Here is a 115343-nt window from a genome sequence, read left to right as displayed (position 1 = left end):
TTCTTTCACAACAGGATATACGCTCACTTTTTTACGATCGCGACCCATGCGCTCAAAACGAACGATGCCGTCAACTTTCGCGTAAAGTGTGTCGTCGCCACCGCGTCCCACGTTTAATCCTGGGTAAATTTTCGTTCCGCGTTGACGGTAAAGAATAGAACCGCCTGTAACGAATTGACCGTCTGCACGTTTCGCGCCAAGACGTTTTGCGATCGAATCACGACCGTTCTTTGTTGAACCTACCCCTTTTTTCGATGCGAAAAACTGAAGATCTAAACGTAACATGCCGTGTCACCTCCTACAACGTTTTCGTCGTTATTTTGACGTATTTTCCGTAATCACGCTCAATCGTTTGGAGCGACACGATCATCCCTTCAAGAAGAAGTTGCACGTCGGCTTGTGCTTTCTTATCTTCAATTGTCGGAAGTTCGCAATGAAGATAGCCGTCTTTTCCTTGTTGAATGATCGGTTTCACATTCGTCAAGGCGACAATTGCGTTAACCGCACCAAACGAAATGGCTGATACACCTGCACATACAATATCTTGTCCACGCTTCGCAAACTGAGCGTGTCCGCTAATCGTAAAGGAACGAATCGTCCCTTCCACCGTTCGATTAATCGTGATACGAATCATCGCTTACGCCTTATGCGTTAATTTTTTCGATCACAACTTTTGTGTATGGTTGGCGATGACCTTGCTTACGACGATAGTTTTTCTTTGGCTTATATTTGAAAACGATGATCTTCTTTTGACGACCATGTTTTTCAACTTTCGCCGTTACTGTTGCGCCAGCGACTGTAGGATTGCCAACTTTTACGTTTTCGCCACCTACAAATAGCACTTTGTCAAATGTTACTGTTTCGCCTTCTGCTGCATCAATTTTTTCGATGTAAATCGCTTGGCCTTCTTGTACTTTAATTTGTTTTCCACCAGTTTCAATAATCGCGTACATATTTGCACCTCCTAAATTAGACTCAGACTCGCCAGCTGTGAGGCGGTTCAAGCGAACGCTTAAATAGCCTTAGCTGAGCGGTTGTAGCACGGGTGCTACACAACATAGAAGATGATAGCATAAAAAGAAAACAATTGTCAATACGTATAAAGCAAATGGCCGATCGGTTCATTCGTTCGTTTCTCATGAAAATAAGCGTACAACAATTCGTTTTCATCAAGCTCCATTTCCATTTGATTTTTCTTTACGATAATCGCATGTTTTTTCCCGCGATGAAATAAAAGAAGAACGTGAAATAACGAATCGTTCGCATCCACGACAAGTCGCTTTAACGCTCGATATTCGACCCGTTTTCCGTAATATCGTTCCAACAAAAAACGCATCCACACATACGGACGTTGCTTCCATTCCATCCAAATGGCATGCGCTAAAAAGCAGGCGATGATCCATAAATTCATGTGCAATGGAGCGTTGATCAATAAAGCGACGAAACAGATGACTAAAAAAAAGACGGAAGCATAAAGCGTTTGTTCGTGCGCCCGTCGAAACGATGTACGCGCCGTACGATACAAAAAAAAGAGCTTCCCTCCATCAAGCGGCCAAATGGGCAACAAGTTAATAAGTAAAATAGATACATTATATTCAATTAGTTGATAATACCATTCATTAGATAACATGTTCGCTTCATGAGCGATATACGCGATGAAAAAAATAAATATATGCTGAAACGGCCCTGCTAATGTGACGATCAATTCTTCATGAAACGGTCGGTTCCCGTGTTCATCCATTTCAGCCACTCCGCCAAACGGCAAAAGTAAAATGCGTTTGACGCGCCATGAAAACATATGCGCTGCGACAACGTGTCCTAGTTCGTGCCAAAGCACAATCCAAAACAATAAAAGAAGCGTCTGAAATTGTGCAGTCATAATGGCAATAAGCGCAACAACCCAAAAAAGCGGATGAATATGAATGTTTATAAAAATAGATAACCATTTATTCAAAGGAAATCACCTGAACTGGATCAATAAAATGATCCCCTTGCTTCACCGCAAAATAAAACAAGCCTTTATGATTATTCATTTCCGCTCTCCCGACTTCTTTTCCTGCCTCAATGAAATCATACAACTTCACCGAAATAGCGGATAACTTTCCGTACCACGTTTCACTTCCATCCGCATGTTGAATAATGACTGTTTTTCCGTACGGTTCTTTCACTCCTGCAAATACGACAATTCCTTCTTCGACTGCTTTAATGGCTTGATCGGTTTCAATGACGATGCCTTGTCCATTATGTTCAAACGTTTCCACAACGCGCGCTGAAGCTGGAAAGGCATACGCGGCTGTTGTTGTCTCTTGTTGTTTTTTTACGTTAAAAAATGCTAATGGCTTCCCAAATGTTTTTTCGTACCATTGTGCAACTGTCGCAAATTGAAAATCTTTTTCCATCGCTTGTTTCACAAATGTACGCGCACCTTCAACGTTCGGAGAGTCGTATTGAAATAAAATCGCAACGCCAAAAAACAAAAGAGCTGATAAAAAGCTTTTCAATAAAAATATATCTTTCCGAAAAAGTGGCGGTTCTCGCTCCACATCGTACGTCACAACTGTTGGATTCCCATATTTTTCTTCTTCACTCCAGTTTGTCATCATCGTTTGAACGTAACGTTCACGCTCCTTTTTTCGCTTGGCGATTCGCTTTCGAATATGTTCAATTCGATCGCTCACACTCCACACCCCTCTCGTCCGATTTGTATTATATGTATGGGGAAATGGAGAAGATATGAATAAAAAAAGCACCTCCAAACGGAAGTGCTAACGCGCGCTAAATAGCTTTTTTATTTTCGAGAAAAAACCTTTTTGTTCTTCATCATCGAGCGACATAAGCGGTACGGATTCACCGAGAAGGCGACGGGCGATGTTGCGATATGCTAAAGACGCTTTGCTGTTCGGATCAAGAACGATCGGTTCACCGTTATTTGACGCTTTAATGACATGTTCGTCATCGACTATAATCCCAAGTAAATCAATCGATAAGTGCATCACAATTTCATCAATATCTAACATATCATGATTTTTTAACATATGACTACGAATGCGATTAATAATTAAACGCGGTCGTTTCATATGCTCTTCTTTTTCAAGTAAACCAATAATTCGATCAGCATCGCGCACAGCTGAAATGTCCGGCGTCGTCACAACGATCGCTTCATCAGCTCCTGCAACGGCATTTTTATATCCTTGTTCAATGCCTGCTGGGCAATCAATTAAAATATAATCGTAATCTTGTCTTAAATCGTCAATGAGTTGTTTCATTTGCTCTGGTGTGACAGCCGATTTGTCACTCGTTTGGGCAGCTGGCAATAAATATAACCGATCTTCAAATCGTTTATCTTTCACGAGCGCTTTTTGAATGGTGCAACGTCCTTCGACGACGTCGACAAGATCGTAAATAATGCGATTTTCAAGTCCCATAATGACATCAAGATTGCGCAAACCGATATCGGTGTCAACGAGACAGACTCGCTTTCCTAATAACGCTAGTGCCGTTCCGAGATTTGCCGTCGTTGTCGTTTTGCCAACGCCGCCTTTGCCAGAAGTAATAACAATCGCTTCTCCCACTGTCAAAAACTCCTTTCTAACCGAGTTAAATTCGGACGTAAATGCATCAATAGCTGGAGTCGATCGACAACAATTTGATCATGTTCATCAATATAAGCGCACTCCATTTCATTTCCTTCATCGCTACGGTAGTCTGGCGCTCGATTCATCACATCACTAATGCGCAACTGCGTCGGCTTCATCACCGATGCAGCGATAATGGCTTGACGGTTTCCTTCATACCCTGCATGTGCAATACCGCGCAATGCTCCTAATATAAAAATATTTCCTGTTGCAATAACCGTCCCACCAGGATTCACATCACCGATTAAAAGTAAATCTCCATCAACGTGTAACACTTGTCCAGAACGAATAATTTTCGCAACAGATACAATTTCATTTTTCTTCTTCCATTCTAACGCTTCTTGTTTCGTCATGACATTGCTTACAATCGAGTGGACAATTAAATGCTTTTTCGTTCGAATCACATCGCGCAATCGTTCTTCTTGCTCACGCGTCAAATATCTGTTGCCAACATGAACGTGCACAGCAACAAGTGGCCCTTCTTCGTCGCGTGTTGTTGTCGTCAATAATTCATCCACTTGTTTTAACAATTCGTCATAGGCACACGTATCATCAAGATGCAACGTCAGCCCTTCTTTCGTCCCTTTCATTGACACATATGGTCTTTTCTCCTTGCCAGCCACGACTTTCACCTCAATGAATAGTTCTCCGCATTTTTCTTGTATTCCTTCATACTGGCGACGATTCGTCCCGCTTCTCACACCACTTAAGCAGCGTTTGCTTTAACGGATAAGCAATGATTAAAATAACAATTGTATGAATAAATAGCGTTGGCAAAAAGCGCGACTGCAAAAACGTTTGAACAGGCATCGTCGTCCGGCTAATAACGAGTTGAATGGCATATGCGTACCATTCGACACATGCAATGGCAACAATCGCAAAAAAGGAAGCTGTCCATGCATTTTTATGAAAAACGTTCATCGCTTTCGCAATTAAATAAGCGATAAGCGAAAAGGCGAACGCATAAGCGCCTAATAGTTCTGTATATGCGACATCATATAACAGACCAAAAATAAATCCATACGTCATTCCTTCTGTTTGTCCAATAAAAATCGTAATAAACACGATCAAAATAAGCAAAATGCGCGGAACGAGCAAATAAACATCGAATAACGGATCGGGGAAAAGTTGTACGATAATGCTTTCCAATAAAAACATAACGGTCACAAGGGAAGGAAGAAAAAAACGTCTCATTGTCCTTCCTCCTCTTGCGACATTTCAATTTTTCGTTTCACGATCATCACATCATCAATGTCATAAAAATTCGCTGCTGGCTTGATATAGGCAATTTGTGTAAGCCCGTACTCATCCGCAACGACTTCTTCCACTTCTCCGATAAATAGTCCTTTTGGAAAAATCCCGCCAAGTCCTGATGTAAATACACGCTGTCCTTTGTTTATTTTCGCATCATATGGAAGGCGTTTCAGCAGCAATGCTTCCCGTTCTTCATCGTATCCTTCGATTAAACCGAATACGTTTTCATCTCCTTGAACAAACGCAGAGATGCGATTTTGTCGATCATTTGCGCTAAGCAGTTGCACCGTTGCGCTAAATGGTGAGACGCTACGCACTTTGCCGATGAGTCCTTGAGGTGTAATAACAGCCATATCTTTTTTTACACCGTGTTGGGATCCTTTATTTACAATTAACGTCTCTTCCCAACGATCTGGATTGCGCCCGATCACCGTCGCTTGAATGGCGACAAAATCACGTAAACTTTCTTTTTTATCAAGTAGTTCACGCAAACGTTCGTTTTCTTTTTTGAGCGATTCCACCTCGGACTGCAAGAGAACGTATTGCTCTAAGTGCGCTTTTAACTGTTTGTTTTCTTCATATGTACGGCGCAAATCGTTCACATTTTCAAAGAAGCCCGCAACGAGCTGTGCGGGCTTGTGCACGATAGATTGCATAAAAACAACGGTGTCTTTTGCGAATTTTTCCATCCATGTTAATTCACTTCGTTCTTTTAACGAAAAACCGATGAGAGCCACGAGTACCATGATGCTAACAAGCAATATAATTAGCCGTTTATTTAAGAAAAATTTCGGCATGACGACACCTTCTTACACATTAGCGATGGTCTCGCGCTTTATTTTTAAATAAATGAATATGGTCGAGCGCTTTTCCTGTACCAATCGCGACGCAATCGAGCGGATTTTCAGCAATAATGACTGGCATATTCGTCTCTTGGCTAATGACTTTATCTAAATTGCGCAACAACGCTCCTCCACCCGTTAACACAATTCCACGATCCATAATATCTGCAGCAAGTTCTGGCGGCGTTTTTTCAAGCGTATTTTTTACGGAATCAACAATGGCATATACCGTATCGCGCAACGCTTCAGCGATTTCTTCCGCATGAATTTCAATCGTTTTTGGCAAGCCTGTTAATAAGTCGCGACCGCGAATTTCCATGCTTCCGATCCCTTCCGGATTGCCTGCCGAACCAATTTCGACTTTAATCGCTTCCGCTGTGCGCTCCCCAATCATTAAATTGTACGTTTTGCGAATATATTGGATAATTGCCTCATCCATTTCATCACCAGCAACACGAATTGACTGGCTCGTAACGATACCACCTAAAGAAATGACAGCGACTTCCGTTGTGCCACCCCCGATGTCGACGACCATGCTTCCTGTCGGTTCCCATACAGGCAAATTCGCACCGATCGCTGCCGCAAACGGCTCTTCGATCGTATAAGCGTCGCGAGCCCCTGCTTGTCTCGTTGCGTCAATGACGGCACGCTCCTCGACCGCCGTAATCCCTGACGGCACGCACACCATCACGTATGGCTTTCCAGCAAACAGTCCGCTATTTTTCGTCGCTTGCTTAATGTAGTACTTCATCATAATGGCTGTCGTTTCGTAATCAGCGATCACTCCATCTTTCATCGGGCGAAGTGCCACAACGTTTCCTGGCGTACGTCCGATCATTTGTTTCGCTTCATTCCCAACCGCAACAATTTGTTTCGTATCTTTTTGTAGCGCAACGACAGAAGGCTCGCGCAAAACGATTCCTTTTCCTTTGACATATACAAGCGTATTGGCAGTGCCTAAATCTATTCCGAGATCTCTTGATCCAATTCCAAACATGTTCGTATCTTCCTTTCTGAAACAAAATGCTTTCAAAAACTCATGACATTTATTATAACGCAATTACAATGAAAAGAGAACGATTTACACATATCCTTTTTCTTTTAAACTCACATATGTTTTATCACCAATAATTAAATGGTCAAGCAGCTCAATGCCAACGAGGCGGCCGCATTCTACGAGCCTGCGCGTCACTTCAATATCTTCGCGGCTCGGCGTCGGATCTCCTGACGGATGATTGTGAATACAAATGATGGAAGCAGCAGAACGTTTAATCGCTTCTTTATACACTTCGCGCGGATGGACGATCGATGCATTTAGACTGCCGATAAATACTGTCTTTTTATGCATCACTTGATTTTTCGTATTTAAATATAACACAACGAAATGTTCTTGGCTTAAAAAACGCATATCTTCCATGACGTAACGTGCACCATCTTCCGGAGAACGAATGACGTAACGATCATCGTATTGAATTTGATGCACGCGTCGGCCAAGCTCAAGCGCTGCAATAATTTGGATCGCTTTTGTTTTTCCGATCCCTTTAATGCTTGTCATTTCTTCAATCGTTGCATCTTTTAACTGACGAAGTCCTTCAAAATGGGTAAGTAAATGTTGCGCAAGCGTAAGAACGGAATATTGTTTCGTCCCCGTGCGAAGCAAAATGGCTAACAATTCTTGATTGGATAAACTTTGCGGTCCTTCAGAAAGCAAGCGTTCACGCGGGCGTTCATCGGGTGGAACATGACGAATAAGCATACGTTCCCCCCTCTATTTTAACCTTTTTTTAACGAAATGGATAAAATCCGAATTTTTTTAATTCGCGAGCAAGCCTTGCAATCGGCAAACCAACAACGGAAAAATAGTCGCCGTCAATCTTTTTTACAAAAAGCGCTCCCCGTTCTTGAATGCCGTACGCGCCCGCTTTATCGAGCGGTTCTTTTGTCGCAATATACGCCCAAATGTCTTCATCTGTAAGCGGCCAAAACGTAACGTCCGTTTTTTCTGCAAAAGTGACGCACTCTTTTTCTGTACAAATGGCGACACCTGTCCATACTTCATGTGTCGTTCCGGATAAACGTTTTAACATACGAAAGGCGTCTTGTTCGCTCGTCGGCTTCCCAAGCACCTCTCCTTCACACACAACGATCGTATCAGCCCCGATGACGCACGCGTCTTTTTTTTGTTGCCATACCGCATTTGCTTTTTTATGTGCGAGCTGCTGTACAATTTCACTTGGGGATAACTCGGCATCGAATAATTCATCGACATCGCTGACGAGGATGTCAAACGGAAGTCCAAGCATACGAAGAAGTTGTTTTCGACGAGGAGAACTAGAAGCTAACACAAGTTGCATCGTCATCACCTTTCTGTCATGAGCGTTTGTTTCAAGGAAGATACACTTGTATCGTACCAAATTTATACACAATATACAATGGTTCGACAAAGAAAAAAAGAAGCTGTGCGCTTCTTATTGTAAAACATTTAATATATGTTGTTGTGCGGCCCATAATTGTGCTTGATCGTTTGTTTGCCGGAAAGCGAAAAGCGCTTCATACGCTTTTTTCATCTGTTCATCATGAAACGAATACGACTGTAACTCATTCCATTGTTCATTGGAAAGTTGTTGCCCATCCAACAATAAACTAATCGCGGAAACGATCGTCATAAACGGCTCATTTTCTTTTTCGTCCACCGATACGTTCCATGCTTTTACGTATGTGTCAATTCCGAGCGATTCGTATAAGCCCGCGATTTTCTTTGCCTCCTCTTTCGTTAATGCCATGCCTAAAAAGACGTAAATCGGTTGTTTTCCTACCATGACGCTCGGACGATGTTGCCCTTTTATTTTTTGCGCGTACGCTTTCGCCGCTTCCGCATCTTGAAACACCCCACCTTGAACGACAAAAACGGTTTCTGTCCGTTGCGCAACTGGCTCTTCTTCCTTTTGTTCTTGCTGCAATGTGGCGGTCGAAGAAGTGTCAGTTGTCGGAATGATCGTTAATACAAATAAACCGAAGCTTGTCCCAAGAACGACAGCTAAAGCGATCGCTAGCAAAAACGAACGCCAAGGTGATCGTTTTTTATATCGTTGACTTGTTGTGTCGAATGCTACCAAATCGTCTTTTTTCTCATTTTGTTCATTGCTCTCTCCATTTGACCATTGCGGTAATACGTTCGTCGCCGTCGTATACGGTTGTTCTTTCCCATTCACTTTAATCACAATTGCTTTTTTCGCTGGCTTGTCCAACTTTTCTCCCTCCCGCTGTCATTCTTCGGTCATCGTAACATAAAAAAAGAAAAAAAAAACGAGACATTTGTCGTCTCGTCGCGGAAGGTTTTCGTCAAATTTCGCACTATCGATCTTGAATGTCATTTATCGACAACTGATCGACAGGTACACCATTTTCTTTACAAATTTGCTTCGTTTCTCCTTTTAAACAAACCGCATATGCAATCGTGCCGTCATGTTGTTTCGTCACAATAACATATGAGTCATCATTTGGCGGCAACCGTTTTGATGTGTACGGATCCATGATTCCCTCAAGAACGCCATCGTCAACTAACTGTTTGTACGTTAATATTTCACTTTCATTTGGTGTTAAAAACTCTACTTTCTGCGCACCAACGTGAAGCCTTGCCGCCTCGTATAGCGAATACGCTGTCGCGACAAACGCTCGATCACGTGACTTTTTAATGACTTCAACAACAGAAATAGTCGCAATCATGACTAAAATACTTAAAATAACAATGACGGCTAACAGTTCAATTAACGTCATTCCGCGCTCATTTTGCATCCGACCGACTCCTTTATTGCTCCGTTAATGAAGGAAACGGATTGCGCTTTTCGCTCGGTTGCGGTAAATCAAGCGGTGGCAGTTGCTCAATCCATTGGCGTAACTCTGGTGCATAAAACGTTGAAACAGTAAGAGAATAAGACAGCTCCGGTACTTCATCCATCACCGTCGTCCATTCTTCATATCCTGTAAACGATAGCGAATCGACTGAAACGATGCGCTTCGATCGCTCCAACACATCAATAAATTGTTCGAGCGCAAAATAAGAAGGAGAACGAACAGATATATTGACCGTTAATTTTTGAATCGGAGTGGGAGGTCCTTCGACGTTTTCCCCTTCTTGAAATGTAAGCGACAATACCATACTATTGGATAAAACTTCCGCTTTTTCAATATCTAATAAAAATTGCTCGACAAACGGTTGAACAGGAACGCGTTTTTGTAACTCGACAAGACTAACACGCAAATCGTCCGACGGTTGTTTGCTTTGCAACGTTTGCAGCAACTTTTTTTCCGTCTGCAATTCTGTTTCCAGTTGTTCTTTTCGGTCATCGAGCGGTTTGTACACATATATATATAGCGCAAATGATAGTAGCGTAAGCAACAAGAGAGAGACCGTCACGATAAGTCCTTTTCTCATTTTTCCCCTCCTTGTTGCTGTTTTTTCCATTCCTCCATATTCAGTTGAACAGTAAACTGTCCGATATACCGCGGCATTGCTCCTTCTTCTTCCGCCTTTCCTTCTGATGCAGTTAAACTCGTCAGTTTTACGTCAGCGATAAACGAGGCATCTTTTAACGCTTGTAAATATGCAGCACTTTCACGCGTTGTATCAAATTGAGCAGTCAATTGAATGGCACCATCTCGCGCATAAGAAACGTTCATTAAAAACCCGCGCTCTGGCAAACGTTCAATCAATTCATGTAAAAGCGCGACCGTATGAATCGGATATTGCTCCGCCCATTGAATCGCTTCTTGCAACTGGACTCCGACAGATGTGTTCGCAGCTGTTTTTTGTTTTTCTTCTTCTGCGATTCGTAACGCTTTCGTTTGATCGAGCTCCGTTTTTAATTGCGCGATTTGTTGTTCCATGCGCTGTACAATGACATAAAACGTTGCCGCGCCAACGATCAATAAAACAGCAAACACAATGGATAAAAGTGGAATAAGTCGGGATTTTTGTTCACGTTTTGGCAGTAAGTTAATTTCTACGAGCATATGCATTACCCTCTTTTAGTCCGAGTCCAATTGGTAAATAATAAGCAGGGTCGACCGAAAGCGGCAGCGTCAACGTTTCAACCGCGACATCAAGACGCTCTTGTAACAAAAGGGAAAATGTATGAACGAGCGGATGGTCCCCAGTAATGACGATGCGGGTAATTTGCGCCTTGCCTTGTTGTAATGAAAAACGGTAAAAGTTCATGACGCGCTCGAGTTCTTTATATACGTCCTCTAGCTGACGTTCAGGTTGACCTTCTTTTAACCACATCCATCCTTCATTCGTCTTTTCCCAAAACGTCCATTGGGCATCAAACGCTAACTGACGCGTGAATATTGGACGATGTTGATAAAATACGCTGACGTTTAACGACGATAAATCAAATTGAACGAATAAAAAGTGATCGACATCGTTCGCTAAATCAAATGTGTAAAATAAGCGATATAAGCTAAGCGGAGAAATATCTGCCACAATCGGTTTTAATTTGACTGCTTCAAATAGCTGTGCATATTGCATTACGTTCGCTTCCGGTGCGGCAAACAATAAAACATGAAGCGCTTCTTTCGTTTTTTCAAGCATGGCGTAGTCAAATACGGCATCTTCAAACGGAAGCGGGATCGTTGAACCAATTTCCATAAATAAATAACTACGTATATCTTCTACATCGATTTCTTTCGGTAACGCAACTTTCCGAATAACGATGAGTGGATCAGGAACAAGAAATCGTACGCGGCGACGTTTCATTTTCCACATGTCGACACATTGCTCCATAATATGAGCGAGCTGTTCTTCATCGACAATTTTCCCGTCCCGCACAATTCCTTCTGGAAGCGGCCATTCCTCGCATGTATGCAAAACGAGCGGTTGCTGTTGTTTTAACTCTACATAGCGAATGACGTGATCTTTTATAACAATGTTGCCCACTTTATGTTTCATCGAAAAAAGCCGCATAGTTCGTTCTCCTTACATCATAACCTTTACGTACACGTGGATGATCGTTTCCCCGAAAAAATAAGCGATTAACGTCCCAACGACGATCGCTGGTCCAAACGGCATCGGTTCGCCTCGTTTCACACGCCCGAGCGCCATGCCAATCAGTCCGAATATCGTCCCGACGAGCGTCGATAAAAAGAACGCTAAAACGGTAAGCTTTGCGCCAAGCGCCAAACCAATTAACGCAAATAACTTAATATCTCCACCGCCCATGCCACCTTTACTCACAACCGCTATGACAAACAATATCATAAACCCAACAACACTACCGAGCAAACTATCCCACCAAGGAGTAAGCGGGGCAATCCATAAACGTTCAACAAGAAGGAGTGGAGTGAAAAATAATAAAACACGGTTTGGGATAACCATATAATGCACATCAGAAACAAAAATAATAACGAATAAAGAAATGAGCGTCCAACTAACGGCTACTTCCGCTGACCAACCGACAAAAAGCGGGGCAAGCGTAAACAATATAGCCGTGGACAGCTCAACGAATGGGTAAACAAAGGAAATGCGCGCCGAACACGCGCGACATTTCCCTTTTTGCAACAAATACGAAACAACTGGAATTAACTCTAACGCCGTCAACGTTCGCTTACAATGTGGACAATGCGAACGCGGCGCAACAATCGACTCCCCCTTCGGCACCCTTAACCCAACAACATTATAAAATGAGCCGAGAAGAAGACCGAGGAGGAAAGAAATAAAAAACAACATATGCGATCACTCTTGATTGTACCTAAATCATAATTTATGGATTTGATGGCGTGGCTGGGTTATCAACTACCTGACTGCGTGCTAGACTTCCCTCAGCAACCGCATCTCCAGTGGAAGTTTGGACACCACGCTTATCATTAATTAGTTTAACACTATAAGATAACTTATTATTACTATTAGTTATCGTAACAAATGATCCTTCTTTATTATAAGTTCCATTATCAGGGTCTTTCACTGTCTCTAAGTACCCATCATCCTCAAGCTTTTTCAACGTAATGTTTTGGCTTTGGCCACTACTAGGTATTAAGCTCTTATCCGCCGTTACAGCAATTTTTGCTGCGTTAATCATTTGCTGTGCGTTTGCTACGTGCGCATCTTTTTTTGAGTTGTCGATTAATCCCCCGATGCTCGGAATTGCAATGGCTGCAATAATCCCTAAAATAACGATAACCGCCAACAACTCAATTAATGTTAAACCTTTTTCGTTGCGAATAAATTTCTTTAACATAATTCCTCTCCTTTGCAATTTTTATAATCTCTCTCATCATTTTACAACACCAGCAATCTAGTTGAAAAGTACTATTTTATTGTTGAATATGATTAAATATATCAAACATCGGGACTAAAATCGATGTGACAATCGTCCCAACAACGCCGGCAAGCAAGACGATCATAAGCGGTTCAATTAACGATTTTAGTCGATCGGTAGCCGCTTCGACTTCCGCTTCATAAAAGTCAGCAACTTTCGCAAGCATCGCATCGAGCGAGCCTGTTTGCTCTCCGATCGCAATCATTTGTGTTACAAGAGGGGGAAACGCCCAATGCCGCTTCATCGGCTCGGTCAACGATTCCCCACGCTCGAGCGCATCACGAGATGTGCGAATGACGCGAGCAATCACCTCGTTTTCTACAACCTCTTCAACGATCGTAAGCGCCTGTAAAATAGGGACAGCGCTTGAAAATAACGAGCTTAACGTGCGCGTCATACGAGCAAGTACCGCCTTTTGCATCATTCCACCGAAAATGGGCATGCGCAATACGATGACATCGACATAATATTTCGTCTTTTTTTGCCTTTTCAGCAGCATCAGTACCCCATACGTGCTAAGCAACAAAAGAAGAACGCCCCACCAGTACAGTTGCATCACTTCACTTGCACGTAGCACAAACTTCGTAATGCTCGGCAACTCCGCACCAAAATCAGCAAACATTGAAACAAACGTCGGAACGACACCGACGAGTAAAAAGATGACGACGATGACCGCAATGATGCCAACAACAACAGGATAAGCCAAAGCGGAAACAATTTTTTGTCGCGTTCGATGCACTTTTTCAAAATGATCGGCAAGCCTCTCAAGCGTTTCATCCATACTTCCGCTCGCCTCTCCTGCGCGAATCATATTAATGACGAGCGGAGGGAAAATGTTCGGATGATCAGTCATTGCTGTAGATAGCGGTTGACCGCTTCTTAATCGTTCCTCAATGTGAACGAGCGCTTTTTTTAACGCTTTACTTTCCGTTTGTTCCGCTAAAATGCGCGTAGCATCTACAATCGTTACCCCTGCTTTTAAAAGCGTCGCAAATTGACGTAAATAAATAACGAAATGTTGCAGCTTCACAGGGTTACCGAATGTAATTTCTTTCGTTAACAACGTTTGCGGCACTTCGCGTACGTCGATCACTTTCAACCGTTGTTCACGAAGTTTCATCATCACATCGCGACGTGACGAAGCAACAATCGTCCCTTTTTTTACTCGTCCGCGCATATCACGCGCTTCATAGCGAAATTGCGCCATTTGTCATCATCCTTCCTGCAAGTACGGCTCAACCGTTTCTCTTGCAATCAGTCCTTGTTCGACAAGCTCTCTAATGTTCGCCTCAAGTGTATGCATGCCAAGCGCACGGTTCGTTTGCATGACGCTCGGAATTTGATGAATTTTCCCGTTGCGAATTAAATTCGCAACGGCTGCATTGTTGATTAAAATTTCTGTTGCTGCAATTCTTCCGTTTTTTTGTGCGCGCGGGAATAATCGTTGTGAAATAATCGCAACTAAAACCGTCGCTAATTGAATACGAATTTGTGCTTGCTGCTCTGGTTGAAATACATCAATAATTCGGTCAATCGTCGCAGGGGCACTTGACGTATGAAGCGTCCCGAAAACAAGATGTCCTGTTTCTGCGGCGGTAATTGCCGTTTGAATCGTTTCTAAATCGCGCATTTCGCCGACTAAAATGACGTCTGGGTCTTGACGAAGCGCTGCCCGCAACCCGTTTACGAAGTTGTTTGTATCCGTTCCAACTTCGCGCTGATCGATCACACATCCCCCGTGTTTATGCACGTATTCAATCGGATCTTCAAGCGTAATAATATGTTTGCGCATCGTTTTATTCATATAATCAATCATCGCAGCTAACGTTGTCGATTTTCCGCTCCCCGTCGGTCCTGTCACGAGAATGAGGCCTTGAGGTTTTGTGACCATCTTTTTTAATACATCTGGTAGTTGCAATTCTTCAAGCGATGGAATTTTTGTCGGCACGATACGAATAGCAAGCGATATGCAGCCTCGTTGTTTAAACACGTTAACACGAAAACGCGAAACGCCCGAAAGGCTATACGACAAATCTAACTCTCCGTTTTCTTCAAAATGAGACCACATTTTTTCGGGAACGATCGCTTTCGCCATTTGCTCCGTATCTGCTGGTGACAACGTTTCTTGACCGTAACGTTTCAAATCGCCGTTTATACGAAAAATAGGAGGAATACCGACCGTCAAATGAATATCGGACGCCTTTAATTCAAATGCAGCACGCAATATCGCATCTACTTTTTGTTTCATGCTCATCACGAAACTTACGCAAGGAAGCCCCTGTCTTTAGGCACGGGGAGGAATTGCACCTTACGCAATGTTCATTCCCTCCCTTCGATATGTGTATCCGTCGAATCGCTGAATGACTTGGACATATCTATAATTTATTCCTTGTGCGATACGTTTACCGTCCTTACCTTTAATATCGAAACTTCCAGTCTTTCTGCATGATACTTCGCCAAACCAAACGCCTTGATATTTCCCTCTTGGGATAACAGCCTTAACCATGTCCCCTGTTTGGAAGCCAAAGAAGAACTTTTGTCTTGCAAGATAACCTCTTGGGAAGCCATATCTATCTAGGTTTGTGCGTGAACGACTACCACGCCCCTTTGCTCTAATGAATAACACTTCTTTTGTTTTGAAATATAAGTGATTTGGTGTGCTTTCTCCCACGCAACAAGCGTCAAAATAGTGTGTTTTCGGCAAGTCTAAACGAATACGATTCATTTTCGTTCGTGCGCCTGTTCCACACTCTACTTCGCATCCGCTTTGTTTTAACACTTCATACACTTTCCATCGAGTGGCATTCACTACACTTGCGTCTTTTAGCGTTTTTTTGACCATTTTTTGAATATGTGGATACCCGAATTCTTCTGCGGTTTGACTTCCTTTTCTTTGGTTGCAATCTCGACACGCAAGACATAGGTTATCCACTCGGTCTGTTCCACCTCTCGATTTTGGAATGATATGCTCCACTTCAAGTGGAACATTTTCTTTTCCGCAATAACAACACTTCCGCCCAAACTTTTCAAGCAAGTATTCTCTTACTTCGTATCCTTGAAGCGTGCCTTGTTGATACTCAATGCCGCTGATTTCAGGATTTCGCATGAGTTGCGTGTCGAATTTGGTATTTTCGTATGATATATACCCAATGGGGCATAACTTCTTTAGGCGGTTAACCCATGTTTGGATATTTTGCACGCGACTCTCTAGTGATGGCGGCAACCACCCGTCTTTTCTCCTACGATTAAGAAAACGTGGTTTTCTGTATCGAGTTTTTCGATTTCGTCTTGCTCGACGAAAAGCACGCCTTTTATCTATTCTTTCCTTGATGTCTGTGCGATGGTCAAGTTGCCCTAACCATACCACTTCTTGTCCTCGCAAAATCGCAAGTCCTGTGTGTTTGCTTCCGTGATCGATTTTGAGCCGATACGGTGTTTTCGGTCGAAAATTATCGACAATTTCTTTTAAAATAATCGTAAATGGATAGCGTTTGTAGATCGCTGCCTTCCCTTGTTTCAACAGCTTTCTCGCAACTGCTTCGTGACAAGGAGCAAGCGGACACTTATTTGTGTCTAACACAAAAACCATAGGGTATTCCCCTTTCCTCTGCATAAAGCAGGTCATATTCTCCTCGACCATGTTATAGATGCTTGTTATGTGCAAGACACTAGCGCCACCCACCACGCTTGTTTAATCTTGCACGACAGAGGAACGGGCTGGAGAAGCACCCGAACGTGTCATGACATCTATAACGTAGGCTCTGTTTCAAGCCTTGGTCTGGTCAACATGGGGCTTACAAGCCCACGACTTTAGTCGTTGGGTTGTTGACCTTATACAATGCTTACACGCAACACTTCTTCCGTTGTCGTCAGCCCTTGTTTGACTTTTAACAATCCGTCATCAATTAAAAAAATCATTTTATTTTTGATCGCAATTTCACGCAATTTCGAAAGCGGTTCACCGTTTAAAATCACTTTTCGCATATCATCAGACATAACCATTAATTCATGCAGGGCGATGCGCCCTTTATACCCTGTCATGTTGCACGTTGGGCAGCCACGACCGCGCATCACTTTTTCAATTTTCAAACCACGGCGAGCAAAAATGTCGATTTCTCGCTTCGTCGGTTCGTGCTCTTCTTGACAATCGCGACAAACGCGACGCACGAGACGTTGAGAAACAACCCCTGAAAGTGATGTGGCAACTAAAAACGGCTCGACTCCCATATCAATTAAACGAGCAACAGTGCTTAATGCATCGTTCGTATGCAACGTACTTAACACGAGATGTCCTGTTAAAGAAGCACGAATCGCCACTTCCGCTGTTTCGCGATCACGAATTTCTCCAACCATAATAATGTTCGGGTCTTGACGCAAAATCGAGCGCAATCCTTCGGCAAATGTCATCCCGACATTTGGATTTACTTGAATTTGGTTTACTCCTTCAAGCTGATATTCGACAGGGTCTTCAATTGTAATAATGTTCACATGTTCCCCATTTAATCGGTTTAATGCCGCATAAAGTGTCGACGATTTTCCTGAACCGGTCGGCCCCGTAATTAACACGATGCCCGTTGGTTGTTCGATCAGTTGAATAAACCGTTGTAAATTCAATTTATTAAATCCAAGTTTGTTTAAATCGTTTAACGCCGCTCCTAAGTCAAGCACGCGCATAACGATTTTTTCACCATAAATCGTCGGCAATGTCGATACACGCAAATCGACCGGGTGAAAATCGATATTCATTTTAATACGTCCATCTTGCGGAACGCGATGTTCTGTAATATCCATATTCGCTAAAATTTTAATACGCGCCGTTAACATTCCTTGCATATGCTTAGGCAACGCTCGTTCTGTACGCAAAATGCCGTCGATGCGATAACGAATGACGACCTTTGTTTCCTGGGGGTCAATATGAATATCGCTCGCCCGCTGTTCTACTGCCATTTGTAAAATTTGATTGACGAGTCGAACAATCGGCGAGTCATCTTCAACAAGTTTCTCTTGTTCGCGCACTTCTTGCGCAGGAGCAATGTTTAAAAATTCTTCCACCGAATCATCAATATCGTAATATTTATTAATTGCCCGTAAAATATCATCTTTTGATGCAATAGCTACTTCAATATGAAAGCCCGTCGATAAACGCAAATCATCAATCGCAAAAAAGTCCATTGGATCTGCCATTGCAACAAATAGACGATCCCCTTCTTGTTTTAAAGGAATGAGCATGTTTCGTTTCGCAAATTCTTTCGGTACGAGATTCGTTAATTTCGGATCAATTGGATAACGATATAAGCTGACGTGTGGGATGCCAAGTTGAAACTCTAATACTTCAATTAACTGTTGCTCCGTAATGTATCCTCGCTGCAACAACGCATCCCCTAATTTTTGACCAGGTGCTTTTTCTTTTAACGTTTCTTCGAGTTGTTCTTTCGTAATTAATCCCGCTTCAATAAGCAAATCGCCTAATCGTTTTCGCTCATGCTTTTTCATGAGGTCTCATCCTCATTTCCTTTTATTTGCTCGTTTTCATTTCCCCATATATCATCTTGTTGTGGTAACTGTGTTGAAGGTGATTCATTTGGAGTTGGTGTCTCACTTGGTGTCCCACTTGTTCCGTTATTTACTCCCGATTGCAACCCACGCAATTCGACACGATGAACAGGTGGATAAAAATCTTCCGAAACGGGTATCGTCTCAATTAATGTTCGGTTTCGATCGTACACTTCTTTATACAAGCGAATGAGCATTCCTTTTTTTCCTTCTTCCTTGATCCGCTTTTCGTTCGGCTTCAACAATGCGCTATATTGCACAATCGTTTTTGGATCGTAATATTCAATTGGATCCGTCTTTAATACATATTGATACATAAACGGTATTCCTGTAAGAGAAAGTTTCATTTGACTGCCTTCCGTTCTCATTTCAACCGTGTACGACTGATCGTTTGGATTAAAAAACATAAAGTCTTTTTTATTTTGTTCAACAGCTGCTTCAAACCCTGCCTTAATTCCATTTGGTAATATAGGGCTCGTATGCCGTTCAACAATTTCAAAATTTGTCGGTACAACCGCCTCATACAATCCAGATGCAAATAACGTCATCGCTTCTTTTGATAAGCTTATTCCTTGCTTTTTGAAAAAGTCCAAAACAGAAAACACTTGTTTTGGCTCAATGACAACGGTTGTTTGCGTTATCGCATGAAGTTCTTGATGGAACGGGATAGTTGCTTGCGATAATATCGTTTCCTTTTGCATTTCTTCTCGAACGTATTGACTAAGAGATAGTTGGGCAGATGTGAGCGAAGCTGCAGCTTGTTCTACTTGTGCTCTTACTTTTTCAACATCGATCCAATCACTTAATGCACCAAGCGAAGAAATCACATCTTGCAAAGCTTGTCCGTCAATGGAAACGAGGAGAGGGGTAGTTTTTCCGCTCTCCGCTTGTTTCATGCTCTCCTCAATATGAAATGTAAAATGATTAGTTTGTACCGTTACTTCTTTTCCTTCTAGCATGAGCGTAATCGTCGCTGATTGTTTCCACTCATTTACTTTTTGATTGATTTGTTCATACGCTTCTTCGTATGAACGATTTGATATATCGACTGGTCCGATCATCGTTCCTTCAGCAAATGTATCGCCACTAACGAACGACTCGTACGCCCATGTCGCCACTTTCGTACTTGCAAGTAAATATGAAACGGTAAGAAGTAACGTAAAAAACAACTTAAGCGAAGCGATTTGGCGCACGGCATACGCCTCCTTACTCGACATTCATCGACAGTTCAATAACAACGTCTGGCCCTTCTTCTTGGGCACGAATAATATGTTCTTTCGTTAAAATTGTATCTTTCGAGATGAATATTTGACCGTTTGCATCCACAATATCTTTTAACACTCGTTTTCCTGTTAACATATCAATTTGTTTTCGACGCAACTCATCAAGTTCAGTTTCAACTGTTTTTGGAGCAATTTGTTCAATAAGGGGCTCTACTTGCGTCCCTTTTAGTGACAACAATTCACTCACGTCCGAAGCAACTGTTTGCTGTGCATCTTCATGAACAATTAATAATTCTTTTCCATACGTAATGACGTGATCAGCACGAACGATGCGAGATTCATTTCCAATTTGCACTTCAATCCCGGTAATTTGTCCGGTTTCTTCGTCAATATAAAACTCCGTTGCTTCGCCAAGCAATTGTCCTTTTCTTGTCATTACTTTCGCTTGTTTAATCGCAATTTTTTTATTGACAAGCTCATTCGCGATCGGAATGACGTTTAAATCGAGCACAGCTCGCTCTTCTTCAACCGTTACGGCAAACTCACCAATTCCGATGACGTTTCGAAACGGAATCGCTTTCATACTAATTTCCCAATTTTCTTGATCAACAATTAAAAAATCGACTGTTCCTTTTTCTGGGTTTAAGACAAGTGACTTCACTTGTCCGAGTTGAACTCCGTTTTGAATGCTAATGACTGGAAGACCAATAACTTGTGTGCTACTTTTCATTTTTTCCACCCCATTTTTTGTTCAGCGTAATGTATCATATGTGTTAATTGTTGTTGAATCATTGGATAAGACCCATATTGAGCATACAATTGTTTTGCAAAAAGATGTAGCTTTTCATATTGTTTTGAAGCTACATAATGCTCCATTAATACATTTGCAAATGTATAATAATCTTGTTCGTGTAAGCGAGGATGCAAATGTTTATGAATAAGCTGTTCATATTCCGCATCCGACAACGCTGGACGCATCGCGTATAAAGAAGCAAGTAAATTTTTTAGCAAAGGTTTTGGAAGTATACGTAAAGGTTCATTTGTGTTTTCTCCCGCTGTTGTTTCCATCTCGTCATATGCGCTCTGAAACGGTTGTTCTTCATAAACAACCGCTTCTTCAATCATCGGAATGTTTGTCCCTTCGTCTTGCTCGTGTAAAGCATGATCGATACTCGGAATGATATCCATTTCTTGCTCGCTCACTGTATGTACGACAAGACTTTGTAACGTCGTTTCGCTTTCATGTCGCTCGTTAGCCATTTGTTCGATCGGTTGTTCTACGATAGCGAGCGTTTCTATATCAAGCCCTTCTTTTATTTCACTCTCAAATGCTTCATCGCGTGACGTTTCATTACTTGTTTCGCTAAGCAAATCATCCCACCGTTGTTGCATGATAAACGCTTCGTCTACATCTATGTCATCGTTGTGTAACGGTTCAATGACATCGTCCATATCCGCGATCGGTTCAATCGTATCATTATATTCATCTTTTAACGGCTCGAGCGAAACGGGTTGCTCGACTTCCTGCCAATCACCCTCACTCCATTCGACATCGGTGTCATCTACTTGTTGCAACTCATTTTTCGGATTTTCTTCCACCGCTTCTTTCCTAACAAGCGGCTGTTCATCCTTTCGCTCATCTTCTCCGTCATCTTCGACAATAAAATCGTGCTCATAAATGCGTGCATAAAATAAATGACCGAGCTTTTGTTCAAGTAAATATGTACTTGCGATCACTAAAAGAAAAAGAAACAATGTAGCTTGCCATAATGGAAATTGTTCGATCGCAATGATGCCAAAAGCGCTTAATAAACAAGCGACCGTTAATACAAGAGCAATCCCTTTTTTTGTCCACCCAAAAGGCAACCGAATATAGATGGGGATTAATATGAGAAAAAAGATCGCAAAAAATAAGTACGCCAAGTCGCTCCCCCCATTCAAAATGATACAACACCTAACTCTAACATATTGTATAATAAAGTTATGTATTTTAAAAGAAGGAGAAGGAAAATGTGTCAAAAGAAAATGAATATTTTTGAACGTGGGTTTACTTTAATTGAAGTGCTCCTATCGATCGTCATTTTGTCGTTTGTTGTCAGTGGCATGTTTATGTTTTTTACAAATGCGATGACATATACGACATATAATCAATCAAAAACGGTTGCTATAAATATCGCACGCGGTGTGATTCATTATATGGAACGGCTTGATTTTCAAACAATAGCCAAATATACAACCGATCATATCACACAACAAACACCTTTTGTTCGTTTTGATGCTTCATCGTGTTCAAATTCGTCTTTATTCCCTAACGAAAATGTATGTAAAGCTGTTTTTTCACCGACGATTAACAATGTCGCATACGATGAAGAAGACGTACAAGCTTGGCTCATTCCATACGATCAAACGATATGGTCGCAAATAAAAACAAATCCACCAACTGAATTTCCTGACCCTTTAAAACAAGTGATTCAACAAGAAAAAGAAATGGCTGAAGACGTAAGCAATTATTTACTTCGTTTATATGTCACCGTTCGTTCAAACAACGAAGTAGTCGTATTAAAAGGAGTGATCGCCAATGAACGTATTCGCTAATGAACGAGGATTGACGCTGATCGAACTGCTTGTTGGGCTAGCGATCACATCGATCATTGCCGCTTCTGCATACGGCGTATTTACAGCAGGAACGAAGGCGTATAAACGCATCGGCATTGAAAATCAACTACGAAGCGAAGCGGACATATTAATGACTACAATTTTTAACGAGCTTTATACGCTGGCGCCAGACGGTTTAAAAAAAGATGAGTCAAATAACTACACACTTACATTTGTCAATCAAGTAAAAAAAGAAATTGATACAAATACAGGGCTCGTAGAAGAAAAGGAAAAAGGAAATGAGACGCTACAAATCATGATCGACGCGTCAACCGAAACGTTACAAATGAACGGCAAACAAATCACGACACCTAACTTACGAATTATTCCTGAACAATCTACATTCACTTATACGTGCATTCGAGAACAACAAAACGTATGTAAAAGCGGCATCATTTCGATTCGTTTATCTGTTCAAGACAACGATCATCGAAATCCGGATGATCCATTATATATTGAACCGTTTACGTTACAATCACAATTCGGTTTTTAAAGGGGGGGATGGATGTGAACGAAAAAGGATACAGTCTTGTGCTCGTGATGCTAACCGTCACTGTCTTTTTTATTATCGGGCTTACGATTTTATCTGTTAGCATATATCAAGCAAAATTTACACAAGTGCGTATAGAAGATGTCACATCGCTTCACGATGCCGTCAAAAACGTAGAAGAAACGATCGCTGAACTGAAAGTAAAAGTCGAACAGTTAACGTTATCAACCCCTGCGCAGCTTGATCTTGATTTAGGCAATGCACAAGCAGGTTTTTTGAACGAGCTCATGAACCGCCATGGCGTCACGATCGAAGATATAACGGATGCGAAAGGAATTGTGCGCAATCAATTATTTACGCGCGTCTTTCGCATATATGCCCCTTACGGAAAAAAAGTCGTTACACGCGAAGTAATTATTACGAATGCGCCAAGCTTTTTAAAATATGCCCTTGGCTCCCGTGAAAATGTCACATTAAATGGCGGGGCATATATTGATGGCAATATATATGCAGGGAAAAATATATACATCACAAACGTCGCTAACTATATTTACAACTCAACGCTTTATTCTGTGCAAACATCATTCCCGACGACAAGCGAAAAAAGTATATTGTTCGTTGAAGGAAATCGCTATGCATGCGATCACGGAAACGGAGCAAAAAGTTGTTACACGATATCAAACGAATTTACAAAAAACATGAACGATTTTTCATCTAGCTCCCTGTCGTTTCAATATCAAGGACCGAGCGTCCAAAAAGAACAAGAGGAGTTTATTGATGTGAACTTTGATCTCACTTTAAAAGATAAACTGCTTTCAGCAGCTGGTATTGATGCATTTGATCAAAGTAAACAAACGCAATATCAAAATCTCATTTCTTTACCATTATCAGAGCTTATAGAACAAGTAAAATCATCGTTTGTGACTGTTGTCGTTCATGACCTTATCGATTTATCAACCGCATTAGAAGGGGCAATTGCAAGCGGAAAATCTATTTTTCTTGATACGAGTACGATTCCTTATTTTGATATTTCTTCATTGACTTTAAATGATAACCAATGGTTAATTGTAAACGGCGACTTGACATTAGAAAACGCAGGAAATTCTCCTTTACAAATTTCAGGAAACATCATTGTCCTCGGCAACTTAACGATTACAGGGGAAGTGGCGTTCGATTCTACTGTTTACGTCAACGGAAATACATCGATTTACAATACGACGATTAGCGGCTTAAACGGAAAAGAAGTCGTATTATTAACAAAAGGAGAGCTCGAAATCGCCCGCGTGAACGAATTTACGAACAATTTTTCACTCACCACACCAAATTTAAAAGGATTTTTCTACACAGATAGCAATGCAGTCATTTATGCCGTCGGGTCATATATAAATATCGAAGGTGGGCTATTTGCGCGCGGGAATAGCTCAATCATTCCGTACACAGATGAAAACGGGTTAATCATCAATACGTATCGCGGGGAAACGAGCGATAGTGGAACGAATCTTTCGTTTCAAGCGCCTATATCATCAGAAGAAGAACAAAAAAAATATGCTCGCTTTGTTGTCAAACATAATAAAGATGTATTTATTAACCGCGGTCTCGGTTTACCGCTTGTCAAACAGCTTGCCGTCATCGTTGACGAACTGCGAGTACAATAGAAAAAGGAGCTACTTCGCTCCTTTTTCTTTTAGCTGTTTGATTATGTTTTCATGTTTCCAATATTGCGCAAGAGAAAGCGCTGTGTTACCCGTCTGATCTTTTATGTGTACATCGGCTCCGTAACGAAGTAAAAGCGTTACTAACTCATCATATCCGTATTCTGCTGCAACCATTAATGGCGTTTTTCCGATGTTCGTTTTTGCGTTGACATTTGCCTTTTTCCCTAATAAATATGTTGCTACGTCAATAAAATTTCGTTCAACAGCTTTATATAACGGCGTTTCACCAGATGTATTGGCGATTTCCACATTTGCTCCACGTTCATATAAAAAGCGGACAACATCCACATTCCCTGCCTGCACAGCAAGCAATAATGGCGTTTCACCTTGTTTATTTTTTGCATTGACATCAACATCGTATTGGCAAACGAGTTGAACGAGAGAAAGATTTCCACTCCCTGCAGCGATATGCAATGGGGTATTGTTTTCCTTATCTTTTTCACGCACCGTCTGTTCGTTCACCATTTGTTTCACAATTTCAATATTTTCTTCATCCCCTTGAGCCAAAGAAGAAGCAAGTGCAAAATGAAGGGGAGGAAGCGGCATGACAGCCGACTTTCCTCCAGCTTTCAATAGTTGTACCGCAATTTCACGCTGACCGTTACGCATCGCCACATCAAGCGGTGTCTCATTGTTCATTTGAAAGTTAATGTTTTTTTCTTGTTTCATATAGTCGCGAACCGCTTCCACGTTTCCTTGCTCGATCGCTTTGATGAATTTTTGTTGCCTTTCTTCTTTTGACGGGAAGCATCCGCTTAATAAGCTGATGATGACAACTAGCATCATCACTTTTTTCATACGTGTTCACATCCTTCATTAGTACAGCCAGCCGTTTTTATTTCCGCCTTTCGTTGGATCTGTCGCTTGTTCAACAATGCGAATGACTGTTGATGCCGTCCACGTTTTTCCTGTTTCATCAACGAGTTTCACCGTCAGTGGTGTTTCACCGAGACGTTTCGCAGTGACTTCCCCGTTTTGATCGACAACGGCATAGTAACTATTTTCGACAGTAAATGAACGGCTTACAATTTTTGTCGTCGCATTAGCTGGAATCGGTGCAATGTATGGCAATACATTGATCGTTTTTCCTTTTTGGACAAGTAACGTCGATGGAAGGGAAATACCTGTCAACGGCGAACCAACGTGAACGATTGCTGTTCCGATCACACCGTTGTGTGCTTGCGCTTTCATTGTCACTTGTCCTGTGCTTAGTCCTGTGACGCGACCGTTTTCATCGACAGAAGCGATATTCGGATTGGAAGAGCGCCATTCAATTGTTTTATACGTCGCATTATTTGGCGCAACCGTTGCGGTGAGCGTAACCGTTTCACCAATGTTCATATTTACAATGGTTGGTGAGACGACAACGGCAGTTACCGGAATCGACTGAATTGTGACGGTCACCGTTTTTTCAATGAGTTCATCATTTCTATTGAACGCCTGAACAGTTAACGTCGTTACCCCTTCTTTTAATCCTGTAATCGTTCCGTTTGCCCCATTCACTTCAGCATACAAGCTATTTCCTAGTGAATAAGATACCGCTTTTTTCGCATCCACAGGTGATACGGTTATTGGAATCGGAATCGTTTCACCGACATAAACAGTAAAGTTTTGAATTGTTATCGAATCGACTGGAATGCGTACAATGACCGTCATTGTCGCTGTTTTGACGTTACCGAACATATCTTTTACTTTTGCTGTCACTTGTGCTGTTCCTTCTTGTATTGCGGTAATGACGCCGTTTTGGTCAATCGAAATGACTTGCCCATTACTATTTTCGCTCCATTCTACTGATGCAATTGTCGCTTCTTGCGGCAAGACGTTTAACAATAGCCGCGCATTTTTCGGCACACCACGGTTCACAAAAATTGTGCTTGGCAGCGTTGCATCTGTCACTTTGTAATCAGAAACGAAAGATACGGCATTAAACGATAAATTGACGACTTGCGTATTTATATCTTTGTATGTCAGTTTAGCTTGTGAGAGCGAAAACGTTCCTTTCGCCGTCGGTTTCACTTGAATCGTAAACGTTTGCGGTTCAGCAATATACGTTGTTCCTGACTTAACAAACGAAATATCAGGCAACGTTCCTTTAATTGTATAGCCTTCTGTCAACGTTCCTTGCTTTGTAAATCCGTTTGGCATTGAAACAACTTCGATGCCTGCTGGCAATTTTTCTTCAAACGCGACGTTCGTTACGTTTAACAACGTATTCGTTAATAAAGATAACGGTTTTGGTGTTAACGTATATTGCATCGCGATCGGTTCGTTAACAGGTGTGAGCGTTTTTGAAATCGTTCGACTAACTTCGATATTTGCCGATACTTTTTCAATGATCACTTGAAATTCTTTTGTTACTTTTGCTCCGCGCGCATCTGTTGCTTCAATTTTAATCGTCGCTGTCCCACCGTTTGGCATATTGTGCGGAATGGATTGAATGATCGTCGTGCCGTTTGGCACATTGTTTTGGGCATACACTTCTCGACCGTTTAACCATACTTTCGTGGAAAACGTTCGGTCAACTAAATCTAAATCTTCCACTTTATACGATAGCTCAATCGGCTGGTTGCTCGGAATTTTTTCGTTTTCTTTCGGTGTGATGACTGTCAACTGCGGTGCATGGTTCGAACCGAAAAACGCACGATACATCGTATTGACGAATAGTTTTTGTTCTTCTTCTGGAAAGGCTGACGTTGTTCCTACATGTCCCGTTCCCGAATATGTGACGTTTCCGTTTGAATACGTATAGTAGTGGTTCCAGCTATCATATACGTCTCGCGGAGACCCATCAATATTATACCACGGGATTACTGCTTCATTTTCTAAGTTAAGCGTATAATATTGGTTGTGCGTTGTGGCAATGGTAATGCTGTCACCTAATGTATATGGGTAATTTGTCATTAAACCACTATTCACTTGTTTTGTCTTTGTTGATGCATTCGGTGCACCGTTTCCTAAGTCCGTTTGTGGTTGAATTTGTTGAACGATTGGACCGAATTCATTGACCCATACGTTATTCGATCCGAACATGACATCGTGTGTAAACATAACGCTTTGACCGGATTGGATAAAGTTTTTAACGGACTGGACTGTATTTGGATTTAGCTGAATAATGGAGCCACATCCGTTATAACAATCGGCAAACCCGAAAATAATCATATCATATTTTCCATTAATGACTTCGTGTGAGTAATTCGGTTCGTACGTTTTGCTTCTCTGGAAATTCTCTAATGTTGTTACATCAATACTAATATTATATTCGTTCGTACGACTTAAAAAGCTCGGGTTCATATTTTTCGTATTCAATAACGAACTCGCATCGTTCCCTTTACGAATTTGTAATACTTTAATATTTGCGACAACATCTTGAAACTTCACAAACCCTTTTTCATAATCTTTTAATGCACTTGTTTCATCAACAATTTCTACTTTCCAATAACGCGGACCTGAATATCCTGCTGGAAGCGTGTATGAAATCGTTCCTGTTGCGCCTTGTACTTGTTTAGACGCGACAATTTCTTCACTTGTATATTTGTCGTTAAAATCAGAATCAATATATAAGTTTACAGTTAGCAATTTATTTTGAAATTGCGTATAATTGGTGATTTGGTATACGAACGACAATGTGTCCCCTTTTTTATACGTTTGTGTAGAAGATGGAGCATTTGCTAACACGAAATGAGGACGTTTCATACCATTTGTCGCAAAATAGTTTTTTATGTTCGTATTCGTTGTAAAGAAAATAACATTTTGCTTTGTCTTCCATGCATTTGATTGAGAGTAACTATACAGTTTACTTGTTGGATATTTTTTCACACTACTGTCATGAAGAAAAACAGGTAACCCTTTATCAATATAAAATGTTTTTATTTGCCCAGCTTTTAAATCTGTAATGTCATTTAAAATATTCGTTGTATTATGAGATGCACTTCTATTGCTATTACTTGTCATTCCAAGCTTCGTCGGATTATAATCTCCACTCGAAATAACGATCGCATCATATTTCCCGTCTAATTCGTCCCGCAAAGCGACAAAGCGCTTCATCGTCATCGTCGTCACGTTTATATTCGACGTACTTCCTAGTTCTTTTTTCAATGGTGACGAAGATAATTGATCGGCATGACTAACAATTTCGAGCACATTGTATGTGATATTATCAGTAGCTCGCACAGTGATGGCAGGAATAAACAATGGAACAAGCAAAAGAAGTGTTAAAAACACCGAAACAGCTCTTTTCACCTACCTCTCCCCCTTTCAAAAGTCCTATTTTTTATCTATTATACCAGTAATCTTGCCATTATTTATATTTATTTTTTATAAAATTTCGTACGTTTGAGATGAAATAAAGCGAACCTGTAATTAAAATGATGTCGTCTTTTCCCGCTTGTTTTCGTTTTTCTTTTAGCCATTGCTTCCAATCGTTCGTGCATTGAACGTTTGGATGTGTCGCTTGTTCCGCTAGTTGTTCAGCGGAAAGAGCGCGTGGAAAATCAAATGTTGTAAACGTCAGCGTATGTGCAATCGTTTCTAGTTTTCGAATCATCGCTGTGACTGGTTTATCCCCTAACGCTGTAAAAAGGACATGCACACGATGGTTCGGATAATGAGCGTTCATTGTCGCCACGAGGCTATCGATTCCTTCTTCGTTATGCGCCCCATCAATAATAATAAGTGGGCGATCGTTCATCTTTTCAAATCGTCCAAGCCACTCGGCTTTCCGAACGCCGTTATACATATGTTCTCGCTCAATCAAAAACGAATAATACGTGCGTAAATAATCAGCCGCCATTAGCGCAAGTGCTGCGTTTTTCACTTGATGCCCGCCAAACATCGCCGTCGTGACATCATGATATGTCGTAAACGGTGTTTGTAATGAAAAACGTTCCCCATCGCTCGTCGGTTCATGAGCGAAAACGGTAAAATCGCGACCGAGCGCATATACTTTCGAACGTACAGATACTGCTTTTTCCTCTACGACCCGTACAGCTTCAGGCTGGTCGATCGCAGTTACAACAGGGATCCCTGCTTTTATAATTCCCGCTTTTTCAAATGCGATTTGTTCAAGTGTATTCCCTAATATATGTATATGATCGTAACCGACATTTGTAATCACCGATAAGAGCGGATAAATGACGTTCGTCGAATCTAAGCGACCACCAAGTCCTACTTCAAAAATGACGACGTCTTGTACGTTCATTTTTCCAAAGTAATAAAGCGCCATAGCCGTAATGACTTCAAATTCAGTCGGACCACCTAATTCCGTCTGTTCTAATTCTTCTGCCAAAGGTTGAATGACTTGGACGAGTTTCATTAAATCAACGTCACAAATCGGTTGCCCATTGATGCTAATCCGTTCATTAAATTGTTCAACATAAGGCGATGTAAATGTTCCGACACGATACCCTGCTTCTTGTAATATATGACGTAAAAAACAAACGGTTGAACCTTTTCCATTCGTTCCACCAACATGAATTGCTTTTATGCGGCGTTGTGGATGACCGAGTTTTTCCATCATCCATTCCATTCGTTTCAATCCCGGCTTTACGCCGAATGATAAACGACTATGAATCCAATCGACTGCTTCTTTACATGTGCGAACCATCAAAAATCCCTCCTGTGCAAAATGAAAGACGAACCCAAAGTGGATTCGTCTTCATCATAAAACTATTGCTTTAATTGTGCAAGACGGGCGCGAACAGCTTCACGTTTTTCTATATAGTCGCGCTCTTTTTTCCGCTCCTCTTCGACGACGTGCGCTGGCGCTTTCGCTAAAAATCCTTCATTGCTTAATTTCTTTTGCACACGCTCGACTTCTTGATCGAGTTTTTGTAACTCTTTTTCGAGGCGTTTCACTTCTTCTTCAATATTAATTAATCCTTCAAGCGGCAAGCTTAGTTCCGCACCTGTCACAACAGCTGTCATCGCTTTTTCAACAGTTGGAATCGCTGTGCCAATCACAAGTTCACTCGGATTGCAGAAACGCTCAATATATGAGCGGTTTTTCTCAAGCGTTGTTGCAATGTGCTCATCTTTCGCTTTAATGTGTAACGTAATTGGCTTGCTTAATGGAGTATTTACTTCAGCGCGAATGTTACGCACCGCGCGAATAATATCAACAAGCAAACGCATTTGCTCAGCAGCTTCATGATTGCTTAGTTCAGGACGAACTTGCGGCCACGGAGCAACTGTAATCGACTCTCCTTTATGCGGAAGCTGTTGCCAAATTTCTTCCGTTACAAACGGCATAAACGGATGAAGGAGGCGCATCGTTTGATCAAGCACATAAGCAAGCACCGAGCGCGTCGTCTTTTTCGCTTGTTCATCTTCACCGTATAACGGTAACTTCGCCATCTCAATATACCAATCGCATAAATCATCCCAAATGAAGTTATATAACACGCGACCGACTTCGCCAAACTCGTATTTATCTGCAAGTTTTGTCACCGTTTCGATCGTTTCATTTAAGCGCGTTAAAATCCAATGATCTGCAACCGTTTTTTCACCGTTTAAGTCGATGTCATCATACGTGAATCCTTCCATGTTCATAAGCGCAAAACGAGACGCATTCCAAATTTTATTGACAAAGTTCCATGTCGCTTCAACTTTTTCTGTGCTAAAGCGCAAATCTTGACCCGGCGCGCTTCCTGTCGCTAAGAAATAGCGAAGCGAATCCGCACCGTACCGATCGATGACATCCATCGGATCGACGCCATTGCCAAGCGATTTACTCATTTTCCGTCCTTGCGCATCGCGCACTAATCCGTGAATAAGCACATCTTTAAATGGACGTTTTCCAGTAAACTCTAACGCTTGGAAAATCATGCGCGATACCCAGAAGAAAATAATGTCATAGCCTGTCACGAGCACATCTGTTGGGTAATAGCGATTGTAATCTGCCGATGTTTCATCTGGCCAACCCATCGTCGAAAACGGCCAAAGCGCAGAGCTGAACCATGTATCTAATACATCTGGATCTTGCTCCCAATTTTCGATATCTGCTGGTGGCTCATGATCTACATACACTTCGCCCGTTTCTTTATGGTACCATGCTGGAATGCGATGTCCCCACCAAAGCTGACGGGAAATGCACCAGTCACGAATACTTTCCATCCAATGTAAATACGTTTTTTCAAATCGTTCCGGAACGAAATTTACTTTTCCTTCTGTTTTTTGTAGTTCAATGGCAGCTTCAGCGAGCGGCTTCATTTTCACAAACCATTGCGTCGATAAATACGGTTCAACGACTGCACCGCTACGCTCACTATGACCGACTGCATGCATATGTTCTTCGATTTTAAATAGCACGCCTTGTTCTTGTAAATCTTTCACGATTTGTTTTCGGCATTCGAAACGATCAAGTCCCTTATATTGAAGGGCGTTGTCGTTCATTGTACCGTCTTCGTTCATCACAAGAATGCGCGGCAAGTTGTGACGGTTGCCGATTTCAAAGTCGTTTGGATCGTGTGCTGGCGTAATTTTGACCGCCCCTGAACCGAACGACATATCGACGTATTCATCGCCGACAATCGGAATTTCACGACCAACGATCGGTAAAATGACTGTTTTTCCAATAAGGTGTTTGTAACGCTCATCTTCTGGATGAACCGCAACTGCTGTATCGCCAAGCATCGTTTCCGGACGCGTCGTTGCCACTTCAATATAGCCAGAACCGTCCGCAAGCGGATAACGCATATGGTATAGCGCACCTTGCACATCTTTGTATACTACTTCAATGTCCGATAGCGCTGTTTTCGTCACCGGATCCCAGTTAATAATATATTCGCCGCGGTAAATGAGCCCTTTTTTATATAACGAAACGAATACTTCCCGCACTGCTTTTGATAACCCTTCATCAAGCGTGAAGCGCTCGCGCGTATAATCGAGCCCAAGACCGAGCTTCGCCCATTGAGAACGAATATGTCCCGCATATTCTTCTTTCCACTTCCATGTTTCTTCCACAAATCGTTCACGCCCTAAATCGTAGCGTGTTTTTCCTTCGTGACGAAGCTTTTCTTCTACTTTCGCTTGCGTCGCAATTCCCGCATGATCCATGCCCGGAAGCCATAAGACGTCGTACCCTTGCATGCGCTTCATCCGTGTAATAATGTCTTGTAACGTCGTATCCCACGCATGTCCTAAATGAAGCTTTCCTGTCACATTTGGCGGTGGAATGACGATCGTAAATGGCTTTTTCTTCTCATCGCTTGTTGCCTCAAAAAACTTTCCTTTTAACCACCATTCATAACGATTTGCCTCGACAGCACGGTGGTCATATTTTGGCGGTAACATAAAAAATCCCTCCTTCACTAAAATAAAAAACTCCCTTCATCCGAAAAGGACGAAAGGAGACTCTTTCGCGGTACCACCTTTTTTCTTAAGCGATGCTTAAGCACTCAAATCGATAACGGCGACGTGCCGGCTTCTTCTACTATCGTTCAAAGAAGCAGCTCCGGGGCGACCTTCCGACGACCACAAACCTAGGAAATCTCGCAGCTATTGATTTCCCTCTCTGCAAGGCGGGTTACGCCGTACTCTTCCCTATCTTCGCTTTTTTCTATTCATACATAATACTATATAAAAATCATACGAATCGTCAATAAGGTTTGCCACATTTTCACTCTTTTATACATATGATAAAAAAGAAAAGCCCCTCGAAGGAGCAAAACGTGTAAAAAGGATGTGAGCATATGCGTAAACGTTACAATCCGTACGCTTGGCCACCGTGGCTTAGAAAACTTCGCTTTATTGCTGAACAATGCATCATTCCGATTACCGTTGTTCAAGCGATCCGTACCGTTTTATTTCCAACAACAATCGACGTTATTTTACTCGCTATTTTCATTTTTCTTTCATTCGCTTTACATTACGATTGGATTTGATTTGTTTGCTTTTCTTCTTCCCACTTTCCGATGACATATTCGATGTTTTTCATTTGCCAATACGCTCGTTGCCAAACAGCTGTCATTTGTCGATGATGTCGCTGTTGCTCGTATCGATGAATGAGACGAACAAACCGATATGGATCCACAAGTAAATGAAAAAATAAAAGTCGCTCATCTTCTTCAAGTGCTAATGTTTGTTCATATTGTGAAAGCCATTGTACAGCGTCATCACATGTCATCGGATACGTTTGCAAATATTGTCGAAAAAATAAAAGTAAATCATGAAATGGAGGCGCCCAGCGCGCTTGTTCAAAACTAATAAAATATGATGTTCCGTCGTCTCGCTCGACGTAATGTTGAAACGATGGACGACCGTGAATATAACAAATGCGAACCGTCTTTTTTTCCCGCATTCGCTCGCGCCACTCATTTAACGTATGTTCAGAAAATGTAATGGCGCGCATGATGTCGAGGAAATGAGTGCAACATTGTAGTTGAAACGGAGACATATACCATTGTTTTTCACATGTTTCTATATAATGAGTCAATGTTTTTTTAGCGTCCTCAAGGGAAAGTTTGCTTTCTTCGTAATACCGCTCAATTTCTGTTTCAGTCGTTTGTATTTCTTTTAACGAATGTTTATGCCATCGTGCCAAATCGTGAAAAAACGACGACCCCGGATCCGTTTTTTCTTTTAGCCACGGCATAATATAGTACCATTGCCCATCTCGCTTTTTCGTTTCATAAATCGGAATGGCGAGCGGTATGCGTAAGCGATGGGCTTGCTCAATCGCCTGCCAATGTGCCAAAGATTTCACTCGTTTAAGCGCATATGTTCCATTTGTCGTTTTCCATCTCTCTACATTCTTATGTTGTTGCACCGTTTGCATCATCATGCAACCCTTTTACACTTTACTTGGCGTTGGAATGTATAACAACTGACCTTCGTGTATATCCGCACCGCTTTCTAAATGGTTTGTGCGCAACAACTGTTGGACAGATACATCGTATCGCTCGGCAATCTTGTCCAACGAATCACCTTGTTGGACAATACAAATTTTTAAACGAGCAAACGCCTGTTCTTCATTTTTGCCGAATAGCTTTGTTAAGTACAAGGCGTTTTCATTTCGTTTTTCGTTTGTATCTCTCCCTTTCATTTCAAGTTGAAACGGTTGTTTTTCTTCTTTTTGTTCTTCCGCTCGTTCGACTTCACCGTCATCTTCTACTTGCTCATGTTGAAAAGACGGTTCTTCTACTTGTTCGCTTTCTTCATGAAACATATAAAATTTCGGAACGTTGACGATACTCCCTTGTTCTTCTTCTGTTTCTTCCTGTTGATATACTTCTTCCCGAGCAACAGCTTCAAACGGCTCGAAATCGTCTACGTTGTACGGCTCCCATTCGTCATCTTCGCGATCATGATCCATTTGAATGCCGTGAATCGCTACTTCTGCAATGAAACGTAATTCATGCTGCCTTAAATCATAATCGAACGATTCAATCATTACATATACTTGTTCAATGTCATCAATTCGCTCTTTCGGTACGGTAACGTCGATCGGGAATTGATGCAAAAATTCACCAATTTGTTCATCATTTATACGTACATGTTCCACATAGCGAACCGCTTCAAACGGTTGATCGACGTCTTCGTCTTCTTCTCGTTTCGTATATTCTCCCGATAACTCTAGCACACCGCGAATATACACATAATCTTCTTGTTCCTCAATCGTAATCGTCGGCTGTAGCGAAATGGATAATAATTGATCAACGTGATGTTCACGTCGAAAGGCAATCGCTTCTTCAATTGAAAAACGCAACATGCTCATCTCTCCTTCAACGTCCAAGTCATTTCACATTACTATGAGTATGAGAGGGAAAAAAGAAGTATGCATAAAAAAAGCGACGCCTTATAGGCAATCGCTAATTTTTGCAAACGCACGTCGCGCTGCTTCAATCGTCTTTTCAATATCTTCATCTGTATGCGCAGTCGACAAAAACATGCCTTCAAATTGAGATGGTGGCAAGAAAATTCCTTCGTTCGCCATTTCTTGATAATAGCAAGCAAACAAGTCTAAATCGGATGTTTTCGCTGTTTCGTAATTGATGACACGCTCATTTGTAAAGAAAATGCCGATCATCGAGCCCGCTTGGTTAATTGTATGTGGAATGCCATACGCTTTTGCCGCTTCGCTTAGTCCTTCTGCTAACCGATTCGCTTTTTTCTTGAACGTTTCGTATGTCTCTGGCGTCAATTGACGCAACGTTTCATAACCTGCTGTCATCGCCATCGGATTTCCCGATAACGTGCCCGCTTGATAAATTGGACCGCTTGGCGCAATTTTCTCCATAATATCGGCACGACCACCGTATGCGCCAACTGGTAGTCCACCACCGATGACTTTTCCAAGACATGTTAAATCAGGAGTGACACCATAATATCCTTGACCGCTATAATAGTCTACACGGAAACATGTCATCACTTCATCAAAAATAAGAAGTGCACCGTATTCGTTCGTCACATCGCGCAATCCTTGTAAGAAACCAGGCTCTGGTGGAACAACTCCCATGTTTCCAGCGACAGGTTCTACAATGACAGCTGCGATATCTTCTCCAAACTTTTCAAACGCATAACGTACGCTTTGTAAGTCGTTGTACGGGACGGTAATCGTATGTTGGGCAATCGTTTCTGGCACTCCCGGGCTATCTGGCAAGCCGAGCGTCGCGACACCTGATCCGGCTTTAATTAAAAGCGAATCACCATGTCCATGATAACAACCTTCAAATTTCACAATTTTATTTCGTCCTGTATACCCCCGCGCTAAACGAAGAGCGCTCATCGTCGCTTCCGTTCCTGAGCTAACCATGCGAATGATTTCAATGGACGGCATGCGCTCCATCACAAGTTTAGCGAGTTCATTTTCGATTAACGTTGGGGCCCCGAAACTTGTTCCCGTTTCTGCTACTCGTTTTAACGCCTCGACAACTTGATCGTTTGCATGACCTAAAATAAGCGGTCCCCACGATAAAACGTAATCAATATATTCGTTTCCATCAATGTCGTAAATTTTTGATCCTTTTCCTCGCGCCATAAAAATCGGATCCATTTTCACCGATTTAAATGCGCGCACCGGGCTATTTACCCCACCAGGCATCAGTTTCACTGCTTCAGCATATGCCGCTTTGGAACGTTCATAGCTACGCATCACTTTTCCCCCTTTAACCAACGAGCAACATCTTTCGCAAAATACGTTAAAATTAAGTCCGCTCCGGCTCGCTTCATGCTCGTTAACATTTCAAGTACAACTGCTTTTTCATCGATCCAACCGTTTTGTTCCGCTGCTTTCACCATCGCATATTCCCCGCTCACGTTGTAAGCAACGATCGGCAAATGGAAATGGTTTTTCAAGTCGCGAATAATGTCTAAATAAGACAGTGCCGGTTTCACCATTAAAAAGTCGGCTCCTTGGTCCACATCTGCTTGCGCTTCACGAAACGCTTCTAGACGATTAGCAGCATCCATTTGGTACGTTTTACGATCCCCGAATTGTGGTGCGCTATGCGCGGCATCACGAAACGGTCCGTAAAATGCAGAAGCATATTTGACCGCATAAGACATGATCGGGACATATGTAAATCCTTCTTCATCTAACGCTTGCCGAATCGCTGTGACAAACCCATCCATCATATTGGACGGTGCGATGATGTCCGCTCCGGCTTTCGCTTGACTTACTGCTGTTTTCGCTAACAATTCGAGCGTATCGTCATTAATAATCGTCCCGTTTTCTACGATACCACAATGGCCATGGCTCGTATAATGGCATAAGCACGTATCAGCAATAACAACAAGTTCAGGAAACGCATCCTTTATCGCACGAATAGCACGTTGAACGATGCCGTGCTCACAATATGCTTGCGAAGCGATGTCATTTTTTTCATTTGGTACACCAAACACGATAATGGAACGAATGCCTAAGTCAACAGCTTCGCTCACATCTTCAAGCGCATAATCGAGCGACTGCTGATACACACCAGGCATGGATGGCACTTCATTTTTTATTTTTTCTCCTTCGATGACAAAAATCGGATAAATGAAATCTTCCGTATGGAGATGTGTTTCACGTACCATAGCTCGCAAATTGGCCGTTTGGCGCAAACGTCGATGACGTGCAAATTGCATATTATTCACTCCTTGTAAAATATTGATGAAGTTGTTCAACCATCTCGTCGATTGTATATGTATGTGGACAAACGTGAACAGGAAGTCCAAGCTGAAGTGCAGTTTGTTTCGTAATCGGACCGATACATGCGATTGTGACGAAAGACAAGTCAACGTTTTCCCCTGCGATCGCTTGTGCAAAACTATGTACCGTCGATGAGCTTGTAAACGTGATCGCATCAATCATTCGTTGCTGAAGAAAATGAATGAGTTGTGGTTTTGCTTCTTCGTTGTATGTCGTTTCGTATACAATCCAATCGGTCACGTTCGCTATGTTGCTTAATTGCTCGCGCAACGTATCGCGCGCTAAGTTTCCTTTCACAAGCAAAACGCGCGCATGCGCTGAAAGCAACGGCTTTAACGCTTCGGCCAAACTTTCAGCCACAAACTCATTTGGAATCAAATCAACAACGACGTTTCGTTTTTGCAATGCTTTTGCTGTTTTTTCTCCTACCACTGCCACTTTTGGCCACGTTGACGGCTTCATTTCGCCAATGTGCTCGAAAAAGTATTTGACGCCGTTTTGACTCGTAAATACGATCCAATCAAACGTATGCCACTTATGCAACAATTCCTGATTCGTCTGTTCCGCTCGTACGATGCGAATTAACGGCAGTTCCACAGGAATCGCACCGTATCGTTCTAACGTTTGCGATAACGCTTTTGCTTGCGCTTTCTCGCGCGTCACAAGCACCCGTTTCCCCCGAAGCATTTACCCCAGCTCCTTTAACACACGTTCAATGAGCTGTTTCGCTCCTCGTTCGATTAATCGCTGTGCCGCCTCCATGCCTACTTCTTCTGGTTCTGTTCCTCGCACAACTTCTTTTAACACTTCTGTTCCGTTCGGCGTCGCAACAAGCGCTGTAAGCACGACGATCTCCCCATCCACGTACGCATACCCAGCCACAGGAACTTGGCAACCGCCTTCAATGCGCTGTAAAAATGCGCGCTCTGCACGAACAGCGCGTTCTGTCTGCTCGTCAGTCAACTTGTTTAACCAGTGCAATAACTCTGCATCATCTTCTCGACATTCAATAGCCAACGCCCCTTGTCCAACAGCTGGAACACATATGTCAGTCGGCAAATATTGTGTCACTACTTCTTTCGCCCAGCCCATGCGATGCAAACCAGCAGCTGCTAATATAATCGCATCGTACTCATCTGTTTGTAGCTTTGCTAAACGAGTATCGATGTTGCCGCGAATCCATTGAATCTTCAAGTCTGGGCGGACAGATAACAGTTGTGCCGAGCGGCGTAAACTGCTCGTTCCAACAATCGCTCCACTTGGCAATTGTTCAAACGGAATATGCCCTTTCGAAATAAGCACATCGCGATGATCTTCACGCTTCGGCACACATCCGATCATTAATCCGTCAGGTAGAACGGCCGGCATATCTTTCATACTGTGAACCGCAAAATCAATTTCGCCATCTAGCATCGCCTGTTCAATTTCTTTTACAAACAGCCCTTTGCCTCCGACTTTCGATAACGTCACATGTAAAATTTGATCGCCTTTTGTGACAATTTCTTTTACTTCAAATTCAAATGGCGCACCGAGCTGTTTCAGTTGCTCGATGACCCAATTCGTCTGGGTTAACGCTAACTTGCTTCGGCGCGAACCAACAATGATTTTTCTCATCATGCTTTCCTCCAACAGTCGTTAAAAGTGAAATTGCGATAACGTGCCAAACAAAAAGAAATTAATAAGCAAAATAAGAAACGATCCGATATTCCAAAGCGCCATTTCTTTTCCTTGTATCCCTTTGACAGCTCGCTTATATAAATAAAAACTGTATGTTGCAAATACAGTAAACGAACCGAGCACTTTTGCGTCATATAAAACGAAATGATCTACTTTCATGTATGCCCAAACAATACCTAAAATTAAACTTAATAATAAAACTGGCACACCGACGCCGTTTAACACATAAGAAAGATCGTCAAGCTTCGCTAAGTCGCCGAGTCGCCATAACCGTTTTCCCCATTTTTTTTTCTTTAATAGCTCATATTGAAGCAAATATAAAAGCGAAAACATAAATGAAATCGAAAATGCTCCGTACGATAAAATGGCCATCGTAATATGGATAAACAATAGCTCTGACATGAGTTGTTCAGCAATGCCAACGGTGTACGGCGTCGGTGCGAACGTATGCAATGAAAGAATAAAAAACGCTAATACGTTTGTAAAAAAGACGAGGAAATCAACGCGTAGCCATCCGTTAATCGCAAGCGATAACGTAATTAGTAGCCACGCATAAAACGACAGCCCCTCCGCAAGCGTTAAAACAGGAAATCTTCCTGTTTCGACCATTCTCGCAAAAAAGAAAAATGTTTGCATCCCCCAAACAATAGAAAGCAACCCGAAAGCAATACGGTTTGCCTTCCGGTTGTGGTGAAGAAAATCAATAAAATAAAACAAAACGGACGATGCATGTAAAAGAAGCGAGAGTTCGTACCATCTCGTCATGTCAAACATATATGATCTTCCTTACGATTGAAAAGATGGTTCTGTTGCTCGCTCGTGAACACAGCTCATCTCTTTTTGTTGCTGCTTCACTTGTTGTTCAATATTGAAAATTTTCATAAACAACTGAAGCGCTTCTTCTGCATTGTCCTCTGCAGCCAATTCTTTTGCGCGCAAAATCGGATCGCGCAACAATTGATTGACGATGCTTTTTGTATGTTTGTTTAATACTTTTTTATCTCGTTCTGATAAATGTGGCAATTTTCGTTCTAAACTTTTCATCGTTTCTTCTTGAATGAGCATCGCCTTCTCGCGCAAAGCTGCAATAATAGGAACGACACCAAGCATATGCAGCCATTGTTGAAACTCGTCCATTTCCTCAGCAATCATGCGCTCAATTTGCTCCGCTGCCTTTTTTCGCTCCGCCAAGTTCGCTTCAACAATATCTTGCAAGTCGTCAATGTCGTATAAAAAGACGCTATCTAATTCAGCAAGCGCCGGGTCTAAATCGCGTGGTACAGCAATATCAATCATAAAAAATGGACGACCTTTGCGCATTTTTTCAATCACTGCCATCGTTTCTTTTGTGATGACGTATTGCTTTGCGCCCGTCGAACTAATTAAAATATCCGCTTCTAACAGCGCACATTGCAATTGGGATAACGGCTTAGCATCCCCATTAAATCGTTCTGCAAGTTGTTGCGCCTTTTCAAACGTGCGATTCACAACTGTCACACGTTTGACGCCGCTTCCGTACAAGTTTTGCAACGCCAATTCTCCCATTTTCCCAGCACCTAAAACGAGCACATGTTTATTTTTCAAATCGCCAAAAATTTTTTTCGCAAGCTCGACAGCTGCATAGCTAACAGAAACCGCATTTGCACCAATTTCTGTTTCTGCATGTGCGCGCTTCGCTAACGTAATCGCTTGTTTAAATAGCTGTTTAAACACCGTGCCTATTGTGTTTTCTTGCTGTGCTAAAAGAAAACTTGTGCGCACTTGCCCAAGAATTTGCGTTTCTCCTAAGATCATGGAATCAAGACCGCAAGCGACGCGGAACAAATGCTCAATCGCTTCACGCTCTTCATAAATGTGCAAATACGGAACGATTTGTTCTTTATCGAGCCCAAACCAATCCGCTAAAAATGTTTTTATATAATAACGCCCTGTGTTCAGCTGATCGACAACCGCGTAAATTTCCGTGCGGTTACATGTCGAAACGATGACGTTTTCTAACATACTTTTTTGCTTTTGTAGCGCTTTCATCGCTTCAGCAAGTTCCGTTTGATTAAACGTCAACTTCTCACGAATTTCGACAGGGGCTGTACGATAGTTTACGCTGACAACGACGACATACATTCCCATCACCCCGAATTTTAAAGTCATCTCATTTCATTATAGCACGTCTATTTTGTTTTTTCCTTATAAAGTGTGAATACAATTTGACAACTTTCGATCTTTCTTAAATGCTGTTCATTTAGTAAACTAGTGAACAGATGCTGTTTTAAGTGTCGCACGGAATTGGGGGATTTTCAATGAAAAAACGTGGTATTTTTTCCGGCATTATTTTGATCGGTTTTGGAACGTACTTTTTACTAGAGCGATTTTCACTTTTTCCGTCTTTCCATACGTGGCCAACATTGCTGTTTATTATTGGCATCGCTTTTTTAGGCCAAGCGTATATCGGAAAAGACTACTCCGCTATTTTGTCCGGTGTGGCGTTTACTGGGATCGGCATTCATTTCCATCTCGCTTCACGCCTTTCAGCGTGGCCAGATGATGTAAGCGTGTTGACGCTCATTATCTCACTCGGGTTGTTGTTACAATATGTAAAAACAAAGCAAGCATTGCTTCCTACCATTTTATTGTTTGCGCTATCCATTATTTTTTTATTTTCACATCGGCTTCAACAAGTGTTTACGTCCGTGACATTTGATTCACTCATCCGCATTTGGCCGATGGCGTTCATTTTGCTCGGATTGTACTTATTGTTCGTAAAAAAGGGGTAAATATGCAAAAATGTGGGTCATTCACCCACATTTTTTATTTACATCCATTTTTGTAATGCACCCCATGCTTCATCTTTCCCTTGACCTGTCTCTGCAGAAAAAATAATGAGTTCGTCATCTGGAATAAGGCGCAATGTTTCTTTGGCGACCTTCGCATGTTGTTGCCATTTTCCGCGCGGAATTTTATCCGCTTTCGTCGCAATGACGAGCGTTGGAATGTTGTAATGCTTTAAAAACTCATACATCATCACATCATCTTTCGTCGGGGGATGACGCAAATCAACGATCAACAATGCTGCTTTCAATTGTTCGCGCGTCGTAAAATACGTTTCAATCATTTTTCCCCACGCTTCACGTTCGGTTTTTGATACTTTCGCAAATCCATATCCCGGTACGTCGACAAAGTATAACGCATCATTAATTCGATAAAAGTTTAATGTTTGTGTTTTTCCCGGTTTAGATGATGTGCGCGCAAAATTTTTTCGGTTAATCATTTTGTTAATAAATGATGATTTCCCGACATTTGAGCGCCCAGCAAGCGCAAACTCGGGGAGCTGTCCTGCTGGGTATTGTTCTGGCTTCACAGCGCTAATGACCATTTCTACGTTTGTAATTTTCATCATTCTCCACCTACCAAAGCATGTTCAAGTACATCATCAATATGTGAAACGAGAACAAACTGTAATTGTTTTTTTACGATCTCCGGAATATCTTCTAAATCTTTTTCGTTTTCTTTCGGTAAAATGACTTTCTTCAACCCCGCGCGATGAGCGCTTAATACTTTTTCTTTGACACCGCCAATGGCAAGCACACGACCGCGCAACGTAATTTCTCCCGTCATGCCGACAAAGCGGCTGACCGGTTTTCCTGTTAATGCGGAAATTAGTGCTGTTGCCATCGTAATTCCTGCTGATGGACCGTCTTTCGGCACCGCTCCTTCTGGCACGTGAATGTGAATGTCTAGTTTTTCATGAAACTCCGGATCAATCCCCAATTGTTTTGCTTTTGAGCGAATGTATGTAAATGCTGCTTGGGCAGACTCTTTCATTACATCGCCTAATTGACCGGTAAGCGTCAATTTTCCTTTTCCAGGAGCGATTGACACTTCAATCGCGAGCGTATCTCCACCACCGGCCGTATATGCAAGACCTGTCGCTACACCGACTTGGTCTTCACTTTCCGCCTGTCCGTAATGATATTTCGTCTTTCCTAAAAACTCGCTCACATTTTTTTCTGTGACAACAATTCGTTTTCGTCCTTCCGATACGATTGTTTTCGCTGCTTTACGGCAAATGGAAGCAAGCTGACGTTCTAAGTTGCGCACACCTGCTTCACGCGTATAATAACGAATGACTTGCATAATCGCATCATCGCGCATATGGAGCATTCGTTTTTGTAAGCCGTGCGCTTCCATTTGCTTTGGCAATAAATGTTCTTTTGCAATATGCAGCTTTTCGATTTCTGTATAACTTGGAATTGTAATAACTTCCATGCGATCTAATAATGGACGCGGAATTGTCGCGAGCGTATTTGCTGTCGCAATAAACATCACTTTTGATAAATCGTATGGCTCCTCAATGTAATGATCGCTAAACGAATGGTTTTGTTCTGGGTCCAACACTTCCAATAACGCTGCAGACGGATCACCGCGAAAATCGCTTGACATTTTATCAATTTCATCAAGCAAAAATACAGGGTTAATCGTTCCTGCCTTTTTCATTCCTTGAATAATCCGACCTGGCAAAGCACCAACGTACGTGCGGCGATGACCACGAATTTCTGATTCATCTCGCACGCCACCGAGCGAAATGCGAACGAAATGTCGATTTAACGTTTTTGCAATGGAACGAGCAAGCGATGTTTTCCCAACCCCCGGTGGACCAACTAAACAAAGAATCGGTCCACGTAACGAATTTGTTAATTGTTGAACAGCTAAATATTCCAACACGCGCTCTTTTACCGTCTCAAGCCCGTAATGCTCCTCATTTAAAATTTTTTCCGCGCGATGAATATCGTGAATATCTTCTGTTTGTTTCGTCCATGGCAACGCAAGTAACCAATCTAAATAGTTACGAATTACCCCGCTTTCAGCAGAGGCAGCTGGCACTTTTTCATAACGCTCTAATTCTTTTAGTGCGGTTGCCTTTACATGTTCTGGCATCCCAGCTTGTTCAATTTTTTCGCGCAACAAATCGATTTCGCCCGCTTTTCCTTCCTTTTCGCCGAGCTCTTTTTGAATCGCCTTCATTTGTTCGCGCAAATAATATTCTTTTTGCGTTCGCTCCATCGATTGCTTCACACGCTGGCTAATTCGTTTTTCTAAATGTAAAATTTCTTTTTCATTATGAAGAATTTGAATGATTTGATGGACGCGTTCTTTTACATCCACCGCCTCAAGCAACCGTTGTTTTTCTTCAAGCTTTAACGGCAAATGGGAAGCGATAATATCGGCCATTCGTCCCGCTTGCTGAATGTCCATGACAGACGTATAAATATCTGCAGACAATTTTTTAGATAGCTTTATGTACTGCTCAAAATATTCGAGCATTGTTCGACGCAACGCTTCAAACTCTATATCTTCCTTTTCGTTATCAACAAACGGTTCCACTTGCACAACATAGCACGGCTCTTCACTTACCCACTTGACTACTTTTCCACGCGATACTCCTTCCACTAACACACGAAACGTTCCGTTCGGGAGCTTCAGCAATTGCTTCACGCGTGCAATCGTCCCCATCTCGTATACATCTTCAAGCTCTGGATCATCAATTTGCACATCTTTTTGTGACGTTAACAACACGAGATTTTCTTCAACCATCGCTTTTTCTAGCGCTTGTACCGATTTTTCCCGCCCAACGTCTAAATGCAACACTGTCGTCGGAAACACAAGTAACCCTCTTAACGGCAAGAGTGGAATGACTTTATTTTTCTTTCTCGCCACAACCCCGCACCTCCATCATACTTCTATTGCCCTATTGTATAGTACATTATAGCGTTTGTAAAATCTTTCATCGTAAAAAATCGACTTCAACGCTCCGTTGAAGCCGATTGCTTTCACATTCGTTCTGTTTTTGGTAAATGATGACGCATCGAAACAGAACGAACATGTTCGTGAAATAAAAAGGAAAGAACATCACTAATATGATCAACAGGAACAATCTCAATGTCTGTCACTTGTCTTAAAATCGACTGCATATTGCCACGCGGAATAATGACTGTTTTCGCTCCAGCTTGCTTTGCTGCCTTCACTTTCGGAAAAATGCCGCCAACGGGCTTCACGTTTCCATGTACACCGATTTCCCCAGTCATCGCTACCGTTGGATTAATCGGTAAACGATAAATGGCGGAGTAAATACCGATCGCCATCGCAACACCAGCCGAAGGACCATCGATCGGAACGCCCCCCGGAAAGTTGACGTGAATATCATATTGATCGGCAGGAACACCAAGTGTACGTAAAACAGTAATGACGTTTTCTATCGAGCCACGAGCCATACTTTTTCGGCGAATGGATTTTCCTTGTCCGCCAATTTGCTCCTCTTCGACAATGCCGGTCATATTGATCGTTCCCTTTTCTTTTGCCGGCAATACCGCAACTTCAATTTCTAATAGTGCTCCACTATTTGGACCATAAACCGCTAATCCGTTTACTAATCCGACTTTTGCTTCTTGTCCTACTTTTTTCTCATATCGCGGTGATAGTTGGCTTGATTGAATGACCCATTCGATATCTTGTCGTAAAATTTTAGATCGTTTCTCTGAAATGACGATTCCCGCTGCGATTTGTAGCGTATTGACCGCTTCTCGTCCATTCCGAGCATACATCGCAAGCTCATTAACTGCTTGTTCCTCAATCGGAAGGTTTACTTTTTCTGCGGCCTTTTTCACAATTTGGGCAATTTCTTCTTGCTCTAACTCCCTAAAAAATACTTCCATACAGCGCGAGCGAATAGCTGGCGGGATTTCATTTGGCGTTCGTGTCGTGGCGCCAACAAGTCGAAAATCAGCGGGCAACCCGTTTTGAAAAATGTCGTGAATATGATTTGGAATATTCGGATTTTCTTCGCTATAATATGCGCTTTCAAAAAACACTTTACGATCTTCTAACACTTTTAACAGCTTATTCATTTGAATCGGATGCAACTCGCCAATTTCATCAATAAATAACACCCCACCATGAGCATTCGTTACCGCTCCTTGTTTCGGTTGTGGAATACCGGCTTGTCCCATCGCTCCTGCTCCTTGATAAATCGGATCGTGTACAGAACCGATAAGCGGATCAGCAATACCGCGCTCATCAAATCGAGCCGTCGTTGCATCTAATTCAATAAATACAGCATCTTTTCGAAATGGAGATAGTGGATTTTTTTTCGCTTCTTCTAATACGAGGCGGGCAGCTGCTGTTTTTCCAACACCAGGCGGTCCGTAAATAATGACATGTTGTGGATTCGGTCCACATAATGCCGCTTTTAATGCTTTCATCCCATCTTCTTGGCCGACAATATCATCAAACGTTTTTGGACGCACTTTTTCAGCAAGCGGTTCTGTTAATGAAATAGAGCGCATTTTGCGAAGTTGTTCCATCTCTTTTCGTGCTTCTTTATCAATTGAAATTTTTTGTGTGCGTTGACTTTTTAATAAATTTAAAAAGTAGAGGCCGATAATAATCCCGAAAAACAACTGAATAAGTAGCGCAATGTTTGTCCAATTCATGGCGTTCCTCCTGCATATGTATTGTACGCATAGTATCTCCGAGCAAACAAGGAAATAAACAAAAAAAGATCGACTTTCCGATTCGGAAAATCGATCTTTTTCCATTTACGCTGATGTTTTTCGTTCGTACTCGACGATCGTTCCGTCGTGTAAAATGAGAAGCGGTGCTTTTTCCCCGCGTACCGTCTCTGCCGTAATGACGCATTTTTTCACATCTTCACGCGACGGTAATTCAAACATGACGTCAAGCATAATCCCTTCAATAATAGAGCGTAAACCGCGCGCTCCTGTTTTTCGTTCAATCGCACGTTTTGCAATTTCTCGAAGTGCTTCTTCTTCAAATTCAAGTTCGACATCGTCAAGTTCGAGCATTTTTTCATATTGCTTGACAAGGGCATTTTTCGGCTTCACTAAAATATCAACAAGCGCATCTTCATCGAGTGGTTGTAAGCTCGTAATGACCGGAAGACGTCCAACGAACTCTGGAATTAATCCGAATTTTAATAAGTCTTCTGGCAACACTTTCGACAGCAAATCTTTTTCTTCAACTTCCGCCTGCACATCTGAGCTAAAGCCGATCACTTTTTTCCCAAGACGACGTTTAATAATTGGTTCTAAACCGTCAAACGCCCCACCACAAATGAATAAAATGTTCGTTGTATCAATTTGAATGAACTCTTGATGAGGATGTTTCCGTCCGCCTTGTGGAGGAACGCTCGCAATTGTTCCTTCTAAAATTTTCAATAGCGCTTGTTGCACACCTTCTCCCGATACGTCGCGCGTAATGGAAGGGTTTTCTGATTTGCGCGCAATTTTATCGATTTCATCGATATAAATAATTCCTTTTTCTGCACGTTCAATGTCGTAATCTGCCGCTTGAATAAGCTTTAATAAAATGTTTTCAACGTCTTCTCCGACATATCCCGCTTCTGTTAGCGATGTCGCATCAGCAATTGCAAACGGCACGTTTAAAATGCGAGCAAGCGTTTGAGCAAGTAATGTTTTTCCGCTTCCTGTCGGCCCGATCATTAAAATATTGCTTTTCGCTAGCTCGACCTCATCAATTTTGCTGTTTGAATTAATGCGTTTGTAATGGTTATATACCGCTACAGAAAGCGCTTTTTTCGCTTCGTCTTGTCCGATGACGTACTCATCTAAAATTTCACGAATTTCCTTTGGCTTCGGTACGTCTTTGAACTCTACTTCTTCTTCCGATCCAAGCTCTTCTTGCACAATTTCTGTACACAATTCAATACACTCATCGCATATGTATACACCCGGGCCAGCAACAAGCTTGCGCACTTGTTCTTGCGTTTTGCCACAAAACGAGCATTTCAACTGCCCTTTTTCATCATTAAATTTAAACATGATTTCACCCCTTATTTCCCTACTATCATATGTACACGAAAAGAAAAAACGTTATGTATTCGTCATTTTATCATAAATCTTTAAAAGTATGCCAATAAAAACGTAAATGTGCACGAAAAGTTAGAAAACTTTCATTACTGCAACTATATGTGGAAAGAACAAGGCACGTGATGCACCTTGTTCTTTCTCTTCTCATTATGCAACAACTTTGCTGTTTTCAACAAGGAAATCGATTGCTTTGCGCATTTTTAAGTCTTCTTTTAAGCCATCTAATGTACCTAAAAGTTCTTTTAACTTATCGACCGATAAGCTGTAAAGGTTCGCCATTTCCTCTAGTTCTTTTTCTACTTCTTCTTCTGTTACGTCAATGTTTTCTGCTTTTACGATCGCCTCAAGCGTCAATGTGACACGAACACGTTTTTCTGCTTCTTCTTTCATTTGCTGGCGAAGTGCCGCTTCATCTTGTCCAGAGAATTGATAGTATAAGTCAAGGTTTAACCCTTGCATTTGTAAACGTTGCTCAAACTCGCGAAGCATACGGTCTGTTTCGTTTTTCACCATCACTTCTGGGATGTCCATTTGTGCGTTTTCTGTTGCTTTTTGAACAACCGCATCGCGAAGTGCCGCTTCTGCTTCTTCTTTTTTCTCTTTTGTTAAGCGCTCTTTTATTTTTTCTTTTAGCGCATCTAATGTTTCTACTTCTTCATCTACGTCTTTCGCAAACTCGTCATCAAGCGCAGGAAGTTGTTTTGCTTTAATTTCGTGCAATTTAATTTTGAACACAGCTGGTTTACCAGCTAATTGCTCTGCATGATATTCTTCTGGGAATGTCACTTCAATGTCTTTTTCTTCCCCAGCCGCCATGCCGATTAATTGCTCTTCAAATCCTGGGATGAATGTACCTGAACCGATAACAAGAGAATAGTTTTCTGCTTTTCCGCCTTCAAACGCTTCACCGTCAACGAATCCTTCGAAATCGATGACAACTGTATCACCGTTTTCTACTGTTCCTTCTTCTTTCACAACAAGCTCCGCATGACGCTCTTGCAAACGTTTTAATTCTTGTTCGACGTCTTCGTCAGTTACTGTATCATCTAATTTCTCTACTTCAAGACCTTTGTATTGACCAAGCGTCACTTCTGGCTTCACAGTCACTTTTGCAGTGAAAATTAAGCTTTTTCCTTTTTCCATTTGCTCGACGTCGATTTCTGGACGATCGACTGGCTCAATGCCTGTTTCTTCAACAGCTTTTGCGTATGCCTCTGGCAATAAAATATCTAACGCATCTGCGTATAACGATTCAACGCCGAAACGTTTTTCAAATAAAGAGCGAGGAATTTTTCCTTTACGGAATCCTGGAATTTGTACTTTTTTCACTACTTTTTTAAACGCTTCATCTAATCCTTCATTCACTTTTTCAGCGTCTACTTCTACTGTAAGAACGCCTTGATTGCCTTCGAGTTTTTCCCATTTCGCCGACATGTTTATTTCCCTCCAACTTCAAAAATTCATGTAAATGAACTACATATATGTAGGCATACACGGTTTTATGTGTAATACAACCATTATATTATACCATACAATTATATACTTTCAACAGAGAGCCACAATTTTTCCGCTTCATAAAGTTTGGCAACGAGCGGATTTGTCCATACCGTTTTTCCCGTTTCACATTGCTCAACATATGTGTATAATGCAGTCGCCCATTGTTGTGCTGAGCCTTCTGGAAGAAACGGGTATGTCACAACCATGTAACGAAACCATATTTGTTCGCACCATTCATACATCGTTGGATTTTGTGTCGCCCATGTTTGTTCGACGATATCAAGCACTTGTTCTATCCAACGCTTTTGTATTTGTTCGTCGAGTTCGGCTGGAACGACCGTCATCGTTTGTCCAAATTTTTTTACAGTCATCGGCTCCATCACTTGTTCTTTCCTTAATATGCATAACATCGTCGTTTTTACAATTGGATGTTTCATTTCGTCATGTAAATAACGAGAAAAAATAGAAACAAGGTGTGGAACGATGCGCGAATCTAATTGGTGAAGGGTGCGTAGTTGTTTCGGCCATTGATCGCTTTCGAAAATCGCTTCGTATTGTTTTGCCCGTTGTTCGTGCTGAGACCGAATCATTTTTTCACTAAACTGTAAAAGTGGTAAAAAAGGCGTGCAATCGATTCCTTTTCGCTGGAGTTTATGAATGACTGCGACAACTTCATCGTATTGTTGTAAATGAACGAGCATAGAAATGTATACCGTCCAATCCCCTCTGCCGCGCTCTAACAGTTGCTCACATCTTTCTTTTGCCTCTTCTACATGTCCCATTTCAAATAAACAGACGACAAGTGCCATTTCTACATCATCATCGTGAAGTTGCAGCTCTTTTAATTGTGTTAAATACGTATACGCTTCTTTATATCGCTTTTCTTTTAACGCATTCATCCCTTCTGTTAGCAACCGCTCTTTTACATATGGATGCGGAACGACTTTTCGTTTTTTCATATTCGTTCACCTTCGTTTACATTTGCCTTTTAGTTTAACAATGTTTTTGACCAAACTCAACGAAAAACGCCCTCGACGAATCGTCAAGAGCGTGCTTTTTCATAGGCGATAATATATGGTTCATAAACGAAAGTTAAGTCGATTTCATCCCAACCTTTTAAAAGAAGCTGTTTTCGATACGGGTCAATATCAAACGCGCTTGTAAATCCTTCGTCATCAAAAACGACTTGTTGTTCAAGGGAAATAGTCAGCTCATAATCTGACCGCTCCGCTTGTTTTAATAAATACACGACATCTTCTTTTGGAAGTTTAATTGGAAGTAAACTATTTTTTAAACAATTGTTATAAAAAATATCCGCAAAAGAAGGAGCAATGACAGCACGAAATCCGTAATCAGCAAGCGCCCAAGGTGCATGTTCACGCGATGATCCGCAACCAAAATTTTCATTTGCGACTAAAATCGTTGCTCCTTCATTTTCAGGGCGATTTAACTCAAAATGCGGGTTTGGCGTCCCGTCTGGAAGATAGCGCCAATCATAAAAAAGAAATTGGCCAAATCCTGTGCGCTCAATTCGTTTTAAAAATTGTTTCGGAATAATTTGATCCGTATCCACATTGGCACGATCTAAACCAGCTACTTTTCCTTTATGAATAATGAATGGTTCCAACGCGTTCTCCTCCTATCGTACCGCTTCTTTATACAATGTGCGCACATCAACAAAATGTCCGTAAATCGCAGCCGCAGCTGCCATCGCTGGACTAACGAGATGCGTGCGCGCTCCTTTTCCTTGCCGCCCTTCAAAATTGCGGTTTGACGTTGAAGCACAATGCTCACCTGCTGGCACAGTATCCGGATTCATGCCAAGGCACATGCTACAGCCAGAATCACGCCATTCAAAACCTGCATCAATAAAAATTTGAGCAATTCCTTCTTCTTCCGCTTGTTTTTTCACTTGTTGCGAGCCCGGAACGACGAGCGCCCTCACGCCCGGTGCAACTTTTTTTCCTTTCACAATTCGTGCCGCTTCTCTTAAATCGCTTATGCGTGAGTTCGTACACGATCCGATAAACACATGTTGAACAGCAATATCCGTCATTTTCGTTCCTGGCTTTAGCCCCATATATTGCAAGGCTAACTGAACTGCCTTTCTCTCCGTTTCGGTCGCGAACTCTTCTGGATAAGGGACGGTTCCATCAATCGGAGAACTCATCGCAGGCGTTGTCCCCCATGTAACGGTTGGAGCGATTTCACTTCCATCCATATGAATAACACGGTCATATACCGCTCCTTCATCTGTGCATAACTGTTTCCACTTTTCAACTGCCTGTTCAAACGCTTCTCCTTTTGGAGCATATTTTCGCCCGCGCAAATATGCAAACGTTACATCATCCGGAGCAATTAACCCTGCGCGCGCGCCTGCTTCAATCGACATGTTACAAATCGTCATCCGCTCTTCCATCGACAAACGACGAATGACATCACCCGTAAACTCAAGCACATACCCCGTTCCGAAATCAACACCAAACTTTCCGATAATCGCTAAAATGACGTCTTTTGCTGATACACCTGGTGCCAACGTGCCTGTGACGTTCACTTGCATCGTTTTTGGACGGTGTTGCCATAACGTTTGCGTCGCCAACACATGTTCGACTTCACTCGTGCCGATTCCGAACGCTAACGCTCCAAAAGCGCCATGTGTTGACGTATGACTATCCCCGCACACGATTGTTTTTCCCGGTTGCGTCAATCCAAGTTCCGGACCGATGACATGTACAATGCCTTGTTCTGGACTGTTTAAATCGGCAAGCGGAACGCCGAACTCACGACAGTTCCGCTCCAATGCCGTCATTTGATTTCTTGCCACTTCATCTTCAACGACGAATCGATTGATTGTTGGAACGTTATGATCCATCGTCGCAAACGTTAAATCTGGGCGGCGCACTTTTCTTCCTTTTTGACGCAATCCTTCAAACGCTTGCGGCGATGTCACTTCATGAACGAGATGTAAGTCAATATATAATAAATCCGGTTTTCCATCTTCACGGTATACAACGTGCTCATCCCAAATTTTTTCAATAATCGTCTTTGGCGCCACCTCAATCCCTCCTACACATACACTTGCATAATTCGTTCAATTGCTACATCGTCTAAAATAGCATCTTTTACCTTTTCGACCATTTCTGTCGTCGATAATACACAATCACCTTGTTGAGCAATGTCTGCAGTACGATACCCAGCATCCAACACCTGCTTAACAGCTCGTTCGATGACATCGGCCTCTTCTGTCAATCCGAACGATAAACGAAGCATCATCGCCGCCGATAAAATCGTTGCAAGCGGATTCGCTTTATTTTGTCCAGCAATGTCTGGAGCCGAACCGTGAATCGGTTCGTATAATGCCGGTCCGTCAACAGACAAGCTTGCCGACGGAAGCATGCCGAGCGATCCTGTTAACATCGATGCTTCATCGCTTAAAATATCGCCAAACATATTTTCTGTTACAATGACGTCAAACTGTTTGGGAGAACGAACGAGCTGCATAGCGGCATTATCGACAAGCATATGTTCCAGTTGAACGTCTGGAAAACGTTTAGCGACTTGTTCAGCTACCTCGCGCCACATGCGACTTGACTCTAACACATTCGCTTTATCAACAGACGTTACTTTTTTCTTTCGCTTTTGTGCAAGTGTAAAAGCAAACGTAATGATGCGCTCGATTTCTGCTCGTTTATAAAACAACGTATCAACAACCGTTTCTTCTCCTTTTTCCACACGCCGTTCACTCGGTTTTCCGAAATATAAGCCTCCGACTAACTCCCGAACGATAACAAAGTCGGCTCCTTCAATCACATGTGATTTTAATGGTGAAGAAGCTGATAAGCTGCTATAAAACGTCACCGGGCGAATATTTGCAAATAAGTTCATTTCTTTCCGAATTTGCAACAGTCCTTTTTCGGGACGAACGTGCGGCGGATGACTGTCCCATTTCGGTCCACCAACAGCACCAAGCAATACCGCATCGCTTTGTTTGCACATTTGAAGCGTTTGTTCTGGAAGCGGTGTTCCTTCACGGTCGATCGCTTCTCCACCGATCAAACCGTATGAAAAATGAAACGTATGGCCGAAACGATCACCAATTGCTTGCAAAACTTTTACCGCTCCTTTTGTCACTTCTTTTCCAATGCCATCCCCAGGTAACACAGCGATACGATACATAAGACATCCCCCTTCGTTATTGCGCGGCAAGCGCTTGTTCTTCTTTCATTTTTCCAATGACAAACATACGATTGACGGCGTGAATATATGCTTTGGCTGATGCTTCTAGCACATCTTGTGCCGTTCCACGTCCGCTTGCTTCTTTCCCATCGAGCGATACTTTCACATATACTTGCGCTAAAGCATCACGTCCGCTTCCAACGGATTCAATGCGATAGTCAAGCAACGTCACCGGCAATTGCAGCGCTTTTTCTAAAGCGTTATATAGCGCCTCGACACTACCAGCTCCCGTTGCCGCTTCTTGAATGTCGTTTCCTTCTCCATCTTTCAGTACAACAACGGCTGTTGGAATTTGATTTGTCCCGTACTGCACTTGAATCGAACATAATTGGTAAAAGTTTTTATACGTATCTAGCTTTTCATCTAAAATAAGGGCAATTAAATCATCATCGGTAATATCTTTCTTTTTATCTGCTAAATCTTTAAAGCGAACGAATAAACGATTCACTTCTTCTTCTGTTAACGCATAACCAAGCTCTTGAATGCGCGTGCGAAACGCATGGCGTCCCGAATGTTTTCCGAGCACCATCGAATTCGATTGCACGCCAACAAGTTGCGGAGATATAATTTCATACGTTGTTTTTTCTTTTAATACTCCGTCTTGGTGAATGCCTGATTCATGGGCAAAAGCGTTTTTACCGACAATCGCTTTATTTGGTGGAACAATCATTCCTGTTAGCTTGCTTACGAGGTTGCTCGTTCGTTTAATCTCTTGCAAGTTCAAGCGCGTCTCAGCCTGATAGTAGTCTTTGCGAATATAAAGCGCCACCGCCACTTCTTCAATTGCAGCGTTTCCTGCTCTCTCGCCAATGCCATTGATCGTTCCTTCAATTTGTGTCGCTCCCGCTTCAATAGCCGCAAGCGAATTGGCGACAGCCATTCCTAAATCATCGTGACAATGAGCAGACAAGCTAATTTTTTCAATATTCCGAACATTTTTCTTTAAAAAAGAGAATATGTCGCCATATTGTTTCGGAGTAATATAGCCGACTGTATCTGGAATATTAATGACGTTCGCTCCTGCTTCGATCACTCGTTCGATAATCGTCGCAAGAAACGGAAGATCGCTTCGACATGCATCTTCTGCTGACCATTGTACAATCGGAAAATATTTTTTCGCATAACGAACAGACTCAACGGCTGTTTCAATCACTTGTTCTGGTGTCATGCGCAATTTATATTGCATATGAATAGGTGACGTTGCGATAAATACGTGTAATCGTGGTTCCGCTCCGTCTTTTAACGCCTCCCACGCCGCATCGATGTCGGACTGAACAGAGCGAGAAAGACCTGTAACCGAACAGTTGCGAACGGTTTGAGCGATCGCTTGAACGGCTTGGAAATCACCTTTTGATGCGGCAGGGAATCCCGCCTCGATGATATCTACACCGAGGCGTTCTAACTGCCGAGCAATTTCTAGCTTTTCATGCAAGTTTAAATTGACGCCTGCAGACTGCTCTCCGTCACGCAACGTCGTATCAAAAATGTTAATTTTTCGCACCGACCGTCACCACATCTTTCTGTTTAGCGTTGACAAACGGCATCATTTTACGTAATTCGCGGCCAACAACTTCAATTAAATGTTCGTTTTCGCGGCGGTTAATCGCGTTAAACTCCGGACGATTCGCTTGATTTTCTAAAATCCAACCTTTTGCAAACTTCCCTGTTTGAATGTCTTCGAGCACTTTTTTCATTTCTGCCTTTACTGCGTCGTTAATGATGCGTGGACCTGTAACAAAGTCACCCCATTGTGCTGTATCAGAAATAGAATAACGCATGCCTGCCAAACCGCCTTCGTACATTAAATCAACAATGAGTTTTAACTCATGTAAACATTCGAAATATGCGATTTCCGGTTGATATCCCGCTTCAACGAGCGTTTCAAATCCTGCTTTGACAAGGGCAGTCAACCCGCCGCAAAGAACCGCTTGTTCACCAAATAAATCCGTTTCTGTTTCTTCTTTGAATGTCGTTTCAATCACGCCTGCTCGAGCCGAACCGATCGCTTTTGCATACGCGAGCGCTATTTCTTTCGCTTCGCCGCTTACATTTTGATATACAGCAATTAACGCTGGTACACCTGCTCCTTCTGTATATGTGCGACGAACTAAATGACCTGGTCCTTTCGGTGCAACTAAAAAGACATCCACATCGCTCGGTGGGACAATTTGGTTAAAATGAATATTAAACCCGTGTGCAAACACGAGCGCATTTCCCGGCTGTAAGTTTGGTGCAATTTCTTCTTTATACACTTTCGGCTGATGTTCGTCTGGAAGTAAAATCATTACAATATCCGCTTGCTTTGTCGCTTCATCCACTGGCAAGACGACAAATCCATCTTGTTCTGCTTTTTCCCACGATTTCCCTTTTCTTAATCCAATGATAACATCAACGCCGCTATCGCGAAGGTTTTGCGCGTGGGCATGACCTTGAGATCCGTATCCGATAATCGCTACTTTCTTCCCTTGAATGTAAGCTTCGTTTGCATCGCCATTGTAATATACTTTTACCATAATAAAATCCTCTCCTTTAATTTAAATGATGAATAGTGATTTATTTGTTGATGATGCGCGTTGTGAACCGCGCGGAAACGCTGTTGTTCCTGTTCTTGCAACTTCCTTTAATCCGTATGGCTTCAATAAGTCGATGAGCGCATCAATTTTTTCTGGCTCACCTGTTACTTGAACGACAAGACTATCGCGGGCCACATCGACAATCGCTGCACGAAACGGTTCAATCAATGTATAAATTTCGCCACGCGTCGCCGGTGTAACCGCTACTTTAATTAAAGCAAGCTCTCGAACGATAATCGCTTGATCGGTAATATCGACAACTTTTAACACATCAATTTGTTTGTTTAATTGTTTTGTAATTTGTTCAGCAATGCGCTCATCATCTACATTGACGACAAACGTCATGCGTGAAACACCTTCTGTTTCCGTATGACCAACTGTAATGCTTTCAATGTTGTAATGTCGCTTCGTAAACAAACCTGTAATGCGATTTAATACACCCGGACGGTTGTTTACTGTCATTGTAATAATTCGCTTCACCATTTCACCCCCACCATCTCATGAAGTCCTTTCCCAGGAGCTACCATCGGATAGACGTTTTCCCCTGGATGAACATGAAAATCAAGTAAAACTGGTGCATTTGTCGCAAATGCTTCTTTCAATACGTATTCTGCTTCTTCTTCCGTCGTTGCGCGCATCGCTTTCATGCCGTATGCTTCCGCTAACCGAACGAAATCCGGTTGATTCGGAATGAGTGAATGAGAATATCTTTTTTCGTAAAAAATTTCTTGCCATTGACGCACCATACCGAGCGCTTGATTGTTCACGATGACAATTTTAATTGGCAAATTCAACTCTTGAATAACCGATAGCTCTTGTAATGTCATTTGAAACCCACCGTCACCAACGATCGCTACAACCGTCGCTTCTGGTTGTGCCAATTGAGCGCCAATTGCCGCTGGCAAGCCGAATCCCATCGTTCCAAGCCCACCGGATGTAACCCAACGATGTGGCTGTTTAAATTTATAATATTGGGCGACCCACATTTGATGTTGACCGACATCTGTCGTCACAACCGCTTCACCGTTTGTATATTCGTGAATCATTTCAATGAGCCGCTGCGGTTTGAGTACGCCTGGTTCGCGTTTGTACATGAGCGGATATTCGCGTTTCCATTCGTTTAACTTGTTCAGCCACTCTGATACATCTGGTCGCTTTCCGTTTTGTTCAATTAATTGAATGAGTGCTTCTTTCGCATCCCCAACGATCGGAATTTTTGTTGGCACATTTTTTCCAATCTCTGCTGGATCGATATCGATGTGAGCGACCGTTGCTTTTGGTGCAAAATGCGCTAAATTTCCAGTCACCCGATCATCGAATCTTGCGCCGACATTAATGAGCAAATCACACTCATACAATGCCATATTTGCTGTGTACGTTCCGTGCATTCCTGCCATTCCGAGAAATAGCGGATGGTCGGCAGGAAATCCACCAAGTCCTAAAAGCGTATGAATCACAGGAATATTTTGTTGTTCGGCATATTGTTTTAACTGTTCATGGGCGTTCGCATGGAGAACACCTGCTCCAGCTAAAATGACCGGGCGTTTTGCTTGGCTAACGGCTTCAACAAGCTTGCGAATTTGCAAATGGTTCGGTTTTGTTGTCGGCTGATAACCCGGCAACTGTACGTCTTGTTCGTAATCAAACTCCGCTTCAGCAACGGCCATATCTTTTGGAATATCGATTAATACAGGACCTGGGCGCCCCGTTGTTGCAATATGAAACGCTTCTTTAATGATTTTTGGCAGCTCGTGTATGTCGCGTACTTGGTAACTATGTTTTGTAATAGGCATTGTAATTCCTAACACATCCGCTTCTTGGAAGGCATCTGAACCGATGACATTTGATGCCACTTGCCCTGTAAAGACGACGAGCGGAATGGAATCCATCATTGCATCTGTTAAACCTGTCACGATATTTGTCGCACCCGGTCCAGATGTAGCGATGACGACACCAGGTTTTCCTGAAATGCGAGCATATCCTTCCGCTGCATGAATGGCGCCTTGTTCGTGACGTGTTAGCACGTGGAATACGCCTGATTCATAAAGCTTGTCGTAAATCGGTAACACAGCACCTCCCGGATACCCGAAAATCACTTTCACGTTTTCTGCTTTGAGCGCTTCAATTAACATGAGCGCCCCACATAACGTTTGCTTTTTTGCTACTCTTTCTTTCACTTTCATATTCGCTGCCATTTTTTCACCCCTAAAAAAATGTGAAATAAGAAAAGCCTTCTCACCCCTCCATCGGTCCACGTGGACCAAAGGGGCGAAAAGGCTTGCATCCTTCCCGCGGTACCACCCTTCTTCGTGGCAAAGCCACCTCAGGAGCACGCGACGATCGTCGCAGCGCTCGTTTTAATAACGAGTGACGTGCACCCGTCCGTCCCTACTAGAACGAATCGTTCAAGACGGCGCTCCGAGGGGAGTTCACTAACGGAGACATCACCGGTTTTCAGCTTCCCCGGCTCTCTGTAGATGCCCGACCCGCTAGCTACTTATCCTCTTCAACGCTTTTTTCTTATTTACTTGTCATCCTGCATTCACATTTTGTGTAGCATACACTTTTACGCCTTCTGAAACGACTCGTTTGCGAAACTCTTCTAACAATCGTTTTGTATGTTCGCCCGGTACACCGTCGCCAATGACACGACCATCGACTTTGACGACCGCAATGACTTCTGCTGCGGTTCCTGTTAAAAATACTTCGTCTGCCGTGTACACATCATGACGAGTGAACGGTTCCTCTTTAACGACATAGCCGAGGTCTTTAGCGATGTCCATGATCGCATCGCGCGTAATGCCTTCAAGTGCCCCGACATATCCTGGTGGTGTATATAACACGCCGTTTTTGACGATAAATACGTTATCTGCTGAGCCTTCAGCGACATATCCTTGGTCGTTGAGCATGAGCGCTTCGCTGACGTTTGCTAAATGCGCTTCAATTCGCACTAATACGTTGTTTAAATAGTTTAACGATTTTACTTTCGGACTTAGTACATCTGGTCGATTTCGTCTCGTTGCTACAGTAACGACCTCAATGCCCGTTTCATATAAATGTTTTGGGAAGATTGCCAACGGTTCAACGATGACGACTACTTGTGGCTTCGGACATTTGTATGGATCAAGTCCAAGGTCACCGACACCGCGCGACACGACCACGCGAATATAAGCGTCTTCAAAGCCGTTTTTTTGCACCGTCTGGACGATAATATTTGTTAATTCTTCTTTTGTGTACGGAATGTTCAATAAAATAGATTTCGCTGAATTGTATAGGCGGTCAATATGTTCTTTCATGCGAAACACGTTGCCGCTGTACACGCGAATGCCTTCAAACACCCCATCCCCATAAAGAAAACCGTGATCGTATACAGAGATTTTCGCATTTTCTTTTGTGACAAATTCATCGTTCAGAAAAATCCACTGTTCACTCAATGTTTTTCCCCTCTTCCCCTGTTCGCCGTCTCTTGCTTCTTATGTTGATTGCGACTTTTGTTAGATTTATTTGAAAATTATCATACGACCATTTACCAAAAGAGTCAATACTATTTCATCGAATTTTTTGATTATTTCGATTAGTTAAAATGTTATGTATCCGCTTACATAATTGATATATCAAGGAAAAGAAAGGGTATAAAAAATTTTGAACATTTTTTGACTAATAAAAAAGCCCCTTGCTTGTGCAAGGGGATTACTAGCGTCCCAGGAGAGATTCGAACTCCCGACCGACGGCTTAGAAGGCCGTTGCTCTATCCAGCTGAGCTACTGGGACATATGATCTTGGTTTGGACAATTGTTATTGTAATGATGTTTATGAAAAAAGTCAATAGGGGCGGCGGAATTTTCTTGCCCCTATTGTGTTTTGTATATGCTCGTTAAATCATGAAGGAGTTGGCCGTCGATGTTGTAAAAATGTACGGTTATGTTTGTTTCGTCTATATGAAGCATAGCATATGTTTTTTCACGACGCAGACGCGGTAAATAAATGCTTCCTGGATTAATGAAAAGGACGTCATCGATTTGTTCACATCCTGCAATGTGCGAGTGACCGAAGCAAACGATGCGTGCCCCGACTTCTTTTGCTTTATAATATAGGTTCATGAGCGTCATTTTGACGTTGTACAAGTGACCATGTGTAATGAAAAAGCGAACACCGTTCACATCTTCAACAAGATCGGGTGGAAAACGACGTTCATGGTCGCAATTTCCTCGCACAACAAGCATATGTTGCAACGCTTCATGATCGCTCATCAACTCCGAGTCACCGCAATGAATGATTGCATCGACATGTTGTTTATGACGTGAAACGATTGTTTGTAATTCAGTTGTTAATCCGTGGCTATCGCTTATGATTAATACGTTCACGACTCATTCCCCTTTTCAAACAGCTTGTCCCATATGCTCAAAAGATGTTGTAACGCCTTTGCCCGATGGCTTATTTCATTTTTCTCCTCTTTTGTTAATTGGGCCATCGTTCGTTGTTTTTCAGGCACGTAAAAAATCGGGTCGTACCCGAAACCGTTCTCACCTATTGGCTCTTCTGTAATATAGCCTTCGCACACACCGTCTACCGTCGTTGTTTCCCCGTTCGGTTTTGCAACAGCTAACGTGCAATGAAAACGGGCGGTTCGTTGTTCAAAAGGCACACCTTGTAACTTTGTAAGCACTTTTTCAATGTTTGCTTGATCGTCTTTTCCCTCGCCAGCGTAGCGAGCCGAGTACACGCCCGGCTCACCGTTTAGCGCATCGACGATTAAACCAGAATCATCTGCAATGACGACTTCATGAAGCATATTCGCAATCGTCGTTGCTTTTAATATCGCATTGTCTGTAAACGTCGTTCCCGTTTCTTCAACATCCGGTATGTCATCGTAGTCAAGAAGCGAACGAACGTCGATTCCTTTTTTCGCAAACAATTGTTGAAACTCGGCTACTTTTCCTTTGTTTTTTGTAGCAATGATCATCCGCTTCACTTTGCTTCTTCCCCTTCCGAACGATGTTGCATAATTTGTTCCGCAAGGGAACCGAGCGCTTCTTTTTGTCGAGCAATCAGCTCGTGAATGCCTTTTTCAGCAACCGTTAATAAATCGAGCAACTGCTCGTATGAAAATGTCGCTTCTTCCCCTGTTCCTTGAATTTCAACAAAGCGCCCCGAGCCTGTCATGACAATATTCATATCGACATGTGCTTTTGAATCTTCAACGTAATTTAAATCTAAAATAATGCCATGCTCTTCATCTATTCCGACTGATGTGGCAGCTAAAAAATCTGTAATCGGGAGCGTCGGTATTTTTTTTTCTTCGACCATTTTTCCAAGCGCCAACGTCATGGCGACAAATGCCCCTGTAATTGACGCTGTGCGCGTTCCACCGTCCGCTTGAATGACATCACAATCAATCCAAATCGTTTTTTCCCCTAATTTTTGCAAATCAACAACAGAACGAAGCGCCCGGCCAATAAGCCGTTGAATTTCCATCGTTCGCCCTGACAACTTTCCTTTGCTTGCTTCGCGAATGTTTCGTTGCTCGGTTGCGCGCGGAATCATCGCATACTCCGCAGTAATCCATCCCTTTCCACCTCCACGCATAAACGGTGGAACTTTATCTTCGATGCTTGCTGTACAAATGACTTTCGTATCGCCAATTGCAATGAGCACCGAGCCTTCTGGATGTTTTAAATAGTTCGGTTCAATATGTACGGGACGAAGCTCTTCATTTGTTCTACCATCTACTCTCACAAAAAATCCTCCTCAATGTATGTTCACGAAATAAGAGGCAGGAACACTGCCTCTCGACGATGAATCTTTATATAGTATAGCAAAAAATTGGTTTCAAAAACTACCTGTGTTCACATTTTGCGGTCTTGTTACCGGTTCGGATAACGGTTTGCCACTTTCATCAACTAATTCCGCTTTTCCGTTCACTGTAATGGCAACGCTCTCCACTCCTGGCTGTTCTGTTAACGACAACACTAAACAATTGAGCACATGCGTCGACACAACGTTTTTCTCCACGCTGCCATAAATCGCTTCGTTAAAGTTTAACGTCACTTTTCCATTTTCATATTTTGGCGCTTCTAACAATTTTGCATCCGCTTGAAAATCGCTTAATAACCCAGAACCGTAGCTCGGTCCTTTAATCAGTTCATTCACAACTGCGGCTAACTCATCTTGTTCGCTATTCGGTACGCGTCTCGTTACCGGTACATAATACGTTTGTTTCCCGTCTTGCGCTAAAAAGTAGACGATGACCGGATGCGTATTCGTAATATCGACAACACCGTTCGTTTCAATGTTAATTCCGTCATCTCTACTTAGTTCGTCGCTAATTGGCGTTCCGTTGACCGGCATCATGTTTTGGTCATGGCCATTCATCCGAATTTTTACACGTTTCACATTATCAAATTGCGTCACTGTCCATGTGATTGCTTGTAAAATTCGCTTTTCATCTTCTGGACGATAATTCGCAAATTCTTTCGAAAAATCAATAACAAGCGTGCCATCTTGTTTTAAATTGACGCTTAACACTTGGGTGTCAGCTGGAAGAACGGCACGAAATCCGTTTGGCAACAGCTCTGAAATTGGACCATTTTCTACTAAATATTCGAGTACTTGTTTTGCAGCTGCGTTTGTTTTTGGCAAGGCAAACGTTTGTGGAACGACAAAGCCGTTTTTATCAATTAAGTACAATTCGCGTTGAACGGTTTCTGTCGCTTGTTCTTTTTGTGCTGCTTCTTTTTCTTGCAACGCTTGCTCGTCTTCTATATACGTTACATCTTTTGGCGGATCAATTTCCTTTGTTGCTTTTTCACCTCCAAACAGCCCACATCCTGACAGAATAAAAACAAACATTGTTACAATGATCCATACGCGGCGCATGGACTCCCCTCCTCACACGGTTTGTACTACTATGTATACGAGCCGTCCAAAAAAGTAGAACAAAAAATCCTTCGGCATATGCGAAGGATTTTAAAATAATTGGATCGTTTCGACATGTTCAATTGGATGACCGAACCATTTCGAAGCAATTTGTTGAAACATTTCTTTCGGTCCAGTCGTTAAAAATATATGTTCGCGACGTTTATTCCCCGTATAAAGCAAATCGCTATGATGCAAAATCGTGCTCACTTCCCGCGCTGTTTCATCGCCAGAACAAATAAGTTTCACGTGCTCCCCCATATATTGTTGAATCAGTGGACTTAAAAGCGGATAATGTGTACAGCCTAAAATGAGCGTATCAATCGGTCGATCTTTTAACGGTTGAAGCGATTCGGCGACAATTTGCTTTGCTTCTTCCCCTTCAAACTGTCCGCTTTCCACTAAAGGAACAAACTTTGGACAAGCTAAACTTTCTACTTTCACATCACTATTAATGGATTTTAGCGCTTGTTCGTACGCGCTGCTTTTCACCGTTCCGATCGTGCCGATGACACCGATATGATAGTTTTTTGTAATTTTTAACGCGGTACGAGCGCCAGGATGAATGACACCGATCACGGGAATGTTGAGCGTATCGCGAATTTCTTCTAGTGCGACAGCAGTTGCTGTGTTACATGCAATAACGAGCATTTTTATGTCATATCCAAGCAAATAGTTCGTCATTTCCCATGTAAATTGTCGAATTTCTTCCCGTGGTCTCGGTCCGTACGGACAGCGTGCTGTGTCTCCTAAATATACAATTTGTTCTTTTGGTAGTTGGCGCATCATTTCTCTTGCAACGGTTAATCCACCAACGCCTGAATCAATAACTCCAATCGGTCTTTCCAATGTATTCGCCTCATTCTTTGTTGATGTATGACAAAACATCTTTCATTATAACACACATCAAATCAATAGAAAACCGGCTTGCCTAAACTAAAAAGGCGAGCCGGTTCTCTTTATAGTTCAAGTTCTCCCATTCGAAGCAATTCAACAACAGCTTGTGAGCGCCCCTTTACCCCAAGCTTTTGCATTGCATTCGAAATGTGATTCCGAACTGTTTTTTCGCTAATGAACAGTTCACTAGCAATTTCTTTCGTCGTCTTGTCTTGCAACAACAGCTCGAATACTTCTCGTTCTCTTTTTGTGAGCAGCGGCTTTTGATTCAAGTGGATAACCCTCCTTGCTTTTACCAGACCGAAACGGATGGGTATATATTTAGTCAACATATCGTATGCAAGAAGGGAAATAACGGTTACATATTTTCAGCTAATCGCGCACGTGCGCTTTCGTCCCAAGCGACTCCTTTTCCTGTCGTTTTTGACATTTGCACCATCGTCCCACGCCCTGTAAATGCAATCGTTCCATCTTGTTTTTTCCCAACGTAATGTAAATCGACAGAAGAGTTACCGATGTGTGCGACTTTTACACCGATATGTAGCTGCTCACCAAAATATACTTGTTGTAAAAAGTCGCATTGTAAATTCGCCACAACCGGAATGGCATCATGTTCTTTCCCTAACCAATCGTTCATAAAGCCGAGATGTTCAAAAAATGCGATGCGCGCTTCTTCAAAATATACAAAAGGAACGGTATTGTTTAGATGGCCAAACATATCTGTTTCTGAAAAGCGAACGCGCACCGGATGAAAAAAAGAAAAACGTTGTTCCCATTCTTTCATATCGTCAATATAAGAGATTTTCACCTTCCCTCTCCCCCTCTACAAAAATTTAGCTAACATCAGAAACATAAGGCCGACTCTTTAAGAGCCGACCTTTTTGTTACACTTCATCGCTACCGAAGAAATTGCGGAACATTTGAATCGTTGCTGCGCGGTTCAATGCCGCAATAGACGTTGTGAGCGGAATGCCTTTCGGGCAAGATTGCACGCAGTTTTGTGAATTTCCGCAGTTCGCTAATCCACCATCACCCATAATCGCTTCAAGACGCTCCGCTTTATGCATTGCTCCTGTTGGGTGAGCATTAAATAAACGCACTTGCGAAAGCGGTGCTGGACCGATAAAGTTTGATTTACTATTCACGTTCGGACAAGCTTCTAAACATACACCGCACGTCATACATTTAGATAGCTCATACGCCCATTGCCGTTTGCGCTCTGGCATGCGCGGTCCTGGACCTAAGTCGTACGTTCCATCGATTGGAATCCATGCTTTTACTTTTTTCAACGAATCAAACATGCGGCTACGGTCGACTTGCAAGTCGCGAATGACAGGGAACGTGCGCATCGGTTCTAAACGAATAGGCTGTTCAAGCTGATCAACAAGCGCCGTACACGATTGACGCGGCTTGCCGTTAATCACCATCGAACAAGCGCCACACACTTCTTCTAAACAGTTCATTTCCCAAGCAACAGGCGTCGTTTTTTCCCCTTTCGCATTGACCGGATTGCGCCGAATTTCCATGAGCGCCGAAATAATGTTCATATTCGGACGATACGGAATGACAAACTCTTCTTCGTAAGGGGCTGTATCCGGACGGTCTTGTCTTGTGACAATAATCCGAATCGTTTTATTTTCGCTCATGATTTCACTTCCCCTTTCTTTTTCGTATAGTCGCGCTTGCGCGGTTTAATGAGTGATGTATCCACTTCGCGATAGTGGAATGATGGCCCGTCTGGCGTGAAGCTTGCCATCGTTGTTTTTAACCATTCTTCATCGTTTCGCTCAGGAAACTCTGGTTTATAGTGCGCTCCACGGCTTTCGTTACGGTTGTAAGCGCCAAGCGTGATGACGCGAGCTAGCTGCAACATGTTGTAAAGCTGACGTGTGAACGACGCACCTTGGTTGCTCCATTTCGCTGTATCGTTAATGTTAATGTTCTTATAACGCTCAAGCAATTCTTGAATTTTTTCATCTGTTTTTAATAGTTTATCATTATAACGAACGACTGTGACGTTATCTGTCATCCATTCACCAAGCTCTTTATGCAAGACGTAGGCGTTTTCTGTGCCGTCCATCGCCATAATTTGCGCCCATTTTTCTTGTTCTTGTTTTAAATAGCGTTCATATAACGAAGAAGGCATTGCATCTGCTGATTTTTCAAGCCCTTTCATATATTCAACTGCTTTTGGACCAGCTACCATTCCACCATAAATCGCAGATAATAACGAGTTCGCACCGAGACGGTTAGCGCCGTGCATCGAATAGTCGCACTCGCCTGCCGCAAACAATCCTTTAATGTTTGTCATTTGATCATAATCAACCCATAATCCACCCATTGAATAGTGGACAGCTGGGAATATTTTCATCGGTACTTTTCTTGGATCTTCACCCATGAACTTTTCATAAATTTCAATAATGCCACCTAACTTAATATCAAGCTCTTTCGGATCTTTATGCGATAAATCTAAATAAACCATGTTTTCGCCGTTAATACCGAGCTTTAAGTCGACACACACATGGAAAATTTCACGCGTCGCAATATCGCGTGGAACGAGGTTTCCGTAAGCCGGATATTTTTCTTCTAAGAAATACCACGGTTTTCCGTCTTTATACGTCCAAACTCGTCCGCCTTCTCCACGCGCTGATTCACTCATTAAACGAAGCTTATCATCGCCCGGAATAGCTGTCGGATGAATTTGGATAAACTCTCCGTTTGCATAATATGCACCTTGTTGATATACGATCGATGCTGCTGAACCGGTATTAATGATGGAGTTTGTTGACTTCCCAAAAATAATCCCTGGACCACCTGTTGCCATGATGACCGCATCTGCTGGGAACGCTTTAATCTCCATCGTTGTCAAGTTTTGTGCGACAATTCCGCGACATACTTGTTCATCATCTAAAACAGCACCTAAAAACTCCCAACTTTCATATTTTGTCACTAAACCAGCGACTTCGTGACGGCGCACTTGTTCATCAAGCGCGTAAAGAAGCTGCTGTCCTGTCGTTGCCCCTGCATATGCAGTACGGTGATGCTGCGTTCCACCAAAGCGACGGAAATCAAGCAATCCCTCTGGCGTACGGTTGAACATGACACCCATGCGATCAAGCAAATGAATAATGCCTGGGGCCGCTTCACACATCGCTTTTACTGGAGGTTGATCCGCTAAAAAGTCCCCACCATATACTGTATCATCGAAGTGTTCCCACGGAGAGTCCCCTTCTCCTTTTGTATTGACCGCACCGTTAATGCCACCTTGTGCACAAACAGAGTGAGACCGCTTCACAGGAACTAATGAAAATAAATCTACTTTTACGCCTGCTTCGGCAATTTTAATTGTTGCCATTAAGCCGGCAAGACCCCCACCAACAACGATAATTTTTCCTTTACTCATGTCTCCTCACTCCTTCAATGTTGTGGATTAAACGAATGCTAAAATCGCGCGTATACCAACGATCGAAAGCGCGACAAAAATCCCCATTGTCACGTATGTAGAAATTTGTTGTGAACGAGGAGTCACTGTAATACCCCAGCTAACAAAAAACGACCATAGCCCATTTGCAAAGTGAAATACCGCAGAAACGATTCCAACAATATAAAATGCAAGCATAAACGGGTTCGCAACGATGTTCGCCATCATATCATAGTTCACTTCCGCACCAAATGCAGCTTGAACGCGCGTTTCCCATACGTGCCAGACGACGAAAATGAGCGTAATAATCCCCGTTAAGCGTTGCAACATAAACATCCAGTTACGAAAATATCCGTAACGACTGACATTGTTTTGTGCCGTAAATGCGATATATAGCCCATAGATGGCATGAAATAATAGCGGAAGAAAAATAACGAAAATTTCTAAAAAGTAACGAAACGGTAGCTGCTCCATAAAAGCGGCCGCCTTGTTAAATGCGTCTGCTCCTCTTGTTGCAAAATGGTTAACAACTAAATGCTGTGTTAAAAACAGCCCGACTGGAATGACTCCGAGCAATGAATGGAGTCGACGATAAAAAAACTCTCGATTTTGTGCCATACATAACCCCCCTTGAAATTGTCATCTTCCTTTTCTATGAGCTCCCATCCGCATCTACTAGACAATGAACAATAGAAGTGTAAACACTTCCATTTCCATTGATCATTGTCACATTCATTGTACTCCCAGAATGTAGGAGCGTCAAGAAAAGGTGTTCACGAAATGTTCAATCATTTAAAATTTTAAAACAACTATACTTCTAGTGAAGTCCGAAATAAAAGAAAAGTCAATACTGTTTTTCATGTTGTTGTGCGCTATAATGAAAAAATAGAGAGGGGAATTGAACGTGAGCGGGCATGAACAGTGGAAACAAATGAATATTTCTGCTTTTAGCGACTTTTTATTTCGGCAAGAATTGTTGCCAAATTTGTTCGGAAAAGAAACGCCATTTATTTTGTATTGGGCAGGAAAAGATTTAGCGAGAAAATACCCGCTAGCTACAATCGATGATGTCATTGCTTTTTTTGAACAAGCGGGTTGGGGAAATTTATCGTTGCTTGAAGAGAAAAAAGATCAATGTGAACTTCGATTAGAAGGACCGCTCGTTGCGATGCGGTTCGATTATAGTGAAGAGTGCACATTTCAACTTGAGGCGGGCTTTCTTGCCCAACAGTTTGAACAGCAAAAAGGATATGTCACAGAAGCGTTTGAACAGCAAAAGCGGCGCGCTAAAACCGTTTTATTCACAGTCAAATGGGACCGAAAAGATGAAGCTGACCGATGACGGTCAGCTTTCGTACGTTTGAAGCGTTTCGTAAATTTTTTGTGCCACATGTTTTGGAATGTTCGCTTCTTGAAGCTGTTCAACCGTTGCCTCTTTCATTTTTTTAATCGATCCGAAATGTTGCAATAGCGCTTGTTTTCTTTTTGCACCAACTCCCGGAATTTGATCGAGAATGGAATGAAACGCAGATTTTGAACGAACTTGCCGATGAAATGTAATCGCAAATCGGTGCACTTCTTCTTGAATGCGCTGCAGCAAATAAAACTCTTGACTATTTTTCTCTAATGAAACGATGCTCGGTGGATCACCAAAAAGGAAATGGGATGTCCGATGTTTCTCGTCTTTCACTAACCCAGCGATCGGAATTGATAACCCAAGTTCGCATTCCAACACTTCTTTTGCGGCTTGTATTTGCCCTTTTCCTCCATCGACAACAATGAGATGAGGGAGCGGTAAACGTTCGCGTAATACACGAGTATAGCGTCGGCGAATGACTTCGCGCATCGACTCGTAATCATCTGCCCCTTGCACCGTTTTTATTTTATATTTACGATATTCTTTTTTTTCCGGCTTTCCGTCAATAAATACGACCATGGCGGCAACAGCGTCTGTTCCTTGAATGTTTGAATTGTCAAACGCCTCAATCCGATGAGGTGTCGGAATCCCGAGCGCTTCACCTAGCCGTTCAACCGCGCGAATCGTTCGTTCTTCGTCACGTTCAATTAAAAAGAACTTTTCTTGCAGCGCAATGTGCGCATTTTTACAAGCTAAGTCGACGAGTTCTTTCTTTTTGCCGCTTTTCGGCTGTGTAACGTTCACATCGAGCAATTTCGCCGCCATTTCTCCATCGATTTCTCGTGGCAATACAACTTCGCGTGGCTTTAAATGATAATGTTTACTGTAAAATTGACCTAAAAACGTTAAAAATTCTTCTTCCGGCTCTTGGTACAGCGGAAACATCGACACGTTTCGTTCGATGAGCTTCCCTTGTCGAATAAAAAATACTTGTACGCACATCCATCCTTTATCGTACGCATATCCAAAAATGTCGCGGTCAACGAAATCGTGTAAAATCATTTTTTGTTTTTCCATTAATGTTTCGATATGCGAAATTTGGTCGCGGTATTCTTTCGCCCGCTCAAACTGTAACTGTTCCGCCGCTTCCATCATCTTTTCTGTCAATGTCTCTTTGACTTCTTTATAGCCGCCGTTTAAAAAGCGCGTAATTTGTTCAACAATTTGTTTATTTTCTTCTTCCGATACGTGATATTCACACGGTCCTAAACATTGTCCCATATGATAATATAAACAAACTTTTTTCGGCATCTTCTCACATTTTCTTAACGGATATAAACGATCGAGCAATTTTTTCGTTTCATGTGCCGCTTGGGCGTTTGGGTACGGACCAAAATATTTCCCTTTATCTTTTTTCACCGTCCGAGTAATGATAAGACGCGGATGTGTTTCACCGGTAATTTTAATGAATGGATAGCTTTTATCGTCTTTTAACATGACGTTATATTTCGGATCGTATTTTTTTATTAAATTCATTTCTAAAATAAGCGCTTCTAAATCCGAAGACGTCACGATATATTCAAAATCAGCAATTTCGTTTACTAAGCGAAGCGTTTTTCCGTCATGTGTGCCTGTGAAATAAGAGCGAACACGATTTTTCAACACTTTCGCTTTTCCAACGTAAATGACCGTTCCTTCTGCATCTTTCATTAAATAGCATCCCGGCTGATCAGGCAAAATCGCCAACTTTTCTTTTAATCGCTCATTCACGTTCTTCCTCCTCTCGCCATTCATATACTGTAATGCGTCCATATACAGGGTCAGACAATAAGCTCGATTCATACGTCCGAACCGGGCGAATATATGGGCGAACGTCTATGCCTTGCGCTTGAAACCCTTTGACGACATGATCAGTCACATACACTTTCGCATGTGGAAATACCGCTTTTTCACGTTGAAAAACATCAAACGAGAACACGCGTTCATGCGGAAAAGAAACACGTAAATATTCAAGAACGCGCGTCTCTTCCCACGTAAATAAAATAAACGGTTGTTCTTTCTGTTCAAAATCATACGCCAACTGATACGTCGCTGGCAACTGTGTCGCTTGATTGTTTACCCCTTGTATGCCGATTACCGTTTGAGAAACGAGTAAAACGAGCATAACGATGAGGCGCATGCGCGATGTTGACTGAAGGGCGCTTACAAACAAAAAGAATGAAACGATGATGACAATCGGCAATATATGCCTCGGTTTTTCAATATTTTGCGCAAATAGCGCCCAAAGAAAATACGTCAATAAAAGTAAACGATATAAATTGGGAAGAAATATATGCTTCCACGTCATAAAGAACAAAATAGAAAAACAACTAAGTAGCCATACAGACTGCTTTGCCATGCCTGTCCAAATGATATTATAAAAAATAAGGAGATATACTCGCTGCCAAAACGGTGCCTCATCCGTTGAAACCGTTCCTCCCCATTGTGTAAAATGCCCTGTTACGAATGAAAATGCAAGCTGCCAAAAACCTTCTCCTTCCGTTGCAGCTACTGCACTTATCCAAATGAATTGAAACGCAACCGCTACCAAACTGTATAACAAAAGCTGTGTCAAACGATACCTCCGCTTCCACCAAACATATAATATACCAACCCCAAAAGGAATGTACGATAAGCGAATACCAAGCATGATGCTAAATAATAATAACGGTAGCCATTGCACATGAACACGGTCCGAGTGAAGCGCCCGTTCTAAACTCCACACATACCACCATAAAAGAGCGAGAGCACTCCCCTCCGACATCGGTTGTGAAACGATTAACATGACGTAGCTAAGCGATTGGACGAGTGCTGTCATGAAGGGCGCATACTTTTTTTCTACGTATGTTTTAGCAAGCAAATAAATTGGAATTATCGCACTCGTCATCAGTAATCCATTCCAAATCGCAAGCGCTTTAGCAGCATTGTCAACAAACGAATGAATGAGCATCCCGCCAAAAATAAAATACGGATATCCTGGAAAATGTGGTTGCATCGCAAGTAAATCATATCGATCGAGGGCGAGAGCAAAGTCCACTTCATCCCACGTTGCTGCAAATGGGCTAGCATAGACGAAATACGATGCGCATACGGTAAACAGCACGATGATTGAAACGATTCGCACAATAAAACCCTCCTAAGTAAAAAAGTACAAGGCTCCCCTTGTACTTTACATCACTTGTTGTTCAAGCACCTTCTCATTTTTTTCGTTTTTTTCTTCTTTCGCACCATAACGTGTTTTCACAAGTAAATAAATGACGACGAAATAACCAATATATGCTAACACTTCTTCAAGTGATGGCATCGATGAATAACCGAATAACGCCTTGAAGAAAATACCGACGTCGCCAGAAAGAATCGGTTCTTGTCCTGTGTCACGCACGAAATGTTCATGGTCAATCGGATGTTCCGGCATAAACCATGTAATATCGTACACGTGCGGCATGACGCTACCGATAATTTTTAAATCTTGCAACATCGAAATGCCTTGTACAAGCAATCCTGCTGCAATCAAAATGATAAATGCACCTGTGACTTTAAAAAACGTTTTTAACGGTACGCGCATCGTTCCTTTAAAGAACATGTAGCTGACAATAGCAGCGATCGTTAAACCGGTAATGGCTCCCCATCCTTGTACCGCTGCTCCGATGTTTCCACCTGTAATGGCAGCGAAGAAAAAGACCGTCTCCACTCCTTCGCGCAATACAACTAAAAACGAATGCATCACCATACCAAATACGTCCCCTTTAGACACGTATTTGCTCATTTTTCCTTCCATACTACTTTTTATATCTTTGCTATTTTCTGCCATCCAAAATACCATTTGCGTCAGCAAGATGGAAGAAATGAAGATGATGCTCACCTTTAAATATATTTCGCTTGCCATCGTGGAAAAACCAGTAAGCACGACTTGGAATAATAATGCGACAATCGCGCTTGCAAACACAGCTAGCCCTGCGCCAAGCCAAACATATTTCACATAACGTGATTGATCAATGCGCTTCAAATACGATGTAATAATTCCAACAATTAATAGCGCTTCTAACGCTTCACGAAACGTAATGAGCAGTGCTTGAACTTCCAACGCACGCGCCCCCTTTCTTTACTTCCGTTTTCTCGCGGCATACACGACAACCGCAACAATAACAGCGATAATAGCAATAATCGGAATCCAGTTTTTCACATCCGACAAATCCGTCCATTCCGTCTTTTTTGCCGCTGCTAATCGATCTAAATCCTCTTCAGTAAAATGACCCGTTTCAATATTTTCTAATTCAAATTGATCTTGCAACGCTTTCAAAATCGTTTGCTTGCTTTCTTTAAATTGATTGATGTTCGATTCTTTCTTTCCTACTCCAAACAATCCCGGATTTCCGAGCGATTGAAGGGCAACATCGAACTGTTGTTTTAATTTTTCATCTAACTCGGCATCGTTTTGTTGTACAATCGGGGAAAGAGCTTTATATGTAGCAAATGCTTTCGCTAATAAACGTTTGCTCGTATCGTAATTATCGAAATTCTTTTCTACATTTGCTAAACGGCGCGCAACGTTTAACACAAGCACTTTTTGCATTGCTGAAACGATCGTATCCTCATCTTTATTTTCAATCGCCTCTAAAATAATCGCAGACGGTTCTGGACCCATATGCATATCAATTTCTTTTTGCACCGTTTCATAAATTGCCTTCACTTCATCGAACTTTCCCTCTTGCGCTTTCGCGACCATCTCTTTATACGCTTCAGCAACCGCTTCTTCGTTCGGATCACCGTATGAGTAAGCGAACGAAGACATAGGGGCTGAAGTAAAAATTAATATCATTGATAAACAAAAAAATAAAAACTTTTTCACTCCGATCTCCTCCTTCGATGATAATGATAATAATTATCATGATTGTTGTCAAGAAAAAATGCTAGAGAATCTCTCTCTAGCGTTGTTGAACAGAGCGCATATACTTTCGTTTTACCGGACGGCACATTTCTTTCACGATCGCAGGAAGAACGTGTTTTAAGTAAGCTGTAAACTTAATAAACGACTGACCTGTTGTCCTCACTTGATATACAATCGGCACTTCTTTTAAGCGGAATCCTTTGCGAACTAAATTTAACGTCAATACTTGAGCGTAGTTGTAATCATGAATAATTTCCGCTTCTTCCATCGCCTCACGTGAAAAAGCCCGCATGCCTGATTGACCATCGTAAATCCATGTTTTTAATAAAATGGATTGAAGCAACGTAAACATATAATTTCCGATGCGGCGATGCCATTTCATCCCATGAATCGTTCCTAAAAAGCGAGAACCCATCGTATAATCCGCTTCTCCACATAAAATAGGCATGATGAGATCTGGGATTTGCTCTGGTGGATATTCATTATCTGCATCAATCATGACACCGATGTCGGCTTCAAGTTCGATGCATTGTTGTAAACCGGTACGTACAGCTGCCCCTAACCCACGATTTCGTTCGTGTCGATAAATGAAATCAGCTCCCGCCTGCTTAGCGACGTCAACCGTACGATCCGTTGAGCCGTCGTCAACAACTAGTACATGCACTTCTATATTCGATCCAATATGTCTCGGAATGCGACGAATGACTTCTCCAATCGCTTCTTCCTCGTTATGTGCAGGCAAAAATACAACGACTTTCATCATCTTCCCTCTTTCTTCAGCGCTTCGACTAACACAGGGCCACGGCTATGGCTCGGATATGGAGCTCCTAACAAATAAGCAATCGTTGGAGCAAGGGAAACGAGGCTATGTTTTTCGTCAATGCGCTTTCCTTTTTCAATCATCGGACCGTACATGAAAAATGGGACATATCGTTCTCCTTCGTCTAAATGGCCGTGTCCACCAATGCCATCTGCTTGTCCATGATCGGCACAAACGATGAGCGTCGTGTTGTCCATTTTCCCTTGCTCATGCAACCATTCAACAAATTGTTGAATGAGCCGATCAACTTCTTCAATTTTTTGCACATACTCATCATAATGTACACCGCGACTATGACCGGTTTGATCCGTTCCAATAAATTGAACAACAAATAAATCTAAATCTTGTTCGGCCATGATTTGTTTCGCTCGCTCCATAATGTTACGGTCTGCCACATCGTTATGCATGACAGCTGTCACTGTTTCGACATCATTTCCTAGGGAATCGACAAGATGAGCGATACCGAGCACTTTTCCTTTTTTCCCTGCTTTTCGAAGTGAATCAAAAATACTTTCTACTCGAATGCCTAACTTCCATACCATATTTGAACGAATACCGTGCTCAAACGGATACGTTCCTGTAAGCATCGACGTAAAACAAACGACCGTCCGAGCAGGATATACTGTTTCCATTTGTGTAAAATCTGTTCCGTTGGCACGGAGCGATTTTAAAAATGGAGCGTTTGCTTGTTCAAAACGATCTTTTCTCATCCCATCAATCACGAGGACGATGACGCGATCACTCAACGGCTTATCATTTGTCGGCACATTGTTCGTGTACTGATCGATGACTTTCGGTTTCCAGTCAAATAAATAGCGATGCAAAACAAACGACCATATGAAAACAAATGCGTAAAAAGCAATGAATGACGGAACATGTACATCATGTTGCATCCCGTATTCCCACATAGAAAGAAGAAGCAACACTTTCGGTAATTGTTCTTGTGCATTTCCGCTTGTAGAGTCGCTATTTTTTAATACGAGTTTCCAAAAGCGAGTGAAGTTCAACCACGTTGTTCCAATGCGTAAATGATAATATAACGTTCCCCAAAAGAAAACGGTAAAAAAGAAGTAGAGACTGACAGCAAGCAAAAGTAAGCTCGTTGGAACGAAAGACCAAATCATTAAAAACATGACGTACGGAACCCATAAATAGTTACGTAAAAATAACGGATAGTCATATACGTAGTACAAAACGAAAAGGGGGATGGTGAGTAAAAAGCTACGAAATAACTTTTCCCCTTCTTCCAACGTCATACCATCAAATAAATGAAAAAGAACGATCGTTCCGATGACAAAAATTGGAGTAAATGGTTTTCCTTCATTTAATAAGTTCCAACATCTTGCCGCTATTTTTTCAAACTTCGATGCTTTTTTCACGCTGCGTCCTCCTTTCGAACGAATGTCCATAATGTCGGGATGCGAAACCATACATATAGTCCGACGACATAAGAAAATAAAAATTTAAACAAATGGGTCACTAACGCAAGGGCGTATGCTTGTTCCCAATACGGATGAATGCGCGTTAACGCAAATGCCATAACGGCTTCATACGTAGCTAATCCTCCAGGAGTCATTTGAAATATTTGTCCTCCAACGGTCATACTATTTACCCATAACGATTGAGCAAATGAAAGTGGAAAGGCAACCATTTTCGCCATTTCAAACAAAACGACAGCTTCACATATCCAACTGAAAACAACAGCAACAACAATCGGCACAAAGCGACGGCTTTTCCATATCATGTTCCAATGTTGTTTATGTTTTTGTAGCCATGACAAGTCGATGCGTCGAAGGACGAAAAACAACATAACGATACCGCCGAAAACGAGGGGAAAAATAACGGCGGAACGAATAACGGTGTGCATATAAACGACTGCACCAAAAAAAGCAAAGAAAAATAAAACAAGCAAATCGAGAAGGCGTAATACAATGACAGACTCGGCAACAATCGCAAACGAGATGCGATCTCGCCTTGCGCATATGCCAATGCGAGCAGCATCGCCAATTTTAATCGGAAAAATGTGATTGATAAATAAACTAGCAAATAACCCATCGATACACGTTTGAAAACGAGCCTGAGGCAAATACCATTTCCATGCCATTGCACGCAAAACAAAGGCAAGCCCATACATGATGAACATATAACTTGCATGCCACGGTTGCGAAACAAGCGTGTGCATAAGATCGAACAACAGTTGGGCATTAAAATGTTGAACAGTCATCCATATAAACATTGCAATAAACAGAAAGCTAATGAGCCGTATCACGATGTTGATTTGTTTATTTTTCATATTGCTTCGCCCATTCAATCGTCTTTGCTAATCCTTCTCGTAACGATACGCGCGGCTCATATCCGAGCTGTTCTTTCGCTTTCGTAATATCCGCCCATGTAGCGACAACATCGCCAAGCCGAGAAGGTTCGTAATGAATGCGCATATGTGGAAAATGAGCTTGGAACTCTGCAAGCAACTGCTTCATCGTCACCGGTTGACCAGCCCCAAGGTTAAACACATCACTTGCCCCTTTCCGATCTAGCGCTCGAATCATTCCATCAACAATGTCATCAATAAACGTATAATCGCGAGCGGTATGTTCACCGTAAACGGTAATCGGCTCGTCGCGCAACAATTGACGAATAAATTTGCTAATGGCCATATCCGGCCGCCCCCACGGTCCGTATACAGTAAAATAACGAAAAATCGTCATCGTGTAACCGTATATATGCGCATATGCATGGCAAAACGATTCCGCACTATATTTTGCCGCTGCATACGGGGAAACGACTTGTCCATTCGCCATATCTTCTTTTAATGGCTGAAACGCTTGATCGCCGTACACAGAAGAAGAAGAGGCGAACAACACATGCTCAACCTCCGCCTCCCCTGCTGCTTGCAATACGTTTACTGTCGCTTTCACATCGTAGTCAATATACGCAAGCGGCTCCGTTAATGATGGCTGTACGCCAGGTAACGCTGCTAAATGAAACACAACATTAGGGCGGTGATGTAAAAAAATTTGTTTTAAAACATCCGCTTGCAAAATATCTACATCGTAAAAGTGAAAAAAACCGACGTCTTTTATTTGTTGAAGCTGACGCTGTTTCCGATATGTTGAGTAATATGGCTGGAAGTTGTCGATCACAACAAGTTCATGTCCAAGTTCAAGCATTTTTTTTCCTAGATGACTACCAATAAATCCTGCTCCACCTGTGATACATACTTTTGCCATTTATCTGACTCCCTCATCGTTTATGCGCTACTATTGTATCATAATAAAAAAGCCGCGTGTTATGCGCGGCTCTTTTTTATTGAATGATCGCACTGACAGCATCAAGCACAGCTTTGCTATGTTGAGCAGCTTCATCTTTTTTGTTTTCAGCAATGGCGTTATACCATTTTTCTGCAGTAGCAAACACGTCTGCAGCCTTTTGCTCACCTAATTTTGCTTTCACATCTAATTCGATCGCCTTTAAGAACATGTTTCCTTCTAACGCTTTTGCTTTCGCTTCGACAACGTTATTTTCGTCTAACTGTGCCGATGCTTTTTCATGATAGCCTTTCATTTTGCCAAACAACGCTTTTGCATATAATGCGCTTACTTCTTCTGCTTTAATGTTTTTGTAATCATTATTCAATGATAAAATCTCATCTAAACGAGTTGTTGCAGCTTCATCTCCTTCAGCTAAAGAGCCTTTGATCGCTTGTAAAAAGCCCCACGCTTCTGCTTGTTGACCTTTTAGCTCATCTTCTGCTTTACCTTCTTTCACACCTGCTTCAATTTTTTCAGCATATGATTTTGATGCTAAATAGAAGCTGCGATAGATCGATTTATCCGTTAACTGAATGTACACTTTAAAATCATCTACGTTATTTGCTTTTAACGCTTCTTCTTGCGCAGCTAAACCAGCGTTAATGCTTTGCTCAAGGCTAGATTCTCCTGTTAATTGATAATATTCATCACGTTTCATCGCTGTTGGAACGAAAATTTCCGCTGCTAGCAACTTAATTTGTTCGAACAATGTTGTCGCTTTTTGTTGGTCGCCAGCTTCAAGTGCAGCTACAACGTCTTTTTGCAATTTCTTTTGCAACTGATAAAAATACGACTGCGTCACTTTATCTACAATTTGGCGCGCTGGATGTACGTTTAGCTCTCCGCTTTTTCCACCTTGAATCGCTGCTTCAATCGTTTGGGCAAATGTACCATCTAGTTCGTTAATTGGCTTTTGTAGTTGCTCTGTATATGTTTTTTCCACAAGGCTCCAATCAACTGGTTGTCCTTCTTTCGCTTTTTCTGTTTCTGCTTTGATCGCTTTATAAGCATCAATGAACGCTTGAACGTTTACTTGCTCTTCTGCTTGCTCAGGTTCAGCTTGTTGTTGCTCTTCTTGTTTTTCCTCTACTTTTGTTTCTTCCTTCTTCTCTGTCGTTTCCGTTTTTTGTTGGCCGCAACCTGCAAGCACTCCACCTGCTAATAAAAACATGGCAAATACAGCTTTTAATTGACGTTTTTTCATTTCGTATGTATCCCCCTTTTTTGATAACGATTTTCATTAACCGTTATCATTATAGTAGAGAACGATTTTCAATGTCAATATAAAATTTCAAAAAAAATACCTCGGGTTTCTCCGAGGCATGTCGATTATAAATGTTTGCTTAAAAGACCAACAAGCGCTTCTTTTGGCTGGAAACCAACTGTTTTGTCGACAACTTCACCATTTTTAAAGACAAACAACGTTGGGATGCTCATAACGCCAAATTTTCCAGCTGTTTCTGGGTTGTCATCGACGTTTACTTTCACAACCTTCACTTTGCCGCCAAGCTCGCGATCAACTTCTTCTAATACAGGTGCAATCATTTTGCAAGGTCCGCACCAAGGTGCCCAAAAGTCAACGAGCACAACTCCTTCTTTTACTTCATTTACAAACGTTTGATCTGTTGCATTTACAATTGCCATGTTTCATTCCTCCTTAAGCATTTCAGTTCCATGCACATAGTATACCATTGAACGTATTCATTACGCCAATCTTTTGCTTCGCTTCTACTATTTCCTTGTCGTTAAAAAATATGCTGAAAAGAAAAGGCAAAGCATCATGCTCTGCCTTACGAATGTACTTTTAATTTTTTAAACTCCTCAATTAAAAGCGGAACGACTTCAAATAAGTCACCAACGATGCCGTAGTCTGCTACTTTGAAAATGTTCGCTTCTGGATCTTTATTAATCGCTACGATCACTTTCGAGTTAGACATGCCTGCTAAATGTTGGATAGCACCAGAAATGCCGCATGCAATATATAAATCTGGTGTAACGACTTTTCCCGTTTGACCGATTTGAAGAGAATAGTCGCAATATCCTGCATCGCACGCCCCACGCGATGCCCCAACCGCACCGCCAAGCAAGTTCGCTAACTCTTTCAATGGCTCGAATCCTTCGGCACTTTTGACGCCACGTCCTCCAGCAACAATCACCTTCGCTTCAGATAAATCGACACCTTCTGCTGTTTTTCGCACAACGTCACGAACGATTGTGCGTAAATCCTTTATATCTACTTGCACGTCAACGATCGCACCTGTACGACTCTCATCTTTTTCAAGTGGAGCGATGTTGTTCGGACGAACGGTAACAAACATGAAACCATCTGTAACAATTTTCTTTTCAAACGCTTTACCCGAATAAATTGGTCTCGTAAAAACGATATTTCCTCCCGTTTCTTCAACAGCAACAACGTCGGACACAAGCCCAGATTGCCATTTTGCAGCAAGTTTTGGCGATAAATCTTTTCCAAGCGCTGTATGTCCGAATACAATTCCTTCTGGCTTCTCTTGCTCGACAACCGCTTGCAACGCTTGAGCATAACCGTCTGGTGTATAAGCCGCTAATTTTTCATGCTCGACAACAATGACACGGTCTGCACCGTAAGCAATGAGCTCATTCGCTAATGAGCGAACGCTCGCTCCGACAACGACAGAAACAACCTCTCCGCCTTCCGCGATCGTTTTTGCCGCAGCAATTGCTTCAAACGATACGTTGCGCAACGCTCCATCGCGCACTTCAGCTAATGTTAACACTTTTCTTGCCATAATCCCCATCCCCCTATTAAATGACTTTTGCTTCCGTATGAAGAAGTGAAACGAGTTCTTTTACTTGCTCCGAAATGTCACCTTGTAAAATTTTCCCCGCTTCTTTTTTCGGTGGTAAAAAGATTTCAATCGTTTTCGTTTTCGCTTCGACATCTTCTTCTTCCAAATCCAAATCATCAAGCTCTAATTCCTCAAGCGGTTTCTTTTTCGCTTTCATAATCCCCGGCAATGACGGATAACGCGGTTCATTTAAACCTTGTTGCGCCGTCACTAATAACGGTAACGATGTTTCAATCACTTCTTCGTCCCCTTCAACATCGCGCACCACTTTCACATTTGTTCCATCAATTTCTAGTTTCGTAATTGTCGTTACGTAAGGAATGCCTAACAATTCAGCAACGCGTGGGCCGACTTGACCTGAACCACCGTCAATCGCTACGTTCCCTGCTAAAATTAAATCGGCTTCTTTATCTTTTAAATACTCCGCAAGCACTTTTGCCGTTGTATATTGATCGCGGTTTTCTACATCGTCTTCAATGTTAATGAGCACCGCTTTATCGGCCCCCATCGCAAGCGCTGTGCGAAGCTCTTTTTCCGCATCTTCGTTCCCGACGGTGACAACTGTCACTTCTCCACCGTGTTGATCGCGCACTTGAATCGCTTCTTCAATCGCATATTCATCGTACGGATTAATGATAAATTCCGCACCTTCTTCACTTACTTTCCCATTTTGAATCACAATTTTTTCTTCCGTATCAAATGTACGTTTCATTAATACGAAAATATTCATGCTTCTCTCCCCCTCTTATTTTCCTCGGAACTGTGGTGTCCGTTTTTCAATAAATGCAGAAATACCTTCTTTCGCATCTTCCGTGACAAATACTTGCCCAAAAAGTTGCGCCTCTTTTTCCACACATTCGTGGAACATTTTTGTTCTTGCCTCATTAACAAGCTGCAATACCGCTTGAACAGAAATCGGGCTCTTTTGAGCAATTTTTTGTGCAAGTTGCTTTGCTGTATGAAGCAACTGTTCTTCTGGCACCGCTTGATTTGCTAGCCCCCATTGAACAGCTTCTACTCCTGTTATCGGTTCGCTTGTCCACATCATTTCTAACGCTTTTGCCATACCGACGTGGCGCAACAAACGCTGCGTACCTGCAAATCCAGGAATAATGCCAAGCTGTAGTTCTGGCAAACCAAGTTTAGCAGTTTCAGATACGATGCGCAGATGGCAACTCATCGCCAACTCTAAACCTCCACCGAGTGCGGCACCGTGAATGGCCGCAATAATCGGTTTCGGAAACTGTTCAATTTTCTCCATCACTTGTTGCCCTGCACGAGCGAGTTCAGCCGCTTGTTCGCTCGCATCAATCGCTGTAAATTCTTTAATATCCGCACCAGCTGAAAAAAATCTTCCTTCCCCATGAAGAACAATGACACGCACTTGATCATCTTCTTTTAGTGTATCAAGCCGTTCTGAAAGCTCTTTCAAAACAGAAGAGGCTAAGGCATTGGCTGGCGGACGATGAAGCGTCAAAATTGTCACATACCCCTCTTGTTGAACGGAAAACATGTTCCCCCTCCTTCGTATATATCCGGAAGGTTGTTGTTTATACACAACAACCTTTCGTTAACAACTGATGAACCGGTCTTGCTAATGCGACAAGATCATATTTTTGCTCATTCATTACCCATGTCGTCACCATTTCGTCAATGGTTCCGAAAATCATTTGACGCGTAAGCCGTACGTCTAAATCCGAACGAAATTCCCCTTTGTCAATCCCTTCTTGTACAATACGATCGACTACTTTCAAATATCCTTTCAAAATTTCGTTAATTTTCAGACGTAACGATTTATTCGATTGTCGAAGTTCCAATTGGGTAACGATTGCTAAATGCGGCTCTGCCGCTAACATTTGAAAATGTTTTTGAATCAACAAGAACAACTTCTCCGACGGACTCGAAATTCCTTCTATTTCTTCTTCAATTTTTTCGATAAAATATCCCATTTTTTCTTGAAACAACGAAATTAAAATATCTTCTTTATTTTTAAAATACAAGTAGATCGTACCATCCGCTACACCCGCTTGTTTCGCAATTTTCGAGACTTGCGCTTGATGGTAGCCATTTTCAGCAATGACGATCACAGCTGCATCAATAATTTGTTTAAACTTCGGTTTATCGCGTTTCAACTTTGCATTCTCCCTTTCAAAAATATGAATGAACAATCATTCATATTTTTATTTTAAAGAGAGGTCAAAAGCGTGTCAAGAAAAAACGTGCAAAGGTTATTTTTGCTTTTCTTTTTCTTCTTCAACAAGCGCACGGCGCAATATTTTTCCGACTGCTGTTTTTGGCAATTCTTTTCTAAATTCATAAATGCGTGGCACTTTATATGCCGCCAATTTACTTCTCATAAATTGGTCAAGCTCTTCTTCTGTGCACTGTTCTCCTTCTTTCAGCACAATAAATGCTTTTACCGTCTCACCGCGATAAGCATCAGGGACACCAATGACGACCGCTTCTTGCACTTTCGGATGCTCATATAACACTTCTTCTACTTCGCGCGGATATACGTTATAACCGCTCGCAATAATCATATCTTTTTTCCGATCTACAACAAAGAAATAACCTTCGTCGTTCATATAGCCTAAGTCACCTGTATATAGCCATCCGTCCCGAAGCGTCGCAGCCGTTTCTTCTGGGCGATTCCAATACCCTTTCATCACTTGCGGTCCACGAACAACAATTTCTCCGATTTCATTTACATTTGCCCGCTCACCTGTTTCTAATGAAACGATCATCGCCTCTGTATCTGGCCAAGGCACACCGATACTTCCTTTGATTCGTTTTCCATCCCAAATGAAATTGGAATGCGTCACAGGGGATGCTTCTGTTAAACCGTATCCTTCAATAATTTTTCCGCCTGTTACCGTTTCAAATTGTTCTTGCACTTCAACTGGAAGTGGAGCTGAGCCGCTAATACATATTTTAATCGATGATAAATCGTATTTTTTCAAACTCGGGTGGTTCAGTAGCGCGATGTAAATTGTTGGCGCCCCCGGAAATAGCGTTGGCCGCTGTTTTTCGATCGTTTTTAACGTCGTTTCAACATCAAACTTTGGCAATAAAATCATTTTATATCCTTCCATAATGGATAAGTTCATGACCGCCGTCATCCCATATACGTGGAAAAACGGAAGCACTCCGAGAATCGATTCATTGCCGCGCTCACATTTATACATCCATTTTGTACACATAAACGTGTTTGCTGTTAAATTATAGTGTGTAAGCATGGCCGCCTTCGGAAATCCTGTCGTTCCACCTGTATATTGAAGCAGAGCAACATCTTCGACCGGATCAACATGCGCTTCTTTTACTTTTCCACTCGCTAACGATAATGCTTTCGTAAACAAATGACAATCTCCTTCATGTTTGACGCGCACAATCATTCCTGTTTGTTTCTTTTGTACAAACGGATATAATACGTTTTTCGGAAACGGTAAATAATCTTTTATACTTGTAATGATCATATGTTCAACATTTGTATGCGCTTTCACTTTTATGATTCTTGGATAAAGTAAATCAAGAGCAATAATAATTTTTGCACCGCTGTCATTTAACTGATATTGCAACTCTCGCTCGGTATATAGCGGATTTGTTTGCACGACAATACCACCTGCAAACAAAACGGCATAATAGCTAATGACCGCTTGAGGACAATTTGGCAACATAATCGATACGCGATCGCCTTTTTCTAAACCGAGCTGTTGCAAATACGACGCTAACTTGATCGCTTGCTCATATATTTCTTTGTACGTCAACTCCTTTCCTAAAAAGTGAATCGCTGTTTTGTGCGGAAACTGCTCCGCCGCTTCTTTTAAAAATTGTTGCAACGGCTTGCGCGGATAATCAATTGAATGAGGAACTTGCTGAGGATATAACGCTAGCCATGGCTTCTCCATTTCTCTTCCCCCTTTTACTATAAGATTATTTATATTTTATAATATTTTCTGAAATTTTTGTATCAAAAAAATTAAAAAATAAAAAAAGGTGCCTACTGACACCTTTTATGCAAAAAACGTAAGGTATATGACACCTATAAGTAAAAATACACCGCACAATACAAGCAATACTTTCGCTAACGTTTCCATTTCTTTCTCCTCTCACCGTATACTTGCTCCGATGACAAACGACAAACCGATGGAAATGACCATCGAAATAAATCCTACCGCGCGATTATCGTTGGCAATTTCATCGTCAATGTTAAACTTTGGTGTTAAAAACTCATAAATAAAATAACCGACTAAAAGCAAAACAAAGCCATAAATCCCCCAACCGATCATCGTTAATAGTGAATCGTGATGATCGATTGAATAACGAAAAATATTCGCAATACCAAATATTTTTCCGCCTGTCGCCATCGCTACCGCCATATTTCCTTTTTTAATTTCTTCCCAGTTTTTATATTTCGTCACAAGCTCAAAAATAGCTAAAAATAAAACTAAACATAAAATGACGACACTAAAATTGGCAGCAATATGAATCATTTCATTTTCCCAAAAAGCGCTCATAGTTCCTCCTGTCATCGTAATTCGACAATGGTGACGCCTGTTCCCCCTTCAGTCGCTTCACCAAACCGAATGCTTTTCACCGAACGATGATTTTGTAAATATTGTTGCACCCCTTTTCGAAGTGCGCCTGTTCCTTTTCCGTGAATAATGGACACGCGTGGGTACCCTGCTAATACTGCGTCATCAATATACTTTTCAACGCGAAGCAACGCATCTTCATATCGTTCACCACGCAAATCTAGCTCAAGCGGAACGTGATAATCGCGTCCTTTCACCGTCGCAATCGGCTTTGTCTCCATTGGCGTTGGACTGCTTACATACTGCAAATTTTCTTCATCCACTTTCATTTTTAAAATACCGATTTGCACAAGCCACTCTTTGTCGGATACTTTCTCAATCAACTGCCCTTTTTGATTGAGGTGGGTGACTTTCACTTCATCACCAGGTTGTAAAGGTTGCTTTTCTTTCTGCACTCGCTTTTTCTTTTTCGTGTCGATTTGTGGTATAGCTTCTTCTAGCTTTTTACGCGCATCGATGAGTTCATGTTCTTTCATCGCGACCGCTTGTTGTTTTTGCATCTCGCGAAGGTTTTGAATGACTTCTTCTGCGGTTTTCATCGCTCTTTTCACAATCAGTTCTGCTTCTTCTTTCGCTTTTTCTAGCAAACGATCACGTTGTTCATGCCATTCGTTCCACTGCTTTTCTAATTCGTTTCGCAACTGTTCCGCTTCTTGACGAAGTTTTTCTGCTCGCTCCCACTCTTCTTCTGCCCGCTTTTTACTTTGCTCTAGAGAAGCAATCATATTTTCGACTTCATTGTTTTCCGCACTAATATACGTGCGTGCGCGCGCAATAATATGTTCATCTAATCCGAGCCGACGAGAAATATCAAGCGCATTGCTTCGACCGGGAATACCGATCAATAGTTTATACGTCGGACTTAACGTTTCGATGTCAAATTCAACGCTTGCATTCATCACACCACGACGATTATAGCCGTATGCTTTTAATTCAGGATAGTGTGTTGTCGCTACGACGCGGGCGCCACGGTTATGCACTTCATCTAAAATAGCAATGGCTAATGCTGCACCTTCTTGTGGATCCGTTCCTGCACCAAGCTCATCAAATAAAACGAGGCTATGCTCGTCCACTTGTTTTAAAATCTCAACAATATTGACCATATGAGAAGAAAACGTACTTAAACTTTGTTCAATCGATTGCTCATCTCCAATATCAGCATACACCGAACGAAATACGGCTAGTTGCGATCCGTCTAACGCTGGTACTTGCAATCCAGCTTGCGCCATGATGGTAAACAAGCCAATCGTTTTTAACGTGACCGTTTTCCCCCCGGTATTCGGTCCTGTAATTACCATTGTCGTGTAGTCGTTTCCTAGTTCAATATCGTTTGGAACGACTTGATCAGGTGGAATAAGCGGATGACGAGCTTGAATGAGGCGAATATATCCACGCTCATTGATCGCTGGCTTTGTTGCTTTGATCACTTTAGCATATTTTGCCTTAGCGAACAAAAAGTCAAGATGTGCGAGCAATGCAACGTTTTCAATAATCGTTGTCGCCTGCTCTCCCACAGAGGCAGATAATTCACTTAAAATCCGTTCAATTTCTTGCTTTTCTTTTACACGCAATTGTTGCAGTTCATTGTTTAATTCTACAACTGATTGCGGTTCAATAAATAACGTCGCGCCCGATGAAGACTGATCGTGTACAATGCCACCATACGTATGGCGATATTCTTGCTTGACTGGAATGACGTACCGATCGTTACGAATCGTAATAATCGCATCAGACAATGTTTTTTGAGCGGATGATGAGCGAATAATACTTTCTAACTTATCGCGCACTCGCCCTTCAATCGTGCGTAGTTGGTGGCGCAACGAACGAAGCCGATCACTTGCTTCATCAAGCACTTCCCCGCTTTCATCAATACAGCGATATATATGTTGCTCAAGCTCAACGAGGGGGACGATTCGCTCGGCATATGCCATCATATGCGGAAGCTCTGCCTCCGTCCCTTCTAAAAATTTTCTCAACTGCCTTGCCGCTCGCATCGTGCTTGCGATATCGAGAAGTTCATGTGGGCTAAGCGTTCCCCCGATGCTCGCACGCTTCGTTTGTGGGCGTACATCAAATATACCACCTAACGGAACGTGACCGCGCAAACGAAGAACCGTTGCCGCTTCATCTGTTTCTTCTTGCCAACGCACAACTTCTTCAACATGTGATGACGGCATAAGCGCTACAACTTTTTCTTTTCCTAATGAGGAAGACGCATATTCCGCAAGTTGTGCTTTTACTTTATCAAACTCAACAATGTGTAACGTTTTCACGTGCACCGAGTAACCCTCCTGCTGTTTATTTTCGTAAAAAAGACATGAGTTGGTCGACATCCCATGTATTAATGACCGTCTCTTTTCGAATCCATCCTTTCCGTGCGAATGCAACACCGAGTTCCATATCATCAAGCATACGAATATTGTGCGCATCTGTGTTAATCGCAATTTTAACACCAAGTTGCTGCGCTTTTTGTAAATAGGTGTACGTTAAATCGAGGCGATGTGGATTTGCATTTAGTTCTAGCACCGTATTTGTTTCTTTCGCAAGCTGTAACAATTCATCTATGTTTACAGCGTATCCGCTTCGCTCGCCAATTAACCGTCCAGTCGGATGAGCAATCATATGAACATATGGATTCATTAGCGCTTCTTTTAGACGTTTCATTATCGTTTCTTCTCGTTGTGAAAAAGCGGAATGAATGGAAGCGATGACAAAGTCAACGGTTTGTAATATATCATCAGAAAAATCTAACGTTCCATCTGGTAAAATATCCATTTCAATGCCAGATAAAATAACAAAGTCATCGTATTGTTCGTTCAGGCGAGCAATTTCTTCTTGTTGCCGTTTTAATCGTTCGACAGTTAACCCATTGGCTACTTTTAAAAACTGCGAATGATCGGTAATCGCCATATAACGATACCCTTTTTTCCGGCATGCTTCCGCCATTTGTTCAATCGAAAACGCACCGTCGCTCCATGTCGTATGCATATGTAAATCGCCGCGTATATCGGCTAACGAAAGGAGCGGCGTCCCGTCATATTCATCGACTTCTTGTCCACTTTCACGCAGTTCTGGAGGAATAAACGGCAAATGAAAATGAGCAAAAAATTGCTCTTCTGTCGCAAACGTTTTCACTTCACCTGTTTGTATATGCTCCACACCGTACTCGCTAATTTTTTCACCACGTTCTTTCGCTAACTGACGCATGCGCACGTTATGATCTTTTGAACCAGTAAAATGATGAAGCGTCGTAGCAAAATGTTCAGGAGAAACGATGCGGAAATCAACATTGACAACATACTCATACTTTAACTGCAACGATACTTTCGTGTCACCGTTTGCAACAACGTCATGAATATGTTCAAGTTGCAACAACTGCTCACGAACACGCGAATGATCGTTTGTTGCAATAATAAAATCTAAATCTTTTATCGTCTCGCATACACGGCGCAAACTGCCCGCGCGCGAAAACTGAACAATCCCTTCCATCTTCGCAAGCTGACGTTCGACATCTAAAGCCACTTCAAGCATGAATGCAATCGGCAACCGCTCAGGACGCGCATAGAGATTAGCGAGTGCGGCTAAAATGTTTTCTTCTGTTTTTGCGCCGAAACCGCTTAATTGTCGCACTCGTTGAGCTAAACATGCCTCTTTTAATGTTTCGATATCGGTCACACGTAGCTCATGATACAGCTTAGCAATTTTTTTCCCGCCAAGTCCCGGCAATTTTAAAAGCGGAAACAATCCTTCAGGAATTTCTTTTTTTAACTGTTCAAGCACATCGCTCGTCCCTGTCTGCAGCCATTGTTGTAAAACGGCCGCGGTTCCTTTCCCAATGCCTGCAATCGATGTAAAATCAGCAATATGTGTTAAGGCGCGTTCATCTCGTTCTAACGCTGAAGCTGCTTTGCGAAAGGCGGACACTTTAAACGGATTTTCTCCTTTGATCTCCATATATAAAGCGATTGTTTCAAGCAAACGAATCGCTTCTTTTTTACTTTTTTCCATTTTATTCCCTTCCTTTCGACGAAAAAACTTCTCTCAAACGGAGAAGTTTTTACGCCATATATTGCACGAGCATATGCTTCACAAAGTCGGATAAAATCGGTGTATGTTTGACGATCAAACTAGCGATCAATGAGTCGTGGAGCGGTTGTTGAATGGCAGACACAGGAACAAGGGCACTCACGTATAAAAGCACGAATAAAAGCAAATACACTTCCATAAATCCAAGCGCCCCGCCTGCCCAACGGTTTACGCTTTTTAGAAGCGGCAACTGTGCGACGAAATCTAACATTGAACCGATCATTTGCATCACGATTTTCGTAACAAAAAACAACAAAGCAAATGCAATCGCACGATAATATGCTTCATCTAAATTTGTGCTTTCAATGAGCAATTTCATCGTCTCACCGTCGCCGAAGCTCGGATACGGCACCCACAACTTCAGCCGCGGCGCTAGTTGGTCGTAATATTTATACGCAACGATAAACGCGATAAAAAAACCTGTCATATGAATAAATTGCAAAATAAATCCTCGTTTCAATCCAATCATTAGTCCCATGAGAAGGATGAAACAAATGAACAAATCAATCATCGCTGTCATCATCCTTTTCTTTATTCATTTTTCGCAAAAGACGATCGTATTCATCTTTTAGTTTAATATATTCATGAACGATATTGACAGCCGTTAGTACGGCGAGCTTACTCGTATCAAGCGTCGGATTTTTCGCACTAATTTCACGCATTTTATCATCAACAATTGACGCAACGAGACGAATGTGACTTGAACTTTCTGTTCCGACGATCGAATATTGTTGCCCGTATATATCTACTGTAATGCGCGTTTTTTGCTGCTCCTTCAAACCGTTTCCCCCATTCATCCGATCTCCCGTTTCGGCAAAATTCTACCTTTTATCTTACCACGATTTGCAGATATATCAACTACCCAACGACTAAAGTCGTGGGCTTGCAACTCCCCAGAAGTGCAAGCGGACGGTGTCCTCCTTCCTTCATTTGGGGTTGCATCAGGGCAGGTTGACAGCTGCCCAACAACAAAAGTCATGCTTTTGTTGTTTCTTCAACGATGTAACATATCTCGTTCCACATTTCCTTTGCGTGAAAAAATCCAATCGTTTAGTTCAGACATATTCATTTTTCTCACTTCGTTTCATTCCAGAAACTATTTTTTTACATTATATCACAAAAAAAGCGGGCATCGACACCCGCTCTTACTTCATAAATGGCCACCAATTCGCCCGTCCAAACGTTTTCGCCATCACCGGAATAAATAACGGCAAAACGATCAGCGCATATAAGAAAAGGCCTGTTAAAATAATCGTCGCAATTTGCAAGAGTGATAGCACACCCGATGGATACATCGCCGCAAACGTTCCTCCTAAAATGACCGCTGCGGAAATAATGACTGTTCCCATGTGACGCATCGCTTCAAGCATCGCTTCTTGAACGTTTTTGTCGCGATATTCATTAAAGCGGTCCATTAAGAAAATGCTATAGTCAATGCCAAGGGCCATTAAAATAACGAACGCAAAAAACGGAACAGCCCAGTTCACCCCTTCATAGCCAAGCATATTGACAAATACAAGTTCAGTGAATGCCATCGACGTATAATACGTTAAAATAAGCGATAACATTAAGTACGCAGGCATAATAAACGAACGAAGGAGAACAATTAAAATGATCGCAATACCTATAAGCATAAATAATGACGTGCGCGCATAATCGTCAGCAGAAATGTCGCGTAAATCTGAGTATATGCTTGTCACGCCACCAACGCCTACTTTCGCATGCTCAAGTTTCGTACCGTTCACCGCCCGAGCGATCGCTTCTTTCACTTCTGCGATTTTTTCCATCGTTTCCGTTTCATATGGATTGGACGAAAAAACAATGTCGAACGTCACTACTTTTCCGTCTTTCGACATATACGCTTCCTTCGCCTGCGCAAATTCCTTGCTCGTCAACAATTGTGGTGGCATATACCACCCTGCCATTTCTTCATCTGGCGCATTCGCTAAGTTAGAAACGTACTGTTTTGCGGACTGTAATCCATTTTCTACTTGTCTCAATCCATCGACGCTTTGATTTAATCCTGAGATGAGTTGATCTATTTGACCATTGAGTTGTGAAAAACCTGTAAGCAATTGCTGTTGTCCTTCATTTACTTTCGCTAGTCCATTTGTCACTTCTGGCAGTCGTTGAACAATTTGTCCTTGCCCATCTGCCGCTTGCTCTAATCCTAAGCGAAGCTTTCTAAGTCCAACGATGACTTCATCCATTCCATTCATGAGTGCTTTTTGTCCATTTGTTACTGTCGCAAACGATTCATTCGCCTGCTGCAAACCGAGCTGAATCCGTTGTAGCGCATCATTCACTTGGACAAACGCATGAGAGAGTGTATTCATTTGCACACTGATTTGTTCAATCGCTTGCTTCACATATGCATACTCCGCATCTTCACGCAAACTCGCATGCCGTTCTTCCACGCGATTCAGCGACTGAGAAAGAAGTGGCAATTGTTTCGAAATCGCAGTAAGTCCTGCTTCCATTTGTTTATATTGTTCGCTTAGTTGACGCAACCCGCCCGTTGCTTGCTCATATCCGTTTCGCAATTCATTCGCTCCATCATGCAGCTTTTTCATATTCGTTTGTATCGTCTGCAATCCTTTTTCTAAATCAGCTGCACCGAGCGCTCCGCTTCGCACGCCATCTTCTAATTGCTTCAATGCTTGTTGTAAATCGTTCATTCCCGTTTTCAACTTCGTCGTTCCGTTGACGAGTTCACGAATGCCGCCCGTCGCCTGCTCTAGTTTCGGGGCTGACTTCACCATTTCGTTGCTCGCTTCGCTTAAACCGGAACGAATTTGTCCGATGCCGTCTGCTCCTTTTCCTAATCCATCTTTTAACTGTTCCGCTTGTTTTGTCACAAACAATTGATCGATCGGCTCTCCAAGCGGACGCGTCACCGAACGAACAGCATCCACACCATCAATATTTGCCACTTCACGGCTAATTTTTTCTATTAAATAGTAATATTGCTCGTCATCCATCGCTTCATCATTTTTCATGACGATTTTCGTCGGCATCGCTTCCCCTTCGCTAAAGTGAGAAGAAATAATGTTAAACGCTTTGACGGAAGGATAACGATCGCCAATTTCCGCCATTGAGTTAAAAGAAAGTTTGCCGTCATACGTAAATAAAATCGGCAACGTAATGATAGCTACGATCACAAGAGCCCATAGTGGTCGTGCGAAAGAAAAGCGACCTGCCACATCCCATAATTTACTCGGTTTATGTTCAAGCGCACCTTTCATCGGCCAAAACAACTTTTCGCCAAGTGTAGCCATAAAAAACGGCACAAGCGTAACAAGCGCAACAAGTAACACAATGACGCCAACTGCGACGGCTGAGGCGGATTGATATAATTTAAACGTCGATAATCCAATCGATGCAAAGCCGATCATCACCGCCAGTCCGCTAAAAATCACCGTTTTTCCTGCTGTTTTATATGTCGCAATAATCGCTTCTATTCGATCTTCTCGTTTCGCTAGTTCTTCTTTAAAACGGCTAAGCAGTAAAATGCAATAGTCTGTTCCGATTCCGAATAAAACGGCAACTAAAAACGTTTGCGTAAATGTAGAAAGCGGAAAATCGACGCGGTCAACGAGAAAGGCGACAATCGATTGCGACACAACATACGTCAATCCGACCGTTAACAACGGTACAAACGGAGCAACGAGCGAACGGAACACAAGAAATAAAACAACTAAAATAAAAACAACGGTAATGCCTTCTGTTTTTTTCAACCCTTCTTGTGAACTTTGCACGACATCTTCATCGATCATCCAACTACCTGTGTAATAGTGCGGCACATCAATATGCTCGATCGCCTCATAAAGCGCTGTGCTTATTTCTTTGGCTGTACGTTTGTTTCGTTCTAATTGAAGCGAAATCAGTGCCGTTGTTTCATCTTTTGAAACGAGCTTTTCTTTTAGCGAGCTGTCATCAAGCGGTGAAACGATTTGTATTAAACCGAGCGATTCTTTTTTCGCCTGCAGTTGCTCTACAGCTTTCTCGATTTCTTTCCAGTCCTTTTCTTGCAATCGATCTTTTCGATGAAATACGAGAACAGCGCTCATTTCCCCTTCTTTCTTTTCTTGTTTTTGTACTTCTTTTAGTAGCTCGCTAGCAAGCGAAGACGAATAGCCGTCTGGAACGGTAATTTGCCCCTTTTCGCGCACAAGTTCCCCCATATTCGGTGCAGTCATCATCAGTACGACGGCTGCTAACATCCAAAGAAGCAAAACGGCCCACTTTCCGCGAATGATCGCTTTCATTTGCTTTCCCCCATTTCTTGTAAAATCATCGCTAGCTTTTCATACGTTTGAATAAACTGTTCAATTTCTTCATGTGAAAGTTTCGTCATAATTGCTTCCACAAGTTCATACACATTTTGTTCTGTTTCTTCAAGCCATTTCCTTCCCTTTTCCGTCAGCGAAAGCGCAATAATACGACGATCATCTTCCCCTCTCCCTCGTTCAATCATTCCTTTCTCAACAAGACGATTTGTCATCGCGGTAATGGCGCTTTTATTCACCGCAAACACGTCCGCCAATTCCGTTGATGTGCACACCCCTCGCTTATATATGTGGCGCAATACATAATATTGATCGTGCGTCACATCATCTAACTCACATTTCATCAGCGCCGCCCCTCGCTTATTCACGAGAAACGAAACGGATAAATAGCGCTCAATCAATTGTTGTATGCTTCGCTCCACTGCTCGATGCCTCCTATCTAAATAGTTCAATTATTTAACTATTTAATAATATAACTATGAAACACGGAATGGTCAATGATGAAGTGATGTGTGATATGGTTCTGTTTTTTAATTCAATCGTAAAAATATATTAAAAAATTTCCATAAAATCCGCGTGGTGCTAATTGAGCGCTAGCTCTCAACTAACACCACAGGTTAATGAATTACTTAAAAATAACTATTCAGTCCAACTTGTCGACAAAATCGACAAGCTAAACATTTCACTAAGTTGAAATATTTAATGTGTTGCCAAGTAACCGTACGCAAATACAAAAATAAAGATAAAGGTTAGCAGAACACCTAATATTGTTTGATTGTGTGTATTTTCATTACTGTTTAATCTTTTTAAAAAAATCGTGAAATTTAAAAACCATAAAGAACCAATTATCGGTAGAGTAATTAGGTATAGAAACTCCATTTTAACCCTCCTTGTATATTTTTCCTATCCAACCTCATTATACCTCCATTTTCTCACTCTTTCACCGCCAACTTGTGTCGGAACCCCGCCATTTTTTGACGGTGCGCCCGCCAATTTTGGCGGACTAGACAAAAAACACTCTCACCGATTCGACGAGGACATAAAAACCCCCATCCAATGCTCGTGCATCAGATAGGGGATTCGTTTTACCCGCGCAATGTGGCGCCGAATTGTTGTTCAACAGCTTTAATCACTTGTTCGTGAACGTTTGTTACTTCTTCATCCGTTAACGTCCGCTCTGGGTCGTAGTAACGGAGCGCAAAGGCAATTGATTTTTTGCCTTCTGGGAGGCGGTCTCCTTTGTAGACGTCGAAAATCGATACGTCTTTCAACAGTTCGCCGCCTGCTTCGATAATCGCTTTTTGCAACTCACCCGCGACGACATGTTCATCGACGACGAGCGCAATATCGCGCGTAATGGATGGGAAGCGTGGAATCGCGGTATAGCGAATGTTGTCTACTTCCGCTTTCAGTAACACTTCAAGGTCTAGTTCAAACACATACGTTTCTTTTAAATCAAATTGTTTTTGTACGATCGGATGAAGCTGAGCGATAAAGCCAATTGTTTTGCCGTCTAGCAACATATCGGCTGTGCGCCCTGGATGAAGGTGCTCGCGTTTTGCTTGCTTGTATTCCACGCGGTTTTCTAATCCTAGCAACGCAAACAAACCATCTAAAATCCCTTTTGCGACATAAAAATCAACCGCTTTTTTCTCTCCTTGCCATACATGCGCATGCCATACTCCTGTCAAGACGCCGGCTAACCGCTCTTTTTCGTTTGGCAGTTCGTGCTCGCCGTTAGCTAAGTATACCGAGCCGATTTCGTATAGCGCGACGTTTTCGACTTGGCGAGCGCGGTTGTAGCTTGCCGCTTCCAATAAGTGCGGCACTAAGCTTTGTCGCAAGACGCTGCGTTCTTCGCTCATTGGAAGAGCAAGACGGATCGGTTCCGCCGTTTCAAGCGCAAACATCGTCGCTTTCGCCTCGTTCGTGAGCGAGTACGTAATCGCTTGGAATAAGCCCGCATCTTCTAAATAACGGCGTACTTTGCGGCGCTTTGCTTGATATGGGGTAAGTTTCCCTGGCTTTGCTTCCCCGACTGGAAGAGTTGCTGGCAAGTTGTCATACCCATAAAGACGCGCCACTTCTTCAATAATATCTTCTTCAATCGCGATATCGCGACGGCGCGATGGAACAGTAATCGTAAACGTTCCGTTCTCTTCTGTGAACGTAAATTGCAAGTTCGTTAAAATGCCTGCGACTTCTTCTTTCGTAATTGTTGTGCCAAGCACGTTATTGATACGGTCTAATGTAATCGTGACAACAACATCTTTTCGTTGCAGTGTGTTCACTTCCACAACGCCGCCAATGACTTCGCCGCCAGCATATTCCGCCATTAACATAGCCGCGCGGTCAAGCGCTTCTTTCGTGCGCGCTGGGTCGATGCCTTTTTCAAACCGTGTGCTCGACTCGCTGCGCAATCCGTGATCTTTGACCGCTTGGCGAATCGTTGCTCCGTTAAAATATGCCGCTTCAATAAATACGTTTACTGTTTTATCACATACTTCCGAGTTCGCACCGCCCATCACACCAGCTAAAGCGACAGGCTCTTTCCCGTTTGTAATGACAAGATGTTCTTCTGTGAGCGTGCGCTCTACATCATCAAGCGTCACGATTGTTTCACCGGCTTTTGCGCGGCGAACGACAATTTCTTTTGAACCGAGGCGATCGTAGTCAAACGCATGAAGCGGCTGGCCGTACTCAAGTAAAATATAGTTCGTAATATCAACGACATTATTATGTGGGCGAATGCCGGCCGCCATTAAACGCGCTTGCATCCAAAGAGGGGATGGACCAATTTTCACGTTCTTCACAATACGTCCCACATATAACGGATTGTCTTTCGGCGTATCGACGCGCACAGAAATATAATCATGAACGCTTTCGCTGTTTTCGTGAAGTTCGATTGCCGGTAGCTTTACGCTCCGTCCTAAAATAGCCGCTACTTCATAAGCAACGCCAATCATGCTTAAGCAATCAGCACGGTTTGGTGTTAAACTAAGCTCTAACACTTCATCATCCAAGTAAAGTAGTTCTAGCGCATCAGCTCCGACCGGCGCATCGCTTGGGAAAACGAAAATGCCGTCGGCGTATTCTTTCGGCACTAATTTTGACTCCACGCCAAGTTCTTGCAACGAGCAAATCATGCCGTTCGATTCCTCACCGCGCAATTTGGCGCGTTTAATTTTAAAGTTGCCAGGCAATACAGCTCCTACTTTAGCAACGGCAACCTTTTGTCCTTTTGCGACGTTCGGCGCTCCGCAAATAATTTGCACGGGCTCTCCTTCACCGATATCAACGAAACATTTGCTTAATTTATCAGCATTCGGATGTTGTTCACGCTCAAGTACATGTCCGATGACGACACCTTGTATTCCTTTATTGCGCACCTCAACACTTTCCACTTCAATGCCTGCTTTTGTGATGCGATCAGCCAATTCTTTTGCCGTAATATTTGTTAAATCAACATATTGTTGTAGCCATTTATATGAAACAAACATCGTTCCAACCTCCTTTTACACCCGATTAAATTGTTGCAAGAAACGAACATCGTTTTGATAAAAATGACGAATATCATCAATGCCGTACTTCAACATCGCAATACGCTCCGGCCCCATCCCGAACGCAAAGCCGGTATATTTTTTCGAATCAAATCCTGCCATCTCCAGCACGTTCGGATGAACCATTCCAGCGCCTAAAATTTCAATCCAACCTGTTCCTTTACATACACTGCAACCGTGTCCACCGCAATTGGCACATGAAACATCTACTTCAACAGACGGCTCAGTAAATGGGAAAAAGCTCGGGCGGAAACGAATGTCGCGATCTTCACCAAACATTTTGCGAGCAAACTCGCGCAACGTTCCTTTTAAGTCGCTCATGCGAATATGTTCATCGACGACAAGCCCTTCAATTTGCGTAAATTGATGCGAATGTGTCGCATCGTCGTTGTCGCGGCGATACACTTTTCCCGGGCAAATGATTTTTACTGGACCGCGTCCTTGATGTTTTTCCATCGTGCGCGCTTGCACAGGTGACGTATGCGTGCGCAATAAAATTTCCTCTGTAATATAAAAGGAATCTTGCATATCGCGCGCTGGATGACCTTTTGGCAAATTGAGCGCTTCAAAGTTGTAATAGTCTTTTTCGACTTCCGGTCCTTCAGCAATCGTATAGCCCATGCCGATAAATAAATCTTCAATTTCTTCAATGACGCGCGTTAACGGATGATGATTGCCGCGTCTAATCGGACGTCCTGGAAGTGTCACGTCAATCGCTTCCGCCGCTAGTTTTTTCTCGACTTCTGCTTGTTCAAGGGTTGCTTGCCTTGCCTCAAGCGCTGTTTGAATCACTTCGCGCACTTCGTTCACAAGCGCTCCCATGACAGGACGCTCTTCAGGAGACAACGCCCCCATGCCGCGCAGCACTTCTGTAATTGGACCTTTTTTGCCGAGATATGCGACGCGCACGTCATTGAGCGCTTTTAAATCGTTTGCCTGTTCAATTTTTTCAAGTGCTTCTTGTTGAAGCTGTTGTAACCGCTCCTTCATAAAAACCCTCCTCTGATCGATATAAATAAAAAAACTCGCCCCTAACATAAGGGACGAGTGCACTCGCGGTACCACCCTTGTTAGCTATGCCGTTCGCATAGCTCACTTCATTAAGATAACGGTTTCCACCGGAACGCCTTTACATTTTGCATGTGCAAAATGGTCCAAGCGCCAACTCCCGAGGTGAATTCACTTGCTTCTACCATAAAAACGCTCGCAGTCTATGGCGTTTTCTCCCTGAATGGCGATCGGCAAGCTACTCTTCTCGATCATCGTCTTTTCATCATGAAATTCTTCATTTATTATAAGCAAATGTGCCATCAGGTGCAAGGTAATCGTACAAACATACGTTTATTTTTTCTGTAAATGATACAGTAAAATGCCTGTCGCAATGGCGACGTTTAATGATTCCGCTTTCCCGTAAATCGGCACGTATAAGTTCGTTGTCGTCTGTTTTAGCCATTGCTCATTCACTCCGCTCCCTTCGTTGCCAACAATTAATGCAAACGATGACGAAGGAGCGACAGAACGATAGTCTACCCCATGTTGAAGCGATGTGCCATAAATAGGAATATGCCTATTTTGAAAGCGGGCGATCCATTGCCCGATATCTTCTTTTATAACAGGGAAATGAAACAGTGAGCCTTGCGTGGCACGAATGACTTTTGCGTTGTATATATCTGCGCTTCCCTCTCCAACAACAACAGCGTCTATTCCTGCGGCATCTGCGGTGCGAATAATCGTCCCGACATTCCCCGGATCTTGTACGGCATCAATGAACAATGCGGTTTGTACATCGTCGACGTTCCAATGCAATTGTTTGCATACCGCTGCGATGCCTTGCGGTGTTTCCGTGTCGCTAATTGTTTTCATCACGTCATTTGTCACGATCGTCATCGGAATGTGTGCAACGTTCCAGCTTGCGGGAATAATCGCATGCTCCGCAACAATCAGTTGTTCGATATGAACGCCACTTTTGATTGCCTCTTCGACTAAATGAAATCCTTCAATGAGAAACAATCCAGTTTTGTCGCGTTCTTTTTTCGTTGAAAGTTTTTTCCATTGCTTCACTCGCTCATTTTTTGTTGATTCAATTCGTTTCACTCGTTGTTCCCCCAATGTTTCGCAATAAATTCATCGCGACCTGAGGCAGCGCGGTCTTCTTTATAATGTTTCGGATTTTTTTTATGGTAATTTTGATGATAGTCTTCTGCTGGATAAAACGTTGTCGCAGGTAAAATTTTTGTCACAATCGGTTTTGAAAAACGTCCGCTTTCTTCGAGTTGTTTTTTCGATTGCTCCGCTAATGTTTTTTGTCGCTCATTATGATAAAAAATAGCTGTTCGATATTGCGGACCACGATCATGAAATTGCCCGCCATCATCCGTCGGATCAATTTGACACCAATATAACTCTAACAATTTTTCGTACGGAAATACATCTGGATCGAACGTAATTTGTACGGCTTCGTAATGTCCTGTCGTCCCTGTTTTCACTTGTTCATATGTCGGATGTTCGACATGACCGCCTGTGTATCCAGAAACAATGCCATAAATGCCATCAAGTTCTTCAAACGGAGTGACCATGCACCAAAAACAACCTCCAGCAAATGTCGCTTTTTCCATCTTTCTCTCTCCTCTTTGATGAATAGTAGTTACCATTATAGCAAAAACTACGTACGCAATACATAAAGAATGGAGTGAGTCAAATGGATTTTAATTTACGTGGTGCCGTGATGGCAAACGTCGCAAACAGCTCAAAAGACCAATTAGAACATACGATCGTCGATGCGATTCAACAAGGGGAAGAAAAATATTTGCCTGGTCTTGGCGTCTTGTTTGAAGCATTATGGAATCATGCAACAGATGAACAAAAACAATCGATGCTTGCCACATTAGAAGAAGCAGTAAAAAAATAGCCTTCCATGCGGAGGCTATTTTTTCACAATTTATTTTAAGGGGGGATTTTTATCGTCTAAACGCTTTCAACTTTTTCGACAGTTCCTTTGTTTGTAGGTATATTTCTTTATACATTTCGAAAATTTCTTTATATCTTTCTACAGCTCGACTATTCGGCTCAACAACTTGTTCTACGTCTTTAAATACACGAGCACAGTGTTCTAAAGATGGGAACCACTTACAACCGTAGGCCGCAATCATCGCAGCTCCCATACTTGGACCTTGTTCATTCTTTAATTTTTCGATTGGTGTAGCGAATATATCTGCTTGAATTTGTAACCACTCTTCACTCTTTGCCCCACCGCCAATCGAAACGACTGTATCCACACGTTTTCCACTCGCTCTAATGATTTCGACGGATTCATTTAAAGAAAACGTAATACCTTCTAATACAGAACGTGCAAAATCCCATGCTGTATGAGTAGCATCCACTCCGATAAAAGAAGCACGAATATCAGCATCTGCATGAGGAGTTCTTTCCCCAACTAAATACGGTGTGAACAATAGCCCGTTCGCTCCAATAGGTGATTGATACGCTCGTTTGACAATTTCAGAAAAAGACATGTGATTTAAAAACGTTCGCTTAAACCAATCAAAACTATATCCAGCAGCTAACGTTACACCCATAATATAGTACGAATTTGGTTTTGCGTGATTAAAATAATGTACTTTTCCTCCAAATTCTCTTTCACCAGTTTGTTCAAATGCAAGCACGACACCAGATGTCCCGATACTACACATCGTTTGTCCTTCTTCTAAAATGCCCGCACCAATTGCCCCACATGCGTTGTCCGCTCCACCAGCAAATACTTTTATATTTTTTGACAATCCGGTTTTTTCTGCTATTTCCGGCAACAATGTACCAACATAATCCGTGGACTCAACTAATGGCGGACATAAATGAATATTAATATCGAGCGCCTGACAAATTTCCTCACTCCACACCTTTTTACTTATGTCTAGGAGCAACGTTCCTGCTGCATCAGAATATTCCATAGCGATATGACCCGTTAGGCGCATGCGAACATAATCTTTTGGTAATAAAAACGTACGGACTTGTTTAAAAAGATGCGGTTCGTGCTTTTTTACCCATAATAATTTGGGTAATGTAAACCCTTCGAGCGCCCGATTTTTTGTAATGGACAACAACTTATCTCTTCCAACTCTCTCTTCAATTAATCGGCACTCTTCCGTCGTTCTTGTATCGTTCCAAAGAATGGCTGGACGCACGACCTCATTGTTTTCAGATAATAATACTAGCCCATGCATTTGTCCAGAAAAACTGAGTCCAACAATCGAACTAGGATCGACATTTGATACTTGCAACACTTTTCGTAATGCAATAATCGTTTTTTCTACCCAATCTTCTGGATTTTGCTCGCTATATCCTGAATATGGTTGATAGAGGGGATACGCCTCTGTGCTCTCCCCTTTTACTTTTCCAGTCCAGTCAACAAGTAATACCTTAACTGCACTCGTTCCCAAATCGATGCCAATGACGTGTTCCAAGTTCATCCCTCATTTCGTTAACGAGCTACACAAACTTCAAGTAAGTATTGGTTAAGTAGCGTTTTTAAACGTTCTTGCCGCCCTGAACGATTGGAAATATCGCGAAGATTTAATGCATATGCCTCTAGTGTATGGAAGTTGGCCTTTCCATCAATGATATCGCGGCCAATTCCTTCTGTGTAGCTTTTATACCGCTCTTCAACAACAGATTCAAACACTCGATCCTCAATTAAACGGTACGCGACTTTTAATCCAATTGCAAAGCTGTCCATACCGGCAATATGGGCGTAGAACAAGTCTTCTGGTTCAAATGAACCGCGTCTGACCTTTGCATCGAAGTTTAATCCACCACGACCAAGACCGCCATTTTGTAAAATTTCATACATCGCAAGTGTAGTTGCATACAAGTCTGTTGGGAACTCATCTGTGTCCCAGCCGAGCAACATATCTCCCTGGTTTGCATCAACTGATCCTAGCATACCATGAATACGTGCGACACGAAGTTCATGTTCAAATGTATGACCTGCCAATGTCGCATGGTTTGCTTCAATGTTAAATTTGAAATAATCTTTTAGTCCATATGTTTGTAAAAATGCTAACGCTGTAGCGACATCAAAATCGTATTGATGTTTCGTTGGTTCTTTCGGTTTTGGCTCAATTAAAAATTGTCCGTCAAAGCCAATTTCTTTCGCATAGTCAACCGCCATGTTCAAAAAGCGGGCTAAATTGTCCAGTTCAAGCTTCATATTTGTATTTAACAACGTTTCATAGCCTTCACGTCCGCCCCAAAATACATAGTTTTCTGCACCAAGTCGTTTGGCAATTTCTAACCCTTTTTTCACCTTTGCTGCTGCATACGCAAACACATCTGCATTACAAGAAGTTGCTGCACCATGTACAAAACGAGGATGTGTAAATAAATTAGCTGTATTCCAAAGCAACTTTGTTTTGCTTGTTTTCATGTATTGTTCAATCATATCAACAATTTCATCTAAATTTTTGTATGTCTCTGCAAGAGTATCTCCCTCTGGCGCAATATCAACATCATGAAAGCAGAAAAATGGAATGTCCAACTTTTCAAACAATTCAAACGCCGCTTCAACACGTGCTTTTGCTAAGTCCATTCCGCTATATTGGTTCCACGGACGAATTGCCGTACCAATACCAAACGGATCCGTACCGTCCCCAACGAATGTGTGCCAATATGCCACCGAAAACCGCAAATGCTCCTCCATTGTTTTGTCCCCAACTTTTTCTTCTGGGTTATAAAACTTAAAAGCAAATGGATTTTTCGATGTTGGTCCTTCATAGACTACCTTGTTAACGTTTTCAAAATAAACCATGTCGGATTCCTCCCCGATTTTAATAAAATCTTCAAGTTGAATTATAACAGTTGTAAGTTAGTTTGTCTATCTAATAAACAAAGTTGTCACAATTCTTTTTCCACTCGAAATTAATTGCTACCAAAAAAGCTTGAGCAATAACCATATGCCCTGTTGCTGACGGATGAACACGATCCCAAGCTAGTGCTGCAGGATAAAAAAATTTTAGTAATCTATCAAAGGCCCCTTGTATATCGACGAATAGGCTGTTTGTCTCTTGCGCAATTTTTTTGACAACGGAACCATACTGATCCATTGTATAGCGCATGGCATCTAATTTGTTACTTTCTATATAAAATGGCGACATAAGAATGATTCCTTCGACTGAATGTTTTGTTGCTGTCACAAGTGTTCGCAAAGTCTCTTCATATTCATCTAAGTACACATGCTTTTCTTTCATAAAAGGAGCATCGTACTGCCGCCAAACATCGTTAATTCCGATTAAAATTGATACCCAGTCTGGTCGCTCATGCATAACATCTTCTTGCCATCTTGCTTTCAAGTCCCGAATCGTATTGCCACTTATCCCTTTGTTAACCACTCTTATCTCAAGTTCTGGATAAACAGTTTGAAGGAGAGCATTGACATAAGATACGTATCCTGTACCTAATGCCCCGAATAGACCTTCCCCTTCTGGCTTAGCACGATCGCAGTCCGTTATGGAATCACCAATAAATAACAGTTTTTGTCCTTTACTGATTCTCATCGCCATCTCCCTCTTAGAATTTCAACAAGATTGTTTCGGCTTAAAAGACATGAAATACAGGCTCTTCACGAATAAAATAAATCGGTATGCTTGTAAATATTGTTTTCAGCCACTCAGACAAGTACGCCATACCTGGTTCCTCACTTTCAGCATGCCCCAGCACAATCAAAGCCTTTTGTTTTCCTTGATATACAGCATCCCGAACATATTCCGGAGTCTCCCATTCCGGACCTTCCCCATAAATAATCAAATCGAGATTCCCCTTTTCAAACAACGGGATAGATAAAGCCCCTCCACCTCTATAGCCCACCAACACTCCAATGCGGATGCATCGGGCTGATACATCCCCGGAAACGCGAACAAACGGAATCCCTAGTCTTCTCTTTACATACTCAGCAATTTCTCTTACCGTCATTTCAGGAATATTTAAAATTGTCACAGTCCGTTGATACTCGGAAACATACCGCTCCCACTCTAAAGCGCGAACTAAGCCGATCGTAATTCCATCTGGCCGATATCGATGCCAATAATCGTGAAATCTATAGATAGCAATTCCTGATTCCTCGATTAAACGAACTTTTTTCTGATATACAGAGTCATTTTTTAGTATCTCCGTATTGTCAGTGTGACTGTAAAATAATCCTTCATGGGTGATGAGAAGATTAGCCCCTGCCGAAACAACCTGCTGTATTACACGATATGTAGGCATGAAACTAATCGCAATCCCCTTTACTTCCATATTCGGATCGCCATACTTAAGGGTATCCACGGTATTTGGAAATTTCTCTACTGGCGCCATTAATTGATCCAACACATCTTGAACAATGATTACCATCATCCCATTCCTTTCGAGAGGAATTGAAAAATTCCCAGTTCTTCGAGATGAACTTTCATGTTAAAAAACAACCGAACTTGCTGACGTTTCGATTTAAATTTCCTTTTCTTGTATTTCAACACATATCGCCGCTGCTCTGAAAGCATGTTCCTACGCAATTGCATTTTCTGTTCAATAGAAACAGTCGAAAATAAATTCCTAAAAATATACATCCGACTTCTTTAGATTTATGGTAATATTTTACTTTTTGCGATTTTTGATCAGCTGCTCAAGACGAATTTGTCAGACAAAGACGCATTGGATCCAGTACTTCCTTGATCAACCGCACTCCCTGTTTCCTGTATTGCTTTTCATCAGATAACTAAATAATATAAGCCCCGATCTTCAAAAAAGTGGAGCTATTTGACGTTTACTAACAGACCAGAACGCATCGTTTCTCCACCTTTGTTTTTTACTCTCTACCAAGGTTAGTATACTATTATAGAGAGAAAAAAATGATTTTATCCTTTAAACTTTTATACACCTGCATAAGCTAAAAAGCCCCCATCAACTGGAACAGTCACCCCTGTAACAAATCCGCTCGTCTGTTCGTCTACTAACCAAAGTAGCGTTCCTAATAAATCTTCCGAATTGCCTAAACGTCTCATCGGAGTATGCTCCAAAATTTTTTTTGTCCGCTCTGTATATGACCCATCCGAACGCTTAAGAAGATGTTCATTTTGTTTTGTCAAAAAAAATCCCGGCGCAATAGCATTAACCCGAACTCCAGCCTCAGCAACATGCACGGCCAGCCATTTTGTGAAGTTTTCAATCCCCGCTTTAGCTGCACTATACGCTGGCACTTTCGTCATCGGTCGCGAGGCGCTCATCGAAGAAATATTAATGATTGATCCTCCTCTGCCTATCATTTGTTTAAGAAAATGCTGCGTCGGAACGATAGTGCCGAGAATATTTAAATCAAAAACATAAGAAAATCCTTCCGCCGTCAAATCGAAAAACGTTGTAATTTCTCGATTCCCAAGATCCTGCAGCTCGAATACTTCCTTTGTCGTAATGCCTTGCGGATGGTTGCCGCCTGCTCCATTGATCAAAACATCACACGGTCCGTAAACTTCCGCTATCGTTTCCGCCGCTTGTTTGACACGTTCGACATCAAGCACATCGCACTGAATGGCCAGCGCTTTGCCGCCTTGTTCTTCGATCTCGTTCTTTACGATTTCAGCTTTCTCGAACGTTCGATTTAAAATCGCCACTTTCATTCCCTGGCGGGCGAGCTCTTTCGCCATGCAGCTACACAACACTCCACCTCCGCCCGTTACAACCGCTACCTTGCCTTTTAAACTTGGATGGATCGGGAGCATGCCTTCTCACCTTCTCGCCTCTTTTTCTCATTCTCCAAACTATCCCAAATGCCCAGCAAGTACATAATGCCAAGCGCCCGATCGTACAACCCGTAACCAGGACGCGCCTGTTCCCCCCAAATCATCCGGCCGTGATCCGGTCGGATGTACCCTTGAAAATCAGCTTCATGCAACGCCTTCATAATCTCGCATATATTCAATGAACCGTCGCAGCTGCGATGAGATGTTTCCTCAAAATCGCCATTCGCGTGAATTTCGACGTTCCGCACATGGGCAAATGGCACCCGTCCCATCCGCAAAAAGTGGCGGAAGATGTCCGAAATATCATTGTTCGGATTGGCTCCAAGCGATCCCGAACATAATGTCAATCCGTTCGCTGGGCTGTTGACCATGTGGACGATTCGATCCAAATTCTCCTTATTGGTCGCAATCCGCGGTAATCCGAACACCGACCAAGGCGGATCATCAGGATGAAGAGCCATCCGAATGACACATTCTTCTGCAACAGGAATGATTTGTTCCAAAAAGTAGCGTAAATGTTCAAATAAATCGTCTTCTGTCACTTCTTTGTACAAAGCAAAGAGCGGCTTAATCGTTTTCAATCGCTCCGGTTCCCATCCAGGAAGCAAAAACCCGTTCGCCCCGCTTTCAATGCGGCGGATCATTTCCTCCGGATCGATCTGTTCAATCTTTTGTTTCTCGTAGGCGAGCACCGTCGACCCGTCAGGGCGCCTTTTGGCTAAGTCGGAACGAGTCCAGTCAAAAATCGGCATAAAGTTGTAACAAATGACTTTGACCCCGGCTTTCGCCAAATTGCGAATCGTTTGTTTATAGTTTTCAATATATTGATCCCGTGAGGGCAGACCGAGTTTAATATCTTCATGAACGTTGACGCTCTCAATGACTTCAAGATGAAATCCTTTTTCATTCACTTGCCGCTTTAGTTCCAATATATCTTCGAGCGGCCATACTTCCCCTACAGGAATGTGATATAACGCTCCGACAATTCCTTCAACCCCTGGAATTTGACGAATATAATCCAACGAAACAGTATCATGATCCTTTCCAAACCAACGAAACGTCATTTTCATTCCGATCTCATCCCCCACTCACGACGACTTGAAAGTATTGTTTCGCGTTGAAGTAACATAAATCTTGAACAATTTTCCCTAAAAAGGCATAGTCTTGCGGAACCTCTCCTTTTTCTATCCATGAACCAATCAAATTGCATACAATTCTGCGAAAATACTCGTGACGTACATAAGATAAAAAACTTCTTGAATCGGTCAACATCCCGACAAATGTACTTAACACGCCGACATTGGCAAGATCTGTTAAGTGTGTTATGATGCCATCTTGATGGTCGTTAAACCACCAAGCTGCGCCAAATTGAACTTTCCCTTTTATCCCTTCTGATGGAAAATTGCCGACCGTTGATGCGACAACATAGTTATAAGCTGGGTTTAATGTATACACAATCGTTTTGGGCAGTTGATCGCCACGCTCTAGCTCATTGAGAAAAGCATTTAACGGCTGGGCAAGGAAAAAATCGTGAATCGAATCATATCCTGTATTCGGACCAAGGCGCTGAAACATTTTTCCATTTGTATTTCGAATCGAACCGATGTGCAGTTGCATCACCCAGCCAAGTGAGTGGTACAATCGAGCTAAGAAGCATAAAGTAAAAGTTTTATATTTTTCCTCCTCCTCACGGCTGAGAACAAACCCATCTTTTCGTTTTTGAAAAATGGCGTTGACTTCATTCCAACCGCATTCCGAATACGGCAGCGATTCAAAACCGTGATCAGCCATCCGACACCCTGCCGCATGAAAATAACGCACTCGGCTTTCAATGGCTTGCAACAGCTGGCCGTAATCCTCAATCGACAGGTCAGCTGCCTCCCCTAGCTTTTCCACATAATCCAAGAAAGACGAGCGATTAATTTCTATAATAGCATCGAGACGAAAGGACGGAACAACCTTTACAGGGAACGACGGATCTTGGGCGATTTTTTGATGATCGACCAAATCGTCGAGTGGATCGTCCGTTGTCCCAATCCACTCGACATTGGACTTTACGATAAAGGAGCGGGCTGAAAACTTCTCCTGTCTCAATAAGGTGTTGCAATGATCCCAAATTTCGCGCCATGTCTCTTCATTCAAAAGGAGATCAACTTGAAAATAGCGTTTTAACTCTAAATGTGTCCAATGATAGAGTGGATTTCCGATGCAATACGGCACCGTTTTCGCCCATGCTTGAAACTTTTCCTCAGGAGCAGCGTTCCCTGTAATATATTCTTCTTCCACTCCCAGCGCCCGCATCGCCCGCCATTTGTAATGATCCCCTTCAAGCCAAAGCTCCGTCATATCATGAAATCGTCGGTCTTCCGCAATCTCTTTCGCACTCAAATGGCAGTGATAATCAATAATCGGCAGCGATTTGGCATAGTCATGGTATAACACTTCGGCATGCTTGTTTTGCAACAAAAAATTTTCATGAATGAATGGTTGCACACTGTTTCCCTCCACAAACCGAAACTTCTGATAACTTATACGAAATAACGAGGATATTTTCTTTTCTTTACGCCTTTTTCAATTTCAACAATCCACAAATGCCCTTCCGTCATCTGACGCACTTACTCCACTTCTTTATTCGCAATCAACCGATAAATCTGCTTGCAATGAGAAATAATAATGTCCCAATCAAGACCAGATGGGCCGCAAAATCTTTTCCTTCAGCACCTCATACAACTGGTCGCGTACCGAACCTCTGGAATATTTATTGACTTTGCTTGACTGTGGAGATCATCTTGTAATTCTCTTTTTTTCTTAATATAATTCATTCGTTTTCTTTTCCCTCTCTTTTTGTACAATCGAGACCCATTGAGCAGCTCGTTCGGTAATAATCTTCCATCGGTCCTTTCCTAATCCGTCCTTGACACTTACTAACGAGTTTCCCACTCCAATGGCATCTACTCCCGCTTTTATATACTCTCCAGCCGTTTTCGTATTGATGCCTCCCGTTGCTATTAGGGGAATATGGGGGAGCGGTTCCTTTAAGCTTCGAATATAGTTTGGTCCAAATACATGGGCGGGAAATATTTTCACCATATCGGCCCCATGTTGAAAAGCGTTCACAATTTCCGTCGGCGTCAATCCACCAGCGATACTGACGACACGATTTTGTTTTGTCATCTGAATGACGTCAATGGAAAGGAACGGAGAAACAATAAACTGCGCTCCAGTAGCAATCGCCCGACTCGCTGTTTCAGTGTCAAGAACTGTTCCTGCACCAATGACCATTTCTCCTAGCTCTATCACCGCTTTCTCTAGTGCACGTAGTGCTTCCGAGGTTTCCATAGTAATTTCCATAATGGAAATCCCTCCACGTTGTAGTGCTAACCCTATTGGGATGACATTATCGACCGTTGCCCCACGTATTACAGGAACCACCCTTATGTCTCGAATACGCAACTTCACATCCATATTTTCTCCTTCTCCTTCATCTCGTTACATCTTCTCTCTGTTGACCTATCCACCGTTCTACATCCTCACGCTCCGGCATTCCTTCTGTGTCTCCTTCTACCATTGTTACAAGTGCCCCAACCGCATTCGCCCGACGCACAGCATCTGCCACAGAAAGACCATCAATCAATCCAGACAACAAGCCAGCTGTAAAACCATCACCAGCTCCTACTGGATCAACAACATATTTAACTGGAAAACCTTGAATATAATCATGATTCGTTTTTGTAAAATAATGGGCTCCTCTTTCTCCAAGTTTGATAACCACAAGGGATACCCCCATTTCAATCAACTGTCTCCCCCATTTTTCAATTGTCCCATCACCTAATAAAAACGCAACCTCTGTAATTCCAGGAAGAATAATATCCGACTGGATAGCAATGCGAAACAGTACGTCTCTTGCTACATCTAAATTTGACCATAATTTCATCCTAATATTAGGATCAAAAACAACTTTAACTTTGTAATATCGTGCCATAGCAATCGCTGCAAAAATTGTTTCTTCACAACTCTTACTCAACGCGGGAGTAATCCCGGTGATATGCAAATACTTTGCCTTAGAGATATATTCTTCGTCTAAATCACTTGGGGACAGCTGACTTGCTGCCGACCCACGACGATAGTAGTAAACACGTGTATCATTATGTCTTCTTTTTTCCTTGAAATAAATTCCCGTGAACGTTTTAGGAACAACTTTTACTTGACTAATGTCTATCCCCTCACCTCGTAAAAAAGATAAAATTGCCTTTCCAAATTCATCATCCCCGACTTTGCTAATCCATCCGACACGATGTCCTAGTCTGGCAAGCCCGATAGCAACATTTGACTCTGAACCACCAATCGTCCTTACAAATGTGGTCGCCTGTTTCATTTGCCCGCTATTTATCGGTGTAAATACAGCCATTGACTCCCCTATTGTGATAACGTCCATCTTCTTCCCTCACCATGATTCATTTTCCATACATTAAGCTACTTCTATGAAAAATATGATGTCAGTTCTTTATCGTCTAAACCAACATAGCTATATGTTTCGTCATTCACATGTTCGATTTCGATTAGTGTCACCTCGTTTTTTCTTAACATGACAGACAGCCGCAAAACACCATCCATTGCTTCTCTGCGTTCTGTAAGCGTATGTGGTCGTGCTATTTGTCGCAATGTTTCTACCATTTTGTTTCTTGGAAAACGGGGTCTCCCCATCTGTTTCCATACAATCCACGGATTACCGTATTGTTCATTAATTATTTGCCGTTTAATAAAAATGTTTGAAAATGGAACAGGAATATCAACGATTATCTCTTTTTCAAACCCTTCTCCCTTTTCCATGACTAAATTCCATAATATTAAAGCAACTACTCCGTCATTTCTCCTTGTCACAATCATTTCTGGATCCCGATACAATAGTTCTTCTCCCAATGCATCAAAAAACGCAAACACATGAAATGTCGGCTTTGGAATCGAATGGAGTGCCACTAGACCAAAACCTCCATGAAACAACGCCTTCGGAACGTCCATTTCCTCGAACACATCACTGAACGTCCAATATGAAAATGAATCCACATAGTCGCCCCCTTCGCTCAAAATGCGGGCAATATACGCTGCATTGAGTGGGGTATCGTGAATCGGATTAATCGGACTATATGATGTGTTGTATTCCGTAATATGAAATGGCAAATTCGGAAACGGAGATTGCCGAATCAGCTCGCGCACCTTTTTGAATTGCTCTAGCATATCTTCTGGCGGCTCAAGCTCTTGATAGTAATATTCAAACGTTTTCTTATGCGGCGCCTTCGATGTATAGGCATGTCGGCTGACAAAATCAACAGGCACCCCCCGTTCGGCGCAAAAGTGGAGAAAATCTGTAATCCATTCATCGCTCCCTCCGCAAATGGCTGGTCCCCCGACTTGCAAATGAGGATCTACACTTTTTACCGCTCGGGCTGTCACCTCGTACAGCTTAAAATACTCCTGTTTGTCGGCGTCTTTCCAAAAATTTACCAAATTAGGTTCGTTCCACACTTCAAATGGCCATGTCCGCACTTCCTCAATTCCGTATCGCTCAACGAAATGGGAAACGACCGCCACAATGAGATCACGCCACTTGCTATAATCTTTCGGAGGCGTAACGTTGCCTTTCCAATAAAAGACGGTTTGGTCTCCTGAGGCAAGCGCTTTTGGCATAAATCCGAGTTCAATAAATGGTCGAATATTCAAAACTAAATACGAATCAAGAATCCGGTCGATGTACGTAAAGTTGTAAAAAGGCTTCATTTCCCCATCGATTTCGACTTCTCGATAAATTCCGACATCATCAGAAAGCAAGCCATGGCCGCGAATGTATCGAAATCCTATTTTCTCTTGCACGAGTTTCAAGTGATCAAGATATTCCTTTTGCAGGGCAAGACCAAGCCGCCCGGTGCCAACGCAAAATTTCCAGTTCTTTTTAAACTGCGCCCTCCCGTTGCTTGGTACGTTTACGATCTTCATGCTCCTCTCCCCCTATTCACCGATAAATTTTTCGCCCATATTGGTCATCAATCCCTGACTTCCGATAAAAGTACGTATTGATGACATCACGCCATTCTTTGGCATGCTCTACTTGAATCGTTAATCGCTCTAATACATCATGATACCGTTTTTCGTCAATTTTCCCCTTCAGCTGTTCCCATCGTTTCCTCAACTGTTTCGCCTGCTCAACCCCTTCAAAGTGGGTATTATAAATATGTTGAATGACTGTTTCCCCTGAATGTAGTCGATGAGTGTACGAAACGTAATGGAAAAACAAGAGCAGCTCATCCGGACAAGTGTCAAGTGACTCGTACATAGCCGCATTTTCTGGAAAGTATTGCGCCGTATACCCAGTTCCGGTGGCAACCGTCCGGTCAACTCCGATCCCATCGCGGTCGGCGTAATGGTATGTCCCCCAATGCGAATATTCATATCCATCCACATTAGGTCCATAATGGTGTCCCGGGTTCACCATCCAGCCGACGCCAAGCGGAGAGGTGTAATTTTCATAGATTCTCCATGAAGCAAGAAGCATCCAGCTTACCGCTTCGATGACTTGTGGATCATCTCCGAACGTCTGTACGATCCATTCATTTGCAATCTCTTCGGCAGACAAATCTGGATTCCAAGCGAGCCGCCCAAATCCATATAAATTCGCTTGCGCCAACGTATGCCCGGTCCAGTTTGAGTCATTGCCAATATTGGATACCCCCACGATCCCACTGTATCGATAGCCGAATAGCGATCCATCGATCACCTTTTTCACTTCTGACCCTTTTCCATTTACGTACGTATCAAATTCAAGCGCCTCTTTCCACTGTGGGATCAAGAAACATAAATGTTTTTGTTGTCCCGTATATTCCTGGGTGATTTGGACTTCCATCATTTGATTTGTCTTCGGCATCGCGCCAAATAGCGGAGAAACCGGTTCTCTTACTTGAAAATCCATCGGACCGTTTTTAATTTGCAAGACAACATTCTCGCGGAACCGCCCATCTAATGGTTTGAAGTGATCATAGGCCGCTTTTGCCCGATCGGTCCTCCGATCACGCCAATCCTGCTGGCAGTTATAGACAAAACATCTCCAAATGACGAGCCCCCCAAACGGCGCCAACGCCTCCGCCAACATGTTTGCCCCTTCCGCGTGATCACGCCCGTATGTAAATGGGCCAGGACGGAACTCGGAATCCGCTTTGACCACAAAGCCGCCAAAATCAGGAATATATTGATAAATGCGTTTCGCCGTTTCCTTCCACCACCGTCGCACCTGAGGATCAAGAGGATCTGCAGTTGAAAGTCCTCCAATTTCTACTGGGCTAGCATAGTTAATGCTCAAAAATGTTTTAATTCCGTATGTTCTAAAAATCCCAGCAACTTCCTCTACCTCTGGTAAAAATTCCTCTGTAATTAATTTTGTTTCCAATTGATGTACATTGACATTATTAATTGAGACTGCATTAATACCTACTGACGCGAGTAATCTTGCATAATCTTTTATTCTACGTCGATTTTTCGTAAACTGACCATTATCAAAGAAAATAGATTTTCCTGCATACCCCCGTTCGATGCCACCATCCATATTATCCCAATGATTAATCATGCGCAGAGAATTGTTCGAATGTTCAACAATTGATAAATGATGTATATCTTCTTTCATTTGCAACAGTCGTAAAAAATGAAATACACCATACAATGTATTTGCACTTGTTTTTCCAGCAATATATATTCGCAATTTCCCATTATGAATATGCGATCGAATGATATACGCATCTGAATACATAGAGCGAAACTTTTCGCTATCCAACAATACGTCTTTCAATTCTTTATCATCAAGAGTACCAATCCAAATGAAGCTTCTTTCCATAGGCTTTGATATTGATATGACACTTGGTTCAATACCAAACATTGAGGTAATTGCGAATTTTAACTCTTCCAACGCAACACAGAAGATAGGAGATAACTCTTTCGCAATAATTGTTTCAAAACAAGGTTCTTTATACTGATCATTTTTCTCATATCTTAGCCAGCATGGTTCGTATTGTATCACTCGATTCACTCCCTTCATTTGTACTCTATCTCTTTAAAAGGCATAATATCCGAAAAATATGTTTGGAAGAAAGATCGCTCTCAACGTTTACTCAATTTTCATCACGGAGACAGGGTTAGTTAACTAACCCTGCTCTTTCACTGCTTTAAATAAGTTTTGTCAACTCTAAAATATCCATTAACACCTTCGCCATTTCGGCACGCGTCACATGGCTTGTCGGATCAAAGTTTCCGCTATCTCGTCCTTGCATGATGCCTGCTTGGTATACTGCTTCAATCGCCTGTTTTGCCCATGTTGGCAATTGTTTTGCATCGCGGAAATCTGTCACTTTTTTCGTTTTGTCGCTTGTTGCCTCATCATAGCCAACGATCGAAAGTTTCAATGCCCGTTCGATCATGACAGCTGCTTGTGCGCGAGTGATTGGCTCATTCGGCGCAAACATATAAGCTGTTTTTCCTTGAATGATTCCGAACTTGACTGCCGCTGCTAATTCACCGTTCTTGTTAAACCACTCCGTTCCCTTCACATCAGCAAAGCGACCGTCATACGTTTCGCTCGGCAATCCTAGCGCCCGTACGAGCAACACCGCAAATTGCGCGCGCGTCATCCGATCATTTGGTCGATATGTTGTGTCCGTCATCCCTTTGACAAGCTGTTTTGCCGCGAGTGTTTCAATATAACCTTTCGCCCAATGTGGTTGGATGTCACTAAATGTATGTGTTCCTTCCACAACAACATACGTCGAGTTCGTCAACGATTTAATGACTGCTTTGTTGCCAACAAACGTTGTCGGTACTGGGGTAAGTGAACCGTCATCGTTCACGCGC

At 42.3% G+C, this 115343-nt stretch carries 107 protein-coding genes, 1 tRNA gene and 4 other annotated features (1 of these 112 running past the window's edge); of the genes, 7 read left to right on the top strand and 101 right to left on the bottom strand.

The features are described from left to right. The 26 genes from rpmA to JV16_RS02715 all read right to left on the bottom strand — a co-directional run. Positions 1-285 carry the 5' portion of a 50S ribosomal protein L27 gene (gene rpmA, locus JV16_RS02840; protein ID WP_003396301.1) on the bottom strand. The gene continues 6 nt to the left of window position 1, outside the view, so 285 of the gene's 291 nt are visible here — the first part of the coding sequence; its start codon is at positions 283-285; its stop codon lies beyond the left edge, outside the window. Positions 286-298: 13 nt separating this feature from the next. Next, on the bottom strand, positions 299-634 hold the full coding sequence (locus JV16_RS02835) for a ribosomal-processing cysteine protease Prp (protein WP_042534164.1): 336 nt from the start codon (positions 632-634) through the stop codon (positions 299-301). A gap of 10 nt (positions 635-644) precedes the next feature. Next, on the bottom strand, positions 645-953 hold the full coding sequence (gene rplU, locus JV16_RS02830; protein ID WP_003396311.1) for a 50S ribosomal protein L21: 309 nt from the start codon (positions 951-953) through the stop codon (positions 645-647). Between the two features lie 14 nt (positions 954-967). Further along, positions 968-1046: a sequence feature (ribosomal protein L21 leader region), on the bottom strand. Positions 1047-1090: 44 nt separating this feature from the next. Continuing rightward, a complete protein-coding gene (locus JV16_RS02825; RefSeq protein WP_042534161.1) occupies positions 1091-1954 on the bottom strand; it encodes a M50 family metallopeptidase in 864 nt (287 codons plus the stop codon). Further along, positions 1947-2678, bottom strand: coding sequence for a M23 family metallopeptidase (locus JV16_RS02820; RefSeq protein WP_042534159.1), 732 nt, complete (start codon positions 2676-2678; stop codon positions 1947-1949). The genes JV16_RS02825 and JV16_RS02820 overlap by 8 nt, the downstream gene beginning before the upstream one ends. 87 nt (positions 2679-2765) lie before the next feature. Continuing rightward, entirely contained in the window at positions 2766-3572 is an 807-nt protein-coding gene (gene minD / locus JV16_RS02815) for a septum site-determining protein MinD (protein WP_009361731.1), read from the bottom strand. A gap of 2 nt (positions 3573-3574) precedes the next feature. Next, on the bottom strand, positions 3575-4225 hold the full coding sequence (minC, locus tag JV16_RS02810) for a septum site-determining protein MinC (protein ID WP_216367445.1): 651 nt from the start codon (positions 4223-4225) through the stop codon (positions 3575-3577). A gap of 79 nt (positions 4226-4304) precedes the next feature. Continuing rightward, positions 4305-4829, bottom strand: a complete 525-nt coding sequence (gene mreD / locus JV16_RS02805) for a rod shape-determining protein MreD (RefSeq protein WP_042534157.1) — start codon at positions 4827-4829, stop codon at positions 4305-4307. Then, entirely contained in the window at positions 4826-5686 is an 861-nt protein-coding gene (gene mreC / locus JV16_RS02800) for a rod shape-determining protein MreC (protein WP_042534155.1), read from the bottom strand. Before mreC ends, mreD begins: the two co-directional genes overlap by 4 nt. Positions 5687-5705: 19 nt before the next feature. Then, entirely contained in the window at positions 5706-6728 is a 1023-nt protein-coding gene (locus JV16_RS02795) for a rod shape-determining protein (RefSeq protein WP_006320433.1), read from the bottom strand. 84 nt (positions 6729-6812) lie between these two features. Further along, positions 6813-7487, bottom strand: a complete 675-nt coding sequence (gene radC / locus JV16_RS02790) for a RadC family protein (RefSeq protein WP_021093878.1) — start codon at positions 7485-7487, stop codon at positions 6813-6815. A gap of 28 nt (positions 7488-7515) precedes the next feature. Next, on the bottom strand, positions 7516-8085 hold the full coding sequence (locus JV16_RS02785) for a Maf family protein (RefSeq protein WP_042534153.1): 570 nt from the start codon (positions 8083-8085) through the stop codon (positions 7516-7518). A 114-nt stretch (positions 8086-8199) separates the two neighbouring features. After that, positions 8200-8979, bottom strand: a complete 780-nt coding sequence (locus JV16_RS02780) for an SPOR domain-containing protein (RefSeq protein ID WP_042534151.1) — start codon at positions 8977-8979, stop codon at positions 8200-8202. A gap of 106 nt (positions 8980-9085) precedes the next feature. Then, positions 9086-9526, bottom strand: a complete 441-nt coding sequence (locus JV16_RS02775; protein ID WP_042534149.1) for a type II secretion system protein — start codon at positions 9524-9526, stop codon at positions 9086-9088. A gap of 13 nt (positions 9527-9539) precedes the next feature. Further along, the gene (gene pilO / locus JV16_RS02770) at positions 9540-10166 is read right to left on the bottom strand and encodes a type 4a pilus biogenesis protein PilO (protein ID WP_042534147.1); all 627 of its coding nucleotides are present in this window, start codon (positions 10164-10166) and stop codon (positions 9540-9542) included. After that, entirely contained in the window at positions 10163-10744 is a 582-nt protein-coding gene (locus JV16_RS02765) for a PilN domain-containing protein (RefSeq protein WP_042534145.1), read from the bottom strand. Before JV16_RS02765 ends, pilO begins: the two co-directional genes overlap by 4 nt. Next, the gene (gene pilM / locus JV16_RS02760) at positions 10728-11696 is read right to left on the bottom strand and encodes a type IV pilus biogenesis protein PilM (RefSeq protein ID WP_042534143.1); all 969 of its coding nucleotides are present in this window, start codon (positions 11694-11696) and stop codon (positions 10728-10730) included. The genes JV16_RS02765 and pilM overlap by 17 nt, the downstream gene beginning before the upstream one ends. Before the next feature lie 12 nt (positions 11697-11708). Then, on the bottom strand, positions 11709-12458 hold the full coding sequence (locus tag JV16_RS02755) for a prepilin peptidase (protein ID WP_042534141.1): 750 nt from the start codon (positions 12456-12458) through the stop codon (positions 11709-11711). Positions 12459-12492: 34 nt separating this feature from the next. Beyond that, positions 12493-12966, bottom strand: coding sequence for a prepilin-type N-terminal cleavage/methylation domain-containing protein (locus JV16_RS02750; protein ID WP_042534139.1), 474 nt, complete (start codon positions 12964-12966; stop codon positions 12493-12495). A 76-nt stretch (positions 12967-13042) separates the two neighbouring features. Further along, a complete protein-coding gene (locus JV16_RS02745; RefSeq protein ID WP_042534137.1) occupies positions 13043-14254 on the bottom strand; it encodes a type II secretion system F family protein in 1212 nt (403 codons plus the stop codon). Between the two features lie 6 nt (positions 14255-14260). Beyond that, positions 14261-15295, bottom strand: a complete 1035-nt coding sequence (locus JV16_RS02740) for a type IV pilus twitching motility protein PilT (RefSeq protein WP_042534135.1) — start codon at positions 15293-15295, stop codon at positions 14261-14263. A 60-nt stretch (positions 15296-15355) separates the two neighbouring features. Next, positions 15356-16636: an RNA-guided endonuclease IscB gene (gene iscB, locus JV16_RS02735; protein ID WP_042534133.1), complete on the bottom strand. Its 1281-nt coding sequence runs from the start codon at positions 16634-16636 to the stop codon at positions 15356-15358. 242 nt (positions 16637-16878) lie between these two features. Further along, positions 16879-18540, bottom strand: a complete 1662-nt coding sequence (locus tag JV16_RS02730) for a GspE/PulE family protein (protein WP_042534131.1) — start codon at positions 18538-18540, stop codon at positions 16879-16881. Continuing rightward, complete coding sequence (locus JV16_RS02725; RefSeq protein WP_042534129.1) at positions 18537-19793, bottom strand: VanW family protein; 1257 nt, start codon at positions 19791-19793, stop codon at positions 18537-18539. Before JV16_RS02725 ends, JV16_RS02730 begins: the two co-directional genes overlap by 4 nt. A 13-nt stretch (positions 19794-19806) precedes the next feature. Continuing rightward, positions 19807-20553 carry a PRC-barrel domain-containing protein gene (locus tag JV16_RS02720; protein WP_042534128.1) on the bottom strand — a complete coding sequence of 249 codons (747 nt, stop codon included), beginning with the start codon at positions 20551-20553 and terminating at the stop codon, positions 19807-19809. Beyond that, positions 20550-21746, bottom strand: a complete 1197-nt coding sequence (locus JV16_RS02715; RefSeq protein ID WP_042534126.1) for a hypothetical protein — start codon at positions 21744-21746, stop codon at positions 20550-20552. Before JV16_RS02715 ends, JV16_RS02720 begins: the two co-directional genes overlap by 4 nt. Before the next feature lie 87 nt (positions 21747-21833). Between JV16_RS02715 and JV16_RS02710 the strand changes: the two genes are divergently transcribed. From JV16_RS02710 to JV16_RS02700, 3 genes are read left to right on the top strand one after another with little or no spacing between them, the layout of a single operon-like run. Beyond that, the gene (locus JV16_RS02710) at positions 21834-22418 is read left to right on the top strand and encodes a type IV pilus modification PilV family protein (RefSeq protein ID WP_042534125.1); all 585 of its coding nucleotides are present in this window, start codon (positions 21834-21836) and stop codon (positions 22416-22418) included. Beyond that, positions 22402-22971, top strand: coding sequence for a PulJ/GspJ family protein (locus JV16_RS02705; RefSeq protein WP_042534124.1), 570 nt, complete (start codon positions 22402-22404; stop codon positions 22969-22971). The genes JV16_RS02710 and JV16_RS02705 overlap by 17 nt, the downstream gene beginning before the upstream one ends. 14 nt (positions 22972-22985) lie before the next feature. Next, positions 22986-24623, top strand: a complete 1638-nt coding sequence (locus JV16_RS02700; RefSeq protein WP_042534123.1) for a hypothetical protein — start codon at positions 22986-22988, stop codon at positions 24621-24623. A 9-nt stretch (positions 24624-24632) separates the two neighbouring features. Here the strand turns inward: JV16_RS02700 and JV16_RS02695 are convergent, their stop codons facing one another. From JV16_RS02695 to JV16_RS02680, 4 genes are all read right to left on the bottom strand, one after another. After that, positions 24633-25481, bottom strand: a complete 849-nt coding sequence (locus tag JV16_RS02695) for an ankyrin repeat domain-containing protein (protein WP_042534121.1) — start codon at positions 25479-25481, stop codon at positions 24633-24635. 18 nt (positions 25482-25499) lie between these two features. Next, on the bottom strand, positions 25500-28922 hold the full coding sequence (locus JV16_RS02690; RefSeq protein WP_042534120.1) for a DUF5057 domain-containing protein: 3423 nt from the start codon (positions 28920-28922) through the stop codon (positions 25500-25502). Between the two features lie 58 nt (positions 28923-28980). Next, complete coding sequence (locus JV16_RS02685; RefSeq protein WP_042534118.1) at positions 28981-30285, bottom strand: bifunctional folylpolyglutamate synthase/dihydrofolate synthase; 1305 nt, start codon at positions 30283-30285, stop codon at positions 28981-28983. 62 nt (positions 30286-30347) lie between these two features. Further along, positions 30348-32972 carry a valine--tRNA ligase gene (locus JV16_RS02680; RefSeq protein WP_042534116.1) on the bottom strand — a complete coding sequence of 875 codons (2625 nt, stop codon included), beginning with the start codon at positions 32970-32972 and terminating at the stop codon, positions 30348-30350. Between the two features lie 42 nt (positions 32973-33014). After that, positions 33015-33237, bottom strand: a binding site (T-box leader). A gap of 133 nt (positions 33238-33370) precedes the next feature. On the opposite strand from JV16_RS02680, the gene JV16_RS02675 reads away from it, so the two are divergent. After that, complete coding sequence (locus tag JV16_RS02675) at positions 33371-33562, top strand: hypothetical protein (RefSeq protein WP_021093856.1); 192 nt, start codon at positions 33371-33373, stop codon at positions 33560-33562. Here the strand turns inward: JV16_RS02675 and JV16_RS02670 are convergent. From JV16_RS02670 to hemA, 8 genes are all read right to left on the bottom strand, one after another. Further along, positions 33547-34461 (bottom strand): protein kinase family protein, encoded by a 915-nt coding sequence (locus JV16_RS02670; RefSeq protein WP_042534114.1) that lies wholly within the window; start codon positions 34459-34461, stop codon positions 33547-33549. The genes JV16_RS02675 and JV16_RS02670 overlap by 16 nt on opposite strands. Before the next feature lie 9 nt (positions 34462-34470). Then, a complete protein-coding gene (locus JV16_RS02665; RefSeq protein WP_021093854.1) occupies positions 34471-35388 on the bottom strand; it encodes a LysM peptidoglycan-binding domain-containing protein in 918 nt (305 codons plus the stop codon). An 87-nt stretch (positions 35389-35475) separates the two neighbouring features. After that, a complete protein-coding gene (gene hemL / locus JV16_RS02660; RefSeq protein ID WP_021093853.1) occupies positions 35476-36771 on the bottom strand; it encodes a glutamate-1-semialdehyde 2,1-aminomutase in 1296 nt (431 codons plus the stop codon). Next, positions 36771-37745, bottom strand: a complete 975-nt coding sequence (gene hemB, locus JV16_RS02655; RefSeq protein ID WP_021093852.1) for a porphobilinogen synthase — start codon at positions 37743-37745, stop codon at positions 36771-36773. Before hemB ends, hemL begins: the two co-directional genes overlap by 1 nt. A 1-nt stretch (position 37746) precedes the next feature. Then, the gene (locus tag JV16_RS02650; RefSeq protein WP_021093851.1) at positions 37747-38496 is read right to left on the bottom strand and encodes a uroporphyrinogen-III synthase; all 750 of its coding nucleotides are present in this window, start codon (positions 38494-38496) and stop codon (positions 37747-37749) included. After that, positions 38497-39423 (bottom strand): hydroxymethylbilane synthase, encoded by a 927-nt coding sequence (gene hemC, locus JV16_RS02645; protein WP_035062873.1) that lies wholly within the window; start codon positions 39421-39423, stop codon positions 38497-38499. Between the two features lie 21 nt (positions 39424-39444). Next, a complete protein-coding gene (locus tag JV16_RS02640) occupies positions 39445-40260 on the bottom strand; it encodes a cytochrome C assembly family protein (protein ID WP_009361764.1) in 816 nt (271 codons plus the stop codon). 12 nt (positions 40261-40272) lie between these two features. Then, on the bottom strand, positions 40273-41607 hold the full coding sequence (gene hemA / locus JV16_RS02635; protein ID WP_035062871.1) for a glutamyl-tRNA reductase: 1335 nt from the start codon (positions 41605-41607) through the stop codon (positions 40273-40275). Positions 41608-41783: 176 nt separating this feature from the next. On the opposite strand from hemA, the gene JV16_RS02630 reads away from it, so the two are divergent. Continuing rightward, the gene (locus tag JV16_RS02630) at positions 41784-42257 is read left to right on the top strand and encodes a LiaI-LiaF-like domain-containing protein (protein ID WP_021093848.1); all 474 of its coding nucleotides are present in this window, start codon (positions 41784-41786) and stop codon (positions 42255-42257) included. 38 nt (positions 42258-42295) lie between these two features. On the opposite strand, the gene yihA is transcribed toward JV16_RS02630, so the two are convergent. The 25 genes from yihA to JV16_RS02505 form a co-directional block, all read right to left on the bottom strand. After that, complete coding sequence (yihA, locus tag JV16_RS02625; RefSeq protein ID WP_021093847.1) at positions 42296-42877, bottom strand: ribosome biogenesis GTP-binding protein YihA/YsxC; 582 nt, start codon at positions 42875-42877, stop codon at positions 42296-42298. After that, positions 42877-45198, bottom strand: coding sequence for an endopeptidase La (gene lon / locus JV16_RS02620; protein WP_042534111.1), 2322 nt, complete (start codon positions 45196-45198; stop codon positions 42877-42879). The genes yihA and lon overlap by 1 nt, the downstream gene beginning before the upstream one ends. A gap of 113 nt (positions 45199-45311) precedes the next feature. Further along, the gene (lonB, locus tag JV16_RS02615; RefSeq protein WP_042534110.1) at positions 45312-46970 is read right to left on the bottom strand and encodes an ATP-dependent protease LonB; all 1659 of its coding nucleotides are present in this window, start codon (positions 46968-46970) and stop codon (positions 45312-45314) included. A gap of 105 nt (positions 46971-47075) precedes the next feature. After that, positions 47076-48338, bottom strand: coding sequence for an ATP-dependent protease ATP-binding subunit ClpX (clpX, locus tag JV16_RS02610; protein WP_021093844.1), 1263 nt, complete (start codon positions 48336-48338; stop codon positions 47076-47078). A gap of 195 nt (positions 48339-48533) precedes the next feature. Beyond that, positions 48534-49820, bottom strand: coding sequence for a trigger factor (gene tig, locus JV16_RS02605; protein WP_021093843.1), 1287 nt, complete (start codon positions 49818-49820; stop codon positions 48534-48536). Between the two features lie 101 nt (positions 49821-49921). Then, positions 49922-50842, bottom strand: a complete 921-nt coding sequence (locus JV16_RS02600) for a DUF3196 family protein (protein ID WP_021093842.1) — start codon at positions 50840-50842, stop codon at positions 49922-49924. Between the two features lie 83 nt (positions 50843-50925). Then, the gene (gene leuD / locus JV16_RS02595) at positions 50926-51510 is read right to left on the bottom strand and encodes a 3-isopropylmalate dehydratase small subunit (RefSeq protein ID WP_021093841.1); all 585 of its coding nucleotides are present in this window, start codon (positions 51508-51510) and stop codon (positions 50926-50928) included. Between the two features lie 12 nt (positions 51511-51522). Continuing rightward, a complete protein-coding gene (gene leuC / locus JV16_RS02590; protein ID WP_021093840.1) occupies positions 51523-52938 on the bottom strand; it encodes a 3-isopropylmalate dehydratase large subunit in 1416 nt (471 codons plus the stop codon). 11 nt (positions 52939-52949) lie between these two features. Continuing rightward, positions 52950-54059, bottom strand: coding sequence for a 3-isopropylmalate dehydrogenase (gene leuB, locus JV16_RS02585; protein WP_021093839.1), 1110 nt, complete (start codon positions 54057-54059; stop codon positions 52950-52952). A 16-nt stretch (positions 54060-54075) separates the two neighbouring features. After that, positions 54076-55620 carry a 2-isopropylmalate synthase gene (locus JV16_RS02580; protein ID WP_021093838.1) on the bottom strand — a complete coding sequence of 515 codons (1545 nt, stop codon included), beginning with the start codon at positions 55618-55620 and terminating at the stop codon, positions 54076-54078. Next, complete coding sequence (ilvC, locus tag JV16_RS02575) at positions 55607-56632, bottom strand: ketol-acid reductoisomerase (RefSeq protein WP_021093837.1); 1026 nt, start codon at positions 56630-56632, stop codon at positions 55607-55609. The genes JV16_RS02580 and ilvC overlap by 14 nt, the downstream gene beginning before the upstream one ends. Before the next feature lie 21 nt (positions 56633-56653). Continuing rightward, positions 56654-57172 carry an acetolactate synthase small subunit gene (ilvN, locus tag JV16_RS02570; RefSeq protein WP_035062890.1) on the bottom strand — a complete coding sequence of 173 codons (519 nt, stop codon included), beginning with the start codon at positions 57170-57172 and terminating at the stop codon, positions 56654-56656. Then, positions 57169-58887, bottom strand: coding sequence for an acetolactate synthase large subunit (ilvB, locus tag JV16_RS02565; RefSeq protein WP_009361779.1), 1719 nt, complete (start codon positions 58885-58887; stop codon positions 57169-57171). The genes ilvN and ilvB overlap by 4 nt, the downstream gene beginning before the upstream one ends. Positions 58888-58953: 66 nt before the next feature. Next, positions 58954-59211: a binding site (T-box leader), on the bottom strand. Between the two features lie 12 nt (positions 59212-59223). Further along, entirely contained in the window at positions 59224-60126 is a 903-nt protein-coding gene (gene ilvE / locus JV16_RS02560) for a branched-chain-amino-acid transaminase (protein ID WP_009361780.1), read from the bottom strand. Positions 60127-60389: 263 nt separating this feature from the next. Then, a tRNA-Arg gene (locus tag JV16_RS02555) sits at positions 60390-60463 on the bottom strand. Between the two features lie 80 nt (positions 60464-60543). Beyond that, positions 60544-61056: a metallophosphoesterase family protein gene (locus JV16_RS02550; protein ID WP_042534108.1), complete on the bottom strand. Its 513-nt coding sequence runs from the start codon at positions 61054-61056 to the stop codon at positions 60544-60546. Continuing rightward, the gene (locus JV16_RS02545) at positions 61053-61664 is read right to left on the bottom strand and encodes an XTP/dITP diphosphatase (protein ID WP_021093834.1); all 612 of its coding nucleotides are present in this window, start codon (positions 61662-61664) and stop codon (positions 61053-61055) included. Before JV16_RS02545 ends, JV16_RS02550 begins: the two co-directional genes overlap by 4 nt. Then, positions 61661-62428: a ribonuclease PH gene (gene rph, locus JV16_RS02540; RefSeq protein WP_021093833.1), complete on the bottom strand. Its 768-nt coding sequence runs from the start codon at positions 62426-62428 to the stop codon at positions 61661-61663. The genes JV16_RS02545 and rph overlap by 4 nt, the downstream gene beginning before the upstream one ends. Before the next feature lie 93 nt (positions 62429-62521). After that, positions 62522-63568 carry a GerMN domain-containing protein gene (locus JV16_RS02535; protein ID WP_021093832.1) on the bottom strand — a complete coding sequence of 349 codons (1047 nt, stop codon included), beginning with the start codon at positions 63566-63568 and terminating at the stop codon, positions 62522-62524. Positions 63569-63658: 90 nt separating this feature from the next. After that, entirely contained in the window at positions 63659-64456 is a 798-nt protein-coding gene (gene racE / locus JV16_RS02530) for a glutamate racemase (protein ID WP_021093831.1), read from the bottom strand. Positions 64457-64566: 110 nt separating this feature from the next. Then, complete coding sequence (locus JV16_RS02525; RefSeq protein WP_032100525.1) at positions 64567-64782, bottom strand: helix-turn-helix domain-containing protein; 216 nt, start codon at positions 64780-64782, stop codon at positions 64567-64569. An 80-nt stretch (positions 64783-64862) separates the two neighbouring features. After that, positions 64863-65312 (bottom strand): acyl-CoA thioesterase, encoded by a 450-nt coding sequence (locus JV16_RS02520; protein WP_021093830.1) that lies wholly within the window; start codon positions 65310-65312, stop codon positions 64863-64865. Between the two features lie 76 nt (positions 65313-65388). Then, complete coding sequence (gene sdhB, locus JV16_RS02515) at positions 65389-66150, bottom strand: succinate dehydrogenase iron-sulfur subunit (protein WP_009361787.1); 762 nt, start codon at positions 66148-66150, stop codon at positions 65389-65391. Then, positions 66147-67907, bottom strand: a complete 1761-nt coding sequence (gene sdhA, locus JV16_RS02510; RefSeq protein WP_021093829.1) for a succinate dehydrogenase flavoprotein subunit — start codon at positions 67905-67907, stop codon at positions 66147-66149. Before sdhA ends, sdhB begins: the two co-directional genes overlap by 4 nt. A 27-nt stretch (positions 67908-67934) precedes the next feature. Further along, positions 67935-68543 carry a succinate dehydrogenase cytochrome b558 subunit gene (locus JV16_RS02505; protein ID WP_006320322.1) on the bottom strand — a complete coding sequence of 203 codons (609 nt, stop codon included), beginning with the start codon at positions 68541-68543 and terminating at the stop codon, positions 67935-67937. A gap of 286 nt (positions 68544-68829) precedes the next feature. Here JV16_RS02505 and JV16_RS02500 point away from each other — a divergent pair, with 286 nt between their 5' ends. Next, complete coding sequence (locus JV16_RS02500; RefSeq protein WP_021093828.1) at positions 68830-69267, top strand: YslB family protein; 438 nt, start codon at positions 68830-68832, stop codon at positions 69265-69267. Positions 69268-69270: 3 nt separating this feature from the next. Here the strand turns inward: JV16_RS02500 and uvrC are convergent, their stop codons facing one another. The 26 genes from uvrC to msrA form a co-directional block, all read right to left on the bottom strand. After that, positions 69271-71052 (bottom strand): excinuclease ABC subunit UvrC, encoded by a 1782-nt coding sequence (uvrC, locus tag JV16_RS02495; protein ID WP_021093827.1) that lies wholly within the window; start codon positions 71050-71052, stop codon positions 69271-69273. Continuing rightward, on the bottom strand, positions 71045-72445 hold the full coding sequence (locus JV16_RS02490) for a glycosyltransferase family 39 protein (protein WP_042534105.1): 1401 nt from the start codon (positions 72443-72445) through the stop codon (positions 71045-71047). The genes uvrC and JV16_RS02490 overlap by 8 nt, the downstream gene beginning before the upstream one ends. 45 nt (positions 72446-72490) lie before the next feature. Beyond that, entirely contained in the window at positions 72491-73405 is a 915-nt protein-coding gene (locus JV16_RS02485; RefSeq protein WP_021093825.1) for an FTR1 family iron permease, read from the bottom strand. Between the two features lie 18 nt (positions 73406-73423). Then, complete coding sequence (locus JV16_RS02480) at positions 73424-74170, bottom strand: hypothetical protein (protein ID WP_042534103.1); 747 nt, start codon at positions 74168-74170, stop codon at positions 73424-73426. Between the two features lie 76 nt (positions 74171-74246). Then, positions 74247-74969, bottom strand: coding sequence for a glycosyltransferase family 2 protein (locus JV16_RS02475; protein WP_021093823.1), 723 nt, complete (start codon positions 74967-74969; stop codon positions 74247-74249). Beyond that, positions 74969-76408 (bottom strand): alkaline phosphatase family protein, encoded by a 1440-nt coding sequence (locus JV16_RS02470; RefSeq protein ID WP_021093822.1) that lies wholly within the window; start codon positions 76406-76408, stop codon positions 74969-74971. The genes JV16_RS02475 and JV16_RS02470 overlap by 1 nt, the downstream gene beginning before the upstream one ends. Then, on the bottom strand, positions 76405-77322 hold the full coding sequence (locus JV16_RS02465; RefSeq protein ID WP_021093821.1) for a lysylphosphatidylglycerol synthase transmembrane domain-containing protein: 918 nt from the start codon (positions 77320-77322) through the stop codon (positions 76405-76407). Before JV16_RS02465 ends, JV16_RS02470 begins: the two co-directional genes overlap by 4 nt. Further along, entirely contained in the window at positions 77312-78259 is a 948-nt protein-coding gene (locus JV16_RS02460; RefSeq protein WP_021093820.1) for an NAD-dependent epimerase/dehydratase family protein, read from the bottom strand. The genes JV16_RS02465 and JV16_RS02460 overlap by 11 nt, the downstream gene beginning before the upstream one ends. 76 nt (positions 78260-78335) lie before the next feature. After that, positions 78336-79544, bottom strand: a complete 1209-nt coding sequence (locus JV16_RS02455; RefSeq protein ID WP_021093819.1) for a hypothetical protein — start codon at positions 79542-79544, stop codon at positions 78336-78338. A 125-nt stretch (positions 79545-79669) separates the two neighbouring features. Continuing rightward, the gene (trxA, locus tag JV16_RS02450) at positions 79670-79984 is read right to left on the bottom strand and encodes a thioredoxin (protein ID WP_009361800.1); all 315 of its coding nucleotides are present in this window, start codon (positions 79982-79984) and stop codon (positions 79670-79672) included. Positions 79985-80130: 146 nt separating this feature from the next. Further along, positions 80131-81108, bottom strand: a complete 978-nt coding sequence (locus tag JV16_RS02445; RefSeq protein ID WP_021093818.1) for an electron transfer flavoprotein subunit alpha/FixB family protein — start codon at positions 81106-81108, stop codon at positions 80131-80133. Positions 81109-81124: 16 nt separating this feature from the next. Continuing rightward, positions 81125-81898 carry an electron transfer flavoprotein subunit beta/FixA family protein gene (locus JV16_RS02440; protein ID WP_021093817.1) on the bottom strand — a complete coding sequence of 258 codons (774 nt, stop codon included), beginning with the start codon at positions 81896-81898 and terminating at the stop codon, positions 81125-81127. Between the two features lie 15 nt (positions 81899-81913). Continuing rightward, on the bottom strand, positions 81914-82681 hold the full coding sequence (locus JV16_RS02435) for an enoyl-CoA hydratase (protein ID WP_021093816.1): 768 nt from the start codon (positions 82679-82681) through the stop codon (positions 81914-81916). Between the two features lie 37 nt (positions 82682-82718). Next, positions 82719-83300, bottom strand: a complete 582-nt coding sequence (locus JV16_RS02430; protein ID WP_021093815.1) for a TetR/AcrR family transcriptional regulator — start codon at positions 83298-83300, stop codon at positions 82719-82721. Between the two features lie 96 nt (positions 83301-83396). Further along, positions 83397-85073 (bottom strand): long-chain-fatty-acid--CoA ligase, encoded by a 1677-nt coding sequence (locus tag JV16_RS02425; RefSeq protein ID WP_021093814.1) that lies wholly within the window; start codon positions 85071-85073, stop codon positions 83397-83399. Positions 85074-85274: 201 nt separating this feature from the next. Then, positions 85275-85682 (bottom strand): DUF350 domain-containing protein, encoded by a 408-nt coding sequence (locus JV16_RS02420; RefSeq protein WP_009361806.1) that lies wholly within the window; start codon positions 85680-85682, stop codon positions 85275-85277. Between the two features lie 11 nt (positions 85683-85693). Beyond that, the gene (locus JV16_RS02415) at positions 85694-88039 is read right to left on the bottom strand and encodes an endonuclease MutS2 (protein ID WP_021093813.1); all 2346 of its coding nucleotides are present in this window, start codon (positions 88037-88039) and stop codon (positions 85694-85696) included. A gap of 19 nt (positions 88040-88058) precedes the next feature. Continuing rightward, positions 88059-89768 carry a DNA polymerase/3'-5' exonuclease PolX gene (gene polX, locus JV16_RS02410; protein WP_021093812.1) on the bottom strand — a complete coding sequence of 570 codons (1710 nt, stop codon included), beginning with the start codon at positions 89766-89768 and terminating at the stop codon, positions 88059-88061. A gap of 49 nt (positions 89769-89817) precedes the next feature. Further along, positions 89818-90357: a CvpA family protein gene (locus JV16_RS02405; protein WP_021093811.1), complete on the bottom strand. Its 540-nt coding sequence runs from the start codon at positions 90355-90357 to the stop codon at positions 89818-89820. After that, positions 90350-90625, bottom strand: coding sequence for a cell division protein ZapA (gene zapA / locus JV16_RS02400; protein ID WP_026011506.1), 276 nt, complete (start codon positions 90623-90625; stop codon positions 90350-90352). The genes JV16_RS02405 and zapA overlap by 8 nt, the downstream gene beginning before the upstream one ends. 366 nt (positions 90626-90991) lie before the next feature. Next, a complete protein-coding gene (locus JV16_RS02395) occupies positions 90992-94114 on the bottom strand; it encodes an efflux RND transporter permease subunit (protein ID WP_021093810.1) in 3123 nt (1040 codons plus the stop codon). Next, the gene (locus JV16_RS02390) at positions 94111-94557 is read right to left on the bottom strand and encodes a MarR family winged helix-turn-helix transcriptional regulator (RefSeq protein ID WP_021093809.1); all 447 of its coding nucleotides are present in this window, start codon (positions 94555-94557) and stop codon (positions 94111-94113) included. Before JV16_RS02390 ends, JV16_RS02395 begins: the two co-directional genes overlap by 4 nt. A 663-nt stretch (positions 94558-95220) precedes the next feature. Next, positions 95221-97635, bottom strand: a complete 2415-nt coding sequence (gene pheT, locus JV16_RS02380; RefSeq protein ID WP_021093807.1) for a phenylalanine--tRNA ligase subunit beta — start codon at positions 97633-97635, stop codon at positions 95221-95223. Positions 97636-97650: 15 nt separating this feature from the next. Next, positions 97651-98685, bottom strand: a complete 1035-nt coding sequence (gene pheS / locus JV16_RS02375) for a phenylalanine--tRNA ligase subunit alpha (RefSeq protein ID WP_021093806.1) — start codon at positions 98683-98685, stop codon at positions 97651-97653. Between the two features lie 46 nt (positions 98686-98731). Beyond that, positions 98732-98967 (bottom strand) — a binding site (T-box leader). Positions 98968-99036: 69 nt separating this feature from the next. Further along, positions 99037-99789: a TrmH family RNA methyltransferase gene (locus JV16_RS02370; protein WP_042534099.1), complete on the bottom strand. Its 753-nt coding sequence runs from the start codon at positions 99787-99789 to the stop codon at positions 99037-99039. Then, positions 99786-100310, bottom strand: coding sequence for a peptide-methionine (S)-S-oxide reductase MsrA (msrA, locus tag JV16_RS02365; RefSeq protein ID WP_042534097.1), 525 nt, complete (start codon positions 100308-100310; stop codon positions 99786-99788). The genes JV16_RS02370 and msrA overlap by 4 nt, the downstream gene beginning before the upstream one ends. 83 nt (positions 100311-100393) lie before the next feature. Between msrA and sspI the strand changes: the two genes are divergently transcribed. Continuing rightward, positions 100394-100603, top strand: coding sequence for a small acid-soluble spore protein SspI (gene sspI / locus JV16_RS02360; protein WP_019416728.1), 210 nt, complete (start codon positions 100394-100396; stop codon positions 100601-100603). A 49-nt stretch (positions 100604-100652) separates the two neighbouring features. On the opposite strand, the gene xylB is transcribed toward sspI, so the two are convergent. From xylB to JV16_RS02295, 12 genes are all read right to left on the bottom strand, one after another. Next, the gene (xylB, locus tag JV16_RS02355) at positions 100653-102152 is read right to left on the bottom strand and encodes a xylulokinase (protein WP_042534093.1); all 1500 of its coding nucleotides are present in this window, start codon (positions 102150-102152) and stop codon (positions 100653-100655) included. A gap of 17 nt (positions 102153-102169) precedes the next feature. After that, complete coding sequence (gene xylA, locus JV16_RS02350) at positions 102170-103495, bottom strand: xylose isomerase (RefSeq protein ID WP_042534090.1); 1326 nt, start codon at positions 103493-103495, stop codon at positions 102170-102172. Between the two features lie 70 nt (positions 103496-103565). Beyond that, entirely contained in the window at positions 103566-104240 is a 675-nt protein-coding gene (locus JV16_RS02345; protein WP_042534088.1) for an SGNH/GDSL hydrolase family protein, read from the bottom strand. A 40-nt stretch (positions 104241-104280) separates the two neighbouring features. Beyond that, positions 104281-105075, bottom strand: a complete 795-nt coding sequence (locus JV16_RS02340; RefSeq protein WP_042534386.1) for a Nif3-like dinuclear metal center hexameric protein — start codon at positions 105073-105075, stop codon at positions 104281-104283. Positions 105076-105590: 515 nt separating this feature from the next. Beyond that, positions 105591-106436, bottom strand: a complete 846-nt coding sequence (locus JV16_RS02330) for an SDR family oxidoreductase (RefSeq protein WP_042534084.1) — start codon at positions 106434-106436, stop codon at positions 105591-105593. After that, positions 106412-107527, bottom strand: coding sequence for a mannonate dehydratase (uxuA, locus tag JV16_RS02325; RefSeq protein ID WP_042534082.1), 1116 nt, complete (start codon positions 107525-107527; stop codon positions 106412-106414). Before uxuA ends, JV16_RS02330 begins: the two co-directional genes overlap by 25 nt. Before the next feature lie 7 nt (positions 107528-107534). Beyond that, positions 107535-108950 carry a glucuronate isomerase gene (gene uxaC / locus JV16_RS02320; RefSeq protein WP_042534080.1) on the bottom strand — a complete coding sequence of 472 codons (1416 nt, stop codon included), beginning with the start codon at positions 108948-108950 and terminating at the stop codon, positions 107535-107537. A gap of 315 nt (positions 108951-109265) precedes the next feature. Next, positions 109266-109922: a bifunctional 4-hydroxy-2-oxoglutarate aldolase/2-dehydro-3-deoxy-phosphogluconate aldolase gene (locus JV16_RS02315; RefSeq protein WP_042534078.1), complete on the bottom strand. Its 657-nt coding sequence runs from the start codon at positions 109920-109922 to the stop codon at positions 109266-109268. 16 nt (positions 109923-109938) lie between these two features. After that, positions 109939-110892, bottom strand: a complete 954-nt coding sequence (locus JV16_RS02310; protein ID WP_042534076.1) for a sugar kinase — start codon at positions 110890-110892, stop codon at positions 109939-109941. 44 nt (positions 110893-110936) lie between these two features. Beyond that, on the bottom strand, positions 110937-112448 hold the full coding sequence (locus tag JV16_RS02305; RefSeq protein WP_042534074.1) for a GH39 family glycosyl hydrolase: 1512 nt from the start codon (positions 112446-112448) through the stop codon (positions 110937-110939). A 16-nt stretch (positions 112449-112464) separates the two neighbouring features. Next, a complete protein-coding gene (locus tag JV16_RS02300) occupies positions 112465-114534 on the bottom strand; it encodes an alpha-glucuronidase family glycosyl hydrolase (RefSeq protein WP_042534072.1) in 2070 nt (689 codons plus the stop codon). 127 nt (positions 114535-114661) lie between these two features. Continuing rightward, a partial coding sequence (locus JV16_RS02295; RefSeq protein ID WP_042534070.1) for an S-layer homology domain-containing protein occupies positions 114662-115343 on the bottom strand: 682 nt, incomplete at its 5' end.

This window comes from Anoxybacillus ayderensis, assembly GCF_000833605.1.
GTDB lineage: Bacteria > Bacillota > Bacilli > Bacillales > Anoxybacillaceae > Anoxybacillus > Anoxybacillus ayderensis.
This window is presented reverse-complemented; position numbering and strand designations above follow the sequence as displayed.

Coding starts and splice junctions, on each gene's coding strand:
- JV16_RS02835 (WP_042534164.1), bottom strand. CDS start 634: ATGATTCGTATCACGATTAATCGAACGGTGGAAGGGACGATTCGTTCC.
- rplU (WP_003396311.1), bottom strand. CDS start 953: ATGTACGCGATTATTGAAACTGGTGGAAAACAAATTAAAGTACAAGAA.
- minC (WP_216367445.1), bottom strand. CDS start 4,225: ATGAAAGGGACGAAAGAAGGGCTGACGTTGCATCTTGATGATACGTGT.
- mreD (WP_042534157.1), bottom strand. CDS start 4,829: ATGAGACGTTTTTTTCTTCCTTCCCTTGTGACCGTTATGTTTTTATTG.
- mreC (WP_042534155.1), bottom strand. CDS start 5,686: ATGCCGAAATTTTTCTTAAATAAACGGCTAATTATATTGCTTGTTAGC.
- JV16_RS02795 (WP_006320433.1), bottom strand. CDS start 6,728: ATGTTTGGAATTGGATCAAGAGATCTCGGAATAGATTTAGGCACTGCC.
- radC (WP_021093878.1), bottom strand. CDS start 7,487: ATGCTTATTCGTCATGTTCCACCCGATGAACGCCCGCGTGAACGCTTG.
- JV16_RS02785 (WP_042534153.1), bottom strand. CDS start 8,085: ATGCAACTTGTGTTAGCTTCTAGTTCTCCTCGTCGAAAACAACTTCTT.
- JV16_RS02775 (WP_042534149.1), bottom strand. CDS start 9,526: ATGCAAAATGAGCGCGGAATGACGTTAATTGAACTGTTAGCCGTCATT.
- pilO (WP_042534147.1), bottom strand. CDS start 10,166: ATGAGAAAAGGACTTATCGTGACGGTCTCTCTCTTGTTGCTTACGCTA.
- JV16_RS02765 (WP_042534145.1), bottom strand. CDS start 10,744: ATGCTCGTAGAAATTAACTTACTGCCAAAACGTGAACAAAAATCCCGA.
- pilM (WP_042534143.1), bottom strand. CDS start 11,696: ATGCGGCTTTTTTCGATGAAACATAAAGTGGGCAACATTGTTATAAAA.
- JV16_RS02755 (WP_042534141.1), bottom strand. CDS start 12,458: ATGTTGTTTTTTATTTCTTTCCTCCTCGGTCTTCTTCTCGGCTCATTT.
- JV16_RS02750 (WP_042534139.1), bottom strand. CDS start 12,966: ATGTTAAAGAAATTTATTCGCAACGAAAAAGGTTTAACATTAATTGAG.
- JV16_RS02745 (WP_042534137.1), bottom strand. CDS start 14,254: ATGGCGCAATTTCGCTATGAAGCGCGTGATATGCGCGGACGAGTAAAA.
- JV16_RS02740 (WP_042534135.1), bottom strand. CDS start 15,295: ATGAAACAAAAAGTAGATGCGATATTGCGTGCTGCATTTGAATTAAAG.
- iscB (WP_042534133.1), bottom strand. CDS start 16,636: ATGGTTTTTGTGTTAGACACAAATAAGTGTCCGCTTGCTCCTTGTCAC.
- JV16_RS02730 (WP_042534131.1), bottom strand. CDS start 18,540: ATGAAAAAGCATGAGCGAAAACGATTAGGCGATTTGCTTATTGAAGCG.
- JV16_RS02720 (WP_042534128.1), bottom strand. CDS start 20,553: ATGAAAAGTAGCACACAAGTTATTGGTCTTCCAGTCATTAGCATTCAA.
- JV16_RS02710 (WP_042534125.1), top strand. CDS start 21,834: ATGTGTCAAAAGAAAATGAATATTTTTGAACGTGGGTTTACTTTAATT.
- JV16_RS02705 (WP_042534124.1), top strand. CDS start 22,402: ATGAACGTATTCGCTAATGAACGAGGATTGACGCTGATCGAACTGCTT.
- JV16_RS02695 (WP_042534121.1), bottom strand. CDS start 25,481: ATGAAAAAAGTGATGATGCTAGTTGTCATCATCAGCTTATTAAGCGGA.
- JV16_RS02685 (WP_042534118.1), bottom strand. CDS start 30,285: ATGGTTCGCACATGTAAAGAAGCAGTCGATTGGATTCATAGTCGTTTA.
- JV16_RS02680 (WP_042534116.1), bottom strand. CDS start 32,972: ATGTTACCGCCAAAATATGACCACCGTGCTGTCGAGGCAAATCGTTAT.
- JV16_RS02675 (WP_021093856.1), top strand. CDS start 33,371: ATGCGTAAACGTTACAATCCGTACGCTTGGCCACCGTGGCTTAGAAAA.
- JV16_RS02670 (WP_042534114.1), bottom strand. CDS start 34,461: ATGATGATGCAAACGGTGCAACAACATAAGAATGTAGAGAGATGGAAA.
- JV16_RS02665 (WP_021093854.1), bottom strand. CDS start 35,388: ATGTTGCGTTTTTCAATTGAAGAAGCGATTGCCTTTCGACGTGAACAT.
- hemL (WP_021093853.1), bottom strand. CDS start 36,771: ATGCGTAGCTATGAACGTTCCAAAGCGGCATATGCTGAAGCAGTGAAA.
- hemB (WP_021093852.1), bottom strand. CDS start 37,745: ATGCAATTTGCACGTCATCGACGTTTGCGCCAAACGGCCAATTTGCGA.
- JV16_RS02650 (WP_021093851.1), bottom strand. CDS start 38,496: ATGCTTCGGGGGAAACGGGTGCTTGTGACGCGCGAGAAAGCGCAAGCA.
- hemC (WP_035062873.1), bottom strand. CDS start 39,423: ATGAGAAAAATCATTGTTGGTTCGCGCCGAAGCAAGTTAGCGTTAACC.
- JV16_RS02640 (WP_009361764.1), bottom strand. CDS start 40,260: ATGTTTGACATGACGAGATGGTACGAACTCTCGCTTCTTTTACATGCA.
- hemA (WP_035062871.1), bottom strand. CDS start 41,607: ATGTATGTCGTCGTTGTCAGCGTAAACTATCGTACAGCCCCTGTCGAA.
- JV16_RS02630 (WP_021093848.1), top strand. CDS start 41,784: ATGAAAAAACGTGGTATTTTTTCCGGCATTATTTTGATCGGTTTTGGA.
- yihA (WP_021093847.1), bottom strand. CDS start 42,877: ATGAAAATTACAAACGTAGAAATGGTCATTAGCGCTGTGAAGCCAGAA.
- lonB (WP_042534110.1), bottom strand. CDS start 46,970: ATGAATTGGACAAACATTGCGCTACTTATTCAGTTGTTTTTCGGGATT.
- clpX (WP_021093844.1), bottom strand. CDS start 48,338: ATGTTTAAATTTAATGATGAAAAAGGGCAGTTGAAATGCTCGTTTTGT.
- tig (WP_021093843.1), bottom strand. CDS start 49,820: ATGTCGGCGAAATGGGAAAAACTCGAAGGCAATCAAGGCGTTCTTACA.
- JV16_RS02600 (WP_021093842.1), bottom strand. CDS start 50,842: ATGAAAAAACGAAAAGTCGTTCCGCATCCATATGTAAAAGAGCGGTTG.
- leuB (WP_021093839.1), bottom strand. CDS start 54,059: ATGTATCGTATCGCTGTGTTACCTGGGGATGGCATTGGAAAAGAAGTG.
- ilvC (WP_021093837.1), bottom strand. CDS start 56,632: ATGGTAAAAGTATATTACAATGGCGATGCAAACGAAGCTTACATTCAA.
- ilvB (WP_009361779.1), bottom strand. CDS start 58,887: ATGGCAGCGAATATGAAAGTGAAAGAAAGAGTAGCAAAAAAGCAAACG.
- JV16_RS02535 (WP_021093832.1), bottom strand. CDS start 63,568: ATGCGCCGCGTATGGATCATTGTAACAATGTTTGTTTTTATTCTGTCA.
- sdhB (WP_009361787.1), bottom strand. CDS start 66,150: ATGAGCGAAAATAAAACGATTCGGATTATTGTCACAAGACAAGACCGT.
- sdhA (WP_021093829.1), bottom strand. CDS start 67,907: ATGAGTAAAGGAAAAATTATCGTTGTTGGTGGGGGTCTTGCCGGCTTA.
- JV16_RS02505 (WP_006320322.1), bottom strand. CDS start 68,543: ATGGCACAAAATCGAGAGTTTTTTTATCGTCGACTCCATTCATTGCTC.
- JV16_RS02475 (WP_021093823.1), bottom strand. CDS start 74,969: ATGAAAGTCGTTGTATTTTTGCCTGCACATAACGAGGAAGAAGCGATT.
- JV16_RS02465 (WP_021093821.1), bottom strand. CDS start 77,322: ATGAAAAATAAACAAATCAACATCGTGATACGGCTCATTAGCTTTCTG.
- JV16_RS02460 (WP_021093820.1), bottom strand. CDS start 78,259: ATGGCAAAAGTATGTATCACAGGTGGAGCAGGATTTATTGGTAGTCAT.
- JV16_RS02455 (WP_021093819.1), bottom strand. CDS start 79,544: ATGAAAAAACGTCAATTAAAAGCTGTATTTGCCATGTTTTTATTAGCA.
- trxA (WP_009361800.1), bottom strand. CDS start 79,984: ATGGCAATTGTAAATGCAACAGATCAAACGTTTGTAAATGAAGTAAAA.
- JV16_RS02445 (WP_021093818.1), bottom strand. CDS start 81,108: ATGGCAAGAAAAGTGTTAACATTAGCTGAAGTGCGCGATGGAGCGTTG.
- JV16_RS02440 (WP_021093817.1), bottom strand. CDS start 81,898: ATGAATATTTTCGTATTAATGAAACGTACATTTGATACGGAAGAAAAA.
- JV16_RS02435 (WP_021093816.1), bottom strand. CDS start 82,681: ATGTTTTCCGTTCAACAAGAGGGGTATGTGACAATTTTGACGCTTCAT.
- JV16_RS02425 (WP_021093814.1), bottom strand. CDS start 85,073: ATGGAGAAGCCATGGCTAGCGTTATATCCTCAGCAAGTTCCTCATTCA.
- JV16_RS02420 (WP_009361806.1), bottom strand. CDS start 85,682: ATGAGCGCTTTTTGGGAAAATGAAATGATTCATATTGCTGCCAATTTT.
- polX (WP_021093812.1), bottom strand. CDS start 89,768: ATGGAAAAAAGTAAAAAAGAAGCGATTCGTTTGCTTGAAACAATCGCT.
- JV16_RS02405 (WP_021093811.1), bottom strand. CDS start 90,357: ATGATTGATTTGTTCATTTGTTTCATCCTTCTCATGGGACTAATGATT.
- JV16_RS02395 (WP_021093810.1), bottom strand. CDS start 94,114: ATGAAAGCGATCATTCGCGGAAAGTGGGCCGTTTTGCTTCTTTGGATG.
- pheT (WP_021093807.1), bottom strand. CDS start 97,635: ATGTTTGTTTCATATAAATGGCTACAACAATATGTTGATTTAACAAAT.
- pheS (WP_021093806.1), bottom strand. CDS start 98,685: ATGAAGGAGCGGTTACAACAGCTTCAACAAGAAGCACTTGAAAAAATT.
- msrA (WP_042534097.1), bottom strand. CDS start 100,310: ATGGAAAAAGCGACATTTGCTGGAGGTTGTTTTTGGTGCATGGTCACT.
- sspI (WP_019416728.1), top strand. CDS start 100,394: ATGGATTTTAATTTACGTGGTGCCGTGATGGCAAACGTCGCAAACAGC.
- xylA (WP_042534090.1), bottom strand. CDS start 103,495: ATGGTTTATTTTGAAAACGTTAACAAGGTAGTCTATGAAGGACCAACA.
- JV16_RS02345 (WP_042534088.1), bottom strand. CDS start 104,240: ATGAGAATCAGTAAAGGACAAAAACTGTTATTTATTGGTGATTCCATA.
- JV16_RS02340 (WP_042534386.1), bottom strand. CDS start 105,075: ATGGTAATCATTGTTCAAGATGTGTTGGATCAATTAATGGCGCCAGTA.
- JV16_RS02330 (WP_042534084.1), bottom strand. CDS start 106,436: ATGCTCCCGATCCATCCAAGTTTAAAAGGCAAGGTAGCGGTTGTAACG.
- uxuA (WP_042534082.1), bottom strand. CDS start 107,527: ATGAAAATGACGTTTCGTTGGTTTGGAAAGGATCATGATACTGTTTCG.
- JV16_RS02315 (WP_042534078.1), bottom strand. CDS start 109,922: ATGGATGTGAAGTTGCGTATTCGAGACATAAGGGTGGTTCCTGTAATA.
- JV16_RS02310 (WP_042534076.1), bottom strand. CDS start 110,892: ATGGACGTTATCACAATAGGGGAGTCAATGGCTGTATTTACACCGATA.
- JV16_RS02305 (WP_042534074.1), bottom strand. CDS start 112,448: ATGAAGATCGTAAACGTACCAAGCAACGGGAGGGCGCAGTTTAAAAAG.
- JV16_RS02300 (WP_042534072.1), bottom strand. CDS start 114,534: ATGAAGGGAGTGAATCGAGTGATACAATACGAACCATGCTGGCTAAGA.